This window comes from Variovorax paradoxus (genome assembly GCF_902712855.1).
In the GTDB taxonomy this organism is placed as follows: Bacteria; Pseudomonadota; Gammaproteobacteria; order Burkholderiales; family Burkholderiaceae_C; genus Variovorax; species Variovorax paradoxus_Q.
This window is the reverse complement of record NZ_LR743507.1, coordinates 2870378-2984303: the sequence shown is the minus strand read 5'-3', so window position 1 is coordinate 2984303 and position 113926 is coordinate 2870378. Positions and strand designations below refer to the sequence as shown.

The 113926-nt window shown below is 67.7% G+C and carries 103 protein-coding genes, 2 tRNA genes and 1 riboswitch (2 of these 106 cut by a window edge); of the genes, 59 read left to right on the top strand and 46 right to left on the bottom strand.

Going from position 1 to position 113926, the window contains the following annotated elements; translation table 11 throughout:
• Both clpP and tig read right to left on the bottom strand, forming a co-directional pair.
• Positions 1-137, bottom strand: partial view of an ATP-dependent Clp endopeptidase proteolytic subunit ClpP gene (clpP, locus tag AACL56_RS13655; RefSeq protein WP_339090355.1) — the start only. 472 nt of this gene lie to the left of the window's left edge; 137 of the gene's 609 nt are visible here — the first part of the coding sequence; it begins with the start codon at positions 135-137; its stop codon lies off the left edge, out of view.
• Between the two features lie 115 nt (positions 138-252).
• On the bottom strand, positions 253-1569 hold the full coding sequence (tig, locus tag AACL56_RS13650; protein WP_339090354.1) for a trigger factor: 1317 nt from the start codon (positions 1567-1569) through the stop codon (positions 253-255).
• Between the two features lie 256 nt (positions 1570-1825).
• On the opposite strand from tig, the gene AACL56_RS13645 reads away from it, so the two are divergent.
• Together AACL56_RS13645 and AACL56_RS13640 are read left to right on the top strand one after the other, a co-directional pair.
• Positions 1826-2764: a tetratricopeptide repeat protein gene (locus tag AACL56_RS13645; protein WP_339090353.1), complete on the top strand. Its 939-nt coding sequence runs from the start codon at positions 1826-1828 to the stop codon at positions 2762-2764.
• A gap of 59 nt (positions 2765-2823) precedes the next feature.
• A protein-coding gene (locus AACL56_RS13640; protein ID WP_339088234.1) for an IS3 family transposase occupies positions 2824-4094 on the top strand; the annotation gives its coding sequence in 2 pieces (ribosomal slippage) (positions 2824-3183 and positions 3186-4094; 1269 coding nt in all).
• A gap of 104 nt (positions 4095-4198) precedes the next feature.
• Here the strand turns inward: AACL56_RS13640 and AACL56_RS13635 are convergent.
• The 4 genes from AACL56_RS13635 to AACL56_RS13620 all read right to left on the bottom strand — a co-directional run bounded on the left by AACL56_RS13635 (position 4199) and on the right by AACL56_RS13620 (position 10770).
• Positions 4199-4285 (bottom strand) — tRNA-Leu (locus AACL56_RS13635).
• Between the two features lie 102 nt (positions 4286-4387).
• Positions 4388-7582 (bottom strand): efflux RND transporter permease subunit, encoded by a 3195-nt coding sequence (locus AACL56_RS13630; protein ID WP_339090352.1) that lies wholly within the window; start codon positions 7580-7582, stop codon positions 4388-4390.
• Positions 7579-8796, bottom strand: a complete 1218-nt coding sequence (locus tag AACL56_RS13625) for an efflux RND transporter periplasmic adaptor subunit (protein ID WP_339090351.1) — start codon at positions 8794-8796, stop codon at positions 7579-7581. Before AACL56_RS13625 ends, AACL56_RS13630 begins: the two co-directional genes overlap by 4 nt.
• A 129-nt stretch (positions 8797-8925) precedes the next feature.
• On the bottom strand, positions 8926-10770 hold the full coding sequence (locus AACL56_RS13620) for a potassium transporter Kup (protein WP_339092869.1): 1845 nt from the start codon (positions 10768-10770) through the stop codon (positions 8926-8928).
• Between the two features lie 164 nt (positions 10771-10934).
• On the opposite strand from AACL56_RS13620, the gene hpnC reads away from it, so the two are divergent.
• The 5 genes from hpnC to AACL56_RS13595 are packed head-to-tail and all read left to right on the top strand — an operon-like array spanning position 10935 to position 15079.
• Positions 10935-11852, top strand: a complete 918-nt coding sequence (hpnC, locus tag AACL56_RS13615) for a squalene synthase HpnC (RefSeq protein WP_339090350.1) — start codon at positions 10935-10937, stop codon at positions 11850-11852.
• Positions 11849-12688, top strand: coding sequence for a presqualene diphosphate synthase HpnD (hpnD, locus tag AACL56_RS13610; RefSeq protein ID WP_339090349.1), 840 nt, complete (start codon positions 11849-11851; stop codon positions 12686-12688). The genes hpnC and hpnD overlap by 4 nt, the downstream gene beginning before the upstream one ends.
• Before the next feature lie 41 nt (positions 12689-12729).
• Positions 12730-13518 carry a hypothetical protein gene (locus tag AACL56_RS13605; RefSeq protein ID WP_339090348.1) on the top strand — a complete coding sequence of 263 codons (789 nt, stop codon included), beginning with the start codon at positions 12730-12732 and terminating at the stop codon, positions 13516-13518.
• Positions 13515-14774, top strand: a complete 1260-nt coding sequence (gene hpnE / locus AACL56_RS13600) for a hydroxysqualene dehydroxylase HpnE (RefSeq protein ID WP_339090347.1) — start codon at positions 13515-13517, stop codon at positions 14772-14774. The genes AACL56_RS13605 and hpnE overlap by 4 nt, the downstream gene beginning before the upstream one ends.
• Positions 14771-15079, top strand: coding sequence for a hypothetical protein (locus tag AACL56_RS13595; RefSeq protein WP_339090346.1), 309 nt, complete (start codon positions 14771-14773; stop codon positions 15077-15079). The genes hpnE and AACL56_RS13595 overlap by 4 nt, the downstream gene beginning before the upstream one ends.
• A gap of 12 nt (positions 15080-15091) precedes the next feature.
• Here AACL56_RS13595 and AACL56_RS13590 read toward each other — a convergent pair whose 3' ends face one another.
• Entirely contained in the window at positions 15092-15733 is a 642-nt protein-coding gene (locus AACL56_RS13590) for a LysE family translocator (protein ID WP_339090345.1), read from the bottom strand.
• Positions 15734-15848: 115 nt separating this feature from the next.
• Here AACL56_RS13590 and AACL56_RS13585 point away from each other — a divergent pair, with 115 nt between their 5' ends.
• The gene (locus tag AACL56_RS13585; protein WP_339090344.1) at positions 15849-16154 is read left to right on the top strand and encodes an NIPSNAP family protein; all 306 of its coding nucleotides are present in this window, start codon (positions 15849-15851) and stop codon (positions 16152-16154) included.
• 250 nt (positions 16155-16404) lie between these two features.
• Here AACL56_RS13585 and AACL56_RS13580 read toward each other — a convergent pair whose 3' ends face one another.
• A complete protein-coding gene (locus AACL56_RS13580; protein WP_339090343.1) occupies positions 16405-17136 on the bottom strand; it encodes an HAD family hydrolase in 732 nt (243 codons plus the stop codon).
• A 15-nt stretch (positions 17137-17151) separates the two neighbouring features.
• Between AACL56_RS13580 and hemH the strand changes: the two genes are divergently transcribed.
• Positions 17152-18201: a ferrochelatase gene (hemH, locus tag AACL56_RS13575; protein ID WP_339090342.1), complete on the top strand. Its 1050-nt coding sequence runs from the start codon at positions 17152-17154 to the stop codon at positions 18199-18201.
• Positions 18198-19328 (top strand): hypothetical protein, encoded by a 1131-nt coding sequence (locus AACL56_RS13570; RefSeq protein ID WP_339090341.1) that lies wholly within the window; start codon positions 18198-18200, stop codon positions 19326-19328. The genes hemH and AACL56_RS13570 overlap by 4 nt, the downstream gene beginning before the upstream one ends.
• A gap of 115 nt (positions 19329-19443) precedes the next feature.
• On the opposite strand, the gene AACL56_RS13565 is transcribed toward AACL56_RS13570, so the two are convergent.
• From AACL56_RS13565 to AACL56_RS13515, 11 genes are all read right to left on the bottom strand, one after another.
• The gene (locus tag AACL56_RS13565; protein WP_339092868.1) at positions 19444-19950 is read right to left on the bottom strand and encodes a DUF1993 domain-containing protein; all 507 of its coding nucleotides are present in this window, start codon (positions 19948-19950) and stop codon (positions 19444-19446) included.
• 54 nt (positions 19951-20004) lie between these two features.
• Positions 20005-20895, bottom strand: coding sequence for an alpha/beta fold hydrolase (locus tag AACL56_RS13560; RefSeq protein ID WP_339090340.1), 891 nt, complete (start codon positions 20893-20895; stop codon positions 20005-20007).
• Positions 20892-21959: a branched-chain amino acid ABC transporter permease gene (locus AACL56_RS13555; RefSeq protein WP_339090339.1), complete on the bottom strand. Its 1068-nt coding sequence runs from the start codon at positions 21957-21959 to the stop codon at positions 20892-20894. The genes AACL56_RS13560 and AACL56_RS13555 overlap by 4 nt, the downstream gene beginning before the upstream one ends.
• Positions 21960-21972: 13 nt before the next feature.
• Positions 21973-22956 carry a branched-chain amino acid ABC transporter permease gene (locus AACL56_RS13550; RefSeq protein ID WP_339090338.1) on the bottom strand — a complete coding sequence of 328 codons (984 nt, stop codon included), beginning with the start codon at positions 22954-22956 and terminating at the stop codon, positions 21973-21975.
• 141 nt (positions 22957-23097) lie between these two features.
• A complete protein-coding gene (locus tag AACL56_RS13545; RefSeq protein WP_339090337.1) occupies positions 23098-23826 on the bottom strand; it encodes an ABC transporter ATP-binding protein in 729 nt (242 codons plus the stop codon).
• A gap of 139 nt (positions 23827-23965) precedes the next feature.
• On the bottom strand, positions 23966-24733 hold the full coding sequence (locus AACL56_RS13540; protein ID WP_339090336.1) for an ABC transporter ATP-binding protein: 768 nt from the start codon (positions 24731-24733) through the stop codon (positions 23966-23968).
• 44 nt (positions 24734-24777) lie between these two features.
• Positions 24778-26232 (bottom strand): extracellular catalytic domain type 2 short-chain-length polyhydroxyalkanoate depolymerase, encoded by a 1455-nt coding sequence (locus AACL56_RS13535; protein ID WP_339090335.1) that lies wholly within the window; start codon positions 26230-26232, stop codon positions 24778-24780.
• A gap of 257 nt (positions 26233-26489) precedes the next feature.
• On the bottom strand, positions 26490-27677 hold the full coding sequence (locus AACL56_RS13530; RefSeq protein WP_339090334.1) for a substrate-binding domain-containing protein: 1188 nt from the start codon (positions 27675-27677) through the stop codon (positions 26490-26492).
• A gap of 144 nt (positions 27678-27821) precedes the next feature.
• The gene (locus AACL56_RS13525) at positions 27822-28097 is read right to left on the bottom strand and encodes a hypothetical protein (protein ID WP_339090333.1); all 276 of its coding nucleotides are present in this window, start codon (positions 28095-28097) and stop codon (positions 27822-27824) included.
• Positions 28094-28438 carry a hypothetical protein gene (locus AACL56_RS13520; RefSeq protein ID WP_339090332.1) on the bottom strand — a complete coding sequence of 115 codons (345 nt, stop codon included), beginning with the start codon at positions 28436-28438 and terminating at the stop codon, positions 28094-28096. Before AACL56_RS13520 ends, AACL56_RS13525 begins: the two co-directional genes overlap by 4 nt.
• 54 nt (positions 28439-28492) lie before the next feature.
• The gene (locus AACL56_RS13515) at positions 28493-30034 is read right to left on the bottom strand and encodes a sigma-54 interaction domain-containing protein (protein ID WP_339090331.1); all 1542 of its coding nucleotides are present in this window, start codon (positions 30032-30034) and stop codon (positions 28493-28495) included.
• A 450-nt stretch (positions 30035-30484) separates the two neighbouring features.
• On the opposite strand from AACL56_RS13515, the gene AACL56_RS13510 reads away from it, so the two are divergent.
• From AACL56_RS13510 to AACL56_RS13495, 4 genes are read left to right on the top strand one after another with little or no spacing between them, the layout of a single operon-like run.
• Positions 30485-31132 carry a TetR/AcrR family transcriptional regulator gene (locus AACL56_RS13510; RefSeq protein ID WP_339090330.1) on the top strand — a complete coding sequence of 216 codons (648 nt, stop codon included), beginning with the start codon at positions 30485-30487 and terminating at the stop codon, positions 31130-31132.
• Complete coding sequence (locus AACL56_RS13505) at positions 31129-32682, top strand: efflux transporter outer membrane subunit (RefSeq protein ID WP_339090329.1); 1554 nt, start codon at positions 31129-31131, stop codon at positions 32680-32682. The genes AACL56_RS13510 and AACL56_RS13505 overlap by 4 nt, the downstream gene beginning before the upstream one ends.
• Positions 32679-33923 carry an efflux RND transporter periplasmic adaptor subunit gene (locus AACL56_RS13500; protein WP_339090328.1) on the top strand — a complete coding sequence of 415 codons (1245 nt, stop codon included), beginning with the start codon at positions 32679-32681 and terminating at the stop codon, positions 33921-33923. Before AACL56_RS13505 ends, AACL56_RS13500 begins: the two co-directional genes overlap by 4 nt.
• A 16-nt stretch (positions 33924-33939) precedes the next feature.
• Positions 33940-37056 carry an efflux RND transporter permease subunit gene (locus AACL56_RS13495; RefSeq protein WP_339090327.1) on the top strand — a complete coding sequence of 1039 codons (3117 nt, stop codon included), beginning with the start codon at positions 33940-33942 and terminating at the stop codon, positions 37054-37056.
• Between the two features lie 288 nt (positions 37057-37344).
• On the opposite strand, the gene AACL56_RS13490 is transcribed toward AACL56_RS13495, so the two are convergent.
• The 3 genes from AACL56_RS13490 to AACL56_RS13480 all read right to left on the bottom strand — a co-directional run bounded on the left by AACL56_RS13490 (position 37345) and on the right by AACL56_RS13480 (position 40749).
• On the bottom strand, positions 37345-38868 hold the full coding sequence (locus AACL56_RS13490) for a tripartite tricarboxylate transporter permease (RefSeq protein ID WP_339090326.1): 1524 nt from the start codon (positions 38866-38868) through the stop codon (positions 37345-37347).
• Between the two features lie 245 nt (positions 38869-39113).
• A complete protein-coding gene (locus AACL56_RS13485) occupies positions 39114-39650 on the bottom strand; it encodes a tripartite tricarboxylate transporter TctB family protein (protein ID WP_339090325.1) in 537 nt (178 codons plus the stop codon).
• A gap of 139 nt (positions 39651-39789) precedes the next feature.
• Positions 39790-40749 carry a tripartite tricarboxylate transporter substrate binding protein gene (locus tag AACL56_RS13480; protein ID WP_339090324.1) on the bottom strand — a complete coding sequence of 320 codons (960 nt, stop codon included), beginning with the start codon at positions 40747-40749 and terminating at the stop codon, positions 39790-39792.
• A 146-nt stretch (positions 40750-40895) separates the two neighbouring features.
• Between AACL56_RS13480 and AACL56_RS13475 the strand changes: the two genes are divergently transcribed.
• The 5 genes from AACL56_RS13475 to AACL56_RS13455 all read left to right on the top strand — a co-directional run bounded on the left by AACL56_RS13475 (position 40896) and on the right by AACL56_RS13455 (position 44800).
• Positions 40896-41582 (top strand): response regulator transcription factor, encoded by a 687-nt coding sequence (locus tag AACL56_RS13475; RefSeq protein ID WP_339090323.1) that lies wholly within the window; start codon positions 40896-40898, stop codon positions 41580-41582.
• A gap of 115 nt (positions 41583-41697) precedes the next feature.
• A complete protein-coding gene (locus tag AACL56_RS13470; RefSeq protein WP_339090322.1) occupies positions 41698-43089 on the top strand; it encodes a sensor histidine kinase in 1392 nt (463 codons plus the stop codon).
• A gap of 51 nt (positions 43090-43140) precedes the next feature.
• A complete protein-coding gene (locus tag AACL56_RS13465; protein WP_339090321.1) occupies positions 43141-43578 on the top strand; it encodes an RNA-binding S4 domain-containing protein in 438 nt (145 codons plus the stop codon).
• A gap of 94 nt (positions 43579-43672) precedes the next feature.
• Positions 43673-44479, top strand: coding sequence for a PPK2 family polyphosphate kinase (locus AACL56_RS13460; protein ID WP_339090320.1), 807 nt, complete (start codon positions 43673-43675; stop codon positions 44477-44479).
• Between the two features lie 132 nt (positions 44480-44611).
• Positions 44612-44800 (top strand): hypothetical protein, encoded by a 189-nt coding sequence (locus AACL56_RS13455; protein WP_339090319.1) that lies wholly within the window; start codon positions 44612-44614, stop codon positions 44798-44800.
• A gap of 182 nt (positions 44801-44982) precedes the next feature.
• Here AACL56_RS13455 and AACL56_RS13450 read toward each other — a convergent pair whose 3' ends face one another.
• A complete protein-coding gene (locus AACL56_RS13450; protein ID WP_339090318.1) occupies positions 44983-45654 on the bottom strand; it encodes a hypothetical protein in 672 nt (223 codons plus the stop codon).
• A 260-nt stretch (positions 45655-45914) separates the two neighbouring features.
• Here AACL56_RS13450 and AACL56_RS13445 point away from each other — a divergent pair, with 260 nt between their 5' ends.
• Together AACL56_RS13445 and AACL56_RS13440 are read left to right on the top strand one after the other, a co-directional pair.
• Positions 45915-46163, top strand: coding sequence for a c-type cytochrome (locus AACL56_RS13445; RefSeq protein ID WP_425337012.1), 249 nt, complete (start codon positions 45915-45917; stop codon positions 46161-46163).
• A 103-nt stretch (positions 46164-46266) separates the two neighbouring features.
• Entirely contained in the window at positions 46267-48219 is a 1953-nt protein-coding gene (locus tag AACL56_RS13440) for a sensor histidine kinase (protein WP_339090316.1), read from the top strand.
• Positions 48220-48330: 111 nt separating this feature from the next.
• Here AACL56_RS13440 and AACL56_RS13435 read toward each other — a convergent pair.
• From AACL56_RS13435 to cysS, 6 genes are all read right to left on the bottom strand, one after another.
• Positions 48331-48423 (bottom strand) — tRNA-Ser (locus tag AACL56_RS13435).
• Positions 48424-48450: 27 nt separating this feature from the next.
• On the bottom strand, positions 48451-49719 hold the full coding sequence (locus AACL56_RS13430) for an aspartate kinase (RefSeq protein ID WP_339090315.1): 1269 nt from the start codon (positions 49717-49719) through the stop codon (positions 48451-48453).
• Positions 49720-49774: 55 nt separating this feature from the next.
• Positions 49775-50752 carry a tRNA lysidine(34) synthetase TilS gene (gene tilS / locus AACL56_RS13425; RefSeq protein WP_339090314.1) on the bottom strand — a complete coding sequence of 326 codons (978 nt, stop codon included), beginning with the start codon at positions 50750-50752 and terminating at the stop codon, positions 49775-49777.
• Between the two features lie 15 nt (positions 50753-50767).
• A complete protein-coding gene (locus tag AACL56_RS13420; RefSeq protein WP_339090313.1) occupies positions 50768-51748 on the bottom strand; it encodes an acetyl-CoA carboxylase carboxyltransferase subunit alpha in 981 nt (326 codons plus the stop codon).
• A gap of 149 nt (positions 51749-51897) precedes the next feature.
• Entirely contained in the window at positions 51898-52548 is a 651-nt protein-coding gene (locus tag AACL56_RS13415; protein WP_339090312.1) for a DNA-3-methyladenine glycosylase family protein, read from the bottom strand.
• A 17-nt stretch (positions 52549-52565) separates the two neighbouring features.
• Positions 52566-53942, bottom strand: a complete 1377-nt coding sequence (gene cysS, locus AACL56_RS13410; RefSeq protein WP_339090311.1) for a cysteine--tRNA ligase — start codon at positions 53940-53942, stop codon at positions 52566-52568.
• Positions 53943-54136: 194 nt separating this feature from the next.
• Between cysS and AACL56_RS13405 the strand changes: the two genes are divergently transcribed.
• The 6 genes from AACL56_RS13405 to AACL56_RS13380 all read left to right on the top strand — a co-directional run bounded on the left by AACL56_RS13405 (position 54137) and on the right by AACL56_RS13380 (position 58225).
• Entirely contained in the window at positions 54137-54727 is a 591-nt protein-coding gene (locus AACL56_RS13405; RefSeq protein WP_339090310.1) for a tetratricopeptide repeat protein, read from the top strand.
• Between the two features lie 80 nt (positions 54728-54807).
• A complete protein-coding gene (locus AACL56_RS13400) occupies positions 54808-55401 on the top strand; it encodes a peptidylprolyl isomerase (protein WP_339090309.1) in 594 nt (197 codons plus the stop codon).
• A gap of 26 nt (positions 55402-55427) precedes the next feature.
• Positions 55428-55940: a peptidylprolyl isomerase gene (locus tag AACL56_RS13395; RefSeq protein WP_339090308.1), complete on the top strand. Its 513-nt coding sequence runs from the start codon at positions 55428-55430 to the stop codon at positions 55938-55940.
• Positions 55941-55973: 33 nt separating this feature from the next.
• Positions 55974-56753, top strand: coding sequence for a UDP-2,3-diacylglucosamine diphosphatase (locus tag AACL56_RS13390; protein WP_339090307.1), 780 nt, complete (start codon positions 55974-55976; stop codon positions 56751-56753).
• A 17-nt stretch (positions 56754-56770) separates the two neighbouring features.
• On the top strand, positions 56771-57562 hold the full coding sequence (locus tag AACL56_RS13385) for a zinc-dependent peptidase (RefSeq protein WP_339090306.1): 792 nt from the start codon (positions 56771-56773) through the stop codon (positions 57560-57562).
• A gap of 93 nt (positions 57563-57655) precedes the next feature.
• Positions 57656-58225: a hypothetical protein gene (locus AACL56_RS13380; RefSeq protein ID WP_339090305.1), complete on the top strand. Its 570-nt coding sequence runs from the start codon at positions 57656-57658 to the stop codon at positions 58223-58225.
• Between the two features lie 114 nt (positions 58226-58339).
• On the opposite strand, the gene AACL56_RS13375 is transcribed toward AACL56_RS13380, so the two are convergent.
• Together AACL56_RS13375 and AACL56_RS13370 are read right to left on the bottom strand one after the other, a co-directional pair.
• Positions 58340-61219 (bottom strand): DUF349 domain-containing protein, encoded by a 2880-nt coding sequence (locus tag AACL56_RS13375; protein ID WP_339090304.1) that lies wholly within the window; start codon positions 61217-61219, stop codon positions 58340-58342.
• Between the two features lie 231 nt (positions 61220-61450).
• Positions 61451-65272, bottom strand: coding sequence for a DUF748 domain-containing protein (locus AACL56_RS13370; protein WP_339090303.1), 3822 nt, complete (start codon positions 65270-65272; stop codon positions 61451-61453).
• A 608-nt stretch (positions 65273-65880) separates the two neighbouring features.
• Between AACL56_RS13370 and AACL56_RS13365 the strand changes: the two genes are divergently transcribed.
• From AACL56_RS13365 to nrdR, 3 genes are all read left to right on the top strand, one after another.
• Positions 65881-66720, top strand: coding sequence for a lytic transglycosylase domain-containing protein (locus AACL56_RS13365; RefSeq protein WP_339090302.1), 840 nt, complete (start codon positions 65881-65883; stop codon positions 66718-66720).
• Positions 66721-66764: 44 nt separating this feature from the next.
• A riboswitch (ZMP/ZTP riboswitch) is annotated at positions 66765-66888 on the top strand.
• 41 nt (positions 66889-66929) lie between these two features.
• A complete protein-coding gene (glyA, locus tag AACL56_RS13360) occupies positions 66930-68174 on the top strand; it encodes a serine hydroxymethyltransferase (protein ID WP_339090301.1) in 1245 nt (414 codons plus the stop codon).
• Positions 68175-68195: 21 nt separating this feature from the next.
• Complete coding sequence (nrdR, locus tag AACL56_RS13355) at positions 68196-68639, top strand: transcriptional regulator NrdR (protein WP_057594475.1); 444 nt, start codon at positions 68196-68198, stop codon at positions 68637-68639.
• 4 nt (positions 68640-68643) lie between these two features.
• On the opposite strand, the gene AACL56_RS13350 is transcribed toward nrdR, so the two are convergent.
• Genes AACL56_RS13350 through pilV form a run of 6 tightly spaced genes read right to left on the bottom strand, consistent with a single transcriptional unit; the run spans position 68644 to position 75312 of the window.
• Positions 68644-69219: a GspH/FimT family pseudopilin gene (locus AACL56_RS13350; RefSeq protein WP_339090300.1), complete on the bottom strand. Its 576-nt coding sequence runs from the start codon at positions 69217-69219 to the stop codon at positions 68644-68646.
• A complete protein-coding gene (locus AACL56_RS13345; protein WP_339090299.1) occupies positions 69216-69647 on the bottom strand; it encodes a type IV pilin protein in 432 nt (143 codons plus the stop codon). The genes AACL56_RS13350 and AACL56_RS13345 overlap by 4 nt, the downstream gene beginning before the upstream one ends.
• Positions 69644-73084 (bottom strand): pilus assembly protein, encoded by a 3441-nt coding sequence (locus AACL56_RS13340; RefSeq protein ID WP_339090298.1) that lies wholly within the window; start codon positions 73082-73084, stop codon positions 69644-69646. The genes AACL56_RS13345 and AACL56_RS13340 overlap by 4 nt, the downstream gene beginning before the upstream one ends.
• Before the next feature lie 41 nt (positions 73085-73125).
• Positions 73126-73782 carry a pilus assembly protein gene (locus AACL56_RS13335; RefSeq protein ID WP_339090297.1) on the bottom strand — a complete coding sequence of 219 codons (657 nt, stop codon included), beginning with the start codon at positions 73780-73782 and terminating at the stop codon, positions 73126-73128.
• Entirely contained in the window at positions 73779-74750 is a 972-nt protein-coding gene (locus AACL56_RS13330) for a PilW family protein (RefSeq protein ID WP_339090296.1), read from the bottom strand. Before AACL56_RS13330 ends, AACL56_RS13335 begins: the two co-directional genes overlap by 4 nt.
• Complete coding sequence (pilV, locus tag AACL56_RS13325; protein WP_339090295.1) at positions 74731-75312, bottom strand: type IV pilus modification protein PilV; 582 nt, start codon at positions 75310-75312, stop codon at positions 74731-74733. Before pilV ends, AACL56_RS13330 begins: the two co-directional genes overlap by 20 nt.
• 168 nt (positions 75313-75480) lie before the next feature.
• Between pilV and ribD the strand changes: the two genes are divergently transcribed.
• The 14 genes from ribD (at position 75481) to AACL56_RS13255 (ending at position 89477) form a co-directional block, all read left to right on the top strand.
• Positions 75481-76608, top strand: a complete 1128-nt coding sequence (ribD, locus tag AACL56_RS13320; protein ID WP_339090294.1) for a bifunctional diaminohydroxyphosphoribosylaminopyrimidine deaminase/5-amino-6-(5-phosphoribosylamino)uracil reductase RibD — start codon at positions 75481-75483, stop codon at positions 76606-76608.
• Between the two features lie 42 nt (positions 76609-76650).
• Entirely contained in the window at positions 76651-77325 is a 675-nt protein-coding gene (locus AACL56_RS13315) for a riboflavin synthase (RefSeq protein WP_339090293.1), read from the top strand.
• Positions 77322-78476, top strand: coding sequence for a bifunctional 3,4-dihydroxy-2-butanone-4-phosphate synthase/GTP cyclohydrolase II (ribBA, locus tag AACL56_RS13310; protein WP_339090292.1), 1155 nt, complete (start codon positions 77322-77324; stop codon positions 78474-78476). Before AACL56_RS13315 ends, ribBA begins: the two co-directional genes overlap by 4 nt.
• Positions 78477-78482: 6 nt before the next feature.
• Entirely contained in the window at positions 78483-78944 is a 462-nt protein-coding gene (gene ribH / locus AACL56_RS13305) for a 6,7-dimethyl-8-ribityllumazine synthase (RefSeq protein WP_339090291.1), read from the top strand.
• A complete protein-coding gene (gene nusB / locus AACL56_RS13300; RefSeq protein ID WP_339090290.1) occupies positions 78941-79483 on the top strand; it encodes a transcription antitermination factor NusB in 543 nt (180 codons plus the stop codon). The genes ribH and nusB overlap by 4 nt, the downstream gene beginning before the upstream one ends.
• Before the next feature lie 102 nt (positions 79484-79585).
• A complete protein-coding gene (locus tag AACL56_RS13295; protein WP_339090289.1) occupies positions 79586-80791 on the top strand; it encodes a pyridoxal phosphate-dependent aminotransferase in 1206 nt (401 codons plus the stop codon).
• Complete coding sequence (ybgC, locus tag AACL56_RS13290; protein ID WP_339090288.1) at positions 80788-81246, top strand: tol-pal system-associated acyl-CoA thioesterase; 459 nt, start codon at positions 80788-80790, stop codon at positions 81244-81246. Before AACL56_RS13295 ends, ybgC begins: the two co-directional genes overlap by 4 nt.
• Positions 81243-81962, top strand: coding sequence for a protein TolQ (gene tolQ / locus AACL56_RS13285; RefSeq protein WP_339090287.1), 720 nt, complete (start codon positions 81243-81245; stop codon positions 81960-81962). Before ybgC ends, tolQ begins: the two co-directional genes overlap by 4 nt.
• Before the next feature lie 15 nt (positions 81963-81977).
• Positions 81978-82415, top strand: coding sequence for a biopolymer transporter ExbD (locus AACL56_RS13280; protein WP_339090286.1), 438 nt, complete (start codon positions 81978-81980; stop codon positions 82413-82415).
• Positions 82416-82533: 118 nt separating this feature from the next.
• Positions 82534-83391, top strand: coding sequence for an energy transducer TonB (locus AACL56_RS13275; RefSeq protein WP_425337011.1), 858 nt, complete (start codon positions 82534-82536; stop codon positions 83389-83391).
• Between the two features lie 107 nt (positions 83392-83498).
• Positions 83499-85229 (top strand): peptidoglycan D,D-transpeptidase FtsI family protein, encoded by a 1731-nt coding sequence (locus AACL56_RS13270; protein ID WP_339090285.1) that lies wholly within the window; start codon positions 83499-83501, stop codon positions 85227-85229.
• Positions 85230-85321: 92 nt separating this feature from the next.
• Positions 85322-85834, top strand: a complete 513-nt coding sequence (locus AACL56_RS13265) for a sigma-70 family RNA polymerase sigma factor (protein ID WP_339090284.1) — start codon at positions 85322-85324, stop codon at positions 85832-85834.
• Between the two features lie 14 nt (positions 85835-85848).
• Positions 85849-86844 carry a FecR family protein gene (locus tag AACL56_RS13260; protein ID WP_339090282.1) on the top strand — a complete coding sequence of 332 codons (996 nt, stop codon included), beginning with the start codon at positions 85849-85851 and terminating at the stop codon, positions 86842-86844.
• Positions 86845-86933: 89 nt separating this feature from the next.
• Positions 86934-89477, top strand: a complete 2544-nt coding sequence (locus tag AACL56_RS13255; protein WP_339090281.1) for a TonB-dependent siderophore receptor — start codon at positions 86934-86936, stop codon at positions 89475-89477.
• 242 nt (positions 89478-89719) lie between these two features.
• Here AACL56_RS13255 and AACL56_RS13250 read toward each other — a convergent pair whose 3' ends face one another.
• Entirely contained in the window at positions 89720-90079 is a 360-nt protein-coding gene (locus tag AACL56_RS13250; RefSeq protein WP_339090280.1) for a YgiW/YdeI family stress tolerance OB fold protein, read from the bottom strand.
• Between the two features lie 95 nt (positions 90080-90174).
• Positions 90175-93693 carry a DNA polymerase III subunit alpha gene (gene dnaE, locus AACL56_RS13245; protein WP_339090279.1) on the bottom strand — a complete coding sequence of 1173 codons (3519 nt, stop codon included), beginning with the start codon at positions 93691-93693 and terminating at the stop codon, positions 90175-90177.
• 146 nt (positions 93694-93839) lie between these two features.
• Here dnaE and AACL56_RS13240 point away from each other — a divergent pair, with 146 nt between their 5' ends.
• From AACL56_RS13240 to AACL56_RS13220, 5 genes are all read left to right on the top strand, one after another.
• Complete coding sequence (locus tag AACL56_RS13240; protein WP_339090278.1) at positions 93840-94631, top strand: sulfurtransferase; 792 nt, start codon at positions 93840-93842, stop codon at positions 94629-94631.
• Between the two features lie 17 nt (positions 94632-94648).
• The gene (locus AACL56_RS13235) at positions 94649-95365 is read left to right on the top strand and encodes a response regulator (RefSeq protein ID WP_339090277.1); all 717 of its coding nucleotides are present in this window, start codon (positions 94649-94651) and stop codon (positions 95363-95365) included.
• Positions 95316-96869, top strand: a complete 1554-nt coding sequence (locus tag AACL56_RS13230) for a sensor histidine kinase (RefSeq protein ID WP_339090275.1) — start codon at positions 95316-95318, stop codon at positions 96867-96869. The genes AACL56_RS13235 and AACL56_RS13230 overlap by 50 nt, the downstream gene beginning before the upstream one ends.
• A gap of 167 nt (positions 96870-97036) precedes the next feature.
• The gene (locus tag AACL56_RS13225; protein ID WP_339090274.1) at positions 97037-97567 is read left to right on the top strand and encodes a tripartite tricarboxylate transporter TctB family protein; all 531 of its coding nucleotides are present in this window, start codon (positions 97037-97039) and stop codon (positions 97565-97567) included.
• A gap of 4 nt (positions 97568-97571) precedes the next feature.
• Complete coding sequence (locus AACL56_RS13220; protein WP_339090273.1) at positions 97572-99140, top strand: tripartite tricarboxylate transporter permease; 1569 nt, start codon at positions 97572-97574, stop codon at positions 99138-99140.
• Positions 99141-99222: 82 nt separating this feature from the next.
• Here AACL56_RS13220 and AACL56_RS13215 read toward each other — a convergent pair whose 3' ends face one another.
• The 5 genes from AACL56_RS13215 to AACL56_RS13195 all read right to left on the bottom strand — a co-directional run bounded on the left by AACL56_RS13215 (position 99223) and on the right by AACL56_RS13195 (position 102598).
• Positions 99223-99639, bottom strand: coding sequence for a hypothetical protein (locus tag AACL56_RS13215; RefSeq protein WP_339090272.1), 417 nt, complete (start codon positions 99637-99639; stop codon positions 99223-99225).
• Between the two features lie 102 nt (positions 99640-99741).
• Entirely contained in the window at positions 99742-100665 is a 924-nt protein-coding gene (locus AACL56_RS13210) for a pirin family protein (protein ID WP_339090271.1), read from the bottom strand.
• Positions 100666-100714: 49 nt separating this feature from the next.
• Positions 100715-101266: a flavodoxin family protein gene (locus AACL56_RS13205; protein WP_339090270.1), complete on the bottom strand. Its 552-nt coding sequence runs from the start codon at positions 101264-101266 to the stop codon at positions 100715-100717.
• A gap of 142 nt (positions 101267-101408) precedes the next feature.
• Positions 101409-101819 carry a DoxX family protein gene (locus AACL56_RS13200; protein WP_339090269.1) on the bottom strand — a complete coding sequence of 137 codons (411 nt, stop codon included), beginning with the start codon at positions 101817-101819 and terminating at the stop codon, positions 101409-101411.
• Positions 101820-101896: 77 nt separating this feature from the next.
• On the bottom strand, positions 101897-102598 hold the full coding sequence (locus AACL56_RS13195) for a pirin family protein (RefSeq protein WP_339090268.1): 702 nt from the start codon (positions 102596-102598) through the stop codon (positions 101897-101899).
• Positions 102599-102759: 161 nt separating this feature from the next.
• On the opposite strand from AACL56_RS13195, the gene AACL56_RS13190 reads away from it, so the two are divergent.
• The 4 genes from AACL56_RS13190 (at position 102760) to trmB (ending at position 106602) form a co-directional block, all read left to right on the top strand.
• Positions 102760-103713: a LysR substrate-binding domain-containing protein gene (locus tag AACL56_RS13190; RefSeq protein ID WP_339090266.1), complete on the top strand. Its 954-nt coding sequence runs from the start codon at positions 102760-102762 to the stop codon at positions 103711-103713.
• Positions 103714-103830: 117 nt separating this feature from the next.
• Positions 103831-104925, top strand: a complete 1095-nt coding sequence (locus AACL56_RS13185) for an NAD(P)/FAD-dependent oxidoreductase (RefSeq protein WP_339090264.1) — start codon at positions 103831-103833, stop codon at positions 104923-104925.
• A gap of 7 nt (positions 104926-104932) precedes the next feature.
• Positions 104933-105841, top strand: coding sequence for a tRNA glutamyl-Q(34) synthetase GluQRS (gene gluQRS, locus AACL56_RS13180; protein WP_339090263.1), 909 nt, complete (start codon positions 104933-104935; stop codon positions 105839-105841).
• Positions 105838-106602, top strand: coding sequence for a tRNA (guanosine(46)-N7)-methyltransferase TrmB (trmB, locus tag AACL56_RS13175; protein ID WP_339090262.1), 765 nt, complete (start codon positions 105838-105840; stop codon positions 106600-106602). The genes gluQRS and trmB overlap by 4 nt, the downstream gene beginning before the upstream one ends.
• Before the next feature lie 24 nt (positions 106603-106626).
• On the opposite strand, the gene AACL56_RS13170 is transcribed toward trmB, so the two are convergent.
• On the bottom strand, positions 106627-107007 hold the full coding sequence (locus tag AACL56_RS13170) for an energy transducer TonB (protein WP_339090260.1): 381 nt from the start codon (positions 107005-107007) through the stop codon (positions 106627-106629).
• A gap of 170 nt (positions 107008-107177) precedes the next feature.
• Between AACL56_RS13170 and AACL56_RS13165 the strand changes: the two genes are divergently transcribed.
• On the top strand, positions 107178-108359 hold the full coding sequence (locus AACL56_RS13165; RefSeq protein WP_339090259.1) for an ABC transporter substrate-binding protein: 1182 nt from the start codon (positions 107178-107180) through the stop codon (positions 108357-108359).
• Positions 108360-108539: 180 nt separating this feature from the next.
• Here AACL56_RS13165 and AACL56_RS13160 read toward each other — a convergent pair whose 3' ends face one another.
• On the bottom strand, positions 108540-109271 hold the full coding sequence (locus AACL56_RS13160; RefSeq protein ID WP_339090258.1) for a Crp/Fnr family transcriptional regulator: 732 nt from the start codon (positions 109269-109271) through the stop codon (positions 108540-108542).
• 156 nt (positions 109272-109427) lie between these two features.
• On the opposite strand from AACL56_RS13160, the gene AACL56_RS13155 reads away from it, so the two are divergent.
• From AACL56_RS13155 to tcuA, 5 genes are all read left to right on the top strand, one after another.
• Positions 109428-110018 carry an HD domain-containing protein gene (locus AACL56_RS13155; protein ID WP_339090257.1) on the top strand — a complete coding sequence of 197 codons (591 nt, stop codon included), beginning with the start codon at positions 109428-109430 and terminating at the stop codon, positions 110016-110018.
• Positions 110019-110037: 19 nt separating this feature from the next.
• The gene (locus tag AACL56_RS13150; protein ID WP_339090256.1) at positions 110038-110805 is read left to right on the top strand and encodes a class II aldolase/adducin family protein; all 768 of its coding nucleotides are present in this window, start codon (positions 110038-110040) and stop codon (positions 110803-110805) included.
• A 93-nt stretch (positions 110806-110898) separates the two neighbouring features.
• Complete coding sequence (locus AACL56_RS13145; protein ID WP_339090255.1) at positions 110899-111777, top strand: bile acid:sodium symporter family protein; 879 nt, start codon at positions 110899-110901, stop codon at positions 111775-111777.
• A gap of 7 nt (positions 111778-111784) precedes the next feature.
• Positions 111785-112711, top strand: a complete 927-nt coding sequence (locus AACL56_RS13140; RefSeq protein WP_339090254.1) for a LysR family transcriptional regulator — start codon at positions 111785-111787, stop codon at positions 112709-112711.
• Between the two features lie 77 nt (positions 112712-112788).
• Positions 112789-113926: the 5' portion of an FAD-dependent tricarballylate dehydrogenase TcuA gene (gene tcuA, locus AACL56_RS13135; protein ID WP_339090253.1), read on the top strand. It continues 290 nt past the right edge of the window; the window shows 1138 of its 1428 coding nt (coding positions 1-1138); its start codon is at positions 112789-112791; its stop codon lies off the right edge, out of view.

Below are 113926 nucleotides of genomic sequence, written 5' to 3'. Positions count from 1 at the left end.
TCGTTGACCTCGCCCACCAGGAAAATGATGCGCTCCTTGAGGAGGCGCGAGTAGATGTCATAGGACCGCTCGCCGCGGCCCGATTGCTCGATGACCATCGGAACCATGCCGAGGCCTTGGATTTCCTGTGCGCTCATGTATTTGCTCTCCGGAAGATGAAATCGTTCGCTCTGTATGAACTGTACGCCTGAGTGAAATGGGGCTCGTGCCGCAAAGCACAAGCCCCATTGGCGTTGCGGGCGGCGAAGGGGATCAGCCCTGCTGCTGTGCCATCAGTTCGTCGAACGACACCGACTTCTCGTTGACCTTGGCCTTGCCCAGGACGAAATCGGTCACGTTGTTCTCGATGACGACGGCTTCGACTTCGGCCAGGCGATTGTTGTCGCTGAAGTACCAGCGAACCACGTCGGCCGGCTTCTCGTAGCTGGCGGCCAGTTCGTCGATGTGGGCCTTGATCTGCTCGGGCTTGGCCTGCAGGTTGTTGGCACGCACCAGTTCGGCCACCACGAGGCCCAGACGCACGCGGCGTTCGGCTTGCGGACGGAACACTTCGTCGGGGATCGGGGCCTTGTCGGCGTCCTTGATGCCGCGCTGCTTCAGTTCGGCGCGCGCGCCTTCGACCATGCGGCTGACTTCCGATTGCACGCTGGCGTTCGGCAGGTCGAGTTCGGCGTTGGCCACCAGGGCGTCCATCACGGCGTTCTTGTTGCGCGCCAGCAGGCGGAACTTCACTTCGCGCTCAAGGTTGCGCTTGATGTCGGCGCGCAGGCCTTCAACCGTGGCTTCGGCAATGCCGAGCGACTTGGCGAGCTGTTCGTTGACTTCGGGCAGGTGCGAAGCTTCGATCTTCTTCACGGTCACGAGGAAGTCGGCTTGCTTGCCGGCCACGTCCTTGCCGTGGTAGTCGGCCGGGAACGACAGCGGGAACGTGCGGCTGTCGCCGGACTTCATGCCGCGCACTGCGTCTTCGAATTCCTTGAGCATCTGGCCTTCGCCGACGACGAACTGGAAGTCTTCGGCCTTGCCGCCCTGGAAGGGTTCGCCATCGATCTTGCCTTCGAAGTCGACGGTCACGCGGTCGTCGTCCTGCGCCACGGCGTCTTGCGCGCGCTGGGCGAAGGTACGGCGCTGCTTGCGCAGGATGTCCAGGGTCTTGTCGATGGCGTCGTCGCCCACTTCGGCCGACAGCTTCTCGACTTCGGCGCCCGACAGGTCGTTGATCTTGACTTCGGGGAACACTTCGAAGACGGCGTCGAAGGCGAGCTGGCCTTCGGGCGACTCTTCCTTCTCGGTGATGCGGGGCTGGCCGGCCACGCGCAGCTTGGCTTCGTTGGCGGCTTGCGAGAAAGCCTCGCCGACCTTGTCGTTCATGACTTCGTAGTGCACCGAGTAGCCATAGCGCTGGGCCACGACATTCATCGGCACCTTGCCGGGGCGGAAGCCGTCCATCTTGACGGTGCGCGCGAGCTTCTTGAGGCGCGAATCGACTTCGGACTGGATGGTGCCGACCGGCAGGGTCAGCGTGATCTTGCGTTCGAGCTTCTCGAGAGTTTCAACGGTCACGGTCATGATGTCTTCCTGGTAAGGGGGCTGGTGCGCGGGGCCTGCGTCTTTTATTTGTCAATACAGATCAAGGACTTACACGCGCTGGCGGGATTTAAGCGGCGGCACACGTGTGCCGCCTGCAAAACTGGGCAACCCGCGATTCTAATCCGGCGCAAAAGCGGGTTTTCATGGGGGCGTGCCGCGGTGCGCACGGCGGTCAGGTTTGCCCAATATTCCAGGCCTACATTGATCCCCATCGACTGCTTCCACAGGAATCCTCATGCTCCAGCGATTGTTCGCAGCCCTCGCCTTCACCCTGGTCGTGGCATTCGGCATGCCTTCGCTCGCGCTGGCAAAGACCGATGCGCCTGCCACCGGCGAGCCCACCATCCAGCAGATCTACGACGCGGCCAACGGCGGCAGGATGGCCGACGCCGACGCGATGATCGAGAAGGTGCTCAAGAGCCACCCCAACAGCGCCAAGGCCCATTTCGTCCAGGCCGAACTCCTTGCGGCGCAAGGCAAGCTCGACGGCGCCCGAAGCGCGCTCGCCAAGGCCAGGGAACTGGCGCCCGATCTTTCCTTCGCTAAGCCCGAGGCCGTCGAGCGGCTCACCGGCAAGCTCGACAAGGCCGCCGCCGCATCGACCCCGACGGAGCCATCGCGTGCAAGCACGCCCCCTGCGGCGCCGGAGCAGACACAGAGCCGCACCGGCTCTGCGCCCTGGCTGCCGATCGCGCTCGTGGGGTTGCTGTTGGTGGGCTACTTCGCCTTCCGCCGTCGCGTGCCGCCGCCCGCGGCTCCGGCGCCGTCGTACGGTCCCTCGCCCTACCCACCCAACGCGCCGGTCGCTCCCACCGGCTATCCCAGCTACGGGCCGGGCGGCGGCAACTGGATGCAGGCACCGCCACCGGCTTCCGCTCAGGGCATGGGCCTCGGCTCGGCCCTGGCGACCGGCGCGGCGGTGGGCGTGGGCGCGGTCGTGGCCCAGGAGGCGGTGCGCCACTGGATGCACGACCGCTCCGACACCGTCGAGCGCAACGACACCCCTCGCGTGGCCGACAGCGGCAACACCGAGATGGGCCGCGGCCTCTGGCCCTCGTCGTCATCCGATCCCGCACCGGAGCGCATCGTCGACAACGACTTCGGCATCACCGACACGGGCTCGTGGGACGACAACAGCAGCAGCAGCGATGGCGGCGACAGCAACGACTGGTAGGCAGCAGTGACCCGTCCTGACCTGGGTTGACACCTTTTCCTCTCAGAAAAGGCAAGTCAATGGAATCAGGCATCAAACGCACGCAGAGCGACTACACGCTGGCTTTTAAGCTGTCGGTGGTCGATCAGGTAGAAAAAGGCGAGCTCACGTACAAGCAGGCCCAGGAGCGCTACGGCATCCAGGGTCGCTCGACGGTGTTGGTGTGGCTGCGCAAGCATGGCCGCCAGAGCTGGGGTTCGGCATCATGTCGGCTTCCCATGCCAGTACCGATCAAGAATTCCGCATCGCCATCCGCTGCGCCGCTGACTCCTGAGCAGAGGATCAAGGCTCTCGAAGTCCAGCTTCGCGAGGCCAATGAGAAGGCTCAGTTGTTCGAGGCCGTGCTCGATGTCCTGAAGAAGGACTATGGGGTGCGTGTCGTAAAAAAGCCTTCGGGCAAGTCCTCTCGCAAAAGCTCGTCCCGGGGCTGAGCGTGTTGAGGGCTTGCCGCCATTGGGGCGTCAGCCGCCAGGCTTACTACCAACAACTGCAGCACCAGCAGCAATGCCGTGCCCGTTCTGACACAGTGATCGAGCTTGTGCGTTCCGTGCGCCTGCGCCAGCCGCGGCTGGGCGCGCGCAAGCTGCACCATCTTCTCAAGCAGCCGCTGCACCAGGCCAACGCGAGCCTGGGGCGCGATGCGTTGCTGGACGTGCTGCGCGAGGCCCACATGCTGGTTCAGCCCAGGCGGGCGTATCACAAGACCACCGACAGCCATCACCGGTTGCGCCGTCATCCCAACCTGCTCAAGCAGGGGCCGGATCAGGTGCGCCCCACCGGCAGCGAGCAGGTCTGGGTGGCTGACATCACCTACCTGCCGACCGATCAAGGATTCGTCTATCTCAGCCTGGTGACGGATGCGTGGTCGCGCAAGATCGTGGGCCATCACGTGCACGACAGCCTGCACACCGAGCAGGTCAGCCGGGCGCTGAAGGTGGCGCTCAAGGGCCGCAAGACTGGGCAAATGCTGGTGCATCACTCGGACAGGGGCATCCAGTACTGCTCGAACGACTATCAGGAAATCCACCGCCGCCACGGCATCGCCTGCTCGATGACGGACGGCTACGACTGCTATCAGAACGCGCTGGCCGAGCGCGTCAACGGGATCTTGAAGATGGAGTTCCTGCTGCACCGGCCTGCCGATCTGACCCAGGCCAGCCGGATGGTCCAGCAGGCCGTGCAGATCTACAACCAAGAGAGACCGCACCTGTCCCTAAAATTGAAAACGCCCGATGAGGTTCATCGGGCGTCTGTTGCCGGCTGGATCAAGCCGGCTGTGTGTCCTTCATAGGTGTCAACCTATGGCAGGACGGGTCACAGCCAAAGAAAAAGCCCCCGTCTCTCTCGAAACGGGGGCTTTTTTTCTGCTCGATAGAACGGGCTATTCCGCAGGGCTGGTGCGCGGGGCCGGACTCGAACCGGCACGTTCTTGCGAACGTCAGGACCTAAACCTGGTGCGTCTACCAATTTCGCCACCCGCGCGATGCCAATCTTTCAGGTGAATGCAAAAGCGGACGGTCCCTTTCGCGCCATGGGCTTGCATGGGCCAAAGACCATCCGCTTGAAATCGGTCAGCCGGCGATTCTAAACGTGAATCGGGGCCGCATCAGGCCCTGGCAATGCCTTCGGTTCGGCCGGACCGGGGGTCTCGCGCCTGACGCGGAATGCCGCCGCATACATCGCCGGCAAGGCCAGCAGCGTGAGCACGGTCGCCACGATCAGCCCGCCCATGATGGCCACCGCCATCGGGCCCCAGAACACGCTGCGCGACAGAGGGATCATCGCCAGCACGGCGGCAGCCGCCGTCAGCACGATCGGCCGCAGCCGCCGCACCGCCGACTCCACGATCGCATCCCACGCCGGCACGCCAGCTGCGCGATCGAGTTCGATCTGGTCGATCAGGATCACCGCGTTGCGCTGGATCATGCCCATCAGCGCGATCACGCCCAGCAGCGCGACGAAACCGAAAGGCCGGTTCAGCAGCAGCAGCGCACCGGCCACGCCGGCGATGCCCATCGGGCCCGTGACGAACACCAGCAGCGAACGGCTGAAGCTGTGCAGCTGCAGCATCAGCAGCGTGAACACCAGGAACAGCATGATCGGCACGCCCGCCACGATCGAGGCCGATCCCTTGCTGCTTTCCTCCGCGGCGCCGGCCACCTCGATGCGGTAGGCGCCCTGCCCGGCCGCCACCCAGCCGGCCTCGAGCGAACGCAGCTTCGGCAGCAACTGGTCGGTCACGGTCGCGCCCTGCAGGCCTTCGATCACGTCGCCCTGCACCGTGATGGCGTAGTCGCGGTTCTCGCGCCACATCACGCCCGGCTCCCAGGTGAACACCGGCTTGGCGATCTGCGTGAGCGGGATCGAGCGGCCCGAGGCGGTCGGGATGTAGGCGTTGCCGATGTCCGAGATGGCCTGGCGCTCATCGGGCGCCTGGCGCAGCACGATGTCGATCAGCAGGTCGTTCTCGCGATACTGGCCCACGGTCGTGCCGCTGAACATGGTCTTCGACGCCTGCGCGATCGCCTGGCTGGTCACGCCCAGCGCACGCGCCTTGGCCTGGTCGATCTCGAGGCGGATCACCTTCACCGACTCGTTCCAGTTGTCGTTCACGCCGCGCATGTTGGCGTTCTCGCGCATCGCGGCCTTGACCTCGTCGGCATGGCCGCGCAACTGCGCCGGGTCGGGGCCGATCACGCGGAACTGGACAGGGTACGGCACCGGCGGCCCGTTGGGCAGCAGCTTGACGCGGCCCCGCACCTCGGGAAATTCCTGCGCCAGCACCAGCGGAAGCTTCAGGCGCAGCTGCTCGCGCACCTTCAGGTCCGACGCCAGCACGATGAGCTGCGACACGTTGGTCTGCGGAAACACCTGGTCGAGCGGCAGGTAGAAGCGCGGCACGCCGGAACCGATCCAGGTGCTCACCGTCTTCACGCCCGCCTCCTTCATGAAGCGCTGCTCCACGCGCTTCGCGACCTCTTCGTTCGCAGCGAACGATGTGCCCTCGGGGAACCAGATGTCGACCAGGATCTCGGGCCGGCTCGAGTCCGGAAAGAACTGCTGCTGCACCTTGCCCATGCCGAAGATGCCGAGCGCGAAGATCAGCACCGTGGCGCCGATGGTGGTCCAGCGGTACTGCACGCACCAGTTCACCGCACGGCGGAAGGCGTTGTAGAACGGCGTGTCGAACAGCTCGTGCGGCGGCGCCTCGGGATCGTGAGGCTTCACCTTCAGCAGCAGCGTGCCCAGGTAAGGCACGAAATACACCGACACCAGCCACGACAGCACCAGCGCGATCACCGTCACCGCGAAGATCGCGAAGGTGTATTCGCCCGTCACCGACTTGGCGATGCCGATCGGCAGGAAGCCCGCGGCGGTGATCAGCGTGCCCGTGAGCATCGGCTTGGCCGTGACGTCGTAGGCGAAGGTGGCCGCGCGGACCTTGTCGTAGCCCTCCTCCATCTTCCGCACCATCATTTCGACTGCGATGATCGCGTCGTCCACCAGCAGGCCGAGCGCGATGATGAGCGAGCCCAGCGAGATCTTGTGCAGCCCGATGCCGAAGTAGTTCATGGCCAGGAAGGTCACGGCGAGCACCAGCGGGATGGTGATCGCCACCACCAGGCCCGGACGCATGTCGATGTACCAGCCGAAGCGCCCGCCCTTGTGCAGGCCCAGCGAGATGATGCTCACCGCCAGCACGATCGCCACGGCCTCGATCAGCACGCCGACGAACTCGTTGACCGAACTCGCCACCGACACCGGCTGGTCCTGCACCTGGGCCAGCTTCACGCCCGCGGGCAGGCGCTTGTCGATGGTGGCGGTGGTGGACTTGAGCGCCTTGCCCAGCGCGATGATGTCGCCGCCTTTGGCCATCGACACGCCGAGCGCGATCACTTCCTTGCCCTGGTGGTGCACCTTGACCGAAGGCGGATCGATGTATCCGCGATGGATGTCCGCGATGTCGCCCAGCTTGAGCTGGTTGCCCGAGCTGCCGCGAATGGGCATCTCGCGCAGCTGGTCGACGCTGGTGAACTGGCCCGCCACGCGCACCTGCACCACGTCCTGCGGCGACTGGATGGTGCCCGCGCTCTCGATCGCGTTCTGCGAACCCAGCTGCGACAGCACCGCGTTGAAGTCGAGCCCCAGCTGCGCCAGGCGCTTCTGCGAAATCTCGATGTAGACCTTCTCGTCCTGTACGCCGAACTGGTCGACCTTGGCCACGTCCTTCACGCGCAGCAGCTGCTGGCGCACGTCGTCGGCCAGCGTCTTCAGTTCGGCGTAGCTGAAGCCCTCGCTCTCCAGCGCATAGATCACCCCGTAGACGTCGCCGAAGTCGTCATTGAAGAACGGCCCCTGCACGCCGGCGGGCAAGGTCGCGCGCATGTCGCCGATCTTCTTGCGCACCGTGTACCAGACGTTCGCCACCTCGGTGGACTTCGACGAGTCCTTGATGTTGAAGATGATCTGCGACTCGCCCGGCTTGGAGTAGCTGCGGATCTTGTCGGCGTAAGGCGCCTCCTGCAGCGTGCGCTCGAGCTTGTCGGTGACCTGCTCGGCCACCTGCTGCGCGGTGGCGCCGGGCCAGTAGGTTCGCACGACCATCGCGCGGAAGGTGAACGGCGGGTCTTCGTCCTGGCCGAGCTGGAAGTACGCGAACGCGCCCAGCACCATCAGCACCACCATCAGGTAGCGCGTGAGGGGCGCGTGGTCCAGCGCCCATTTGGAAAGATTGAAGCCGGAGGGCTTGTCGTGGGGATGCGCTGCGCCGCCGCTCATTTGCCGGCACCCGATGCGACTGGCGCGATGTCCTTGTTCGTCGCGGCAACGGCAGTCACCGACTGGCCCAGGTCCCTGGCGCCCGCATTGGCGGCGGCCGCGGCCGCCTCCTTCGACTGGTAGATGGTGACCTTCTGCCCCGGCGACAGCACATGCACGCCCGCCGCCACGACCATCATGCCGGGCGCGATGCCCGAGGCGATCACGGCCTCGTTGCCGTCGGCGGTGGCCACCTGCACGGCCTGCGAACGCACCGTCATGCTGGCCTTGTCGAGCACCCACACGGCCGAGCCCTTGCCTTCCTGGCGCAACGCGCTGGTCGGCAGCTTCATCACCGCGGTGCTGGCATGGGCCAGCGCCTGCGGGCGTGCGTAGACCGTCGCACCGAGCGGCGGCGACGTGGCCGCGTCGATCGCGACCTTGACCGAATACGTGCGCGTGACGGCGTCGGCGCTGGCCGCGACCTCGCGCACCTGGCCCTGCAGCTCGCTGCCGCCCGACCAGCCGCGCACCGTGACGGGCGAGCCCGTCTTGATCAGCGTGGCGCGGTCTTCGGGCACCGCGAAGACCACGTCGCGCGCGCCGTCCTGCGCGATGCGCACGACCGGCGTGCCGGCCTGCACCACCTGGCCGGGCTCGGCCTCGATGGCCGTGATGACGCCAGCCACATCGGCCACCAGCGTTGTGTAGTTGGCCTGGTTGCCCTGCGAGGCCAGTTGCGCCTGCGCCTGTTCGAGCTGGGCCTGCGCGGCCTTAAAGGTGGTTTCGCGCCGTTCCAGCTCGGCGCCGCTGATGAAGTTCTGCTGGCGCAGTTCGGTGTAGCGCTTCAGGTCGGCGGCGGCCAGGTCACGGTTGGTGAGCGCGGCTGCCTGCTGGGCGCGCGCCGCTTCGGCGGCCAGGCGGTAGTCCTGCGGGTCGAGCTGGGCCAGCACCTGGCCGGCCTGCACGCGCTGGCCAAGCTCGGCCTGGCGGCGCGTGATCTTGCCCGCCACGCGGAAGCCCAGGCGCGATTCAACACGCGCGCGGACCTCGGCCGAGAACTCGGGCTGGGCGTCGAACTCGCTCGTGCCGACGGTCACGAACTTGACCGCTCGAACCGGGTCCTCGGCCACCGGCTTGGGCGAGCAGCCCGCCAGGAAGATCGCCGATACGGCGGGGAGCAGCAGCCATGCAGCGCTGCGGGCACGGGAACGGAGGACGGCGGAGGCGGTCATGAGACACCCTGGAAAGGACGAACCGGATCATTACTGACCCACTGGTTAGTAATCTAGGGTAAACGTTAAACACTGTCAATGACCCGTTGGTCACTAGAGCAGTTCGCAGCCCGTTGCCGGGTGCCCGGGTCAGGTCCGCTGTCCCATCTCCACAAGCCGGTTGTCTGGCAGCTCGAAGTAGTCCGACGCCCTGCCCGCATTGCGCTGCAGCCAGCCGAACAGCGCCCGGCGTAGCGGGTTCAGGCCCGGCAGGTTCTCCTCGCCCACCGAGGCCCGCGAGACGAAGTACGAGGTCTTCATCGAGTCGATGGCCAGCGTCTTCTGGTACGCCAGGATGCGGATGAACTCGGGCACGTCGGGTCGCTCCATGAACCCGTGGCGCGCCGTGACCACCCAGATGCCTTCCATCAGCTGTTCGGCCTCGATGCGGATGCGCGCGTCCACCCGCGGCGTGTCGCAGGCCAGCACGCGAAGCACGATCACCTGCGCGTGCAGCACCTGGTTGTGCTTGAGGTTGTGCAGCAGCGCGTGCGGCACTGCCGTGGCGTCGGGATTGAGGAACACCGCCGTGCCGCTCACCCTGTGCGGCATGTGCTGCGCCAGCGACTCGATGAACGGCCGCAGCGGCAGGCTGTCGGCCGCGGCTGCCTCCAGTCCGAGCCGGCGGCCCTTGGCCCAGGTGGTGAACAGCACCATCACCACGGCGGCCACGGCCAAGGTCAGCCAGCCGCCTTCGGCGATCTTCAGGCTGTTGGCCACCACGAAGGTCAGGTCGACCGCGGCAAAGGCCGCCACGCCGACCGCCACCGCCACCCTGTTCCAGCGCCACAGGCCCCAGGCCACGATGCCGGCCAGCAGCGTGGTCGTCACCATCGTGATCGACACCGCGATACCGTACGCGGCCGACAGCGCACCCGAGCTTCGGAAGCCCAGCACCAGCAGCAGCACGCCCGCCATCAGCAGCCAGTTCACGGCCGGCACGTAGATCTGCCCGATGGCCGTGCCCGAGGTCTGGATCACCCGCATGCGCGGCAGGTAGCCCATGCGCATCGCATGCGCGGTGAGCGAGAACGCGCCGGAGATCACGGCCTGCGAGGCGATCACGGTCGCCATGGCGGCCAGCACCACCATCGGCAGCACACCCCAGGAAGGAAAGAGCCGGAAGAACGGGTTGTCGATGGCCGCCGGATTGCCCAGCACCAGCGCGCCCTGCCCGAAATAGTTCAGCACCAGCCCCGGCAGCGCAATGAAGAGCCAGGCCAGGCGGATCGGCCTGGCGCCGAAGTGGCCCATGTCGGCATAGAGCGCCTCGCCGCCCGTGAAAGCCAGGAACACCGCGCCCAGCACCGCCAGCGACTGCGCGCGATGCTCGAAGAGAAAGCCCGCGGCCCGGCGCGGGTCGAGCGCCGCCAGCACCTGCGGCTGCTGCAGCACCTGCCACAGGCCCGCGGCGGCCAGCACCAGGAACCACAGCAGCATGACCGGCCCGAATACCTTGCCGACCGCGCCCGTACCCTTCTTCTGCACCGCGAACAGCGCCACCAGGATCACCACGGTGATCGGCAGCACCGCGCGCTGCAGCACCGGGGCCTGCACCTCCAGGCCTTCGACCGCCGACAGAACGGAAATGGCCGGCGTGATCAGGCTGTCGCCGTAGAACATGGCCGCGCCCACCAGGCCCAGCATGCCGATCGCGCTCCACACCCAGGGCTTCGTCTTCGGACCGGCCACCGCACTGCGCGCCAGCGCCTGCAGTGCCAGGATGCCGCCTTCGCCGTCGTGGTCGGCGCGCAGCACGAAGACCACGTACTTGAGCGTCACCACGAACATTAGCCCCCAGAAGATCAGCGAGAGCAGCCCCAGCACCGAATCGGGCGAGAACGGAATTCCGTGCTCGGGATTCATCGTCTCCTTGAAGGCATACAGCGGCGAAGTGCCGATGTCGCCGAACACCACGCCGAGCGCGGCAATCATCAGCGTGGGGCCCGCCGGGTGCGCCGCCTCTCCGTACGCCGATGAAACCTGGGGGCCGGAAGACGGCGCGGATGCTTTCATGAAGCGGAAGTCGAGAGTGGCAACGCTGCGAGCATAGTGCCGCGGCCGTGCACCGGCGCGTCGTCGTCGCGGACAATCGTCGCGTGCCCGCCACTCCTCCCCACCTTGCCGCCGCGCCGACGCACTACGAGAACTTCCCGGTCGCCTCGTGGCTGTGCCCGCCGCCATTGCGCCCACCCATCGCCGCGATCTACCACTTCGCGCGCACCGCCGACGACATCGCCGACGAAGGCACCGCCTCGCCCGACGAGCGCCTCGCCGAACTGCGCGCCTACCGCGAAGAACTGGCCGCCGCCGCGCAAGGCCAGGTGCTGCCGGAATCGCGCTGGCCGCATGTGTTCGGTCCGCTCGCCCACAGCATCGCGCTGCACGGCCTGCCCGAAGACCTGCTTGCCGACCTGCTGAGCGCCTTCATGCAGGACATCGAGAAAACCCGCGACCGCGGCACCTACGCCGACCGCGCCGAGCTGCTCGACTACTGCCGCCGCTCCGCCAATCCCATCGGCCGTCTGCTGCTGCACCTGTACGGCGTGCGCGACGCCGATGCCCTCGCACAGAGCGACGCCATCTGCAGCGCGCTGCAGCTCATCAACTTCTGGCAGGACCCGAGCGTGGATCTGCCGCGCGGGCGCTTCTACTTTCCGCTGACCGACTGCGACCGGCGCGGCCTGGCACCCGAGAACTTCAAGGTGTTTTCACCGCTTTCGCGCGCCGAGCCTCCGCAGGAAGCTATCAATCTGATAGCAGTGGTGTCGCACTGGGCGCGCGAACTCATGACGGCCGGCGCGCCGCTCGTGCACAGGTTGCCGGGCCGCGTCGGCTGGGAACTCCGGCTGGTCGTGCAGGGCGGCCTGCGCATCCTCGACAAGATCGAGGACCTGGGCTTCGACACCTTCTCGCAGCGCCCCACCGTCGGCAAGCTTGACGCACCGGTGCTGCTCTGGAAGGCCATGCGGATGCGGAGACAATGGCGGCCCATGAAAGCAGCGCCTCCCCGATGACTCCCGAGCAATACGTGCAAGACAAGGCCGCCGCCTCGGGCAGCAGTTTCTATTACGCATTCCTGTTCCTGCCCAAGCCGCGCCGCGCCGCGATCACGGCCTTCTATGCCTTCTGCCGCGAAGTCGACGACGTGGTCGACGAGGTGTCCGACCCCGGCGTGGCCGCCACCAAGCTCGCCTGGTGGCGCACCGAAGTTGCCCAGTCCTTCGCCGGCACGCCGCACCACCCGGTGATGCAGGCCCTGATGCCGCACGCCGCCGCCTACGGCATCGAGGCGCGCCAGCTCCACGAGGTCATCGACGGTTGCCAGATGGACCTCGACCAGACCCGCTACCTCGACTTTCCCGGTCTCGCGCGCTACTGCCACCTCGTGGCCGGCGTGGTCGGCGAGGTGGCCGCGCGCATCTTCGGCCAGACCGAGCCGCAGACCACCGCCTACGCACACAAGCTGGGCCTGGCGCTGCAGCTCACCAACATCCTGCGAGACGTCGGCGAAGACGCTCTGCGCGGGCGCATCTACCTGCCGGTGAACGAACTGCAGAAGTTCGACGTCAAGGCCCACGAGATCCTGAACCGCGTGCACTCCGAGCGCTTCGTGGCACTCATGAAGTTCCAGGCCGCACGCGCCCACGCCGCCTACGACGAAGCGCTCGCCCTGCTCCCGCTGGCCGACCGCCGCGCACAGAAGCCCGGCCTGATGATGGCCAGCATCTACCGCACCCTGCTGCGCGAGATCGAGCGCGACGACTTCCAGGTGCTGAACCAGCGCGTGAGCCTCACGCCGGTGCGCAAGCTGTGGCTGGCATGGAAGGTTCAGGCGCTGGGACGCATCTAGCTTCCGCGCTTATGGACCCGTGCCAAGCACCGTATCGGCAATTGTTCGATGCGCTCAACCGAAGCAGCCCCGCGGAAGACGTATTCCAGACGCTGCTTCAGCAGTGGCTCCAAACACACGCGCAGGAGCGCGAATGGCTCCAGGAATTTGGGAGTCGCACTTTTGCGGAACCCATCGCCATCGAGGACTCTTGGCGACTCTATGCGCTGTCACGCGTCAACCAAGTTCTGCTGCTGCCATTCCAGAGCGGCGAAGGCTGGGAAGGTCCCGCCCTGACGTTGCCGGATTACCAGGCGTTCATGACCGGGCTGGGTTGCCAAATCGCAGACGAAACCGATTACTCACCGTTCTTCCACGAAATCGTCGAAGTCACCGAAGAACGAGCACACTCTCCGCGACGCAAACGCATTGAACTGGCAAGGGTCGACTGGCCCGCGCTGATGCTCGGAACGATGATGTTCTCGCGCGCGGGCGTTGCGGTCAGCTGTGCCTTCGGCGCGCTGCAGCCCGAGATCGCGACGTCCTCGACGCTCCATTGGGCACGCCAACGCAGGTACCGCCGCACTTCGGACCCGTCGGATGGCTGGGGCTCCAATTCGCAATGGAGAACCACCTTCCGGCGCGACCACGTCCTCGGCGACGAACTGCTCTTCAATGCGGATGGCAAGCATGACCTGTCCGCGCCGGAATTGCCCGTCTCCGACTATGACCTGACGGCTGCCGAGCGCATCGAGCTTCTCACGCACAGGTGTTTTGTGCGCTGCGAGAAGCCGGACGACGACCTGTACCCGTACGACGATCGCATCCGACTTGCGCGGACCGCCCGATGAAGAACATTGCCGTCATCGGCGCAGGCTGGGCCGGACTTGCTTGCGCAGTGGAAGCCACGCGCCTCGGGCATGCCGTCACCCTGTTCGAAGCCGCGCCCACGCCGGGCGGCCGCGCGCGGCGGGTCGACAACATGCACGGGCTCGCGCTGGACAACGGCCAGCACATCCTGATCGGCGCGTACGCCGCCACGCTCCGGCTGATGCGCGACGTCGGCGTCGATGTCGAAAGCGCACTGCTTCGGCTGCCTCTTTCGTTGCGCTTTGCCGATGGCGGCGGGCTGAAGCTGCCCAGGCTGCCCGCGCCGCTCGACCTGCTTGCAGGCATCTTCACGGCGCAAGGCTGGACGTGGCGCGACAAGTCGTCGCTGCTGCGCACCGCGATAGGCTGGCGGCTTTCCGGCTTTCGCTGCGCCGACAGCACCACGGTTGCCGAGCTGTGCACCGGCCTCACGCCGCGCGTGATGCAGGAGCTGATCGAGCCGCTGTGCGTTTCCGCGCTCAACACGCCCGTGGCGCAGTCGAGCGGCGAAGTGTTCCTGCGCGTGCTGAAGGACGCACTGTTCAGCGGCAGCGGCGGCGCCGACCTGCTGCTGCCGCGCGCGGACCTGGGCGCGCTGCTGCCCGATGCGGCGATCCACTGGCTGATGCAGCGAGGCGCCCCGGTGCGCGTCGGCACGCGTGTGCGTGCCATCGCATCCGAGGCCGGGCGCTGGCTGGTCGATGGCGAAGCCTTCGATCAGGTCGTGCTGGCCTGCGCTCCGTGGGACGCGGCCCGGCTCGTGCGCGCATCGGGCCTGGCCGCCGACGGCTGGTGCCGGACCACCGAGGCGCTGCGCTTCGAAGCCATCGCCACCGTCTACGTGCGCGGGGCCACGCCGCTCGCCGAGCCGATGCTCGCGCTGCGCAGCCATCCGGCCAGGGCACCGGCCCAGTTCGTTTTCGACCGGAGCCAGCTCGGCGGCATGCAGGGCGTGCTCGCGATGGTCGTGAGCGCGAACGAGACATCGCGCGAGGTGCTCGAAGCACAGGTCATCGCGCAAGCCGCCGCCCAATTGGGCCAGCCGAACCTGCAACTGGTGCAGACCGTGGTCGAGAAGCGCGCCACCTTCGCCTGCACGCCCGCACTCGCACGGCCCTCACAGGTCATCGCGCCAGGCCTCCATGCCTGTGGCGACTACACCGAAGGCCCGTATCCCGCCACGCTCGAAGGCGCCGTCCTCAGCGGGCTCGCCGCCGCCAAGGCATTGAACCCATGACCACCGAACTGCGTTACCTCGATTTCGACTACAGCGAAGACACCGAAGGCCACGGTACCTTCGACGCGATGGCATCGACCACGCCCGACAGGAGCCCCGAGGTGCAGGCCGAGATCACGCAAGTGCTGGCCTGGGCCGAAGCCACGTTCCCGCATGCGCGCGGCGCGCTCGACGACGGTGCGACCTGGGACTACGACCTGCAGGAAACGCACGAGGACCACCCGCGTTTCGACACGGTCACTTTCTCGCTGAGCGGCACTGAGTCGTTCTGCGTGGCGCTGCGCGAGCGGTTCGCGCTCGGCTGATGCGCCGCGGCTTCAGGCCGCCTTGTTGCGCAGGCGAAGGAGGCTGAGCCCCAGCAGCACGAAGGCGCCGCCCGACACCTTGTTGAAGATGCGCGTGCGGCGCGGGTCGGAAAGCTGCCGGCGCAGCAGGCGCGCCAGCAGCACGTAGAACGAATGCGCGACCACCGACGCGGCCGCGAAGGTGCCCGTCAGCACCGCGAACTGCGTCAGGATGGGCGCATCCTGCGTGAGGAACTGCGGAAACAGCGCCGAGAAGAAAAGAATGCCCTTGGGGTTGGTCAGCGCCACCGTCATCCCATGGCCGAACAGGCGCCAGCTCGAACGCGGCGCCGCGCCCTTCTGGTGGCCCTGCACGTCGGCGAAGACGCTGCCCTGGCTGCGCCATTGCTTGATGCCCAGGTAGATCAGGTAGGCCGCGCCGGCCAGCTTCAGCACCATGAAGGCGTGGGCCGAGGTCGAGAGCACCACGCCCAGTCCGGCCATCGCGGCGGCGGACACCATGAAGAGCCCTGCCGCGTTGCCGAGCGAACTGATCATCGCCCGTCGCGGCCCGACGCTCATCGAGTTCGAGACCGCGAGCAGCACGGCCGGCCCGGGGGTGAAGACGACGAGCAGCGTGACGCCGCAGAAGAGAAGCCAGTTGGAGAGATGCACTTGCAGGTTCCTGTCCGGCGCGAAGCCGCGGAGGTTGAGACAGCCGGGAAACTATAGTCAGCCCGGCGCATCGCCGCTGCGCCTTGCCTCAATAACCCCCCAGCCGAAACACTCCATGGTCACCTGCTACCTGCGCTACATCGTCGATGCCTACAAGCTCAAGGAATTCGAGCACTACGGCAAGCTCTGGATCCCGCTGGTCGAGAAGTTCGGCGGCCAGCATCACGGCTACTTCCTGCCGTCGGAGGGCGCCAACAACGTGGCGCTGGCGATGTTCACCTTCCCGAGCTTTGCCGCTTACGAGCAATACCGCATCGACTCTATGCAGGACGCCGAATGCCAGGCCGCGTTCCGCTATGCGGAAGAAACCCGCTGCATCGTGAGCTACGAGCGCAGCTTCTTCCGACCTGTATTTGGCTAACCCCCAGGCTTCGCGCACGGTACTTGGCTAGCCCCCAGGCTTCGCGCACTTCGTGTCGCTTCTCCTTCCCCCTTGCAGGGGGCAACACCAGAGGCCCGGCAAAGCCGGTTCCACGGTGTTTCTTGGCTAACCCCCAGGCTTCGCGCACTTCGTGTCGCTTCTCCTTCCCCCTTGCAGGGGGCAACACCAGAGGCCCGGCAAAGCCGGTTCCTCGGTGTTCCTGGAATGAACGGCTTTTCCTCTCGAAGTCTCAGGCGCCGAGCGCGACGCACAGGGCGTGGAGGTTGGGCACCATCAGCTGCGGGCGGGCGTCGTGCGCCCAGGGCCGCTCGTCGCGCACCAGCCATGCGGCCTGCATGCCGACGTTGAGCGCGCCGACGACGTCGAGCTCGGCGTCGTCGCCCACGTGCAGCACGTCCTTGGGCAACAGGCCGACGGAGGCGGCGGCGGCGCGGAAGATCGGCGCGTGCGGCTTGCCGCTGCCGAAGGCGCGCGCATTGAAGGCGGTGCGGAACCACCGGCCGACGCCGGTCTTGTGGATGTCGGCGTTGCCGTTGGACACCGCCACCAGCGGATAGCGTTCGCTGAGCCACTTCAACGCGGGCAGCGCGTCGTCGTACAGCGTGACGCGCTGGCGCTCTTCGAAGAAGGCATCGAAGGCCGGGTCGGCCAGCGCCGGGTCTTCGCCCGCGCGCTTGAGCGCCGTGCGGATCGATTCGCGGCGCAGCGCACTCAGGTCGTGCGCGAGGTCGGAGCGTTCCGTGGCGGTGGCTTCTCGCAGTTCGCGCAGGATGCCGGGCGTGAGCAGCAGCGAGGCCGTCTTGGGCGCCTCGCGCAGCAGCCAGGCCTGCAGCACGCCTTCGGCGCGTTCGATGGTGGGCCAGATCGGCCAGAGGGTGTCGTCGAGGTCCAGCGTGATGGCGGCGATGCGTTTCACATCGAGGGGCGCGAAGCTCGCTGGCGCCAGGGGAGCGGAAGTCATGCCCGAGAATATCGCATGCCCTCCACCTCCGAGAACGCTCCGCCGAGTACCCCCCAGCCCCCCAGGCACGCATCCGCCGCGGTGCTCTGGTGCAACCTCGGTTCGCCCGACGCCCCTACCGCCGCCGCGGTGCGCCCCTACCTCGCCGACTTCCTGGGCGACCCGCGCGTGGTGGAGATCCCCAAGGCGATCTGGGCGCTGATCCTGCACGGCATCATCCTGCGCACACGGCCGGCCAAGTCGGCCGCGAAATACGCAAGCATCTGGACGGCCGAAGGTTCGCCGCTGAAGGTGTTCACCCGGAAGCAGGCCACGCTGCTGTCAGGCTGGCTCGGTGAGCGCGGCCACCGCGTGACTGTGCGCGACGCGATGCGCTACGCCAACCCGTCGATCGCCTCGCGCCTCGACGCGCTGCAGGCCGAAGGCGCCACGCGCGTGCTGGTGCTGCAGGCCTACCCGCAATACTCGGCCACCACCACGGCCAGCGTGATCGACGCGGTGAACGACTGGAGCCGCAGGCAGCGCCGCCTGCCGGAGTTCCGGTTCGTCAACGACTACCACGACGACCCGGCGTACATCGAGGCACTGGCGCAGGGGATCGAGAAGCACTGGAAGGCCGAGGGCCGCGGCGAGGTGCTGCTGATGAGCTTCCACGGCATTCCCGCGCGCAACATCGCGCTCGGCGATCCGTACCAGTCGCAATGCCTCGAAACCGCCCGCCTGCTCGCGGCGCGGCTGGGCCTGTCGGCGGCACAGCACCGCGTGACCTTCCAGTCGCGCTTCGGCCGCGCGAAGTGGCTCGAGCCCTACACCGAGCCCACGCTGCGCGAGCTCGGCGCTTCGGGCGTCAAGCGCGTCGACGTGGTGTGCCCCGGCTTTCCGGCCGACTGCCTCGAGACGCTCGAGGAAATCGCCATGGAAGGCCGCGAAGCCTTCATGCACGCCGGTGGCCAGGTCTTCAGCTACATCCCCTGCCTCAACGACAGCCCGGCGTGGATCAACGCGCTCGCGGGCATCGCCGAACGCAACCTGGCCGGCTGGCCCACCCAGGCGCAGCAGCCATGAAGAACGAACTGCGCGAAGCACCGCGCCGGCAGCGCAATGCGATGACCGCCCTGTGCCTCGGCGCGCTGCTGCTGCCGCTCGCGGCTTCCGCCAAGCTCGTCGACGTGCCCAAGGGTGTGTGGGAAGGCACGCTCGGCACCAAGGCCATCGTGGCCTGCTTCAACGCCGGGTTTCCGAGCGGCAGCTATTACTACAAGCAGTACAAGAAGCCGATCCCGCTGAGCCGCACCGACAAGGACAGCTTCTGGCACGAGGCCGGCGACACCGGTCTGTGGTCGCTCGACGCAGCCAAGGGGTCGACGCTCACCGGCACGTGGAAGAACGTGAAGGGCCAACCCGTTGCGCTGCCGATCCAGTTGAACCTGGCCGATTCGAGCGGCGGCGACACCGCGTGCGGCGGTGAAGGCTATGCGGGACAGCTGGAGGCACCGCCCAAGATCGAGCCCGGCAAGAAGCAGGAATACGCGCCGGGCCGCAGCTTCCGGTCGCTGCGCTTCGCCGGTCAGGAAACCACCGAGCTCTTCGGCCCCGAGCCCACGCTGGCGGCCATCAACCGCGAGCTTCGCCGCGACCTCGACACCGGCAAGGACGCCATCAAGGACTACTTCGCCACCCACCGCGAGTACCTCGGCCGCGTCGGCGTGCCGGCCGAAGACGAGAACGAAACCAACCCGGTGTACTGGAGCTCGCAGTGGCTCAGCATCCGCAGCTACAACTGGACGGTGGGCACTGGCCAGCGCGGCATCTCGTGGTTCCACCGCACGTGGGACCTGCGCACGGGCAGGCAGGTGGATCCCTGGACGTGGTTCGGTGCGCGGGCAAAGGTACCCGCTTCGCCGCGTGAGGGCGCAGGCACGGGACGCGGCACGCTCACTCCCAAGCTGCGCCGCTTTCTCTTCGCCTACGGGAAGATCGATCCGTCCACGACCGACAGGAACTGCGGCCGCAACCAAGAAGACGCAGCGTCCTACGACCTGACGCTCGAAGCCAAGGGCATGCGCTTCTCGCAGCCCGCGTCCGGCGATGGCTGCGAGATCGAGATCGAGGTGCCCTACACCGAGCTCGATCCGGTGCTCACGCCCGCGGGCAAGGCGGCGGTGCAGCGCATCGTTTCCTCGCCGGACTAGGAGTAGCACGGCGCGCTCAGGCACCTGCGGCGCGTGGTGCGTGGTGCGTGGTGCGCAGGCGGCCAACGGCCATCTGAAACGGATCGCTGCGGCGCGAAGGCCGCCGCCGCGCTCCTCAGAACTTGCCGAGGTAATCCATCTTGCCGATCGGCATGCCGCTGTGGCGCAGCACGTCGTAGGCCGTGGTCACATGGAAGAAGAAATTGGGCAGCGCGAACTGCAGCAGGTAGCGCTGCGCGGTGAAGTGCGCCTCGCCTTCGCGCGCCTTGATGGTCACGGCGCGTTCTTCCTGGCCGTCGATCTGCGAACGGTCCACCGAGTTCAGGAAGTCCTGTGTCTTGGCGATGCGCGCGACCAGGTCGTCCCAGGTCTTCTCCTCGTCCGGGAAGCTCGGTGCGGCGATACCCGCGATGCGTGCGGTGCCCAGCTTCGACGCGTCGCTGGCGCGCTGGATCTGGCCGGTTAGCGTGAGCATGTCGGGCGCCAGGCGCGCATCGACCAGGGTGGCCGGATCGATGCCGTTGGCCTTGACATGCGCGAGGCTCTTGTCGAGCAGGTGGGTGAGTTGGCCGAGACCGCGGGTGAAGACGGGCACGGAGAGGTCGTAGAGCGAGAGCGCCATGGTGTTCGAGGCCTTATGGTTGGAAGCGGCGGCGATTGTCACGCCGCCGCGGCCTCAGGCGCCGGCCGCGCGGATAAACCCTTCGATCGGCTCCAGTTGTCCGGGCACGTTCAGCGCGGGCGCGTGACCGCAGGCAGGCACTTCGATCACGTCCAGCCTGCCGGCCGCGCCGGGGCCGCGCAGGCGCATCTGCGCGACCACGTCCGGCAGCACCAGGTCGGACTCCGCGCCGCGCAGGCACAGCACCGGCACGTCGATGGCGTCGTAGTGCGGCCAGATCAGGTAGTCGTTGTCGTGCGCGCTGAACTGGCGGACCATGGCCGGGTCGTAGTGCGGCGTGACGCGGCCGTCGGCCAGGCGGCGCGTGGAGCTTTCGGTCAGGCGGCGCCATTGCGCATCGCTGAGCCAGCCGTAGGGCTTGTAGACCGTGCGGAAGAACGCCTCCAGTTCGGCCACCGTGTCGAACGCGGGCGGCTGGCCCGCGTAGGCGCGGATGCGCTCGATGGCGGGCTGCGCCAGTTCGGGTGCGTTGTCGTTGAGCACCAGGCTCGCGATGCGCGCCTTCATGCGCGATTCGAACAGACCCGACGCGCAGACCGTGCCGACCGCGCCGCCCATCGACGTGCCGACCCAGTGCACACGCTCCAGCGCCAGCTCGTCGCACAACGCATCGGCGATGCGCGCATAGAAGCGCAGCGTGTATTCCTCGTCGGGCCGCGGGCTCCACTGGCTCAGTCCGCGGCCGAGGGTGTCGGGGCAGATCACGCGGAAGCCGCGCGAAGCGAAGTGCTGCGCCAGTTCGTCCATGTCGCGCCCGGTGCGCGCGAGCCCGTGCCAGGCAATGATCGCGGGCGCGTCGGCCGCGCCCCATTCGATCCAGTGGATTTCGCGGCCGGCGAGCTGCGCGTAGCGGGAAAGCGGAATCAGGTTGTTGTTGTCGCTCATCGCGCAGCCCTTGCACGCAGTTTTCCGACGATGCCGGTCGGGAAGTAGTAGACGGACAGCACGAACAACACGCCGAGCCAGAGCAGCCAGCGGTCGGGCGACAGCAGCGCCGCCAGCCACGGCAGGCCGCTCGCAGCCTCGTTGCCCACGCGCAGCAGGTCCTGCAGGTAGCTCTGCGCCACCACGAACAGCACCGCGCCGATGGCCGCGCCGTAGATGGTGCCCATGCCGCCGATCACCACGATCAGCAGCACGTCGATCATGATCTCGAAGCTCAGCGAGGTGTCGGGTCCGTTGTAGCGCAGCCAGATCGCGAGCATGGCGCCGGCCAGCGTGGCGAACAGCGCCGACAGCACGGCGGCCGTGGTGCGGTAGACCACGACGCGGTAGCCGATGGCCTCGGCGCGGAACTCGTTCTCGCGGATGGCCTGCAGCACGCGGCCGAACGGCGAGTTCACGATGCGCAGCAGCGCCAGCACCAGCACCACCGCCGCCACGAACAGCAGGTAGTAGCACAGCAGCCGGCCGTCGAGCGAAACACCGAGGAACGGCTCTTCCGAGAACTCGAAGCTCGGCGAGATCAGCTCGGGCAGCTTGAAGGTCAGGCCGTCCTCGCCGCCGGTGAAGTCCGACAGCTGCGAGGCCAGCGTCTGGAACGCCGAGGCCACCGCCAGCGTGATCATCGCGAAGAAGATCGCGCGCACCCGCAGCGAGAAGAGGCCGATGGCGAACGAGAGCACCAGCGAGACCAGGAGCGACGCGCCCAGCCCCACCAGCACCGCGCCCCAGTTGGGCCCGAGCCGCGAGGCCGAGATGGCGATGCCGTAGGCCCCGATGCCGAAGAACATCGTGTGCGCGAAGCTCACGATGCCTGTGTAGCCCAGGAGCAGGTCGAAGCTGGCCACCAGCACCACGAACACCAGGATCTTGGCCGCGACGCTGAGCGCCTTCACGCCCGGGAAGATGAACGGCGCGAAGGCCAGCGCGAGGAACAGCGCCACCAGCAGCACCGCCAGCAGGCGGCTGCGGGGCATGTCGTTGGAGAGGAGTCGTTTCAGGAACATGTCGTCTGGCTCCTCAGCGGTTCGCCACCGGGTACACGCCCTGCGGCCGCCACAGCAGCACGGCCACCATCAGGAAGATGCTCGCGAACTGCGTGAGCGTGGGCAAAAGGAAGCCGATGTAGTTGGTCATGAGGCCCACCAGCAGCGCGCCGATGAGCGCCCCTCCGGTCGAGCCCAGCCCGCCGATGATGATCACGATGAAGATCAGCACGTTGACCTGCGCGCCCATCTGCGGCACCAGGTTCTGCTGGAACAGCCCCCACATCACGCCGCCCAGGCCGGCCAGCGCGCTGCCCACCACGAACACGCCGACGAAGAGCCGGCCGATGCGGTAGCCGAGCGACTCGACCATCTCGCGGTCCTGCACGCCGGCACGGATGAGCAGGCCGATCTTGGTGCGGCCCAGCGTCCATGCGAGCACGCCGAACACCACCACGCCCACGGCCACCGCCAGCAGCCGGTACTTGCTGATGGCCGCGTCGCCCACCAGCAGCGAGCCGCGCAAGGCTTCGGGCAGCGGCAGCGGCACCTGCCCCGGACCCCAGATCACCTTGATGAGCTCCTCGCCGATGATCATCCCGCCCATCGTGATGAGGATCTGCTTCAGGTGCTGGCCGTACACCGGCCGCACGATGAAGCGCTCGAACGCGAGTCCCACCGCGCCGGCCACGGCCATCGCGACGAGCATGGCCGGGAACACCGCCACAAGGTTGCGCCAGAGTTCGCCCGAGCCGGTCCAGTCGCCCATCAGGCCGAGCACGCTGCTGGCCACGAAGGCGCCCAGCGCGATGAACACGCCGTGGCCGAAGTTCAGCACGTCCATCAGGCCGAACACCAGCGTGAGGCCCGAGGCGATGATGAAGATGATCATGCCCATGGCCAGGCCCGCCACCGTGAGCGTGAGCCAGGTCGAGAAGGAGCCGGTGAGCGGCAGCGCGACGAGCGCGAGCACCGGGGCGAGCAGCAGGGGCTTCCAGTCGAAGTCGAGTGCTTTCATCGCCGCGCCCTCCTGTCTTGCGCCTTCCCCCTCTGGGGAAGGTGGGGATCAGGCCGACGGCGCCTGCAAGGCCGCGTCGCATCGAGGGCCGCGAGCCCCACCCGACCCTCCCGGAGGGGAAGGAGAAAGATATCGAATACGTCATAGCGCGAGACCCAGGAGAGATTGCTGCAATTGCGCATCGGCGGAGAACGCCGCCATCGAGCCCGCGTGCACCACGCGGCCGTTGTCCATCACCGCGACGGTGTCGCCCAGGCGCTGGGCGAAGTTGATGTTCTGCTCCACCAGCAGGATCGTCACGCCGCTGCGCTTCAGCTCGGCGAAGGCGTCGATCATGTTGTTGATCATCACGGGCGCCAGGCCCTTGCTGGGCTCGTCGATGATGAGCAGCTCGCGCGGCTCCACGATCGCGCGCGACACGGCCAGCATCTGCTTCTGCCCGCCCGAGAGCTTGCCCGCCGGGTGGTTCCAGAACTTCTCGACCGCGGGAAAGAGCTTGAAGATCCACTTCAGCCGCGTGTCGTCGATCTGCTGCGCATTCTTCGCGCCGCGCGCGGCGAGCAGCATGTTCTCCTTCACCGTGAGGTCCGAGAAGATGCCCATGTTTTCCGGCACGTAGGCGATGCCCAGGCCGGCGATCTGCGGCGTGTGCTGCGCGGTGATGTCCTGGTCACCGAAGCGCACCCTGCCCTGCGACGCATGCCACAGGCCCATGATGGTCCGCAGCGTCGTCGTCTTGCCCGCGCCGTTGCGGCCCAGCAGCATGGTGAGCTGGCCCTTCGGGATGGCAAGGTCCACGCCGTGCAGGATGTGGTACGCCCCGATGTGCGTGTGCACGCCTTCGAGGGTCAATAGATTCTGAGCATTCATCTGTCTTGCTCCTTCCCCTTCCGCGGGAAGGTCGGGATGGGGGCAAGCGGCGCTTGAAGGGCTGCGGCGACATCAAGGCCGCCTGCCCCCACCCCTGACCTCCCCCAGCGGGAGAGGGAGAAATTCATCATCGGGAGCTTCATGCTGCGGCCTCCTTCGCAACGCCAAGATAGGCTTCCTGCACCACCGGCGAAGCAATCACCTCGGCCGGCTCGCCGTCCGCCACCAGCGTGCCGTTGTGCAGCACGATGATGCGGTCGGCCAGCTCGCGCACCACGTCCATCTTGTGTTCGACCAGCAGGATGGTCTTGGTCTTGTCCTGCTTGAGCTTGCGGATCAGGTCGAGGATGACCGGTGCCTCGGCGGCGTTCATGCCGGCCGTGGGTTCGTCGAACATGAAGACCTTGGGCTCCAGCGCCATCAGCAATGCCACCTCCAGCTTGCGCTGATCGCCGTGCGGCAGGCTCGCGACCGTCGCGTGCTCGCGCGATTTCAGCGCCACGTCCGCGAGGATCCGGTCGGCGCGCTCCGTCAGCGCCTTGTGGTCGCTCCAGATGCTCCACAGGTTCAGGCCGCGCCGGTGCGCGCCCTCGCGCGTGGCCTGCACCGCCAGCCGCACGTTCTCCAGCACCGTGAGGTTGGGAAACAGGTTGGTGAGCTGGAAGGCCCGTCCGAGCCCCGCGTGCGTGCGCGCGGACGGCGACATGCCCGACAGCGATTGCCCGTCGAGCGACACCGTGCCGGCGCTCGCCTTGAGCTGCCCCGAGATCAGGTTGAAGTAGGTGGTCTTGCCCGCCCCGTTGGGGCCGACGATGGCCGTCAGCGTGCCTGGCGCAAAGGCGCAGCTCACGCCGTTGACGGCCACGTGGCCACCGAAGCGGATGGTCAGGTCTCGGGTCTCAAGCATCTTGGGTCATTGCGAATCGGAAAGACGGAAAAGAAAAAAGGCGTTCAACAGCTGCCGATCACGTAGTAGCCGGGTCCGGTCTGCTTCAGCGTGGTGGTCGCGTAGATGTTCCACAGGCCCATCGACTGGTTCGACCCGTAGGCATAGGTCAGGCCGTACAGCGCGTACGCCCGCCCCGCGATGGTGTGCGTGTAGTTGCTGGCCGTGAAGCAGGTGCCGCCACCGCCGCCGCTGCCTGCGAGGGTCGCGCCGGTGGCCGCGGCGGACATGGCGCCCTCCACGTTGCTCGCGCTCAGCGCGGCCACGGTCCAGCTGTAGGTGGTCGATGCGGCCAGGCCGGTGTCGGTGTAGCTGGTGCCGGCCACGGGCGATGCATTCACCTTGCTGCCGCCGCGGTACACGTTGTAGCCGCTCGCACCGCTCACGCCGGCCCAGCCGATCACCATGCTGCTGGCGGTCGCGCCCGAGGTGCCCACGCCCACCGGCGCCGGCAGCCCGCTGCCGCCCGACGTGCCGGTGACGCGGTCGATCATGGCCTTCATGGCGGCCATCTGCGGACCCGACTTCTTCGAGTAGTTGGCGTTGTCGTAGCCCCACCAGTCCCAGCAGCTGTTGATGGCGGCGGTGCTGGTCTGCGGGTAGACCAGCACGATGTTGTTGGTGTCGGCCCAGCGGTTGTAGCCTGTCTTCTTCACGTACTGGTCGCCCACGTCGGTGTAGTTCTGCTTGCAGCCGTGCAGCACCAGATGCACGCGGCACGAGGTGGTGGTGCAGGCCTGCGGCACGTAGATCCAGCCGGTGGCGGCCATGCCATGGCCGGTGATGAACTCCGACTGGTTGAACTCGGTGAACGTGCCGCCCAGCGTGCCGTTGTTGCGCGGGTTCAGCGGGCCGTAGAGCTGCGTGAGGATCTCGCCCGCGAGGTCGAGGCCGCAGTTGTTGATGTAGGGCGCGGCGGTGGTGCTGCAGGCGCCGCCGTAGTCGTCGGTGACCATCGCATGGCCCGCGCCGATGTTGTTCCTGTAGACCGTGCTGGCAGCGGGAACGAAGCTCTGGTAGTAGGTCTTCAGGTCGTCCATGACGGCCTGCTTCACGGTGTTGTCGGACGTGCCCGAGAACAGGTAGACCTTGGAGCCGCTCAGGTTCGACACCGGGTCGATCGCCCCGCTGGCGGCCCAGCTGTTGGTGGTGCTCACCAGCGAAGACACCGGAATGTTGCTGCTGTGCGTCATGCAGCGGCCGGTGGCGTTGAGGATCGAGCCCTCCGCGCAGTAGAACGGGCCGCCGGCCACCACGCCGGCGCCGCGCTTGAAGGTGGCCGAGTACGCCACGTGCAGCTGCACCGCCATGAAGCCGCCGGCCGACAGGCCCGACACGCTGACCTCCGCCGGGTTGGCACCGAGCGCCGGCAGCGGCACCGCCGCCGTCGCGGCATGCGCCGCCATCGCCATGGCCGCGGCCGCGGCAAGTCCCTTCCAGTTCCACTTCATCGCTGGCATCGCTGTCTCCTTGTGTTGTGGGTATCGAACGCTTGCGTTGCAGATTGACGAATCGGCCGTGGATCGCGCCGGCCTCGCGCAGAGCGCAGGCTGGCGCTTCGCCCGGCGGCCATCCGGGGCGAAATGGGGAGCGGCGGCTTCCGAGTTGCCGCGTGTTCAAGCGAACACCGCGGAACCGGCTTTGCCGGGCCGCAGGTGTTGCCCCCGGTAGGGGTTGGCGCACCGACACGAAGTGCGCGCAGCCCGGGGGCGAGTTCCTACCTCTTGTTCTTGATGGGGATGTCCATTTCCTCGGGCTTGATCTCGTGCACCAGCTCCGGCACGCCCCAGGCGAACGCCGGGTCGACCTTGATCTTGAAGTGGTACATCGACTGCATCGCCTGGTGATCTTCCTTGCGGAAGGTCATCTTGCCCTTGGGCGTGTCGAAGCTCATGCCTTCCATCGTGCTGATGAGCTTGTTGGTGTTGGTGTCGCCGTTGGTCTTCTTCAGCGCCGTCACCACCGCCATGGCGGCGGAGAAGCCGCCGGCGGTGAAGAAGTCCGGCGGCGTCTTGAATTCCTTGTAGTGCGCCGACACCATCGCGTCGTTCACCGGGTTCTTCGGGATGCCGAAGTAGTAGTACGCCGCGCCTTCCATGCCCGGCAGCGCCTTGTAGGCCGCCATGGCCGGCAGGATGTTGCCGCCGGTGGCGATCTCGATGCCGTAGCGCTTCAGGTCGAGGTCGACGATCTTGAACGGGTTGCCCGCGCCGGCCCAGACGATCCAGATGACCTTGCGGCCGGGCTGGTCCTTGAGCTTGTCGATCAGGCGCTGCGCGCCGGCCGTGAAGTCGGTGGTGGCGGGCGGCAGGTATTCCTCATGCACGAGCTTGGCTTTCTTCAGCGCGGCGCCGAAGGCCTTCACGCCGTCGCGGCCGAACGCGTTGTCCTGTGCTAGCGTGGCGACGGTGACGCCGGCCTTGTCGACGGCCACGGCATTGGAGATCGCGTCCTGGCTCGAATTGCGGCCGGTGCGGAAGATGTACTTGTTCCACTTGTCGCCGGTGATCGAGTCGGCCACGGCGGGCTCGACCAGCAGGATCTTCTTGTATTCCTCGGCCACGGGCAGCATGGCCAGCGCCACGCCCGAGGCCGTCGGCCCCACGGCCAGTGCCGCCTTGTCGTCCGAATAGGCAGCCGCCAGGAGCGACTTGCCGAGGTCGGGCTTGCCCTGGTCGTCCTTCTCGATGACGACGATCTTCTTGCCGTTGATCGCCATCGTCCCGCCTGTGGCGTAGTCCAGGCCCATCATGAAACCGGTCTGGGTCTGCTTGCCGTAGGCCTCCAGCGCGCCGGTCTTGCTGTAGATGTGGGCGATGCGGATTTCGTTCGACTGGGCCCAGGCGGGTGCGGTAGCGGCGCAGGTGGCGAGCGCGGCCAGTGCGACGAGGTGGCGACGGTTCATTCGTTGTCTCCTGAAAAAGGTGACTGAATATTGCACACTTCGTGCCACACGGTAACCCATTGATAACAAACGCTTCTTCATTCGAGGACCGCGTCGATCGGCTGATTTCAAAACACTCCAAGTGTCTGAATTTCAGGCGACTGTCTATTTATCAGTCAGGGCTTTCCCGGAGGCTTGGCGATCGGCGATCCATCTGGCGAACTGTCGCTCGGCCTGCAGGCGGAACTCGTTGCGTGCATGGTTGCACGCCGCATGCGCCAGCCGCCGGTGCTTCGACGAGCGCACGCCGCCGAAGGTGGCGTCGACCAGGTGCTCGATGGTCGCCGACTCGGGCCGCCCGTGCGGCTCGTCGAAATCCATCGGCAGGCCGCACCAGTGGCAGTTGGGCCCGAAGGTGGAGCGCAGCGCCTGAACGCTCACAGGTTGGCGTACTCGAGGATTTCCTGGCCCATCAGCGTGCAGTCGTTGCCCGACACGAAATAGATGAGCCGCATGCGGTACTCGCCCTTGTAGATGCTGCCCCAGACCTCGAGCACCTTGAACTGCTGCTTCTTGTTGGCAGGGTTGCGGATGGGCGGCAGCTCCTTCACGTCGGGGCTGATGCGAATGCGATCGTCCTCGCCGAAGTGGAAGGTCAGCAGCTTCTTCGCGCGCGAGACGGCTTCGCCGGCGCACTGGGGGGCGGCGCTGGCGAGGCTGGAAAAACCGGCACCGGCGCAGAGCAGGGAGCAAACGGCGATGCGGACAAGGGCCTTCTTCATGGGATCTCGGATGAGGGTTGCGTTCAGGGGCGGGAGTATCGCCTGCACCGTCGCTCAGGCGTCCTGGCTCGTCATGCGCTCGTACAGGGTCGCGCGCGAAATGCCCAGCAGCCGCGCGGTCGCGAGCTTGTTGCCGCCCGTCGAGGCCAGCGCCGCCGCGATGGCCTTGCGCTCCAGTTCGGCCACCTGCTGCGCCAGCGGCCGCAGCAGCGCGGCTTCTTCATCGGCATCGTGCGCGCTCTGCAGCGTGGCGGGCAGCTCGATCTGCTCGAGCCCCGCCTCGCGCAGGATGCGCTCGAGCTGCACGGCGTCGATGCGCTGCGAGTCGCTGCGCATGGTCACCTGCTCAAGCACGTTGCGCAGTTCGCGGATGTTGCCGCGCCAGTGCTGGCCGGCGAGCAGCGCGAGCGCGTCGGGCGTGAGTTCGGGCGGTGCCTCGCCGCTGCGCAGCGCCATGTCCTCGCCCAGTGCCTCGACCAGCGCGGGAATGTCGGCACGTCGTTCGCGCAGCGGCGGAACGCGCAGCGGCAGCACGTTGAGCCGGTAGTAGAGGTCTTCCCGGAACTGGCCGCGCCGCACGAGTTCGGGCAGGTCGCGCGAGGTGGCAGCAATCACACGGGCATCGAAGGGCACGAGCTTGTTGGAGCCGAGCGGCTCGATCTCGCCCTCCTGCAGCGCGCGCAGCAGCTTGGCCTGCAGGCCCAGCGGCATGTCGCCGATCTCGTCGAGAAAGAGGCTGCCGCCGTCGGCCAGCTTGAACTTGCCCTCGCGGCCCTTGCGGTCGGCGCCGGTGAAGGCGCCGGGCGCGAAGCCGAAGAACTCGGCTTCGAGCAGCGTGTCGGGCACGGCCGCGATGTTGACACTGACGAACTGGCCCTTGGCCCTGGCCGACGACGCGTGGATGGCATGCGCCAGCAGTTCCTTGCCGGTGCCGGTCTCGCCCAGCAGCAGCACCGGGCTGGCCGATTGCGCCGCGCGCCGCGCATGGCGCTTCACCTCCACGGCCGCGGGACTGCTGCCGATGAAGCTCGCGAAGGTGTACTTGGAGCGGCGCTGCCCGTCGGGCGCGTGCTGGTAGAGCGGATTGTTGCGCTGGCTCGCGAGTTCGCGGCGCGCATCGTCGAGGTCGCGCTGCAGCAGCGCGAACTTGCTGATGAGCGGCTGCAGCGTGGTCTCGGGCTGATCGAACAGCACGATGCCGATGGCTCCGATGACATCGCCCATTCCCCTTTCGGTGCCTTCGCGCTCCTCGCGCAGCGGAATCCGGCTGACCACGAAAGTGCCGGCCTTGTTCGTCAGCAGGTCGACCAGGATCGGCTCGCCGGTCTCGAGCACGCGACGCATCTGCGTGTTGGGAATCACGTCCTCCACCATGTGGCCCATGAACTGGTCGATGGACGAGAAGCCCAGCGCCGGAAGGAAGCGGCGGTAGCCCTCGTTGACCCACACGATGCGCCCGCCCCGGTCGACCAGGAACATGCCCTGGCTGATGCTGGAGAACAGATGGAACATCGAGCGCGCGGCGAGCGCGAGGATGCCTTCGGCATCGAGGGGCAAGGCGGGCTGTGCGATGGACGATGCGGCAAGAGGAGACATGGCCGGATCGTAGCGGCGTTCGCCTGCGCTGCGGCCCGGCGAACTCGCGCGATGACCGCGTGCATGTCGGAGAACAACCCGTCTTTCTTGCGGCGCTCGCTGTCGCCGGCGTGCCGCGTACAGGACGATGCTGCGCGCTTCGCAAAAAAACACAGGGCCGGGCATGCAGTCGAAAAGCCGGACGACTTTCGCCTGCACGATGAATGCCGCAGCGCAAGCTGCTCGGTGTCGGGCGTTGCGCCACGGCCGCATCGATGAAAGAGTTTGTTCAGCCCTCGAGGTACGGCCGCAAGGCCGCAACCGAAAGCCTTCAGGAAACCTTAAGTAAATCAATCGTTTGATTTTCAGCGTGGTCTAATGCGCCGGATGAATGCGCGCAATCCCCATCCTTCAGGCTCCCAGGCCCCGCGCCGCGCACCGCGCGCCGACGGCGCCGAGGCACGCCACCGATTGCTCCACACCGCGCTGCGGCTGTTCGCGCAGAAGGGATTCGCCAAGACCTCGACCCGCGAGATCGCCCGGGAGGCCGAGGTCAACATCTCGGCCATCAGCTACTACTTCGGCGACAAGGACGGCCTGTATGCAGCCACCTTCTGCGAACCGATGGGCGGCGATGCCAACGACCTGGTGGCCGCCTGCAACGTGCCGGGGCAATCGCTCGAGGAAACGCTGCGCATCTGCATGACGTCGATGATCGATCCGCTCAAGCAGGGCGAGATTGTGCGGCAATGCATCCAGCTGCACATGCGCGAGATGCTGGAGCCCACCAGCCGGTGGGCCGAGGAGCTCGAGCGCGACATCAAGGGCCCGCACCGCGCCATTGCCGAGCTGCTGTGCCGGCACCTGAAGGTCGACCGCGCGGACGACGACATCCATCGCCTGACCTTCGCGATCACGGGGCTGTCGATGCAGCTGTACGTGAGCCAGGATTTCATCGAGGCGATCCGCCCGTCGCTGCTGCGCACGCCGCGCGCCATCGACACCTGGGCCGATCGCCTCACGGGCTACGCACTGGCGCTGGTCGAGGCCGAGGCGGCGCGACGCCGCGCCGCAATTGCGCAGGGCACCGGGACGACAGAGAGGAAGCCGAGGAAATGAGAAGACTTCGAATGAAACTGATGGCAGCCGCCTGCGTGAGCATCGGGCTCGCCGGCTGTTCGCTGACGCGCCCGCCCGCGCAGGTGGAGGCGCCGGTGCCCGCACAGTGGCACGCCCCCCTGCCCCACGGCGGCTCGCTCGCGTCGCTGACCGACTGGTGGCGCCAGCTCGACGACCCGCTGCTGGTCGAGCTGATCGCGGCGGCCGAGGCGGCCAGCCCCAATGTGGCGAGCGCCGCGGCGCGCGTGGCCGAAGCGCGCTCCACGCGCGTGCAGGCCGGTGCGGCGCTGCTGCCGAGCCTCGACGCAACGGCGTCGGCCAGCCGCGGGCCGGCGGGCTTCTCGTCGGGCTGGCCCGCCACGGGCAGCGCCGGCGGCACGGGAAGCACGGGCGCGGCTGGCGGCAGCGAACTCTCGGCCAGCACACCCATCACCACGCTGCAGGCCGGCCTGCAGTCGAAATGGGAGATCGACCTGTTCGGCCGGCTGCGCGCCGACCGCGACGCCGCCGAAGCCAAGCAGAACAGCGCCAATGCCAAGTGGCACGACGCGCGCGTGGCGGTGGCGGCGGAGACGGCCAATGCCTATTTCGCGGAGCGTGCCTGCCAGCAGCAACTGCGCGTGGCCGAGTCGGACACGCGTTCCCGTTCGGAGACCGCGCGGCTCACCGACCTGTCGGCCAAGGCCGGCTTCACCGCGCCGGCCGACGCCGCCCTGGCGCGTGCCAGCGCTTCCGACGCCTCGGGCCGCCTCACGCAGCAGCGCGCCCAGTGCGCGGTGCAGCGCAAGGCGCTGGTGGCGCTCGCCGGCATCGACGAGACCGCGCTCGAACAGAAGCTGGCCGCAGCGCCCGCGCAGCGCGCGCTGCCCGTGGTGGGCAGCATCGCCAGCGTGCCGGCCGACGCCATCTCGCAGCGTCCCGACGTGTATGCCGCCGAACTCGGCGTGGCCTCGGCGAGCGCCGATGTGGGCTCGGCCGAGGCCGAGCGCTATCCCAAGCTCACGATATCGGGCTCCATCGGCCGCTCGCAGTTCCGTGTGAGCGGCTTCCGCCAGTCGCTCGACACCTGGAACGTGGGGCCGGTGGCGCTCACCGTGCCGCTGCTCGACGGCGGCGCCCGCAAGGCCAACACCGACGCCGCGAAGGCCCGCTACACCGAAGCGGTGTCGCTGTACCGCTCCAGCGTGCGGCAGGCGGTGCGCGAGGTGGAAGAGGCGCTGGTCAATCTCGACGCCACCGACGCCCGCACCATCGACGCCGACAGTGCGGTGAAGAACTACCAGGCGTCCTTCGACGCCACGCAGGCGCGCTACAGCAGCGGCCTCGCCAGCCTGTTCGAGCTCGAGGACTCGCGGCGAACGCTGTTCACCGCGCAGACCGCACGCGTCTCGCTGCAGCGCGAGCGCGCCGAGGCATGGGTGTCGCTCTACCGCTCGATGGGCGGCGGCTGGAACCGCGCCGCCTCCCCCGGGCCCGATACCTCTCCAGAAGCCACCGGGTCGTCCCCGACGACCACCACCCCGGCCGCCAAGGTCGCGACGTCGCCATGAAATCAATGAAGCGTTCCACCCTCGTCATCGCGCTGATCGCGCTGGTCGTCGTCCTCGCGGCGGTCTTCTTCATCACCCGCAAGTCCCCGGACAAGGCCGCCGAGCCCACGGCCGCCAACGCCAAGGACGGCAAGGACGGCAACGCGCCCCGCCCCGCGCTGACCGTCACCGTCGCGAGGCCGCAAGCCACCGAGCTCACGCTGACCCTCGCGGCCAATGGCAACGTCGCCGCCTGGCAGGAAGCCGTGGTCGGCTCCGAGTCGAACGGGCTGAAGCTCGCCGAGGTGCGGGTGAACGTCGGCGACGTGGTCCGCAAGGGCCAGGTGCTCGCCGTGTTCTCGCCCGAGACCGTGCGTGCCGACATCGCGCAGTCGCGCGCCTCGCTGGCCGAGGCCCGCGCCACCGCGGCGGATGCCGCCGGCAATGCCGCGCGCGCCCGCACGCTGCAGGCCACCGGCGCGCTGAGCCAGCAGCAGATCAACCAGTACCAGACCACCGAGCAGACCGCCAAGGCGCGCGTCGAGGCGGCCGAGGCCGTGCTGGCCGCGCAGGAAGTGCGCGGGCGCAACACGCAGGTGCTGGCGCCCGACGACGGCGTGATCTCCGCGCGCACCGCCACCGTGGGCAGCGTGGTGGCCGCCGGCACCGAGCTGTTCCGGCTGATCCGCCAGGGCCGGCTCGAATGGCGTGCCGAGGTGACCTCGGCCGAACTCGGCCGCATCGCCGTCGGCACGCCAGCCTTCGTGGTGAGCGCCAGCGGCGCGCAGGTGCGCGGCAAGGTGCGCAGCATCGCGCCCACGGTCGACCCGCAGACGCGTGCGGCGCTGGTGTACGTCGACCTGCCGGCGGTGCAGCAGAACACGGGCATCAAGGCCGGCATGTTCGCGCGCGGCGACTTCGAACTCGGCCGCAGCTCGGCGCCCACGGTGCCGCAGAGCGCCATCGTGCCGCGCGACGGCTTCAACAACGTCTTCCTGCTCAAGCCCGACAACAAGGTGTCGCAGCTGAAGGTACAGGTGGGCCGCCGCCTGAACGACCGCATCGAGATCACCAGCGCGCTGCCCGACGGCGCACAGGTGGTGGTGCAGGGCGCAGGCTTCCTCAACGACGGCGACCTGGTGCGCGTGGTGGATGCGCCCGCGACCGCGACGGCGCCCGCTTCGGCGCAGCCCGCGGCGCAACCGGCCCAGCCTGCGGCACAACCGGCCCAGCCTGCGGCTTCGGCCGCCGCGGCCAAGTGATTTCAAAGGACACGCCATGAACGTTTCCGCCTGGTCCATACGCAACCCGATTCCGGCGGTGATGCTGTTCGTGCTGCTCACCTTCGGTGGGCTGCTGTCGTTCAACGCGATGAAGGTGCAGAACTTCCCGGACATCGACCTGCCGACCGTCACGGTCTCGGCGTCGCTGCCGGGCGCCGCGCCTTCGCAGCTGGAGACCGACGTCGCGCGCAAGCTCGAGAACTCCATCGCCACCATCCAGGGCCTCAAGCACATCACCACCAAGGTGCAGGACGGCGCCGCCACGCTGATCGTCGAGTTCCGCCTCGAGAAGCCGGTGCAGGAGGCCGTGGACGACGTGCGCTCGGCCGTGCAGAAGGTGCGTGCCGACCTGCCCGCCGACGTGCGCGACCCGGTCGTCACCAAGCTCGACTTCGCGGCCCAGCCGGTGCTGGCATTCACCATCGCCTCGTCGGCGATGGACAACGAGGCGCTGAGCTGGTTCGTCGACAACGACATCACCAAGAAGCTGCTCGCGCTGCCCGGCGTGGGCGCGGTGAACCGCGTGGGCGGCGTCACGCGGCAGGTGCACGTCGACCTCGATCCGGCCCGGCTGCAGGCGCTGGGTGCCTCGGCCGGCGACATCTCGCGCCAGCTGCGCCAGGTGCAGACCGAGAGCGCGGGCGGCCGCTTCGACCTCGGTGGCAGCGAGCAGCCGGTGCGCACCATGGCCACCGTGCAGTCGGCCGACCAGCTCGCCGACATGCAGATCGTGCTGACCGACGGCCGGCGCATCCGCCTCGACCAGGTGGCGCGCATCAGCGACACCATCGCCGAGCCGCGCGCGGCCGCACTGCTCAACGGCAAGCCGGTGGTGGGCTTCGAGGTGGCGCGCAGCCGCGGCGCCAGCGAAGTGGAAGTGGGCCACGCCATCCAGAAGGCGCTGGCCGACCTGCGCGTGCAGCGCCCCGACATCGAGCTGACCGAGGCCTTCAACTTCGTCGACCCGGTGGAAGAGGAATACAACGGCTCGCTGCACCTGCTGTACGAAGGCGCCATCCTGGCGGTGGTGGTGGTGTGGCTCTTCCTGCGCGACTGGCGCGCCACCTTCGTGTCGGCCGTGGCGCTGCCGATGTCGGTGATCCCCGCGTTCATCGGCATGCACCTGCTGGGCTTCTCGGTGAACGTGATCTCGCTGCTGGCGCTGTCGCTGGTGGTCGGCATATTGGTGGACGACGCGATCGTGGAGGTCGAGAACATCGTGCGCCACCTGCGCATGGGCAAGACGCCCTATCAGGCGGCCATGGAGGCGGCCGACGAGATCGGGCTGGCCGTGATCGCCACCACCTTCACGCTGATCGCGGTGTTCCTTCCCACCGCGTTCATGAGCGGCGTGGCCGGCAAGTTCTTCAAGCAGTTCGGCTGGACGGCGTCGCTCGCGGTGTTCGCCTCGCTGGTGGTGGCCCGGGTGCTCACGCCGATGATGGCCGCCTACATCCTCAAGCCGGTCGTCGGCGAGGAGAAGGAGCCGGGTTGGCTGCGCTGGTACATGCGCGCGGTCGAATGGAGCACCCACAACCGCTTCAAGACGATGGTGCTGGCCACCCTCTTCTTCTTCGGTTCGCTGGCGATGATCCCCCTGCTGAAGACCGGCTTCATTCCGCCGGACGACAACTCGCAGACGCAGGTGTACCTGTCGCTCGCGCCGGGCTCCACGCTCGCCCAGACCACGGCCGCGGCCGAGGAGACGCGCCACCGCGTGATGAAGATCGCGCACGTGAAGAGCGTCTACACGACGGTGGCGGGCGGCAGCGCGGGCGGCGACCCGTTCGCCAACTTCGGCACGCCCGAGACGCGCAAGGCCACGCTCACGATCAAGCTCGACCCGCGCGGCGACCGGCCGCGCAAGCAGGTGATCGAGAACCAGATCCGCGCGGCGCTCGAGACCCTGCCCGGCGTGCGCAGCACGGTGGGCCTGGGCGGCTCGGGCGAGAAGTACATCCTGGCGCTCACCGGCGAAGACCCGGTGGCGCTGGCCAGCGCCGCGAGCGCGGTCGAGAAGGACCTGCGCACCATCCACGGCCTGGGCAACATCACGTCCACCGCCAGCCTGATCCGTCCCGAGATCGCGGTGCGCCCCGACTTCGCGCGGGCCGCCGACCTGGGCGTGACCAGCTCGGCCATCGCCGAGACCCTGCGCGTGGCCACGCTGGGCGACTACGACCAGTCGCTGGCCAAGCTCAACCTCGCGCAGCGGCAGGTGCCGATCGTGGTGAAGCTGGAAGACTCGGCGCGCCAGGACCTCGACCTGCTCGGGCGGCTGTCGGTGCCGGGCACGCGCGGACCGGTCATGCTGAACCAGGTGGCCTCGCTCACCATGGAGGGCGGTCCGGCCGTGATCGACCGCTACGACCGTTCGCGCAACGTGAACTTCGAGATCGAGCTGTCGGGCGTGGGCCTGGGCGACGCCAAGGCCGCGGTCGAGAAGCTGCCCTCGATCCAGAAGCTGCCGCCGGGCGTGCGCATCGCGGAAGTGGGCGACGCCGAAGTCATGACCGAGTTGTTCGCCAGCTTCGGCCTGGCCATGCTGACCGGCGTGCTGTGCATCTACATCGTGCTGGTGCTGCTGTTCAAGGACTTCCTGCACCCGGTGACCATCCTGTGCGCGCTGCCGCTGGCACTCGGCGGCGCGTTCGTGGGGCTGCTGATCGGGCAGAAGGCGCTGTCGATGCCCTCGCTGATCGGGCTCATCATGCTGATGGGCATCGCCACGAAGAACTCCATCCTGCTGGTGGAATACGCCATCGTGGCGCGCCGCGACCACGGCATGAGCCGCTGGGACGCGCTGCGCGACGCGTGCCACAAGCGCGCGCGGCCCATCATCATGACCACGCTGGCCATGGGTGCGGGCATGCTGCCCATCGCGGTGGGCTTCGGCGCGGCCGACTCGAGCTTCCGCTCGCCGATGGCAATGGCGGTGATCGGCGGGCTCATCACCTCCACCGTGCTGAGCCTGCTCGTGGTGCCGGCCGTGTTCACCTACATCGACGACATCGAGCACTGGCTCCGCCGCACCGTGCGCAAGCTGCGTGGGCAGCCGGCGGACCCGCACATCGACGACGATCTGCGGGAGGAGCCTCGGCCTGCGGCATGAGGGGTTGTTGCTTCTTTCGCTCGCGGGAGGAGCAACGGCTACGACGAGGCGCCGCGCCTGAATGAAGGCCAGTGCCCTCACCCCGGCCCTCTCCCGCAGGCGGGAGAGGGAGCGGGAGCCCGGGGCGCGAGCGTCTGATCGAGCCTGTACCGAGCCTATGCCCGGTGCGCGTCACGCCCGACATGTCGCGGGGTGCGAGAAGCAGCTTGACCGCTGCAGGAACGTCAAGACGAAAAAAATGCCGCGGGCCCCAGGCGCCGCGGCATCGACGGAAAGACGGAAGAACGCTCAGGCGTCGAGCTGCGCCAGCCGCTTCAGCTTGCGTTCGCTCATGCGCTTCGCCAGGCGCGGCAGCACCAGCACCGCGACGATCACGACGACGATCACGATCGATTCGGGCCGCTGGAAGAAGACCACCGGGCTGCCCTGCCCCATCGAGATGGCATTGCGCAGGTTGGCTTCGGCCAGCGGGCCGAGGATCATGCCGACCACCACCGGTGCGGTCGGGAAATCGAAGCGCCGCATCACCACGCCCAGCAGGCCGATGGCGAACAGCAGGAACAGGTCGAAGGTGTTCTGGCGCATGCCGTAGGCACCCACGGTCGCGAAGATCAGGATGCCGGCGTACAGCTGCGGCTTCGGTATCTTGAGCAGCTTGACCCACAGGCCGACCATCGGCAGGTTCAGCACCAGCAGCATCAGGTTGCCGATGTAGAGCGAGGCGATCAGCGCCCACACCAGCGCGGCCGAGGTGGTGAACAGCTGCGGCCCGGGCTGGATGCCGTAGTTCTGGAACGCGCCCAGCATGATGGCGGTGGTGTTCGAGGTCGGGATGCCGAGCGTGAGCAGCGGGATCAGTGCGGCAGTCACGGTGGCGTTGTTCGCAGCCTCGGGGCCGGCCACGCCTTCGATGGCGCCGGTGGTGCCGAACTCGCTCTTGGCATCGGCATCCTTCGCCATCTTCTTTTCGGTGGCGTAGCTCAGGAACGTCGGGATCTCGGTGCCGCCGGCCGGAATGCATCCGAACGGCGTGCCGATGGCCGCACCGCGCAGCCACGCGGGAATCGAGCGCTTCCAGTCGCGCGCGGTCATGTGCACGCGGGTCAGCTTGTTCTGGCCCTCGACCACGCGGCCTTCGTACAGCACCGCGTAGAGCACCTCGGCCACTGCGAACAGGCCCACGGCCACCAGCACGATCTCGATGCCGTCGAGCAGCTCGGGCATGTCGCCGGTGTAGCGGCCCTGGCCCGAAATCTGGTCGAGGCCGACGCATCCGATGGCCAGGCCCGCGAACAGTGCCGTCATGCCGCGCAGCGTGCTCTTGCCGAGCACCGCGCTCACCGTGGTGAAGGCCAGCAGCATCAGCAGGAAATACTCGGGCGCCGCGAGCCGCACCGCGTAGTCGGCCACGAAGGGCGCGAACAGCGTGACGACCACGGTGGCGATGGTGCCGGCCACGAAGGAGCCGATGGCCGCGGTGGCGAGCGCGGCGCCCGCGCGGCCGCTCTTGGCCATCTTGTTGCCCTCCATCGCCGTCACCATGCTGGCGGTCTCGCCGGGCGTGTTCAGCAGGATGGACGTGGTCGAGCCGCCGTACATGGCGCCGTAGTAGATGCCCGAGAAGAAGATCATCGAGGCCGTGATGTCGACCTTGCCGGTGATCGGCAGCAGCATCGCCACGGCCACGGCCGGGCCGATGCCGGGCAGCACGCCCACCGCCGTGCCCAGGGCGCAGCCGATGAGGCACCACAGAAGGTTGATGGGGGTGATCGCGGCCGCGAAGCCGGTCATGAGGGCGTTGAAGATGTCCATGTCAGGCCTCCCGCTGGGCCGTCCCCTTGGGGGGCAGCGAATACACGATGTGATGGGCGTGGGGGCTCATGCCGGCCTCCCGCTGGGCCGCCCCGAGGGAGGCCCGCGCCCCCTCGGGGGGCAGCGAATACACGGAGTGATGAGCGTGGGGGTTCATGCCGGCCTCCCGCTGGGCCGCCCCGAGGGAGGCCCGCGCCCCCTCGGGGGGCAGCGAATACACGGAGTGATGAGCGTGGGGGTTCATGTCAGATCCACCCTGTGGCGGTGAGGCCCGGCAGGCTGATGGCCAGGAACTTGGTGAACATCCAGAAGACCGGCGCCGAGATGGCGACGCCGGTCAGGAAATCGACGACCCACGTGCCCGGCGAATTCGCAGAGGGCTGGCCGGCGGCGCGGCGCAGGCCCTGCACCGCGAGCAGGTAGCACAGCGCGCAGCTCAGGATGAAACCGATGGTGGTGATGAGCGCCGCGTTGAGCAGCAGCCCCGCCGACACCCAGATGAAGCCGGGCCAGTAGGCGCGGTCGGCACCGCTGGGCGCATCGAGCTCGCGGAAGCCGCCGGTGCGCGCCTCCCAGGTGATCCAGGCGCCGCAGACGATCAGCACGATCGACACCAGCCAGGGAAGGAAGTTGGGGCCGACGCCGCCGTAGCCGGCTTCGGACGAGATGCCGATCGCGCCGAAGGCCAGCGCGGCGCCGGTCAGCAGCACGCCGACGCCGACCAGTGTTTGCGGCCATGTGGCCGCGGCCTGTGGGGAGGCCGAGGAGTCTGGAGTTGTCATTTTTTGCTCCCGCGTTCAGGGGAAAGAGAGCCCCTTCGGGAACACCGGGGAACCGGCTTCGCCGGCCCTCAGGTGTTGCCCCCGGCAGGGGATTGGCGCGCGCGACACGATGTGCGCGCAGCCTGGGGGCGAACCGATGTCAGACCATGCCCGACTTGGTCATGATGGCGCGCAGGCTGGCGAAGTCGTCGTCGACGAACTTCGAGAACGCGTCGCCCGACAGCACGGCCGCGGTCCAGTCGTTCTTCTTGAGCGATTCGGCCCACGAGCCGCTCTTGAGCGCGGCGAGCACCATGTCGGTCAGCGCCTTGCGCTGTTCGGCCGAGATGCCCGGCGCGCCGTACACGCCGCGCCAGTTGCCGATCTCGACGTCGATGCCCTGCTCCTTCAGCGTCGGCACGTTGATGCCCGGCAGGCGCTGTGCCGAAGTGACGGCGATGGCCTTCATCTTGCCGGCGGCGATGTACTCGGCGAACTCGCTGTAGCCGCTGCCGCCCACGGTGACGTTGCCCCCCAGGATGGCGGCGGTGGCCTCGCCGCCTCCGCGGAAGGCCACGTAGTTGATCTTTGAGGGGTCGGCGCCGACCTTCTGCGCGATCATGGCCGCGGCGATGTGCTCGGTGGAGCCGCGCGAACCGCCGCCCCACTTGACGCTGCCCGGGTCCTTCTTGAGCTGGTCGACCACGTCCTTCATGGTCTTCAGCGGCGAGTTGGCGGGCAGCACGAACACGTTGTATTCGGTGGTCAGGCGCGCGATGGGCGTGGCCTGCTCGAGCTTGACCGGCGGCTTGCCGGTGATGATGCCGCCCAGCATGACCGAGCCCATGACCATCAGCGCGTTGGCATCGCCCTTGGAACCGTTCACGAACTGGGCGAGGCCCAGTGCGCCGGCGGCACCGCCCTTGTTGTCGTAGGCGACCGTGTCGGCAACCTTGGCGTCGGTGAGTGCCTTGCCCAGCGCACGGCCGGTGGTGTCCCAGCCACCGCCCGGATTGGCGGGGATCATCATCTTGACGTTGGCGGCGGCCAGGGCGGACATCGGCAGTGCCCCGGTGGCGGCCAGTGCGGCCAAAGACTTCAGAAAGGTATCGCGACGCATGGGTTGTCTCCTGAAAACGGAAGGAACTTGAAAGGAACCTGACTCGGACCTGAGCGCTATCATGCGCCGCCCCGCTGTCAGTTGGCTGTCCACCGGACTGGGGAAAACACTGAAGACCACGCCCCGCACGCCCCGCCATCCACTCCATGAAGCTCCTGCTGGTCGAAGACGATCCCTCGATGCAGATCACCCTGCAGCGCACCCTCGGGCGCCGCCGCATCGACGTGCGCGTCTGCGGCGACGGCGCGGAGGCCGTGGGCCAGTGGCGCGCCATCGAGCCCGACGTGGTCGCGCTCGACCTCACTCTTCCCAACCTCGACGGCCTGCAGGTGCTGGCGCAGGCACGCGCCGAAGGCCTGCGCACGCCGGTGCTCCTGCTGACGGCGCGCGGCACGGTCGGCGACCGCATCATGGGACTGAACGCCGGTGCCGACGACTACCTTCCCAAGCCCTTCGACCTCGACGAACTCGAGGCGCGCATCCGCGCGCTGCGCCGCCGCAGCCAGAGCGCCATACCGGGCCTGGACATGGGGCTGAACCCGCAGGAAGTCGGCGGCCTGCGCTTCGAGCCCGACAACGGCGCCATCTACCACCGCGCAGAGCTGCTCGAGCTCACGCCGCGCGAACTGGCGCTGCTGAAGGCGCTGATGATGAAGCCGGGCCACGCAGTGACCAAGGAGCGCCTGTTCGAGCTGGTGTTTCCGGGCGAGACCGACGTGCAGTACGAGGCCATCGAGGTGGTGGTGTACCGGCTGCGCAAGAAGCTCTCGGGCACGGGCGCCGTGCTGATGACGATGCGCGGCCTCGGCTATCTGCTGCGCCCTGAGACATGACCAACCCCCAGGCTTCGCGCACTTCGTGTCGCTACGCCAACCCCCTTGCAGGGGGCAACACCGGAGGCCCGGCGAAGCCGGTTCCTCGGTGTTTCCCGACCTGCAAATCGCTTCGATGACCCGCGCGACCTCGTTGCGCGCCCGGCTGCTGCTCGGCATCCTCGCGCCGATTGCCGTGTTCATCGTGATCAACAGCGTGAGCGTGTACCGCCAGAGCCTGGCGGCCGCCACCACCGCCTACGACCGGACCCTGCTGGCCTCGGCCAAGACCATCGGCGAACAGCTCGACGTGGAGGGCTACGACGAGCTGGCGCAACTGCGCGCGATCGTGCCCTACTCCGCGCTCGAGGCCTTCGAGGCCGACAACCGCAGCCGGCTCTTCTACCGCGTGTCGGCGCTCGACGGCGAGATGATCTCGGGCTTCGCCGAACTGCCCTTCTGGCGCGGCCGCATTCCCGACCGGAGCGCCTATGCGGCACTGGTCGATTTCTACGATGCACAGTTCCGCAACCAGCCGGTGCGCGTGGCCGTGCTGCTGCAGCCGGTGGCCAGCGCGCGCGGCCGCGGCATGGCGGTGGTACAGGTGGCCGAGACGCTGGAGATTCGCGAGACGCTCGCGCGCAAGCTGCTGGTCGACATGCTGTGGCGCCAGTTCCTGCTTATGGGCGTGATCGCCATGGCCACGGTGTTCGTGGTCCAGCGCGCCACGCAGCCGGTCCGCGAGCTCGGCGAGGCCATCCAGAAGCGGCCGGCCGACGACCTCTCGCCCATCGACGCGCCCGATGCGCCGCGCGAGCTGCGTCCGCTCATCGATGCCACCACGCAGGTGATGGGGCGGCTGCAGGGCCTGCTCGACCACCAGAAGCGCTTCGTGCGCGACAGCGCCCACCAGTTGCGCACGCCGCTCGCGGTGCTGAAGGCGCAGGTGCAGTCGGCGCGCCGCGGCGACGTGGCGCCCGAGCAGGCGTTCGGCGAGATCAGCCAGACAGTCGAGCGCGCGACGACGCTGGCCAACCAGATGCTGTCGCTCGCGAAGGTCGAGCAGCTGCGCCAGCAGCCGGAGTCGGTAACGCTCGACTTCGGCGAGGTGGTGCGGCAGATCGTGCTCGACCTGTCGCCGCTGGTCGCCGACAAGGCGCTCGACTTCGAACTCGACATCGGCCCGCCGGTGCCCGTGCAGGCGCACCACTGGATGCTGCAGGAGCTCACGCGCAACCTGCTGCACAACGCGATCAAGCTGAGCCCGGCCGGCGCGCCGCTGTCGGTCTCGGTGCGTCCCGAAGGCAGCGAAGCGGTGCTGACGGTGCGCGACAGCGGACCGGGCATCTCGCCCGAACTGCGCCAGCGCCTGTTCGCGCCGTTCTCGGCCGGAAGCACCTCGAGCGGCTCCGGGCTGGGCCTGGCGATCTGCCGGGAGATCGTGATCGCGCTGAAGGGCCGCATTGCGCTGGACAACCGCGCAGCCGGCGGGCTGGATGCCGTCGTGCGGCTGCCGCTGGCACCCTAGCCGGCCGGGTCCGCGGCGCGGCACAATCCGCGTTCCCCACTTTCTCTCTCCATGGAACGTCTTCGCATCGACAAATGGCTCTGGGCCGCACGCTTCTTCAAGACGCGCTCGCTGGCCGCCGAGGAAATCGGCAAGAACCGCGTGCAGGTCAACGGCGACGTCGCGAAGGCCTCGCGCGAGGTCAAGCCCGGCGACACCGTGGCCATGCGGCTCGGCCCGCTCACGCGGACCGTGACGGTGCGCGGTCTGAGCGGCCAGCGCGGACCGGCGCCGGTGGCGCAGCAGCTCTACGAGGAAACGCCCGAGAGTATCGCGGCACAGGCCGCTTTCCGCGAACTGCGCCGCACCGGCAGCGAGCCGGCGCTGGCCATCGAGCAGGGCCGCCCCACCAAGCGCGACCGGCGCGAGCTAGACGGCGCCGTGCGCCAGCATGCCGACTGGGACAACCGCTGGAGCGCATCGCTCGACCCGGACGACGACGATCGCTGATCGCTGATCGCTGATCGCTGATCGCTGATCGCTGATCGCTGATCGCTGATCGCTTACGCTGTTGGCTTCGTTGTTCTCACGGAGTCCCCGCTTCATGGCCAGCTTCAAGAAATACCGCGTCGGCGACAAGTTCAAGCTCTCGCACATCGATCCTGACGACACGCCCTTCTGCGAAGGCGACGAGGCCGCACAGCGCGCGGAGGTCGATGCATTGGCGGTCGAGCTCGACGAGCTCCAGGACCTGCTGCATGCCGAAGGCAAGCGCAAGCTGCTGCTGGTACTGCAGGGCCTGGACACCAGCGGCAAGGACGGCACGGTTCGCTGGGTGTTCTCGCGCACCTCGCCACTGGGCGTGCGCGTGACTGCATTCAAGGCCCCGAACGATGAGGAGCGCGCGCGCGACTACCTCTGGCGCTGCCATGCGGCCGTGCCACGCACCGGCGAGATCATGGTGTGGAACCGCAGCCACTACGAGGATGTGCTGGTGCCCGTGGTCGAAGGCTGGATCGACAAGGCCGAAGCCAGGCGCCGCTATGCGCAGATCAACGACTTCGAACGGCTGCTCGTCGAGACCGGCACCGTCGTCGTCAAATGCATGCTGCACATCGACAAGGACGAGCAGCGCGAACGGCTGCAGGCGCGCATCGACACACCGGGCAAGCAATGGAAGTTCAGCATGGACGACCTCGAAGTGCGCACCAAGTGGAGCGCCTACCAGCAGGCCTACCAGAACGCGCTGAGCCACACCTCGACCGACCACGCGCCCTGGCATGTGATCCCGGCCAACAGCAAGCGGCACCGCAACGTGATGGTCGCGCAACTGCTGGTGAAGACCATGCGGCAGATGAAGCTGAAGCCCCCTCCGCCAGACCCGGCACTGAAGGGAATGATCGTCAAGTGAACGCGACCGGCCCGGTGACGGGTCTTGCGTGTCCTCCTTGTAAAGTGCGGATTCGCCTACGAAGCGGCTTCGGACGCCCCACTAAGCTGGACCGCGTACCGATTCGGGTGCACCAACCAGAAGGACTCCAACATGAAAAAACAACTTCTCTTCGTTCTTGCAGCCACCACGCTCGCATTCGCTTCGACGGCCACCATGGCCCAGCCGGGTCCGCGCCATGGCCCCGGCTACGACCGCCCGCACCATCGCCCGCACAAGGTGTGGGTGCCGGCGCACCGCGAGCATGGCCGCTATGTGCGCGGCCATTACGTCTGGCGTTGAACGCCATCGCGCGCACGCTCGCAAGGTGATCGAGGCGATCGCCCGACGCAATGAAGGCGGCGCGCGGGCAGGGCACGCCTGAATGAAAAACAGCGCGGGGTTGCCGCGCTGTTGCTTTTGCTGCTCATGGGACGAACGACCGCTGGCCGTTTGTCCCATCGCCGCTATGGAGCGGCAGGAATTCAGGAGCGCCGGATGAGCGCCTGCGCGAGCACCCGGCACTTGCCGAACTCGCACCGCACGGCCCACGTGCCGCCGTTGTCGCACGGCACGTTGTACGTCTCGTAGCCGGGCCCCTTCGAAGTGAGTTCCGCGCGCGGCTGCAGGTTGCAACGGCCGGCCTTGGCAAGGCTCTCGACGTTGTACGTGTCCACGCCTGTGCGGCGCGGCTTCACGATGATGCCGGGGTCGAAGGTGTTGCCGTAGAACGAGTCGCGCACATTCGCATCGAGGTTGCGATAGCCACGCTTGGCCATGCAATGCACGATGGCGATCTGCTGGTGATCGGCGATCAGATCCGCATCGGGCCTGCCGTTCCAGTCGATGATGGCCGCGGTGATGCCGGTGTACGACGCCGCGGCAACGATGCCCTGGCCGTGCACGGTGATCAGGCCGAGACCCAATGCGCCCCACATGGCATCGCCCGTTTCGCTGCGCGCCGTGATGCGGTTCGCCGCGGTCCGGCAATCGGCCACGTCGTTGTCATAGCGCACCTTGTCCACGCCTTCCATGGCGACCATGGGCACGTAGGAAATGCCTCGGCCCGTTCCGGGTTCGGTAGGCGTCGGTGGCGGTGCGCTGGCACATCCGACCAACGCCACGGCGGCAAACGCAATGCTCAGCAGCAGCTTCATGCAATCCCTCGTCTTCTTCGCGATAGTTGCGGGGATTTAACCATACATATAGTTACTCTTCGACCCAATTGTCGCGGACGCACGACGGAGCCAGGATCTCGCCGTAGCATGAAGGCGGCGGCTACGATCCTCTTCCCACACGAGGTTTCATGCGCCCGACCCGCCCCATCAATCCAAAGCTTTCGCGATTCCAGCTTGCCGTTGCCGTTGCCTTGTGCCTGTCGGGACCGGCGCAAGCGCAGACTCCCCCGGGGGAGGCCATGGCAAGAAGAAACGCCTGCATGGCCTGCCACGGACTCGTCCACAAGCAGGTCGGACCGGGCTTCGCGCAGATCGCGCAGCGCTATCGCAACGATGCCGAGGCGCCCGTGCGACTGGCCGCGAAGATCCGCAACGGCAGCGTCGGCACCTGGGGCCGCGTCATCATGCCGAGGCAGACACAGGTCTCCGAAGCCGATGCACAGGCGTTGGCGCGGTGGGTGCTGTCCCAGCCGGACCCGCCTTCCTGAAGCACGTCCGCCCGGGCCTGATGGCGAGGATTGGTAACAAAGTGCGAAAATTGGGTTACACGCCTTTGTGCACCAACTCCGGATGCGCCCCTTCTTTCCCTCCTTGAGCCATCGCCCGGCACCGCTGTTCGCCAATGTGGTGCTCCTGCTGTCGGTTGCGCTGCTGTGCGTCATCGGCGCATTCTTCGCATCGATGGCGAGCGTGCAGCAGCCCGGAACGCTGCTGCATCTGACACGGGCAGACTGGCAGTCCGAAGATGCCTCGGGGTTCTCGAAGCCCTCCCTGCAACAGGACAGCGCCGCCCTCCCCTCCAGCGCCTGGCAACAGGTCGAACTGCCGTTCGCGCCACCTATCGCCCTGCTGGAGCAGGCGGGATCCGCTTCCGCCACCAGGACGACCCGCACTTCCTGGATCAGGATTTCCACGAGCGACCTGCCCCCCACTGCAGCGCCCCTCGCGCTCTATGGCGCGCGGATCAAGACCGACGGGACCATTGCGGTCTATGTCGATGGCCAGCTGGTCCATCGGGCGCAGCAGCAGGGGCCGCTGTGGAACAGCACCCGCACGCCGCTGTGGATCGAACTCGACCATGCCACCGCTGGTGGCACGCCGCCGCATGAAGTGCTGCTGCGGCTCGAGCACACGCGAAATGCGCAGGTCGCACTGTCCTCGCTGTGGATCGGCCCCGTCGAGTCTCTGCGTGGTCGCCATGGCGCGCGCCAATGGCTCCAACAGGAACTGCCTGCGATGCTCAGCGCAGCCTTCATGGCCGTGGGCGTGTTCGCGCTATTCGTGTGGTTCAGGCGCCGCGATGAAACGGGCTACCTGCTGTTCTTCAACCTCGCGGCCAGCTCCTTCATGCGCGGGCTCCATTTCTATGTGAGCCAGCCGATCGCCAACGACTGGTTCGCCTGGCTGACCGTCAACGCGCTCTTCTGGCTGGTGATGGTGGTTCACTTCTTCCTTCGGCAACTGCACGGCCGGCCGCTCAGGTGGCTGACCTGGAGCGTCGTCGCGACGACCACCATCATCGGCTTCCTCACCATGCCCGTGCTGGCGATCGTTCAGAACACGCCGCAGGTCACGCCGCTGATCTACGCAGTTGCGGCGCTGATGGGCACGATGGTGTGCCTGGTGGGCGGTGTCAGTGCATGGCGCTGCTCCAACGAAGGGCGGCTGGTGGCGGTGGGCATCGGCATCTGCGTATTGCTGGGTGCCACCGACTGGCTGCTGCAGAACAACTTCATCAGCCCGGAAGGCTGGTACCTGGGGGCGTACACCAACGCCGTCACCTTCAGCGTGTTCGGGGCGCTGATGTACCGCCGCTACGTCCACGCCATCGGCGAGGTCGAGGAACTCAACCAGAGTCTCGCCGAGCGCCTGCGCAGGCGGGAGGCCGAGTTGCAGCTCAGCCACCAGAAGCTGCGCGAGATCGAGCGGCTGCAGACCATCAGCGCCGAGCGCCAGCGCCTGATGCAGGACATGCACGACGGACTCGGCTCGTCGCTGATCAGTGCCATCCGCTCCGTGGAAGGCGGCGGCATGAGCGACGACAAGGTCTCGCAGATTCTCAAGAGCTGCCTTGACGACCTGAAGCTCACGCTCGATTCGCTGGAGCCGATCGAGGCCGACCTGCTGCTGCTGCTCGCCACGCTGCGCTATCGGCTGGAGCCACGGCTCGAAGGCACCGGCGTGTCGCTGCGCTGGGAAGTACAGGAACTGCCCGCACTGGAATGGCTCGACCCGTCGAGCGCATTGCACATCCTGCGCATCGTGCAGGAGAGCATCTCGAACATCCTGCGCCACACACGCGCCACGGAAATTCGCGTAGGCACGTCGATGGCCGGCGCAGGTGTGCAGGTGACGATCGAGGACAACGGACAGGGCTTCGACGTGCAGCGCGTGACGGTCGATCCGACGGCATCGGGGCGCGGCCTGCAGAACCAGCGTCGGCGGGCGCAGGCCATACACGGCGTGGTGAACTGGGAATCGAAGCCCACGGGAACGCGCTTCGTGCTGTGGCTGCCGTTGCACCGGGTGGCTCACGCAGCTTGAGCGGCGCTGCCCCGCTGCATTGCGCCCGCTGAGTTGCCTCGCGTCCGTTCGCCTGCAGCAACGAAAAAGAAAAAGCCCCGTTGATCGACGATCAACGGGGCTTCATCAACTTGGCGGAACCGGAGGGATTCGAACCCTCGATGAGGCTCTACACCCCATACTCCCTTAGCAGGGGAGCACCTTCGGCCACTCGGTCACAGTTCCTGAAAGAAGCCGAGATTATGCCACTACTTATGCGCTCGGTTGGTCGAGATCGAAGGCTTTATGCAACGCGCGCACGGCGAGTTCCATGTATTTCTCATCGATCACGACCGAGGTCTTGATCTCGCTGGTCGAGATCATCTGGATGTTGATGCCCTCTTCACTCAGCACGCGGAACATCTTGCTTGCCACACCCACGTGGCTGCGCATGCCGATGCCCACGATGCTCACCTTGCAGATCTTGGTGTCGCCCACGATTTCAGTGGCACCCAGCGACGGCATCACCTTCGACTGGAGCAGATCGACCGTCTTCGCGTATTCGTTGCGATGCACCGTGAAGCTGAAGTCGGTCTTGCCGTCCTTGCTCAGGTTCTGGATGATCACATCGACTTCGATGTTGGCGTCCGCAACAGCGCCGAGGATGTGGTAGGCGATGCCGGGCTTGTCGGGTACGCCGAGCACCGAGATCTTGGCTTCGTCGCGATTGAATGCGATGCCGGATACGACGGCTTGTTCCATGTTTTCGTCTTCCTCGAAAGTGATCAGCGTGCCGGACTTGGCCTCTTCATTGATGTCGATGTCCCAAGGCGTGAAGCTCGAGAGCACGCGCAGCGGGACCTTGTACTTGCCGGCGAATTCCACCGAGCGGATCTGCAGCACCTTGGAGCCCAGGCTCGCCATCTCGAGCATCTCTTCGAAGCTCACCGTGGTGAGGCGGCGTGCGTCGGGCTCGACGCGCGGGTCGGTCGTGTAGACGCCGTCCACGTCGGTGTAGATCAGGCATTCGTTCGCCTTCATGGCCGCGGCAATGGCCACGGCGGAAGTGTCGCTGCCGCCACGGCCCAGCGTGGTGATGTTGCCATCGTCGTCCACGCCCTGGAAACCGGTGATGACCACGACTTTGCCGGCATTCAGGTCGGCCATGACGCGCGCGTCGTCGATGCTTTCGATGCGGGCCTTGGTGTACGAGCTGTCGGTACGCACCGAAACCTGCCAGCCTGCGTAGCTCACGGACTCGACGCCTTCGGCCTGCAGCGCGATGGCCAGCAGCGCCGAAGAAGCCTGTTCGCCGGTCGACGCCAGCATGTCGAGTTCGCGGCTGTGGGCCACGCCCGGTTTGCTGGGCGCCAACTCCTTCGCCAGGCCGAGCAGGCGGTTGGTTTCGCCGCTCATGGCGCTCGGAACCACGATCATCTGGTGGCCGGCACGCGCCCACTTGGCGACGCGCTTGGCGACATTCTTGATGCGCTCGGTCGAGCCCATCGACGTACCGCCGTATTTGTGAACGATCAATGCCATGGGTGAAATCAGAGATAAGAAAAGGGCCGCTTGAAAGGCGGCGCCCTGCAAGCGGTCAGAGCGAAGTCTTCGGCGAGGGCGGGGCATTGTACCAATGCAGGAAATCGCCCTCCCGCTCCGCAAAGCCGCCTCCCACCTTGAGATGGATGCGGTGCCCCCGCGTGGTGCATGCACGGACCTGGTCGAGCAGTTGCGCGAGCTGGGCGGCACTGGGCCCGCAGCCATGCGAATGCATCAGCCAGTGGCGCAGCACATTGGCCTGCCGGGCGCGCGAAAGCACCTGCAGTGCGGCAATGCGCGGCGGATCGCCTACCGTTGCCAAGTCTTGCTCGGCCAGGTCGCCGAGCAGTTGCTGCGCCTGCGCTGCGTGACCGACGCTGCGCGCAAAGGTGGCGCGGAACTGCGGGAACACTTGCGCCAGGGCCGGCAACAGCACGGCGCGAATCCGGTTGCGGGTGTAGCGTTCGTCGCCATTGGTCGGGTCGTCGATCCAGGGCAATTCGTGGACATCGAGCCACGCCCGAATCTCGGCGCCCGAGACTGCCAGCAGCGGCCGATGGACGTCCAGTCCATTGCGCCGAATGCACGCCGGCATGGCTGCCAAGCCCGGCAGCCCCGCACCGCGCGAAAGCGCCAGCATCAGCGTTTCGACCTGATCGTCGGCGTGGTGGCCCAGCGCGATGGATTCGACAGCCGGCGAGGCCCCTTCTCCATATGCCATCTCGGCGAAAGCCTCATAGCGGGCGCGGCGGGCCGCATCTTCGGGACTGTCTCCCGGTGCGTGACGTGCATCGACCCGATGAACACGCAGCGGAACGCCAAGGCGTTCGCATACGGTACGGCAATGGCGTTCGAAGTCGTCGGCCGCGGCCTGCAGCCCGTGGTGCACGTGAAAGGCCAGCACCTGTTCCGGCCAGCGCGCTGCGCAGGCGGCGAGCAACGCGGTCGAGTCGGCTCCGCCGCTGAACCCCACTGCCAGCGGCCAATGCGCCGGCTCGAACGCGGCCATGGCGCGTTCGAAAGCGGAGTTCATGGCGAGCGCCTGTGCTTACCTGCCGGCGTCGGCCTTCGTGTCGTTGAAACGACCGTAGCTCTGCAGGCGCTCGTAGCGGCGCTCCAGCAGCTCCTTCGGCTTGAGGTCGCTGACCTGGCGGAATGCATCGTTGAGTGCGCGCTTGAGGAAAGCCGCCATCTGGCGATGGTCGCGGTGCGCACCACCGACGGGTTCGTTCACGATCTTGTCGACCAGGCCCAGCGCCTTCAGGCGGTGAGCCGTGATGCCGAGTGCATCGGCGGCTTCCTGCGCCTTCTCGCTGGTCTTCCACAGGATGGAAGCGCAGCCCTCGGGGCTGATGACCGAGTAGATCGAGTACTGGAGCATCACGAGCTGGTCGCCGACCGAAATGGCCAGAGCGCCGCCGGAGCCACCTTCACCGATGATCGTGACGATGATCGGCACCTCGAGCTGCGCCATCTCGAAGATGTTGCGGCCAATGGCTTCGGACTGGCCGCGTTCTTCGGCGTCGATGCCGGGATACGCGCCAGGCGTGTCGACGAAGGTGAACACCGGGAGCTTGAACTTCTCGGCCGTCTTCATGAGACGCAGGGCCTTGCGGTATCCCTCCGGCTTGCTCATGCCGAAGTTGCGCGCCGTGCGTTCCTTCGTGTCGCGGCCCTTCTGGTGGCCGATCACCATGCACGGTACGCCGTTGAAGCGTGCGAGACCGCCCACGATCGACAGGTCATCCGAAAAATGCCGGTCGCCGTGAAGCTCGACGAAATCGGTGAAGATCTCGTTGACGTAGTCGAGCGTGTAGGGACGCTCCGGATGCCGTGCGATCTTGGTGATCTGCCACGGCGTCAGGTCGCTGTAGATGTCCTTGGTGAGTTGCTGGCTCTTCTTGCCGAGCTGATCGATTTCTTCAGAAATGTCGACCGCCGATTCGGTCTGCACATAACGCAATTCTTCGATCTTGGTTTCGAGTTCAGCAATGGGCTGCTCGAAGTCGAGGAAGGTTCGTTTCGCCAACGTCTTCTCCTGTTTATTTCAATTGACTGTCCGCCAGCCCGTCGCGTCATCCACTCCGGGAACACCGTGGAACCGGCTTTATCGGCCGCCGGTGCTGCCCGCGAGCGGGTTGGCGAAGCAACACGCGGCGCGCGCAACCTGGGGTGTTGCTAGTACGCGACTGGAACGGGATCCAGCGATCGCCAAATATACCAAGTCGCCACACTGCAATAAGGCGCCCAGGCCACGGCGACGTCGCGGGCATCGCTGCGGCTGACCGGATCGCCCGAAAAATAGTTGACGCTGATGCCGTTGAGCAGGCCCAGGTCATCGACCGGGAGCACGTTCGGCCGCATCAGGTGGAAGATGAGGAACATCTCGGCCGTCCAGCGGCCGATGCCGCGGATGGCCACGAGCTCCTCGATGATGTGCTCATCGGCCATGTCCTTCCACGAATCGACGTGGACCATGCCCGAGTCGAAGTGCAGCGCCAAGTCGACGAGGTACTCGATTTTGCGTGCCGACAGCCCGGCCGCGCGCATGTCGTCGACCTTGAGCTTGAGCACGTTCGCCGGCGTCAGCTTGCGCGGCAGTGCGGCGAACTTGTCCCACACCGACTGAGCGGCCTTCACCGAGATCTGCTGGCCGACCACACTGCGCGCGAGCGTGGTGAAGGCGTCGCCGCGCGACTCGAGGCAGGCATCTCCGAACTTCGGAATCAGCCGCTTCATGACGCGGTCCTTCTTGGAAAGATGCTTGCACGCCTCTTCCCAATAGTCCGGCGTGTAGATCTGTACGCTCGACTTACGGGTCGCAGGCATGGGGTTCGTCGTTCCGTTCACTGCGCAGCCGCCCAGGTCGTTCCCGTGGGCGAGTCCTTGAGCACGATGCCCTGCTCGAGGAGTTCCTGGCGAATGCGATCGGCTTCGGCGAAGTCCTTCGCGGCCTTGGCGGCAGCACGGGCATCGATACGGCCCTGGATGGTGGCCTCGTCGAGCGTGGCGCCGGCGCGCAAGAAGGCCTTGGGGTCGTCCTGCAATATCTGCACGCAGCCGCCCAGGGCCTTCAGCAGACCGGCTTGCGCGGCCGACTGCGTGCGGTTGACTTCACCCGCCAGGTCGAAGAGCACGGCAACCGCCTCGGGCGTGGCGAAGTCTTCGTCCATCGCCGCCTTGAAACGCGCGGCGTAGGCGTCGGTCCAGTCGATCTTGACGTCGGCCGGCGTCACCAGGTCGAGCGCCGTGTACAGGCGCTTGAGCGACGCCCGCGCGTCGTCGAGGTGCACGTCGCTGTAGTTCAACGGGCGGCGATAGTGCGCGCGCAGCACGAAGAAACGGATGGTCTCCGCGTCGTACTTCTTGAGCACATCGCGGATCAGGAAGAAGTTGCCCAGGCTCTTGGACATCTTCTCGTTGTCCGTCACGATGAAGCCGTTGTGCATCCAGTAGTTGGCGAGCGGCTTGTCGTTGGCGCCCTCGCTCTGCGCGATCTCGTTCTCGTGGTGGGGAAACTGCAGGTCCTCGCCGCCGCCGTGGATGTCTAGCGTCTCACCGAGCAGTTCGCATGCCATCGCCGAGCACTCGATGTGCCAACCCGGGCGTCCCGGACCGAACTCGCTGGCCCACTTCACTTCCTCAGGTTCGCTGGCCTTCGCACTCTTCCAGAGCACGGGATCGAGCGGATCGTCCTTGCCGTCGAGCACGGCCACGCGCTCACCCGCATGCAGTTCGTCGATCGACTTGCCGCTGAGCTTGCCGTAGCCGGGAAACTTGCGCACCGCGTAGTTCACGTCGCCGTTGTCCGAGCGATAGGCGAGGCCCTTCTTCTCGAGCGTGCCGATCATCGAGAGCATCTGCGGGATGTAGTCGGTGGCGCGCGGCTCGTGCGTGGGGCGCTCGATGCCGAGCGCGTCCGCGTCCTCATGCAGCGCGTCGATCATGCGGTCGGTCAGCGCGCGGATGCTCTCCCCGTTCTCCACGGCCCGGCGGATGATCTTGTCGTCGATGTCGGTGATGTTGCGCACGTAGGTCACGCCGTAGCCGCTCACCTTGAGCCAGCGCTGCACCACGTCGAACGCGATCATCGAGCGCGCGTGGCCGAGGTGGCAGTAGTCGTACACCGTCATGCCGCAAACGTACATGCGCACCTGTCCGGGATGCAATGGGGAGAATTCCTCCAATTCACGCGACAGCGTGTTGTAGATGCGCAGACTCATGAGATTCGGAAAACGTCATTTCGCGCTCGTGCAATACGAGCGAAAGACGGTGTTTTTCAGGGGTGAAGGGGGCTGTGGTCGCGAGGGGTTCGACATGGCCCCTCGGCTACAATCCGACCGAGTATAAACGTCTGCCGCCAAGCGGCGTCCGGGTGTTCCCCAAGCCCGCATCCCCCCATTTCTGCAGAGGCTTCATGAAGCACGCCGCGTTCTCCAGACTCTCCATTGCCTTCGCCCTGCTGTTCAGCCTGTGGGGCTCCGCCGCACAGGCCAACGAGTACGACGACGTCAACACATTGCTGCGCCAGGGCAAGTCCGCTGAAGCGCTGGCCAAGGCCGACACCTACATCGCCGGCAAGCCGCGCGACCCGCAGATGCGCTTCCTGCGCGGCGTGATCCTCACCGAGCAGAACAAGCAGGCCGAGGCCATCACCGCATTCACGCAACTCACGCAGGACTTCCCCGAGCTGTCCGAGCCCTACAACAACCTGGCCGCGTTGTATGCGTCGCAAAGCAAGTTCGACCAGGCCCGCGCAGCGCTCGAGCAGGCCATCAAGCTCAACCCCAACTACGCCACGGCGCACGAGAATCTCGGCGACGTGTACGCCCGCCTCGCAGCCCAGGAATACGTGCGTGCGCAGCAGTTCGCCAGCACCAATTCGAGCGTGGCGCCCAAGCTCGTGCTGATCCGCCAGATCTTCACTTCCAAGACCGAGGCCGAGGCCGCCGCCCTGCCCGCGGCGCCACCGGTGATCCGCAAGCCGGTCGGCCGCACCAGCAAGTAATCGCCACGGCCGTCGCGGGCACGCCGGCCACGGCGCCCGTTGCACGGCCACCGCTTCATCATTCGCACACGGAGCATCACTTGACCATTCACGCATTGCAGAAGTTCAGCCGCCGCGGCGCCCTCGCGCTGGCCGCCGCATTCGCCTTCACCGCCGGCGCCCACGCGCAAACGGCCGCTCCGCGCGTCAAGCTGGCCACGTCGGCCGGCGACATCGTGGTCGAACTCGACGCCGCGAAGGCCCCCAAGTCGGTCGAGAACTTCCTGCAGTACGTCAAGGACAAGCACTACGACGGCACGGTGTTCCACCGCGTCATCGACGGCTTCATGATCCAGGGCGGCGGCTTCACCGCCGACATGCAGCAGAAGCCCACGCGCGCGCCCATTCCGCTCGAGGCGAGCAACGGCCTGAAGAACGACAGGTACACGATCGCGATGGCCCGCACCGGCAATCCGAATTCCGCGACGTCGCAGTTCTTCATCAACGTGAAGAACAACGACTCGCTCAACGCCCCCAACCCGGACGGCTACGGCTACGCCGTGTTCGGAAAGGTCGTCGCCGGGACCGACGTGGTCGACAAGATCCGCACCGTGTCCACCGGCAACAAGGGTGGCATGCAGAACGTGCCGCTCGAGGCCGTCACCATCAAGTCCGCCACGCTGCTGGCGAAGTAATTCATTTCCCAAGAAGGAGTCCCGCCATGAGCAACCCCCAAGTCGAACTGCACATCAAGAACTACGGCGTGATCACGCTCGAACTCGACGCCGAGAAGGCGCCGAAGTCGGTCGAGAACTTCGTCTCGTACGTGAAGAAGGGCCACTACGACAACACGGTGTTCCACCGCGTGATCCCCGGCTTCATGGTGCAGGGCGGCGGCTTCGAGCCCGGCATGAAGCAGAAGCCCACCGACGCCGAGATCCAGAACGAGGCCAACAACGGCCTGAAGAACGACAACTACACCGTCGCCATGGCCCGCACCAGCGCGCCGCACTCGGCAACGGCCCAGTTCTTCATCAATGTGTCCGACAACGGCTTCCTGAACCACACCGCCCCCTCGGCGCAAGGCTGGGGCTATGCCGTGTTCGGCAAGGTCATCAACGGCACCGACGTGGTCGACAAGATCAAGGCCGTGAAGACGGGCCGCAAGGGCTTCCACGACGACGTGCCGCTCGAGGACGTCGTGATCGAAAAGGCTGTCGTCATCGCCGAGTGACGGCCTTCGGTCACGGTGCGGCATGAACGCGGCATGAGCAGCACGGTGGCGAACCCGCTTTTTCCCGAGCTGGTGGCCCCACCCGCGTGGCGCACCGTCGACCTGATCTCCGACCTGCATCTTCAGGCCGGAGAACCCGCCACCTTCGCGGCCTGGCAGGGCTACCTGCAGACCACGCCGGCTGACGCGCTCATCATCCTCGGCGACCTGTTCGAGGTATGGGTCGGCGACGACTCCACCGCCGAGCCGGGCTTCGAGGCGCAATGCGCCGAACTGCTGCGCCGCACCGCGCAGCGGCTGCCGGTGTTCTTCATGCACGGCAATCGCGACTTCCTGGTCGGGCCCGCACTGGCGACGCAATGCAACATCACGTTGCTCGACGACCCGACGGTGCTGGTGCTGCACGGCCAGCGCTGGCTGCTGAGCCATGGCGACATCCTCTGCCTCGAGGACACCGACTACCTCAAGTTCCGCGCACAGGTGCGCACGCCCGAGTGGCAGTCTGCGTTTCTCGCGCGTCCGCTCGAGGAGCGCCGCGCGCTGGCACGCTCGATGCGCGTGCAGAGCGAAGACCGCAAGCGCAACCCCTCGACCGTCTGGGCCGATGTCGACACCGACGCGGCCCGCCAGTGGCTGCGCCAGTCTGGCGCCCATACGCTGGTGCACGGCCACACCCACCGCCCTGCCCATCACGACCTGGGCGACGGCCTGCACCGACTCGTGCTGAGCGACTGGGACGCCGCAGCGCACCCGCCGCGCGCGCAGCTGCTGTGCCTTTCCACGGCCGGCGCCCAGCGCGTCGACCTGCGCTGAGCGCGCCGCCACCGACGATGTTCAAGTGGCTGCGCCGGCTGCGCGCCCTGCCCCCGATCCCCGAAGCCGCCTGGCAGGCGGTGCTCAAGCGCTACACCTTCCTGGGCGCCCTGCCCGAGACCGACCGACGACACCTTCGCACGCTCACCGCCGAATTCCTGCGCGACAAGGAATTCCATGGCGCCAAGGGCTTCACCATCACCAACGAAGTGGCGCTGGCCATCGCCGCGCAGGCCGTGCTGCCCGTGCTGCACCTCAAGGGCGGCCTCGACTGGTACGACGATTTCGTCGGCATCGTGGTTCACCGGTCCGAAGTCGTGGCGAGGCGCAAGGTGGTCGACGAGGCCCAGGTCGTGCACGAGTACGGCGAAGTCGTGGCCGGCGAGGCCATGGACCGCGGCCCCGTCATGCTGAGCTGGGACGACGTGCTGGCCAGCAGCATCACCAGCGAGCGCGGCTACAACGTGGTGATCCACGAGTTCGCCCACAAGATCGACATGCGCGGTGGCGACGCCAACGGCTGCCCGCCGCTGCCGCCCGGCTTTGCCGCCAGCCGCGGCAACCGCGAAGCCCGTGCGGCGTGGCTTGCGGTGCTCGAACCGGCCTACCAGGACTTTCGCGAAAAGACCATCGTGGCGGAACGATTCGGTGGGGAGCCGCCGTGGCTCGACGACTACGGCGCAACCTCCCTCAGCGAGTTCTTCGCGGTCGCCTGCGAGGCCTATTTCGTGAACCGCCCGAACTTCGCCCGCGACTTCCCCGCGGTGCTCGCGATGTTCGATGAATTCTTTCTGTCTAAAGTAGCCTGAACGCGCTCTGCCACTCATTTGTTGGCTATTTATTTAATAGCGAAACTGCGTTTACCATCGCCGTGTTTTCAACACTTCAAAAAGGTAAACAACATGAGGGATTGGCTCTATCAGGTCACGGGCAAGGCGTGGATCGCACTGCTGATCGGCATCGGCATCCTGGGCTGGGCGGCATACGCCCAGTTCAAGGCCAGCTCGGACACGCACGGCACCGCGGTGGAGGACCTTGTCGCGAAGAGCGGCACGATCGTCAGCGGCAGCGAGATCACTGAAACCACCAAGCGTCGCCGCGGTGGCAGCACCACGCGCCACTACTTCGTGCTCGATGCCAAGGTGGCCGACGGCAGCACCGAGAAATGGCGCGTCGACTACGCAGTCGGCCGCCAGAAGCTCGAGCCGCTGATCGACGAAGCCGTCGAGGTGCGCGTCGACCCCTCGGACCACAACCTCGTCTACGAAGTGAAGCTCAAGGGCCAGCCGGTCGTGTCGCTGGCCGATGTGCAGAAGATCATGGAGAACAAGGACAAGGCCGCAGCCTCCAGTGCCACCGACAAGGGCACGTTGATCGTCGGCGCCGTCGCGCTGCTGCTGGGCATCGGCGGACTGGTGCTGCGACGCAAGCTGCGCGAGGGCGCGGTTGCCGAGGAAGCCGCCACGGCCTGAGTGCAGGCCCGAGACCGGCGGCGGGCTCCGAGCCGTCGCCGTTCCCCTTGATCCAATAAAAAAAGGCGCCCCGCGGGGCGCCTTTTTCGTGGCCGCCGAACCTCGGCGTCGCGCTTACTTGCGCAGCAGCGCCTTCAGCGCGTTCTGCAGACGGCGGGCGCTCGCGGCGTCGTGCGCTCCAGCCAGCACCTTGCTGGCGTCCTGCCCCCATGTCTGTGCAGGGGTCGGGTCGCCGCGCTTGGTCAGCAGCTTGAGCTGCAGTGCGCGGCGCGCATCGAGCTGCTCCGCGGGCGTCGGCACTTCAGCAGCCATTTCGAGGCGCAACAGCGCTTCGGCGGCATCGCCGGCAGCAGCCGACGGCGCGGCGCCGATGGCCTGCGACCAGCCGGTGCGCACCGACGGCGATACCGCGCGGCCAAGCTCCTGCACGCTCGGGAGGCGGCTGGCGTCGCGCTGCTCCCAGGCGCCCAGCACCTGGGTCAACGCCTCGCCGTGGGCCTGCGCGGCGAGCTTGCGCAATGCCATGTCGGCCCGCTCGAGCGCTTCGCGTTGCGCACGGAAAGCGGCATCGCCCAGGCGCGGACCGCGGTCCTCGAAGCGCGGCGGACGATCGCCGAAACGACCGCCTGGGCCGCCGGGGCCATTGCGGTCGCCACGCGGTGCTCCACGGTCGCCGCGATCTCCGGGACGGCCCGGGCCACCGGCGCCAGGACGGCCACCGTCGCGCCGATCGCCGAAACGGCCGCCGGTGCCACGCGCGGCAGGAGCGGCCTCGGCCCTCTTGCTGCTGGGGCGGTCGTCGCCGCGCATCGCGACGACGGGCTTGGGCGCGGGCTTCGGGGCCGCGGCCGGCGCCTCGACCGCTGCGGCTTCGCCTGCGTCGTGCGCCGCGCCATCGGCGCGTGCCGACGCATCGGCACCGTCGGCCGGCGCCACCAGGTCGACCGGCGCTGCAGGTGCAGCAGCGGTGTGCGTCCCTGGCGATGCTTCCGCGTCGCTCGGGCTCGGCGCCTGCTCTGCGCTTTCGCCGAATTCGGCGGCAGCCTGGCCCGGTGCCTCGATCTCGGTCGCGCCAACCGACGGACCGTCGGCGGCCGCGGCGGACTGCTCGGCCTTCGGTGCGGCCGCAGGTGCGGGCGGCGGCGCCTCACCGCGCAACGCGCCTTCGAGGCGCGCAACGGCGGCACGGATCTTTTGTGCGTCGCCGGTGGCGTTGGCCGCGTCGAGCGCCTTGGAGGCGTCGAGCACATGGCGGTCGTGCTCGCTCATGGCAGCCGATGCCTTTTCGCGCTCTGCCGTCTTGCGGTTGAAGGCTTCGTCGATGGGCGCGCGGAAGGCATCCCACAGCTTCTGTTCGTGGCGGCGGTCGAGCGGCACGCTCTGCGCCTCGGCCTGCCAGCGCTGCTGCAGCGCCTTGACCGCGTCGATGCGCAGCATCGGCTGCGCGCCGAGTTCGGTCGCCTCGGCGATCATGGCCTGGCGCCGTTCGACGCTGGCCTTCTGCGCCGTCTCGAACGGTGCGCGGGCGGCGCCGAAGGCCTCGTTCCACTGCGGCTGCAACTCGGCGAACACCTTCTCGCCCACGTGGCCGGCATCGCGCCAGCGGTCGGCGAATTGGTGCAGCGCGCGGTTGTGCGCCTTCAGGTCGGTGGCGCCGGCGTGTTCGGCCGCCCAGGCCTTGACTTCCTCGATCAGCGCGACGCGATGGGCGCGGTGCTCGGCAGCGTCGGCGCGCACCTTCTCGAGCCAGGCCTCGACGACCTTGTGAGCTTCGTTGCAGGCTTCGTCGAAGCGCTTCCAGAGCGCATGGTTCGGCACGCCGCCCTGGTCGGCCTGCTTCCACTGGTCGCGCAGGCTGCGCAGGGTTTCCTGCATCTTGCGGCCGCCGAGGGCCTGGCCTTCGGGACGCTTGAGCAGGCCTTCGGCCTTCGCGACCAGGTCTTCGCGGACCTTGTCGGCGCTCCAGCGCTGCCAGCCTTCGAGTTCGCCGGCTGCCACCAGCGCGGCATGCACGCGGGCCTCCAGGGCGGCGTCGACCATCTTGCCGTGCTCCTTGAGCACGGCGCGCAGTGCGGCGGCCGCACCGGCGCTGGCCTTGCCATGGCCTTCGGCGGTTTCCTGCTCGAGCTTGGCAAGCGCGGCCTGCACCGCGTCCTGCGCGGCGGCACGCACAGCCGGGTCGACCTTGGGCGCGGCGGGGCGTGCGGGCGCGGCGGGCTTGGGCGCCACCACCTCACCGCGCGCGGCGCGCAGCTCGTCGGCCCACACGGGCACGGGCGGCAGCGGCGCGGCAGCGTCGGCAGCGGCGGCCACGGCCTGTGCCAACGCGCTGTGGAACGAGTCGGACACCACCAGCAGTTGCGACTTCGAGGCATCGAGCTGCGGCGCGAACTTGGCGTCGAGGCTGGTCCAGTTGGCGTCGGCGGCGATCTCGGTCGCCTGCTGCTGCCAGTGGGTGACGTCGGCGCGCAGCGATTCCTCGGCGGCCTGGGCATCCTGCCAGCCCTTGGTGGACAGCACTTCGAAGCGCTGCGCCAGCAGGACCGCGGCCTCGCGGTGCACCTGCGCGCGGTGCTGCAGGTCTTCGATGCCCTTCACGCGCTCGGCCAGCCTGGCTTTCAGGCCGGCCAGCGGATCGCGCGAAAGCGGCGCCCCGGCCTTGGCGGCGTCACGCTGCCAGGCCAGTGCATCGGCGATGTTGAGCTTGGACTGGCCCAGCAGCGCCTCGGCTTTCTGTGCCCATTCGGCGGCAATGGCCTCCTGGCCCTTGGCGCGCTTGAGTTCGTCGAGCTTTTCGCGAAGCAGGCGCGCAGCGCCCTTGTCGCGACCGCTCAGCTCCTTGAAGACCTCCTGCATCTGCTCGGGCGCGGGGTTGCCCGCGAGCCAGTCGCGGATGCGCGCGGCGCGCTCGCCGGAAGTCGGCGCGGTGAAGGCGCCGCCGGTGAGCGTATCGAGGGCCTGAAGATCGTGTGGCTTGGAAGAAGTAGAGGTCACTGCGCGAAATCGTTGTCTTGGTAGAGAAAGCGAAGGCGCCGGCAAAGGCCGGCGCACCTCGACATTTTCACCCACTTGCGGCCGGCGCCGAAATCCGCCCCTGAACGGCGGCGGGCCCGGAGGTGCAAGCTGGGGAATCGATGGACTACATATATAGCAAGCTGAAGAAAAAAACCAAGCCCCCCAAAGGCTTCACTTCGGGGTTGCCTGCGCGCGGATGCGCCGCTGAACTCACTTCATCGTCAGCTTCAGCTCGGCGCCCGGCTTCCAGTCGTCGCCGCTGGCAGTGGTGCGGACCGCCCCCAGGAACAGGCGCTCGCTCGTCAGGTTCTTGGCGAGCAGGTAATCGCGCACGACGGCACCGCGCTCGACCGCGAGCTGGCGCATCGATTCCTCGTCGACCGGCACACTGGCGAACAACAGGTTCTCCATGTCCTTCAGCGGCAAGTCCTTGGCCAGACCGACAAGGTTGCGCGGCTTGGTGATGTCGGCGCGCTTGTAGACGGCCGTCAGCAGCTCGGGGTATTCGGCGTCGGTGACCGGCGGCACGTCGGTGCCGCTCTGGCCACCGCGCACGGCGACGCGGCGCTTCTCGGCGTAGGTCAGCTGGCGCACGCGCTGGCGCTGGTACGCGTCGCGCTCCTTGTCGAGGCTGGCGGTGCCGACCACCGTCATCTGAAGCGTCGGCCGATCGGTCAACGCCTTCGCGACCTTGTCCAGGCTTTCCTTGGCACTGGCGCTCAGTTCGGAGCCGCCCGGCTCGAAGGTGATGGCACTCGATTCGCCGCTGCCGCCGCCGAGCCCGCCGGTCAGCAGGCTGAACGGCGCAGTCACGGCCTTCACGATCAGGTTGACCACTGCCTTCCAGATCAGCGGCCCGACGCTGAACTGAGGATCGTTGAGCGAGCCGCTGAGCGGCAGGTCGACGTCGATCACGCCGTTGCGGTCGGCCAGCAGCGCGACGGCGAGCTTCACCGGCAGGCTGGTGGGCGCGCCTGCCACTTCGTCCCCGAACTGCAGCTGGTTGAGCACCAGCTTGTTGGTGGCCGTGAGCTGGCCGTCGGGCGCCACCTTGTAGTTGACGTCCATGCTCATCTTGCCGCGCTCGATGCCGTGCCCGGCATAGCGCACCGAATACGGCGACAGCGGCGCCAGGTCGAGGTCGCGCATCTTGGCGGTGATGTCCAGCTCGAGCGGCTTGGCCAGCGGATTGAGCTTGCCGGTGATTTCCAGCGCCGCCGTCTGCTGGGCCTTGCCGCGCAACTCGAGGTCGGCCAGCGCCGGCCGGCCGGCCTCGCCCTTCGGCGGGTTCGACGAGAACGAGCTGAGCTTGCCCGTCAACTCGCTGAGGTCGGCCGAGTAGTTCGGCTTGACGAACAGGTCGGTGAAGTCGATCTTGCCGTTGACCAGGCTCATGGGGCCGAAGTTGATGACGGGTGCGGACCCGGTGTCGGCAGCGGCCTGCGCCGTGGCCACGGGCGCGGCCGGCCTGGCCGGCTCGGGTGCGCCGCCGACCATGGCTTCGGCCGGCACGGGTGCGCCGCCTGCCGAACGGGCGGGCGCGCCGCGCGTCGTGGTGGTCGTGCCGCCGGGGCCCTTGCGGGTGCTGGCTTCGCCGGCGGTTGCCGTTGCAGCCGCAGCGGCGTTGGCTTCAGCCTCGCCTTTCTTGGTGAGGCTCAGGAGGTTCAGCCGCCCGTTGGGGTCGACGATCACGCGGGCGAAGAAGTCGGTCAGCGTGGTCTCTCGCACGTCCACGTTCGGCGGCGCGTTCGGCGCCATGCTGACCTGCAGGCCGCGCAGGCTCAGCGTCTTCCAGCTCAGCAACTGGTTGGTGTTGCGGTCGAAGCCGGGCGACTGGGTCAGCGAGACGCTGTTGGCGCGGAAGTCGTCGAGCGCCGTGTCGCCGGCCAGCTTGATGGTCATGCCCGCCGGCGAAGTCGCATAGCGCACCGAGCCGCGATAACTGGCAAAGGCGCGGCGGATGTCGACGTTGAGCGCGTCGGCGTAGTAGACCTTGAAGGCGTGCGCAGGAAACGACGCCACCTCGAGCCGGCCCTCGGCCGCCAGCGGCTTGAGGACCACATTGCCCTTGTAGTCGAAGCGGCCCGGCTCGGAGCGCCCGGAGCCGATGCGCCCGGAAACCTCGAGGGGCGAGGTGGTGTTGGTCTCCGGCGCGAGCTTCTGGGCGTGCAGCCTGAAGGCCGTGACCTCGACCGTCACCGGCGTGGCGCCGGCCTTGTCCGCATAGGAAAGCGCCCCGTTGTCGACCGCCAGCGTGCCGATGGTCAGCGCCCAGGGTTTGGTGTTGGCGCCGGGCTGCGGCGTCTCGGCGGCAGCGGGCTTGGGCGCGGCGACCTTGGCGTCGGCCTCCTTCGTGCCGCCGCCGGCCGGCGTCTTGAGCCAGCGCTCGAACATCCAGCGCTTCTCGTTGTCGCGCTCCACGCGCACCTTGGGGTTGGTCGCGGTGAACGACGCGATGTTCAGCGTGTGCCTGGTCATGTCGACCTCGGCATCGACCAGTTCGAAACGGCCGACGCTCGCAAGCGCCGTCTTGGCCTGCGTCAGGGCGAGTCCGTCGGCGGCCAGGCGGCGCGCCTTGAACTTGAGTTCGGGCTGCGCCCAGGCGATGTCGATCTGGCCGCTGAGCTTGCCGTCCAGCGTGGGCTCCAGGCTCTGCGCCAGGTAGGGCGCCGCCAACGACAGCGGCAGCGCGTCGACCTCGGTCTGCACGTCGGCCACCTTGTCGGTGGCGCTGCCCTGGAACTTGAGCGAGGCGCCGGCCACGGCAGTGCTGCCGTTGAACCGGGCCGGCTTTTCCATCGGCCACGTGACCGACGTGACGTCGATGCCCAGGTCAGTCAGGTCGACGGCCGCAGCCGGGCTCACGGTTTCGTCGCGCCAGCCGATGCGCCCGCCGCTGAGTGCGACCTTGTCGACCTGCACCTTCAATGCGGGCTTCTCGGCTGGCTTGCCGGCCGGCGCGCTCGCGGCGGCCGCAGGCAGCGGCGCGGCCTTCTCGGTGGCTCCGGTGGCCGGGTCGGTGGCCAGCAGGTTGAGCTGGCCGGCCCCATCGCGCGCCACCGCAAGCTGCGGGTTGACCAGCGCCACCTCGCTCAAATGGAACACCGATTCGAGCGGCCGCACATCGGCCATCGCCAGCTTGAGCGAGTCGAAGGCCAGCAGGTCGCGCCCGCGCGCATCAGCCACCTTGGTGCCGTGGGCCTCGACCGTGCCCGTGATCTTCAGCCCGTCGGTGGCGCCGTGCTCGAAGCCGATCCTGAGGTCGGCATCGAGGCTGCCCGCCTGCAGCCGGACCGGCACGCTCCCCGGGATGTAGCCGAGGTAGGGCACCAGGTCGAGCCCCTTGAACTGCACCTGCGCATCGGTCTTGCGGTTGTCGGCGAAAGGCGTGGTGAAGGCGGCCGAGTCGAACTTGCTGCCGTTGAGCGCGAAGGCGAGCTTGGGTTCGGTGTTGACGTCGCGCTTGGAGTCGAGATTGCTCAGGAACGGCACCTTGAGCACGAAGTCGCGCAGCTCGTGCTTGCGCTTGACCGTCTGGTCGTCGAAGTCGACCGAGCCGCCGTTGATCGCGATGTTGTAGATGGCAAAGCGCGCGGGCTTCGCATTCGGGTCGGCCGGCGGGCCGGCGGAGAGTTTGGCCAGGATGTCGTCGATGTCGTACTTGCCGTCTGCCAAGTGCGTCAGCAGGATGGACGGTCCGTCGATGGTGACGGCATCGATCACCGGTGCGAGCCGGAAGAGCGACTGCAGTTCGGCATCGGCATAGATACGGCTGACAGCCACCTGCGGCTTGCTGCCATCGGCGGTGGCAATGCGCAGGTCGTTCAGCGTCAGCTCGAGCGTCCAGGGCTTGAAATCGATCTTGCCGACGGTGACCTGCCGGCCCAGTTTTTCGCTTGCGATCTTTTGGAGCTGGCTCTTGGCAATGGGCGGCACCGCCAGCCAGGCGAGGACCCAGAACCCCAGCAGCACCAGCAACGCGACGACCCCCCGTCGCACCCATTTGTCTTGTTTGATCGAAGCGAAGTCCATCGCGGAAGTGTGCCGCAAAGAGGTGAGCAATCCCAGTCGCTCCAGAAGCAAGAAAGCCCGGCAACGCGACGGGCTGTCGGGTTGCCGGGCTTGATGGCGGGCCTAAGACCCATGCCATCGATTCGCGCGACGGGAAGTCGATCGTTCCCACCGTGCTGGCAGCAAGAGATTGCCACCATGGATCCTCGGCCGCTGAGCCCTTGACTTGCACCTCGGACTGCCGGACCTCGGAAAAACGCCTGAAGTCTCAGGCCCGTTCAGATTAGGCGGCGCACTCTTGGATTGCAAACGCGTTTTACAAAGGGATTTCCCGTAAGCAGAAACGCCTCGAAACTGTCATATTTTTAAGCACTCATTAGCATAAAGAATCAATTCATTATGCTTGACCGAGTATTAACCCACGCTAGAATCCGCCCTGCTCCGACCGCCCGACGCGGCGGAGCCACCCTGACTCCGCTGCCGAATTCCACCGGCTTGATCAGGTCACCGCGCTCCCAACCCCCTTCACTCCTTGCGCGGAGCCTGATTCGTACCAATCCAAGCGCCGCTGCCTTCATCCATCGCCTTCTTGGCGTTGCGACCCGGGTGCCGCATAGAAAGGAAGAGCGATGAACAAGGCGTTCGATGCCACAGCCCGAGGGCTAAGGACCTTCGTGTCCGACGTGGCAGACGGCTTTTTTGAAATCACCCACAACGGGTTTGCACTGGTCGGCCTGGCCATCGTGTTCGCGGCACTCGCCCTCGTGGCACGTCCGGACCTGCGCAAGACCGGCGAGGAGCAACTGATGGGCTGGCTGCAGTCGCGCAAACCCGCGCCTGAAGTCACCGACCTGGAGCCGACCGCCATCGAGCGCACCACGGCCGCGAGCCCCGCCGACCTGCCCAAGCAGCAGGCCGCCGTGGCCTACTGGCTGAGCAAGAAGTACCGCGTGGCTGCCGAGCCGCTGAGCGTGCTGGTGGCCGAGGCCTACGGCATCGGCAAGCGCACGAAGATCGATCCGACGCTGATCCTGGCGATCATGGCGGTGGAATCCAGTTTCAATCCGTTCGCCCAGAGCAATGTCGGTGCGCAGGGCCTGATGCAGGTCATGACCCGCGTGCACGGCGACAAGTACGAAAGCGCGGGCGGAACGCTCACCGCCTTCGATCCGGTCACCAACATGCGCGTCGGCGTCAAGGTGCTGCAGGAATGCATCGCCCGCGCCGGCTCGCTGGAGGGCGGCCTGCGCTACTACGTCGGCGCGGCCAACCTCGAGGACGACGGCGGCTACGCCGGCAAGGTTCTGGCGGAGCACGAGCGCCTGCTGCAGGTGGCCAACGGCCGCGCGCCGTCGACGACGGTCACCCCGCCGGGCGTGCGTGCCCAGCCGCTGCCGGTGGTTGCGCCAGCCAAGCCTGAAGAAGGCAGCGAGCCGGCCAAGGTCGCACTGCTTTCCTCCGTCTCCTGAGAATTCCCCGGGGCAGCAGTGCTCCGGCGGGCGTGAGCTACACTCCGCATGTACGCGACTGGCGATAGGCGCAGCACCTCCCAAGGTGCCCCGCGCTGACGTGGAATACCACTGGGAAGCGTGCCGCCTGGCCTCCCAGGCGTTCAGCCGTTCGCCTGGGCAGCCCTTGTTTGGTTGAAGAACAAGGACCTCGTCTTCAAAGGACTGCCATGTACCAACGCAACAACCTGGTCGAACAGACCGATCCTGAAATCTGGGCTGCCATCCAAGCGGAAAACGCGCGCCAGGAACACCACATCGAGCTGATCGCCAGCGAGAACTACGCCTCGCCGGCCGTCATGGCCGCCCAGGGCTCGCAGCTCACCAACAAGTACGCCGAGGGCTACCCCGGCAAGCGCTATTACGGCGGCTGCGAACACGTCGACGTGGCCGAGCAACTGGCCATCGACCGCATCAAGCAGATCTTCGGCGCCGACGCCGCCAACGTGCAGCCGCACTGCGGCGCCTCGGCAAACGAAGCCGTGCTGCTGGCTTTCCTGAAGCCCGGCGACACCATCATGGGCATGAGCCTGGCCGAAGGCGGCCACCTGACCCATGGCATGCCCCTCAACATGAGCGGCAAGTGGTTCAACGTGGTGAGCTACGGCCTGAACGACAAGGAAGAGATTGATTACGACGCGATGGAGCGCAAGGCGCATGAGCACATGCCCAAGCTGATCATCGCGGGCGCCTCTGCCTACTCGCTGCGCATCGACTTCGAGCGCTTCGCCAAGGTGGCGAAGGACGTGGGCGCGATCTTCATGGTCGACATCGCCCACTATGCCGGCCTTGTGGCCGCGGGCGTGTACCCCAACCCCGTGCCGCATGCCGACATCGTCACCTCCACGACCCACAAGAGCCTGCGCGGCCCGCGCGGCGGCATCATCCTGATGAAGTCGCAGCACGAAAAGGCGATCAACAGCGCGATCTTCCCCGGCCTGCAGGGCGGCCCGCTGATGCACGTGATCGCGGCCAAGGCCGTCGCGTTCAAGGAAGCCATGTCGCCCGAGTTCAAGACCTACCAGCAACAAGTGGTCAAGAACGCGCAGATCGTGGCCGACACCCTCACCCAGCGCGGCCTGCGCATCGTGAGCGGACGCACAGAGAGCCACGTGATGCTGGTCGACCTGCGCGCCAAGGGCATCACCGGCAAGGAAGCCGAAGCGGTGCTGGGCAGCGCCCACATGACGATCAACAAGAACGCGATTCCCAACGACCCGGAAAAGCCGATGGTCACGAGCGGCGTGCGCATCGGCACCCCCGCCATGACCACTCGCGGCTTCAAGGACGAAGAGGCCCGTATCACGGCGAACCTGATTGCCGACGTGCTCGAGAACCCGCGCGATGCGGCGAACATCGACGCGGTGCGCGCCAAAGTCCACGCCCTGACGAGCCGTTTCCCTGTCTACCGCTGATCGTCCAGAGACGCCGACCGCATGAAATGCCCTTTTTGCGGTCATCTCGAAACGCAGGTCGTCGAGACCCGCGTCTCAGAAGACGCCGACTTCGTACGCAGGCGCCGCCAGTGCGGCGCCTGCGACAAGCGCTTCACCACCTACGAGCGGCCCGACGTCAACTTTCCGGTTGTCGTCAAGAAGGACGGCAGTCGCGCCGACTTCGACTCCACCAAGGTGCGTGCTTCGATGATGCTGGCGCTGCGCAAGCGGCCTGTGAGCATCGAACAGATCGACAACGCCCTGCTGCGCATCGAACAGAAGCTGCTGGCCAGCGGCCTGCGCGAAATCGAATCGACCAAGGTCGGCGAGCTTGTCATGCGCGAACTCAAGAAGCTCGACAAGGTCGCGTACGTGCGCTTCGCTTCGGTGTACCGCAGCTTCGAGGATGTAGACGAGTTCAGGCAGCTGTTGCGCGACATCTGACGGCTCAGCCGTCATCGTTCTTCCTGGCGCTCTTGCCGCAAGCGCCGGTGCCGCAATCACCACGCTCATCCGGATTGCAGACCCTGGCCCGCCCCGAGGCCGACATCACGATCGACGCCCTGCGGCCTGTGTCCGCCTTCAAGGTGAGACATCCACCGCCGAAAGCGGCATTTGCAGCTCGCCGCGAAAAGCCGTTGCTGTCGTAGCGCACACCCTGCGCAAACCCGTCGCCGAGCGAGGCATCGACGCCAACGCCTTCCGGCAGCGCCTCGAATCGACGCAGCGTTTCCAGCGCCTGCGGATCGTCCTGCAGCGTGACCACGGTCCAGCCGGCAGACCAGTTGGACGCTGCCGATGGCACCACGCTCACGCTGGCGGAGCGCCGGATGGCCTCCGTGCGCGCAAGACTCAGAGCGGCATTGAAGGCTTGCGCAGCTGCCACCAGCCGCTGGTTGAGCAGCAGGTCCCGGAAATTCGGCGCGCTCAACGTTGCCAACACGGCGACGATGGCCATTACCACCATCAGTTCCAGCAGCGTGAAGCCGCTGCCGCGCTGCATCCCTCTCGCACGCTTCGTCATTGCCAGCACTTCACGCGCTGCGCGCCATCGCAACCGCGGCCACCGGTGCTGTCGAGCCAAAACATGCCGAAATGCGGATCGGCATAGTCAGGCTTCGGGCTGGCGGTGAGACGGATGCAGCTGTCGATGTTGCTGCGTCCTTCGCAATTCCCGCTTTCGATCAGGTACTTGCCAGTGGCGCCACTCTCTCCCGAATCACCGACGTAGCGCCGATAGCGCCCGACCTGCGTGTAGTGGCGTTCCTGGTGCTGCATCTGCTGCATCAAAGCAGTGCGCGCCTCGCTGCGCCAGCTCTTGCGGACTTGCTCCATGTACGACGGATAGGAGATCGCCGCCAGGATGGCGAGGATCGCAACGACCATCATCACTTCGATGAGCGTGAAGCCGCGGGCCTGCGGTTGCGCCTGCACGATTCGAATCGCGTTCATTGCTTCACGCCCCGGTGATCGATGACCTGTCGCCAGTTCAGGCGCCCCGTCGTCTGCGAGACCTTGCCGCCCTCGACGGGTTCCGCCGTCGACAACGCGTTCTTGCCGCCCCTGCCGCCCATGTTGACGACCGAGAGCCGGCGCGACTCGGTCCGCCGCCCCAGTGCATCGGTCGCACCCAGGACGCTGTGGCCGGGGTACATGACCTGCGGCTTCCCCGGCATGCCGGTGTCCGACGGCACGCACGTGCCGCCCTCCGACAACCCGGTCATGGCGTTCACGGCGCAGCTGCGACCGCCACCTTTTGTGCAGGCGCTCGCAGGGGGAATCAGGGTGTTGAAGAACAGCAGGCCGTCCGCGAGCACGGGTTCTTCGACCATGCGCTCGCCCTTTTCTTTCGACTCGGGCAGGTCGAGATACCAGCCACGCCGAATGGACGTCTTCGCATCGAAGACGCCGTACTCGAACGCATCGCCGGTGATCGAGGCCGACGAGGTACCAGCACCCGCGCCGGCACGCCGCGCCTGGAGCTGCGTGCGCGCGCCCTGCTCCGGTATGGGCACGCCGTTGTCGTACACGCTGTAGAACGTCTGCACGCCCCAATTGGCTCGTCCCAGGTCCTCGAGGCCGACGAACTTGCCTGTGCCGAACAGCACGACGGCGCCGCCATTCGGCCCGATGCCGACCTTTGGCGGCGCCGTGATCGGCTGGCGCCGATTGCGTTCGCCCAGGGCGACCACCAGGGGTCGGCCCTTGAACGACAGCGCATTGCCCTCCCGCCAGGGGGCGCTGCCGGTGAAATCGAACCGCCACAGGTTGCCTTGCGTGTCTCCCGCATAGAGCAGACGGGTCGCACCGCTCGCGCCCGCGTAGTCGCCCGGCACACCCAACGCATTGCTCACCGCGGCGTCCGTCGGCACCGGCAACATGATCTTGTGGTAGTTGACATCCCGCCTCCAAGGCTCGGAAGCGGGCTTGTCGAGCGAAAGAAGGAACAGTGCGGCGCGCTTTTGCGGGTTGGCGTTGTTGAAGCCGGAAGGCACCACGGCAAACCATCGGTAACTCGCAGGCTCGGTGCGCGTCGCAACGGCCGTACGGAATTTCAGGACACGCGGTGCCTGTGTCTGGTAACCCATGTCGGCGTCGTCGGCACCGCTGAATTCCCACATCACCTGGCGGGCCGAGAACGCTGCAGGTTCGGTCACATCGAGTGCGAACACACCCGTGGCGCCGCCGCCCAGGCCCGACACCAGCACGCTGCGTTCGCCAACGCCAGCGAGCTGCACATCGGCAACGGTTGCGGAACCGTCGACGAGGCTCCCGTGCGGGTGGTCGGGCGTGGTGTAGGAGCCCAACCTGGGGGCCAGCGAGCGCGGCACATAGGCGAAAAGCTCGTCGCCCTTGTCGGCCGAGAATGCGTGGAGCATGCCGTCGTTGGCACCGACGTACACCGTGGTGCTTCCACTGCGCCGGTCCTTGGCCACCAAGGGCGCCGAATGGACGATGCGCCCCATGACCGAGTCACGCACCCGGAACATGCCGCCTGGCGCCGACTCCTCCTTGCGACGATCGCCTCGAAGGTAGGCCAGCCGTTCGGCCCCCAAAACATCGCGCGTCGCGGGCTGTCGCGGCGAGCCGTCCAGGTAACCCTTGAAGACATCGTCGAGCGCATGCCATTCGAACGGGATGCCTGCACCCGCCGCCGACAACGTGAAGATCCGGCGGCTCGCCGGAGTGCGCTCGCCCAGCAAAGCGCCGGCGCCCCACCGTGGCCGTTCAGCACGGCCGATGGCACCGCTTGCGGTGTCGTAGGTCAGCGGGAACGACAGCAATGAACCCGCACCGCGCTGCCCGATGGACTCGGACACGTAGATGCTGGCGTGTCCGTTCGCGATATCTGCCTCAGAGACCGCGCCATCGGTGAGTTCGCGATCCGCGGTGGCGGAGGCGTCCCGGAATATCCATTGCACTGCGGCCGCCACTGCCCGCGGTTCAGCGACGCGAAAGTAGGTTCGGGGTCGAGGCCGGCCGTCGTCGTTCAGGCCCTCGGCCCATTCGGCGTCCCCGCGAACCGCAGGCAGACCTGCGCCGGCCGATGTCCTGAAAGGGTTGCCGTCGCCGTTGACATCGACAAAGCCGCCGTACTTGGCCGTGAGTTCGCGCCCCGAGCCAGGCGGCCCCATGTCGATCACCAGGGTGCGTGCCCGCATATCCGGGTGGTCGGCGCGGAGCTTCTGCGTGTTGGCGCGGTAAGCCATCCCCGCCATGCCGGTCGCACTTGCAGGCGATGACGAAACGCTCTTCTCGAGATCGTTGACGAGGCGGGCCAAAGCGTCATCGGCTGACCGGTCGCTTTGCACGCCTGCATCGCCGATCGTGACGATCTGGTTCTTCTGGCATGCGGCCACGACCGGGTCCGCAATGCCCCGCCCGGGCGCGATGCCTTGCAGGTAGCGCAACGACTGCGCGTACAGGTCGCCGGCAGCATCCGGTCGGCCGTAGACGCCGCTCCGGCCGAACCGGTGGATCGCATCGATCACGCCATCCGACGCGCCGGTTGCGAGCTCGAAGACGCCTGTGCGCGCATCCCACTCGGACTGCGCGTTGGCCACATTGTCGAAGGCGGCATCGAGCTTCACCGGGCCGACATGCTTCATTGGCGCGAGCAGCGCATCGCCCGCAAGGTTGCCAAAGACCGAGAAGCGCATTCGATCCGAATGCCGCTGGACAGCACCGACCGGCTTGAAGTGACCGCTCGGATACTTGAGGCACAGAGCCCCCCTCACCGCAGCCTCGTCAGGTGTACAGACTGCCACGTGCGCCTGGAATGCGCCATGCACCTGATCGCTTCCCGGCGCGGCGCAGGTGCCGTCGGCAGAGCTGCCGACGAACAGCTTCTCCCCGCAGTTGTTGAAGTGCAGGGAATCGCCGGTCGACAGCGGCGTGAAGCGCTCGACGCGCCCCCTCAGGACCTTGTCGGGAAAGTGGGCGCTGCGATAAAAGTGGGCTGGTACCTCTGCACGCCGCAGCACGGTGCGATCAGGCCTGTCGATGCTGCGGTCTCCGCCCGTCAGCGCCATGCGCACGCCATCGATGGCCGAAGTGGCGGCCCAGTTCAGCAGATTGCCGCTCCATTGCCGGTTGCAGACGATCTCGCCACTTGCATTTTCTTGGGCGGTCGTCTCGCGCTTGAAGTAGCCTTCACCGCCCGAGTAGCTGTAGCAACCCATCGGATCCCAGAGACCCGCATGGCTCACCGTGGCATCGAACTCGCCCCGATAGGCCGCTCCAGCGTGCGACACGTCGAGCGCCAGGTCGAGCACCACGTTGGGGTCGGCGCGCGACGCAAGCGTCGCCAGCGGCTCGTCCGGCAGCATCGTGTCGGGGGGTGCCGCCCCCTGTGCCGAAATGGCCGCGCATGAGGTGCAGATCGTCAAGTACCCGATTCGAAGACAGCGCATCGCTTCGCTTTTCCTTTTCATGAAGGGCAGCCGGGACTGGCCTCTGGTTTGGACAGGACGGTCTGCAGGACCACCTGCGTTTCCTCACGCGTGCCGTAGCCGATGGCTGTCACGCGAAAGAGATATCGGGTGCCGCTGGCACTGGCGTCCTGGAGGTGATCGGCTTTCCAACCACCGTGGCTGCGCACGGCCTCGACGATGTAGCGCGGAGCCCGCACAGGCAGCGCTCCGGCGTAAGCGCCTTTCGCTGCATCGGCGCTGAGATAGGCCTGCCCGGTGAAATCGCCGAAGGCGACCGACCTGCCCGCATCGGCCGAGAAATCTGCGGTCATCCACGCGGGCTCCGTGCCGGGCTCAGCCGGCGCGCACAGGCCCCGGCGGTTGCCAGCGGCGGCGCAACCCGCACCAAAAGCCGAAACATCCTGGCTGCTGAACAGGCACAGCCGCTGCCGGCTGTGAAGGTTCGGTCCGAGCACATCGGTTTCGGCATCGAGCAACGCAGCCTCTGCGGCCTGGAACGCCACCTCGGTGTCGCGGTCGTTGCGCGCGCCACGCTCGCTCACGAGCGAAGTCTGTGCGGCGCCCAGGGCCAGCACCGTGACGACGAGCAGCATCAGCAGCACGACGATCAGCGAGAAGCCGCCGGATGCACGGCGGCAAACGGTGCAACTCATGGCGTGGGCGCTTTCAGCGCGTTGCGCAAGGTGACGGTGAACGTGGCCACGCGCCGCAACCGACCGTCGGCCGGCGGTTTGAAGCTCACGCCAGGAAACGCCGAGCCCAGTGGATGGAGAACGTGGTCCGGTGGCGCAGGCCAGCTGTTGGCGCGCTCGCTGCGCGCCACCATGCCGACGCGCAGGGCCACCACGCTGCGCCATTCCGCCACGATGTCGGCGTCGGAGGTCGCGCGCGCCTCCAGTTGCGCGGCGTCGAGCCAGCGATCGGGAACGCCGTCGCCGTTGCTGTCATGACCGTAGGCAATGTTGAAGACCTCGATGCCGCGCGCGAGCGGCTCGGCCCTGAAGTCGCCGTTTTTCCTGCTGCGGTACTTGCAGTACAGCTCGGGCTCGCCGTCGGCAGCCTTTGCGACGTAGAAGAAGCTCCATGCGCGGTCCGCGGACACATGCTGGCCCGGCATCGGGCCGGCCTGGGGAAATCCCATGCAATCGACCATGGTGCCGTCGGGCTCGGTGACATCGCCGCCCGCACGGCTGCGGCCGAAGAAGCGCACGAGCAGCGAATCGCTGCCGTTCACCCCGCGGCTGTTGTTCAGCCCGAGCCTGTCGTCCGTTGCGATGACGCGCGCGTTGCGCGCGCCGACGATGTGCAGTTCGGCTGTGTCGTCGGACAGCGCGGCCGCCTGGGGCAGGACGACCGTGCCGTCGTCGGCGGCATGGTCCGGCGCATAGTCGGCATAGCCGGCCTGCCGCACGACGCCCTTGACGACGAAGCCCGCGAACCGCAGCGAGTCTTCCACCGTCTGCGCTTGCGCATCGGCCGTGAACAACTGCTTGCTGCCGACGAAAGCGGCTGTCGCGCACAGCACCACGACCAGCCCGAGGGCGAGCGCAACCAGCAACTCGACGAGCGTCATGCCACGCGGGCGCACGCGCGCCGCCCGCTCAGGAACCGTGCTGGCCATCTTGCGGTTGCCCCGGCGCCATCTGCATCACCAGCCGCGGCGAAGCGGGCTTGTCGGCATCGTCCGCGCCGCGCCCCGTCCATCCGAGCTTCACGACCAGGCTTCGGCCCGTCCCGCTGCAGCCCCATGTGTAGGCGCCGGCTGCATCGCTCCAGGGCGACTCGTCGAAGCAGACGCTGGCCCGCGCGTCGGGCAATGCGGCGGCGACACGCAACTGCCACTCGCGCATGTCCCAGGCTGCGAGCTGCGCCGCATCGCAAGCCACGTTCGACGCGATGCACGACAGTCCCATGCTCCCGGGCGCCGCGCCTTCGGTCCATCCTTCGACGAGGTAGCCGTTCGACGCGTCGTCGCGCTGCGCGATGGCGTGATTCATTCGCGCCTTCTCCGACAGGTCGCGAACGAGGTTGACCGCCGCCGTGAAGGTGGCGGCCTCGCTGCTGGTGCGAGCCGACGCCAGCAGCAGGCTCATGGCGCCGAGCAGCCCCACGCCCAGCACCACGACGGAAACGAGTACCTCCACGAGCGAAAAGCCCGTGCTGAAATGCTTCTTCGAAGCCATATGACGATGTCCTCCCTGCGCGTGTGCAACTCGGGTTGCCTCTTGGTCCGCGCCATCGAAAGCCGAGCGTAAGCGGGCATCGGCAACGGCATCCGCACCGTTCGTCCGCGGGCGAATGCCGCTCGTATGATCCAGCCGCACCGCTGCCAACTTCTTCCGAAAAGCCCCATGCCCTCTCCAGAAAAAGACGCCCTGCATATCGCCACCGCGCTGCGGCTGGCTGCGTCGGCGCTGCTGCTCACCGATCCGAATCCGCGCGTGGGTTGCGTGCTGAGCGACTCCGAGGGCCGAGTGCTGGGCCAGGGGCATACGCAGCAGGCCGGCGGCCCGCATGCGGAGGTGATGGCGCTGCGCGATGCGGCAGCACAGGGAAACTCGGTGGAGGGCGCGACGGCCTACGTCACGCTGGAGCCCTGTTCGCATCACGGGCGCACCGGTCCGTGCTGCGACGCGCTGATCGCGGCCGGCATCCGCCGCGTGGTGGCTTCGCTGGCCGACCCGAACCCGCTTGTCGCCGGCCAGGGCTTCGAACGCCTGCGTGCTGCGGGTGTGGAGGTCGAGGTCGGCCCGGGTGCCGCCGAATCGCGCGAGCTCAACATCGGCTTCTTCAGCCGCATGGTCCGCAAGAAGCCCTGGGTGCGCCTGAAGGTCGCCGCTTCGCTTGACGGCAAGACGGGCCTGAGCAACGGCGTGAGCCAATGGATCACTGCCGAGGCGGCCCGCGCCGACGGCCATGCCTGGCGCGCGCGGGCAAGCGCGGTGCTCACGGGCGTCGGCACGGTGATCGAAGACAACCCGCGCCTGGACGTGCGCCTGGTCGAGACGCCCCGGCAACCCCATCTGGTCGTGGTCGACAGCCGAATGCAGACTCCGCCCGACGCTCACTTATTCATAGCAGGGCGGCCGGTCTGGATCTACGCCGCCAGCCGGGACGAGGCCAAGGCCGCGGCGCTCGAAGCGCGCGGCGCGAGCGTCGCCTGCCTCGCCAACGCGCACGGCAAGGTCGACCTGCCTGCGCTGATGCAGGACCTGGCGGCAAGGGGCGTCAATGAGTTGCACGTCGAATCGGGCCACAAGCTCAACGGCTCGCTGCTGCGGGAAGGTTGCGTCGACGAATTGCTGGTCTACCTGGCGCCGAAGCTGATCGGCGACGGGCTCGACATCGCCAGCCACCTCCACCCGGACGGCGCGCTGACCTCGCTGGCCGGTGCGCTGCCGCTGGAATTCAAGTCTGCGGACATGCTGGGCCCGGACCTGCGGGTGCTGGCGCGCGTTGCCGGAAGGGATGTGTTCTAGCGCTCGGCCCGAAGCACTCCCGTTCTCTGCGAAAATGCGCGGATGTTCACCGGAATCATCACCGGCGTGGGGCGCATCGCCGCCATCCACGACCTCGGCACCTCCTCCTCCTACGGCAAAAGACTCAGCATCGAGGCGCCTTCGGGTTACCTCGACGACGTCGGGCTCGGCGACAGCATCGCGCTCAACGGCGCCTGCATGACCGTCACCACCCTCGCTCCCGAGCGACAGCAGTTCACCATCGATATTTCCGCCGAGTCCCTCGACAAGACCGCCGGCCTGACCTCAGAAGGCAGCCGCATCAACCTCGAGAAGGCGCTGCGTGCCAGCGACCGCCTCGGCGGCCACATCGTGTCGGGCCACGTGGACGGCATCGGCACGGTGAGCTTCTTCGAGCCGGTCGGCGAAAGCTGGGAACTGCGCGTGGTCGCGCCCCAGGCGCTGGCCCGCTTCCTGGCCTACAAGGGCTCGATCACCATCAACGGCGTGAGCCTCACCGTCAACACGGTGAAGGACATCGCCGAAGGCGCCGAGATCAGCATCAACCTGATCCCGCACACCGTCGAAAACACCTCGCTCGGCACGCTGAAGGCCGACGCGAAGGTCAACCTCGAGATCGATACCGTGGCGCGCTACGTGGAGCGCATGCTTCAGGCCGGCGTGCTGGTGCCGCCCTCCTCCACGCATTCCACGCATTCCAAGGACACCGCCGAATGAACGCCTCCGTCACGCCGATCGGCGCCCCCCGCACCGCGCGTGCGCCCGCCCCGATCTCCCCGGTCGAGGAGATCGTGGCCGAACTCGCCGCGGGCCGCATGGTGATCCTCGTGGACGAGGAAGACCGCGAGAACGAAGGCGACATCGTCATTGCCGCCGACCACATCACGGCCGAGTCCATCAACTTCATGGCGCGTCATGCGCGCGGCCTGATCTGCCTGACGCTGTCGCGCGAGATGTGCGAGCGGCTGCAGCTGCCGCCGATGGTCCAGCGCAACGGCGCCAAGCATTCGACCGCCTTCACGGTGTCGATCGAAGCCGCCGAAGGCGTGACCACCGGCATCTCGGCAGCCGACCGCGCGCGCACCGTGCAGGCCGCCGTGGCGCCCGACGCCGTGGCCGCCGACCTGGTGCAGCCCGGCCACATCTTCCCGCTGCAGGCTGTGGACGGCGGTGTGCTCATGCGCGCAGGCCACACCGAAGCCGGCTGCGACCTCGCCGCCATGGCGGGCTGCTCGCCCGCCTCGGTGATCTGCGAGGTGATGAACGAGGACGGCACCATGGCCCGCCTGCCCGACCTGCAGATCTTCGCGGCCGAGCACGACATCAAGATCGGCACCATCGCCGCGCTCATCGAGCACCGCAGCCGCGTCGAATCGCTGGTCGAAAAGGTCGGCTGCCGCGAGATCCAGACCAACTGGGGTGCGTTCACCGCCCACGCCTTCCTCGACAAGCCCAGCCGCGGCGTACACCTCGCGCTGGTGCGCGGCACGTGGTCGCCCGAAGACACGGTGTCCGTTCGCGTACACGAACCGCTGTCGGTGCTCGACGCGCTGGAAATCAACCGCTCGCTGCACTCGTGGAGCCTGGATGCCAGCCTCTCGCACATCGCTGACGAAGGCAAGGGCGTGGCCGTGCTGCTGAACTGCGGCGAAACCGCCGGCGAGCTGCTCGCGCAGTTCGACGGCACCGCGCGTCCCGCGCAAGCCCCCGAGCGCGGCCGGATGGACCTGCGCAGCTACGGCATCGGCGCGCAGATCCTGCGCGAATGCGGCGTTCACAAGATGAACCTGCTGGGCACGCCGCGCCGCATGCCGAGCATGGCGGCGGGCTACGGCCTCGAGATCTCCGGCTACCTCACGAAAGACTGAACGACCATGCAAGGTTCCAACAAAGGCGAAACGACGCTCGACGGCAAGGGCCTGCGCATCGGCATCGTGCAGGCGCGGTTCAATGCCGACATCACCGACGCACTGGCACGCGCCTGCCTCTCGGAGCTCGAGGCGCTCGGCGTGGCTGCGTCGGACATCCATCACCTCCAGGTGCCCGGCGCACTCGAGGTACCGGTGGCGCTGCAGGCGCTCGCCGAACGCGGCGGCTACCACGCGCTGGTGGCGCTGGGCTGCATCATCCGCGGCGAGACCTACCACTTCGAGCTGGTGGCCAACGAATCGGGCGCCAGCGTGAGCCGCATCGCGCTCGACTACCGACTGCCCATCGCCAACGCGATCCTCACCACCGAAAACCTCGAGCAAGCCGTTGCCCGCCAGACCGACAAGGGCCGTGACGCGGCCCGCGTGGCTGTCGAAATGGCTCGACTGCTGACCACCCTTTCATGACCGAAGACACCTCCAAGCCATCCAAGTCCGCGGGCGCCAAGCCCCGGCAGTCGCGCGTCGGCCTCACCAGCACGGGCGCACGCAAGGCTTCGGCCAAGTCCAACCGCAGCCGCGCGCGAGAGTTCGCGCTGCAGGCGCTCTACCAGCACCTGGTCGGACGCAACGACCCGACCGACATCGACCACTTCACGCGCGACCTCGCCGGCTTCCACAAGGCCGACGCGCTGCACTACGACGCGCTGCTGCACGGCGCGATCGAAGGCGCGGAGCAGCTCGACGCGCTCATCCGCCCGCTGCTCGACCGCAAGTTCGAGGAGATCTCGCCCATCGAGCACGCGGTGATGTGGATCGGCGTGTACGAGTTCCAGAATTGCCTCGACGTGCCGTGGCGCGTGGTGCTCAACGAGTGCATCGAGCTGGCCAAGGAATTCGGCGGCACCGACGGCCACAAATACGTGAATGCCGTGCTCAACGGCCTGGCACCGCAGCTGCGGCCGCTCGAAGTGGAAGCCGACCGGGCTTCCGGCAAGGCCAAATAGTGCTCGCACCCAGTCTGCAGCGCACCTCGTGCCGCCTTCGCCGACCCCTTGCCGGGGGCAACACCAGCGTCCGGGCCAAGCCCGTTCCGCCGCGTTCCTGATATGAAGATTTCATCTCGCGCCGAGCGCATCGAGCCCTTCTATGTGATGGAAGTGGCAAAGGCCGCGGGCGCACTGGCCCGCGAGGTCGCCCACACCGACCGGCCGATGATCTTCCTGAACATCGGCGAGCCCGACTTCACCGCCCCGCCCCTGGTGCAGGAAGCGGCCGCACGCGCCGTGCGTGCCGGCGCCACGCAGTACACACAGGCCACCGGCCTCGACCACCTGCGCGAACGCATCAGCGCGTGGTACAGCCAGCGATTCGGTGTCGACGTGCCGGCCCGGCGCATCGTCGTCACCGCCGGCGCTTCGGCTGCGCTGCAGCTGGCCTGCCTCGCGCTCATCGAGTCGGGCGACGAGATCCTCATGCCCGACCCGAGCTATCCGTGCAACCGCCACTTCGTGAGCGCGGCGGACGGCAAGGCCGTGCTGGTGCCGACCACGGCCGATGAGCGCTTCCAGCTCACCGCCGAGAAGGTCGAGGCCGCCTGGACCGACAGGACGCGCGGCGTGCTGCTGGCCTCGCCCTCGAACCCGACCGGCACGTCGATCGCGCCCGACGAACTGCGCCGCATCCACGAGGTGGTGTCGCAGCGCGGCGGCATCACGCTGATCGACGAGATCTACCTGGGCCTGTCGTACGACGATGCCTTCGGGCAGACCGCGCTGGCCATCGACGACAACGTCATCAGCATCAACAGCTTCAGCAAGTACTTCAACATGACCGGCTGGCGCCTCGGCTGGCTGGTGGTGCCCGAAACGCTGGTGCCGGTGGTCGAGCGGCTGGCCCAGAACCTGTTCATCTGCGCGAGCACCGTGTCGCAGTACGCGGCACTGGCCTGCTTCGAGGATGCGAGCATTGCAGAGTACGAGCGCCGCCGCGCCGAGTTCAAGGCGCGCCGCGACTGGTTCATTCCGCAGCTCGACGCGCTCGGACTGAGCGTGCCGGTGATGCCCGACGGCGCCTTCTATGCCTGGGCCGACTGCACCTCGTTCGCCGAAAAGCTCGGCATCTCGGGCAGCTGGGACTTCGCTTTCGAGACCATGAAGCGCGCGCACGTGGCGGTCACGCCGGGCCGCGACTTCGGCACCGCCGAGACCGCCAAGTTTGTGCGCTTCTCCACCGCCAGCTCGATGGCGCACCTGCAGGAAGCCATCGAACGGCTGCGCGCGATGGCCGCGATGGCGGGCACCGGGGCGCAATGAGCTACGCGTTCCCGATCCGCGTCTACTGGGAAGACACCGATGCCGGCGGCATCGTGTTCTACGCCAACTACCTGAAGTTCATGGAGCGCGGGCGCACCGAGTGGCTGCGCTCCCTGGGCGTCGAGCAACGCAAGCTGCGCGAGGAAACGGGCGGCCAGTTCGTGGTGAGCGAAACGCAGCTCAAATATCATCGGCCCTCGCGGCTCGACGACGAACTGCTCGTTACCGCCGAACTTCGACAACTGGGTACTGCCTCGTTGATAATCGGTCAGCGAGTGCTATCAAAAACAGAGCAAGAACGAACGGGCGCCTCGGCACCCGTCCTGCTGTGCGAAGGCACCATCCGCATCGGCTGGGTGGACGCGGCTACGCTGCGTCCCGCGCGCATACCGAAACAAGTCACGGGAACCCTCGAGCGCTACAGCGGCTCCATGACTCAACCTATCACGCCATGAACCAAGACCTTTCCATCATCAATCTCCTGCTCCACGCGAGCTTCGTGGTGCAACTGGTCGTGCTGCTGCTGGTGATCGTCTCGATCGCCAGCTGGGCCGCGATCATCCGCAAGTACTTCGCGCTGCGGCGCATGCGCGCACTGAACGACGACTTCGAACGCGAGTTCTGGTCGGGCACCAGCCTCAACGAACTGTTCGCCTCGGCCGCGCAGAATGCCAAGTTCGCCGGCCCCATGGAGCGCATCTTCGCCTCCGGCATGCGCGAGTACCAGAAGCTGCGCGAGCGCCACGTGAGCGACGCCGGCACGCTGCTCGACGGCGCCCGCCGCGCCATGCGCGCGAGCTTCCAGCGCGAGCTGGATGCAGCCGAGCAGAACCTTTCTTTCCTGGCCACCGTGGGCTCTGTCTCCCCGTACGTCGGCCTGTTCGGTACGGTCTGGGGGATCATGCATGCGTTCACCGGCCTGGCAGCGCTGGCACAGGTCACGCTGGCCACCGTCGCTCCCGGCATCGCCGAGGCGCTGGTGGCTACCGCCATCGGCCTGTTCGCCGCGATTCCGGCGGTGGTGGGCTACAACCGCTTCGCCCGCGAGATCGACAAGATCGCCATTGCCCTCGAGACCTACATCGAGGAGTTCTCCAACATCCTGCAGCGCAACCTCTCGGCCAACCCGAACGCGAGCGTTGCATCGTCGGTGGCTCCGGCCAACCGCTGAGCGGAGGCTTCACAGATGCCCGCCGTTTCATCCCGTGGCCGTGGCCGCCGGACGATCAACGAGATCAACATGGTCCCGTTCATCGACGTGATGCTGGTGCTGCTGATCATCTTCATGGTCACGGCTCCGCTCATCACGCCGAGCGTGATCAACCTGCCCTCGGTCGACCGCGCCAACAAGCAGCCGGACAAGCCGATCGAGATCGTCATCAAGAGCGAAGACGAAGTACAGATCAAGAAGGACCCGTCCAGCGGTTCGGGCGGCACCTCGATCCCCATGACGCAGATCGGCTCCGCCGCCAAGACCGCCCAGGGCGGCGACGACCAGCGCCCGGTGGTCATCAGCGCCGACAAGTCGGTGAAGTACGAGACCGTCGTGAAGGCCATGAACCAGCTCAAGCGCAGCGGCATCGAGCGCGTGGGCCTGTCGGTCACGACCACGGGCGGCAAATAAGGCATGTCGCTCGCACTGGATCGCCCCGAGTTCGCACCGCCGCCGCAACGCGGCACGCCGCGTGCCGTCGTGCTGGCCCTCATTGCACACGGCCTGCTGATCGCCGCGCTCACCTGGGGTGTGCGCTGGCGCAGCGAGGCCGACGAAGGCGCCGTCGACGCGGAACTGTGGTCGGCCACGGTGCAGCAGGCGGCGCCCCGCCTGCAGGCCCCGCAGGCGCCCGCGCCGGTTCCCACGCCACCGCCGCCTCCGCCTCCCCGCCGGCTCCCGCTCCCACGCCTGTTCCGCCCGCGCCCCTCCGCCGCCCGTTGCCAAGGCGCCCGAGCCCGCGCCTGCGCCGAAGGCACCCGACATTGCCCTGGAGCGCGAGAAGAAGCTCAAGGAGCAGAAGGAACAGAAGGAACGCGAGCTCGAGAAGCAGCAACAGCAGAAGAAGAAGGAACTCGAGGCCAGGCAGCGCGCCGAGGAAGAGGCCGAGAAGAAGCAGGAACAGCAGAAGAAGCTGGCCGAGCAGAAGAAGCAGCAGCAGGAAGCCGAAGCCAAGAAAGCGGAAGCCGCCAAGCAGGCCGAGGCCAAGAAGGCAGAGGCCGCTGCAAAGCAGGCTGCGGCCGACCGTGCCGCCACGCTCAAACGCATGCAGGGCCTGGCCGGCGCTAGCGGCAGCGACGACTCGAAGGGCACGGCCCTGCGCACCTCCGGTCCGTCGAGCGGTTATGCCGGACGCATCGCGGCCGCCGTGCGCCCGAACATCACCTTCCCCGATGCCGACACCGTGAACGGCAACCCGGCGGCGGAGTTCGAGGTGAGCCTGGCGCCCGACGGCACCATCGTCAACGTCAAGCTCAGCAAGTCGAGCGGCCTGCCGGGCTGGGACGAAGCGGCAGAGCGAGGCCTGCGCAAGACCGACAGGCTGCCGCGCGACACCGACGGGCGCATCTTCCCGTCGCTGATCGTCTCGCTGCGGCCCAAGCGCTGACCCTGCGCTCCATGCGCGTTTGCTCGGCCCGCTGCTAACGCGCAGCTAAGAAAACGGGCCCCTTCCGGGTGACGGCCACGTCACCCGGAACTCGATAATTGCGGCTCATGAATCCCAATGGCCGCATCCGCTACGGCAGCAGTCCGCTGCTCGCCAGCCCCACCCCCGTGTGGCGCAGCAAGTTCATCGTGGCCAGCATCGCTTTCAGCTTCGTGCTGCTGGCGGGCCGCGCCGCGTATGTGCAGATCTTCGACAACGACTTCTTCCAGCACCAGGGCGAGGTGCGCTACCAGCGCACGCTCGAGCTGCCGGCCAACCGGGGCCGCATCCTCGACCGCAACGGACTGATCCTGGCGTCCGACATGCCCGCGCCCAGCATCTGGGCGATTCCCGAGGACATCGAGCGCAGTGACCCGGACACGCAATCGAAGCTCAGGCAGGCCGCCAAGCTGCTCGGCATGGCGCAGAAGGACTTCGACAAGAAGCTCGAGGACGAGGACAAGAGCTTCGTGTGGCTCAAGCGCCAGGTCGACGAACCCATCGCCAGGCAGGTGGCAGCGCTCAACATCAAGGGCATCTACCTGCGGCGCGACTACCGCCGCCAGTACCCCGAGGGCGAGGCCGCGGCCCACCTGGCAGGCTTCACCAACGTGGAAGATGTCGGGCAGGAAGGCGTGGAGCTGGCGTTCAACCAGGAGCTGGCCGGCAAGTCGGGCTCGCGCCACGTCATCAAGGACCGGCTGGGCCACATCGTCGAGGACACCGAGGACCAGGTGCCCCCGACCGAGGGCCACGACGTGCAGCTGAGCATCGACGACCGCGTGCAGTTCGTGGCCTACGAGAAGATCCGCGATGCCGTCATCGCCAACAAGGCGCGCGCGGGCAGCGTGGTGGTGGTCGACGCCCGCACCGGCGAACTGCTGGCCATGGCCAACTACCCGAGCTACGACCCGAACGACCGACACAACCTCACCGGCGAGCAGTTGCGCAACCGCGCCATGACCGACGTGTTCGAGCCAGGCTCGACCATGAAGCCGATCACGGTCGCCACGGCGCTGCAGCTGGGCCGCGTCACACCCAACACCATCATCGACACCAACCCGGGCCGCATCACCGTGGCCGGCGCGACCATCCACGACGACGAGAACTTCGGCGTGCTGACGGTGCAGGGCGTGATCCAGAAGTCGAGCAACGTGGGCGCCACCAGGATCTCGCAGCGCATGTCGGCGCAGGAAATGTGGGACTCGTTCACCGCCGTGGGCCTGGGCCAGAAACCGCAGACGCCTTTTCCCGGCGCGGTGACCGGGCGGCTGCGGCCGTGGAAGTCGTGGCGGCCGATCGAGCAGGCCACCATGTCGTATGGCTACGGCCTGTCGGCCTCGCTGTTCCAGATCGCGCATGCCTACACCGCCTTCGCGCACGACGGCGAGGTGATTCCGGTGAGCCTGCTGAAGAACACCGGCGAAGCCCCGGCCGGCGTGCACGTGTTCTCGCCGCTCGTGGCCAGCGAAGTGCGTCAGATGATGCACCTGGCCGCCGCGCCCGGCGGCACCGCGCCGCTCGCGCAGACTGTGGGCTACTCGGTCGGCGGCAAGACCGGCACCGCCCACAAGCAGGTCGGCAAGGGCTACGCCAGCAACAAGTACCGCGCCTGGTACACCGGCATGTCGCCCATCGACAAGCCGCGGGTCATCGTCGCGGTGATGGTGGACGAGCCCAGTGCAGGCAAGTATTTCGGCGGGCTGGTGGCCGCGCCGGTGTTCAGCCAGGTGGTGCAGCAGACACTGCGCATCCTGAACGTGGTGCCCGACCTGGCTGTTGCGCCGATGGCTCACTGAGCAACGCCGGCACGGCGCCGGAAGCGGGCCGAACGCATGTGTGGAGTTAAAATGCGAACTATTCTCATCTTCACGCGTTCCGCCGCCGCCCCGTGTCCGCCCTCCCGCTGCCGTCAGAACCGGCATCCATCGATGCGATCTACCGCGAACACCACGGCTGGCTGCTAGGCTGGTTCCGCCGGCGGCTGGGCGGCGCGTCGTGCGCCGCCGACCTGGCCCACGACACCTTCGTGCGCCTGATGACGTCGCGCGACGCGCAGCAGCTCAACGAGCCCCGCGCCTTCCTGCGCACGCTGGCGCATGGCGTGGTCGTGAACCACTGGCGCCGCCAGGACATCGAACGCGCCTGGCTTGACGCACTGGCGGTGCTGCCCGAGCCGCTCGCACCTTCTCCCGAAGAGCGCTTCCTGGCGTTCGAGACACTGTGCCGCATCGACGCCATGCTCGACCGGCTCAATCCCAAGGCACGCACGGCGTTCCTGCTGTCGCAGCTCGACGGCCTCGCCTATGCCGAGATCGCGGTGCAGCTGAAGGTGTCCGAGCGCATGGTCAAGAAATACATGGCGCAGGCCATGCTGCAATGCCTGCTGCTGACGAGTTCCTGAGAAGCGTGCGCCCGATGCAGTCCGACACCGCCGCGGTGCCCGCCTTCGAGGACCTGCAGCAGGCCGCCGAATGGTTCGCCGTGCTGCAGGCCGGCGCCGTGAGCGACGCCGACCGTTCGCGCTGGCAGTCATGGCTGGCCACGGGCCCGCGGCAACGCGCCGCCTGGCAGCGCGTGGAGACCATCTCGGGCGAGTTCACGGGCCTGGCCAACCTGCCCGCGCGACGTGTGCTCGAGCAGCGCGGCGCCGCGTCGGCCAACCGCCGGCGCTCGGTGCTGCGCGCGCTGGCGCTGGTGCCGGTGGCCGGCCTTGCCGGCTGGACGGTCTCGCGGCAGGTAGCGTGGCGCGGCTGGGTCGCGGCACACCGCACCGGCACCGGCGAGCGGCGCGAGATCGTTCTGGCCGACGGCAGCCGCCTGTGGCTCAACACCGCCACGGCGCTCGACGTCGAGTTCTCCGCCACGCTGCGCCGCATCGTGCTCCACAGGGGCGAGGTGCTGGTCACCAGCGGCCACGACGAAGCCTCCCCCGCGCGCCCGCTCGTGGTCGACGTGCCGCAGGGCCGGCTGACCGCGCTGGGCACCCGCTTCGCCGTGCGCCACGAGGACGACGGCGCCGTGCGGCTCGCGGTGTTCGAAGGCGCAGTGGCATCGCAGCCCAGCGGCGGCGGCGATTCGCTCACCCTGGTGGCCGGGCAACAGGCCCGCCTGTTCGCCGACCATGTCGAGGAGCCCGAACCCCTTGCCGGCTACGGCGACGACTGGACGCGCGGCGTGCTCGTGGCCGACGGCATGCGCCTGGGCGACTTCATCGCCGAACTGGCCCGCTACCGCCCCGGCTACCTTGGCTGCGCTCCAGAGGTGGCGGACATGCGCATCGTGGGTGCCTATCCGTTGGCGGACACCGAGCGCATCCTGTCGGCGCTGCAGTCCACGCTGCCGGTGCGGGTGCGGCGGCCGATGCCGTGGTGGACGGTGGTCGAAGCCGCGCACGGCGCGGCGAAACGCTGAATCGAAAAAATTTCCGGTGTGCAGGTTCCCTTTTGGCGGAGCCGGTTGGCATGACCAGTACCAACCTCCTTCTTTGCTCGAAAGCCGCCATGCCTGTGCTCCTGTCGAACCGCTCCGACCGCCGTTCCGTCCGCTCCCCCCATTCGCGCCCGTCGCGGCAGTTCGCACGCGCCCTGCGCGGCGCACTGGCCGTGCTTCCCGTGGTGGCGGCCGTGCAGGCGCTGCCCGCCTTGGCCCAGGCACAACCCGCCGCCGCGCGCGACTACGCCATTGCCGCCGGCCCGCTGGGCACCGTGCTGAGCCAGTTCGCGAGCCAGGCCGGCATCCTGCTGTCGAGCGACGCCGCGCTCACCGCCGGCCTCAACGGCTCGGCCGTGCGCGGCCGGTTCACGGTCGATGAAGGCTTTGCCGTCGCGCTCGCCGGTACCGGGCTGCAGGCCGTGCGCGGCGCCGGCAACGTGTACGCCCTGCAGCGCAACCAGTCCTCCGACACCTTGTCCGAAGTCCGTGTCACGGGCCAGCGCACCGCTTCGCTCGCGCCGGTCACCGTCACCGCCAGCGCCGAGGAAGAAAGCGGCAAGGGCCCGGGCAAGGGCTTCGTCGCGCAGCGCAGCACCGGCGGCACCAAGACCGATACGCCACTGCTCGAAACGCCACAGTCCGTCTCGGTGGTCACGCGCGACCAGATGGATTCGCAGGGCGCCACCACGCTGGTGGAAAGCCTGCGCTACACGCCCGGCATCGTCGCGCAGTACGGCAACACCGACCTGCGGCTGGACTGGCTGACGCTGCGCGGGTTCACGCCGCCCGCGCGCTACCTCGACAACCTGCGCCTGCCCTTCGGGGCGCGTGGCTACTCGCAACCGCGCATCGAGCCCTGGGGCCTGGAGCGCGTCGAAGTGGTGAAGGGGCCGTCGTCGGTGCTGTACGGCCAGTCGACGCCCGGCGGCCTGGTGAACATGGTGAGCAAGCGCCCGACGCTGGAGACCGTGCGCCAGGTCGAGGTCCAGCTCGGCAGCCACAACCGCCGCCAGACGGCCTTCGATTTCGGCGGTGCGATCGACGACGACGGCGTCCTGAGCTACCGCCTGGTCGGCCTGCACCGCGAGGCCGACACCTCGTACGACTACGTGTCCGAGAAGAAGAGCTACTTCGCACCGTCGCTCACCATCCGCCCATCGGACGCCACCCGCATCACCCTGATGGCGCACTGGCAGACGCTCGACTCGCCCGGTGGCGGCGGCGCGCCCGCGCTGCCGTCCGCCGGCACGCTGGACACCAGCCGGTATGCCGCGCTCCCCACGCGCGCCTTTGTCGGCGAACCCGGCTACGACCGCTTCAACAACCGCCAGCACTTCGTCGGCTACGAGGCCGAGCACAAGCTGAACGACACCTTCACGCTGCGCCAGAACCTGCGCTACGGCAAGGTCGATGCGTACACGCAGCGCGTGCAGGCCTTCTGCCTGACGGCCTGCAACCCGTCGTCGCTGCTGCGCTATGCATGGGCCTTCCCCGAAACGGCCAAGCTGCTGACCGTCGACACCCAGGTGCAGGCCGACTTCCACACCGGCCCGGTGCGCCACACGGCACTGGCGGGCATCGACTACTCCGACGAGAAGTCGTCGTTCGACGAGACCAACCTGCGCATCATCACGACGCCGTTCAACGCCTACCTGCCGGTATACGGCCGCGACAGCGGCCAGGTGCCATCGGTCGCCACGCACATCGACCAGCAGCGCCGCCAGACCGGCTTCTACCTGCAGGACCAGATGCACTGGAACCGCTGGAGCCTGGTGCTCGCCGGGCGCCAGGATCGCGCGATCACCGACACCCGCACGCTCACCATGGCGCCGCTGCGCCTGGCCAACGCCGACCAGCGCGACGGCAAGTTCACCGGCCGCGCGGCGCTGATGTACAGCTTCGACAACGGCGTGGTGCCCTACCTGAGCTACTCGACCTCGTTCCAGCCCGCGGCCGGCACCGACCGCCAGGGCAACGTCTTCCAGCCGACCACCGGCAAGCAGACCGAAGTGGGCGTGAAGTACCAGCCCGCGGGCACCAAGGCGCTGATCACCGCGGCCGCCTACGAGCTGACGCAGCAGAACGTGCTCACGCCCGACCCGCTCAGCCGCGCGTTCAGCGAGCAGACCGGCGAAGTGCGCGTGCGCGGCCTCGAGCTCGAGGCGCGCGGCGAGGTGCTCAAGGGCCTGGATGCCATCGCCTCCTACGCCTACACGGACAGCCGCGTGACGCGAGCCAATCCGAACGCCTCGGGCGTGAGCATCCAGGGCAACCGATTCGCCTACGTTCCGCAGCGCCAGGCCGCCTTCTGGCTCGAGTACGCATTCCAGAACGAGGCACTGGCCGGCCTCAGCGTGGGCGGCGGCGTGCGGCACACCAGCGCCACCTACGGCGACAACGCGAACCTGTTCCGCATTCCGGGCGTGACGCTGTTCGACGCCGCGGTGCGCTGGGACCTGGGACGGCAGTCTCCTGCCCTGAAGGGCGTGCGCCTGGCGCTCAACGTGGCCAACGTGTCCGACAAGACCTATGTGGCAACCTGCCTGTCATCCACGGGCTGCTACTACGGAGAACGCCGCAGCGTGTACTTCACCGCCGGCTACAGCTGGTAGGCAGGAGGAACCCTTCGCGCTTTCGCTGCGAGCCGCCGGTGCGAATGACCGGCGGCACCAGCGACGCGATGGGCATCCAGGTCGAAGCGCTCAGCGGCAATGGCACGTGCCCGAGTTACGTGCTTCGGCGCCTTGTTCCTAGGGGTGCAAAAGGTGTCGGCGCACCCCGACCGAGCGCCAGCCGCATGCCACCGACGACGCGCTCGCGCAGCACGAGCAGGCCGCCGCCAGGGCGCGCAAGGTCAGCGCAACACGCTGAGCCGCTTCACGTCGAGTTCGGTCTTGCCGGTGAGGCGGTCCTTGTCGAACTCGCCGGTGAGCTCGACGCGCACCTTGTCGTCGATCTTCACGCCGGGCGGGAAGTGCTTGGCGTCGATCTCGACCCTCATGCGGCCGGTGTCGTCGGCAAAGGTGTAGTGCTCGCCGCCATCGTGCGACACGATGAAGCCACGCACCGTGGCATGCTGGTCGTCCTGGCCGGTCTCCAGCAGCTGCTTCACGCTCAGCGCCGGCACGGTGCTCGGGCCTGAGTACTGGGCGGATGCAGCGAAAGGCAGCGCCAGCGCGAGAGCCAGCGTGCATGCAACGGTCGATTTCTTCATGGCGATTTCCTCCTTGAATTGCAGGATTGCAAAGCGGGGAGGATCGTAGCGAGCCCTCGAATGGGCCCACATCGCCGAAGCACTTGATCGATCGATCAGTCGTAGACGATCAGTGCCTTGCCCGCTTCCGCCTGCGCGGTCCAGCTGGCGAGCGCGGCATCGGTCGGAAAGAACTTCGCGCGTTCGCCCAGTTGCAGCTCGACCTGCGCGCCAGCACGCGCCATCGACAGGCGCACCGGCAGGCCCTGGATCAGGTCGCCCACCTCGGTCTGCTCGGTGCGCGGCGGAAAGTCCTTCAGCAGGCGCGCGATGTCGGGCGCCTTGCCGTTCACCGCGACGCGCAGGAACTTGCCGAAGCGGCAGCGCGCCGAGGCCAGGTCCCACACCTGCTGCACCTGGAAGCGCGCCTCGAAGCCGCCGCGCGCCGGTTGCAGCCGGCCGCTGACGATGACGAGTTCGTCGTCCTTCAGCGTGTTGCGGTTGGCGTTGATCAGCGCCTCGTCGGCCGTGGCGTCGATGGCTTCCGACTTGTCGTCGAGCTTGAAGATCGCGAGCCGGCCGCGCTGGCCGTTGATCACGCGGAAGTCGCTCACGATGCCGGCGATCACCTGCTGGTCGCGGCTGTCGAGCAGGTCGCCGATCTCGCGCTTGCAGAAGCGGCGCACCTCGTGCGAGACCTCGTCGAATAGGTGGCCCGACAGGTAGAAGCCGATGGCCGTCTTTTCGAGCGTCAGACGCTCCTTCACGCCCCAGGGCGTGGCGTCGACCAGGTCGGGCTCGGCGGTGGCGGAGCCGTGCTCGCAGTCGCCGAAGATGTCGGCCTGCGATGCGTTGGCCGCGGTGGCGTTCGCGAACTCGAAGGCGCGATCGACCGACGCGAGCAGCGACGCGCGGTTCTGCTGGATCGTGTCGAACGCGCCTGCCTTGATGAGCGCCTCGACCGTGCGCTTGTTGATGCGCTGGCGATCGATGCGCACGCAGAAGTCGAACAGGCTCTTGAACGTCCCGCCCTCCTCGCGCGCGCGGACCACGGCCTCGACCGCGAGCTGGCCAGTGCCCTTGACGGCCCCAAGGCCATAGCGGATCACCTTGTTGGTGACCGGCTCGAAGCGGTAGTTGCCGCGGTTCACGTCCGGCGGCTCGAAGGTGATGCCGAAGTTCTTCTGGGCATCCTCGAACAGCAGCTTGAGCTTGTCCGTGTCGTCCATTTCCACGGTCATGTTGGCGCAGAAGAACTCGGCCGTGTAGTGGACCTTGAGCCAGCCCGTGTGGTACGCCAGCAGCGAGTAGGCGGCGGCGTGCGACTTGTTGAAGCCGTAGCCCGCGAACTTCTCCATCAGGTCGAAGATTTCGTCGGCCTTGTCCTGCGCGATGCCATGCGTGGCCAGCGCGCCCGCGCGGAATTTCTCGCGGTGCTCGGCCATCTCCTCGAGCTTCTTCTTGCCCATGGCGCGGCGCAGCAGGTCGGCGCCGCCGAGCGAATAGCCGCCCAGGATCTGCGCGGTCTGCATCACCTGCTCCTGGTAGACCATGATCCCGTAGGTCTCGGAGAGCATCTCGGCCACGGCCGGGTGCGGGTACTCGACGTCCTCGCGGCCGTGCTTGCGTGCCACGAAGCTCGGAATCAGGTCCATTGGACCCGGCCGGTACAGCGCGTTCAGCGCGATCAGGTCTTCGAGGCGCGTGGGGCGCGCGTCCTTCAGCATGCCCTGCATCCCGCGCGATTCGAACTGGAACACGGCCTCGGTCTTGCCGTCGGAGAACAGCCGGTAGGTGGCGCCGTCGTTCAGCGGGATGTTCTCGAACGCGAAGTTCTCCTGGCCCTTGTGGCGCTTCATGATGAACTCGCGCGCGATCTCCAGGATCGTGAGCGTGGCCAGCCCCAGAAAGTCGAACTTCACGAGACCGATGGCCTCCACGTCGTCCTTGTCGTACTGGCTCACCGCCGACTCGCTGCCCGGCTGCTGGTAGAGCGGGCAGAAGTCGGTGAGCTTGCCCGGCGCGATGAGCACGCCGCCGGCGTGCATGCCGATGTTGCGGGTCATGCCTTCGAGCTTCTGCGCGAGCTCGACCAGCATCTTCACTTCTTCTTCCTTCTCGATGCGTTCCGCGAGCTGCGGCTCCATCTCGATGGCGTAGTTGTTCTTGTCGCCTTCGATCTTCTTCTCGGGCGGGTACTGCAGCGTGACCGACATGCCGGGCTTGTTCGGTATCAGCTTGCTGATGCCGTCGCAGAACATGTAGCTCATGTCGAGCACGCGGCCCACGTCGCGGATGGCCGCGCGCGCGGCCATGGTGCCGAAGGTGGCGATCTGGCTGACGGCGTTGCGGCCGTACTTGTCCTTCACGTAGTCGATCACGCGATCGCGGTTGCCCTGGCAGAAGTCGATGTCGAAGTCGGGCATCGAGACGCGCTCGGGGTTCAGGAAGCGTTCGAACAGCAGCTTGTATTCGAGCGGATCGAGGTCGGTGATCTTCAGCGCATAGGCCACCAGCGAGCCGGCGCCCGAGCCCCGGCCCGGGCCCACCGGGCAGCCGTTTTCCTTCGCCCACTTGATGAAGTCACCCACGATCAGGAAGTAGCCGGGGAATCCCATGTTCAGGATCGTGTTGATCTCGAACTCGAGGCGCTCCACATACCGCGGCCGCTCGGCATCACGCTTGGCTGCGTCTGGATAGAGGTGGGCAAGGCGCGCTTCCAGTCCCTCAAACGACTCCTGCCGGAAAAAATCACCGATCGGCATGCGCACGCCCTCTGCGATGAAGGGCGTCGGAAAGTCGGGCAGCTGCGGCTTGCCCAGCACCAGCGTGAGGTTGCAACGCTTGGCGATCTCGACCGTATTGGCCAGCGCGCTCGGCACGTCGGCGAACAGCGCCTGCATCTCGGCGGTCGACTTGAAATACTGTTCTTCGGTGAACCGGCGCACCCGGCGCGGGTTGCCGAGGATCTCGCCTTCGGAGATGCACACGCGCGCCTCGTGCGCCTCGTAGTCCTCGCGCGCGGCGAACTGCACCGGGTGCGTGGCGACCACCGGCAGCTTGAGCCGCGCCGCGAGCTTCACCGCGGCAACCACGTGCGGCTCGTCTTCGGGGCGGCCGGCGCGCTGCAGCTCGATGTAGAAGCGATGCGTGAAGATGCCGGCCAGCTTCAGCGCCAGTTCGGCGGCGCGCTCGCCCTGCCCCTGCAGCAGCGGCTGGCCCAGCGGCCCGGCCTGCGCGCCCGACAGGGCGATCAGCCCGCCCGACAGTTCCTCGATCCATGCGAGCTTGCAGGCCGCCTGCGACTGGCCGCGGCCCACGTTCTGCGTCCAGGCGCGCGCCAGCAGCTCGGACAGGTTCAGGTAACCCTCCATGCTCTGCACGAGCAGCACGATGCGGGTGAGCGCGCCGGGCTCCTTGCCCAGGCCGTCCACGAACACTTCGGCGCCGATCACGGGCTTGACGCCCTTGCCCCGGCCCTGCTTGTAGAACTTGACGGCCCCGAACAGGTTGTTCAGGTCGGTGATCGCCAGCGCAGGCTGGCCATCGCCCGCCGCGGCCTTGACGACTTCGTCGATTCGGTTGGTGCCGTCGACGACGGAAAATTCGGTGTGCAGGCGCAGGTGGACAAACATGCGGTCATTGTAGAAACCAGCGCCTCCACGATGTGAGTTGACGACCCGGACTTTCACTGCTTGCCTGCCGCTTCGCGGGCGCCGCCTCCCGCGGGAGAGACCCGCCGGCACGGGGCGGCCCCGGCGCCAACCTAGAATCCCGCCCCGTGCAAGAGATTTTGAATATCGCCGCCTACAAGTTCGTAGGCATAGACGACAGCGCCGAGCTGCGCGAAGACCTGCGCGCCCGCGCGCTGGACATGGGGCTCATGGGCACGATCCTGATCGCGCCAGAGGGTATCAACCTGTTTCTGGCGGGCACCGCGGACGGCGTCCGCGCATTCCTGGCCCACCTGCGCGCCGACGCGCGCTTCGCCGACCTCGAGGCCAAGGAAAGCTGGTCGGCTGCGCAGCCGTTCCGGCGCATGCTGGTCAAGCTCAAGCGCGAGATCATCCGCATGGACCATCCGGCCATCCAGCCCGCCGCGGGCCGGGCGCCCGGCGTGGACGCGCCGACGCTCAAGCGCTGGCTCGACCAGGGCCACGACGACGAGGGCCGCGAGATCGCCCTGCTCGACACCCGCAACGGCTTCGAGGTCGACGAAGGCACCTTCGACGGCGCGATCGACTGGCGCATCACCAAGTTCACCGAGTTCCCGCCCGCGCTGAAGGAGCACCGCGCCGATTTCGCGGGCAAGACGGTGGTGAGCTTCTGCACCGGCGGCATCCGCTGCGAGAAGGCCGCGATCCTGATGCGTGAGGAAGGCATCGAGCACGTGCTGCAGCTCGAGGGCGGCATCCTCAAGTACTTCGAGGAAGTGGGCGGCGCGCACTACCACGGCGACTGCTTCGTGTTCGACGGTCGCCGCGCACTGGCGCCCGACCTGAGCGCACGCGCGGCCGACGCGAGCGCACGCGCGTCGGAAGACGTCGACCTGAACCTCGGCCTGAAGAAGTAACCGAGCGGCAGCCGGCCATGCGCATCCTCCTGGTGGAAGACGAACTGGACATGGCCTCCTGGCTGGTCCGGGCGTTGACCCAGAGCGGCTTCGTGGCCGACCATGCGCCCGACGCGCGCACCGCCGAGGCCTTCATGGCCGGCACCGAATACGACGCCGTGGTGCTCGACCTGCGCCTGCCCGACAAGCACGGCCTGAGCGTGCTGGCCGACATGCGCAATGCCGACGACCGCACGCCGGTGCTCATCCTCACGGCGCAGGGCGCGTTGCAGGACCGCGTGCGCGGCCTGAACCTGGGCGCCGACGACTTCCTGACCAAGCCCTTCGAGCTGGTCGAACTCGAGGCCCGCATCGCCGCGCTGGTGCGCCGCAGCCGCGGCAAGCAGCACCCGCGCCTGCAATGCGCCTCGCTCTCCTACGACAGCGAGAGCCACGCGTTCACCCTGCGCGGCGTGCTGCTCTCGCTCACGCCGCGCGAGCAGGCCGCGCTCACCGCGCTCCTGATGCGCAGCGGCTCGCCGGTGGGCAAGTCGCAGCTGTTCGCCAAGGTGTTCACCAACGACAGCACCGCGGGGCCCGACGCCATCGAGGTGGTGCTGCACCGGCTGCGGCGCAAGCTCGCGGACAGCGACGTGCGCATCGTCACCGTGCGCGGCCTGGGCTACATGCTCGAAAGCATCGCCGATGGATCATCAGGCCCCGCCGCCGGTGCCGGTACCGAACTCCCGGACTGAGGCGCACGGGTCGCCGCAGCGCTTCGGCATCCGCGCGCGCCTGCTCGCGCTGCTGCTGCCGGGCATCGTCGCGCTGCTGGCGCTCGACAGCTGGAACGACTACCAGGCGCTGACCGATTCGCTCGTGGTCGCCTACGACCAGAGCCTGCTCGAGCCCGTGCAGGCTCTGGCAAACGGCATCGTGGTGGCCAGCGACGGCAGCGTGCGGGTGCAGGAGCCTTTCTCGATCCAGGCGATGTTCGAGTCGACGCACCTGCGCTACAAGTACCTGCACGTCGGGGTGCAGCGCATTCCCAAGGGCGAAACGCTCGACGTGAATTCGCCGGAAATGACGCTGATGGGCGTGCCCGGCCTGCCGCGCCCCGCGCAGCGCCCGCCCGACGGCACGCCGGTGTTCTACGACGCGGTGCACGAGCAGCACCCGGTGCGCGTGGCCGCCCTGCGCCAGACGGTGTACGACAGCGTGCATCCGGGCGTGGCCTACAGCGTGCTGATCCAGGCGGCCGAAGGCACCGGCCCGCGCACCGAGGCGCAGGCCGAGTCGTTGCGCCAGGAACTGCTGCGCGACACGCGCATGGTGCTGGTGATGGCGCTGCTGGTGTGGCTGGGCGTGGCCTGGACCCTGCGCCCGCTGGAGCGCCTGCGCCGCTCGCTGCGCGAGCGTTCGCCCGACGACCTGAAGCCGCTCGACGCGAGCGGCGTGCCGCAGGAGGTGGCGCCGCTGGTCGACGCGGTGAACCACCACATCGCCAGCCACCGGCGCATGCTGGCCGAGCATTCGCAGTTCCTGGCCGATGCCTCGCACCAGCTGCGCACGCCGCTGAGCATCCTGTCGATCCAGGCCGGCTACGCGGTGCGCGAGACCGACCCGGCACGCATGCGCGAGTCGCTGCACGCCATCGTGGCGCAGCTGTCGCGCACGCGCCGGCTCAGCGAGCAGCTGCTGGCGCTCGCGCATGCCACCACCGAGGAAGACGCCGTGCCCGCGGAGCACGCGGTGGTCGACCTCAACGCCATCGCTCGCGGCGTGGTGCTGCAGTACCTGCCGCTCGCCCGCGAGCACGACCAGGACCTCGGCTGGGTCGATGCCGGCGACGAGGACCTTGCACCCATGGTGCCCGTCGTGCCGGTGAAGGCCAACGCCGCCGAACTGCACGAGGTGCTGGCCAACCTCGTGCACAACGCCATCAAGTACACGCCGCGCGGCGGCAACATCACGGTTGCCGTGCGGCGCGATGCGGCCCACGCGCTGGCCGAGGTGTGCGACAACGGCCCCGGCATCGCGCCAGAGCGGCGCGAGAGCGTGTTCGAGCGCTTCCACCGCGATGCGGCCGCGGGCGCAGGCGACGCGGCCACGCAGGGGGCGGGCCTCGGCCTGACCATCGCGCGAAGCTATGCGCGGCGCAACGGCGGCGACATCGAACTGCATCACGCCGACATGCCCGAGCGCGCCAACGGCGGCGGTCTGCGAGCCATCCTCCGGTTGCCGCTCGGCCCTGCCTGAGCACGGCGGGAAGCGTCTTCGGAGGCCCGTTTTTCCAAGGGTTTCACCCGATACGACGGTACGTGATTACACGTATTTTGCGGCCCGCCGACCCGTTTGCGACTTCTCCGAAAGGCGATTGAAAGCCTCGATTCCTAGACTGCGCTCCTTCCAAATCAAGGAGACTTATGCAGCACCAGCTCGGTGAAGATCCGGCCTCGCACGCGCCTCGGCCCGCTTCGAAATTCAAGAAAGACTACTACGGCGGCGCGCTGCTGATCGTCGTCGGCCTGGCCGCCGTCTATGCCGGCATCGGCTACCACGTCGGCGAGCTGGCGCACATGGGCCCGGGCTTCTTCCCGGTCTCGCTCGGCGCGCTGCTTGCGCTGGTCGGCCTGCTGATCGCCATCTCGGCACGCGGCGACAAGTCCGCCGAGGGCTCGGGCGAGGAAGCCGCGTCGCACGGCCATCCGGGCGGCATGCCCGACGTGCGCGGCGGCGTCTGCATCATCCTTGGCATCCTCGCGTTCCTGCTGCTCGGCGAATACGGCGGGCTGCTGCCCGCAACCTTCGCGATCGTGTTCATCTCGGCGCTCGGCGACCGCGACAACACGCTGACCGAAGCGCTGCTGCTGTCGCTGGCGATGTGCTTCATCGCGGTGGTGGTGTTCTGGTGGGCGCTCAAGCTGCAGCTCCCGTTGTTCCAGTGGGGAGGCTGAAGCCATGATCGGACAATCGCTCCACGACCTCTGGTTCGGCTTCGGCGTCGCGTTCCAGGGCTCCAACCTGCTGTGGTCGTTCTTCGGCGTGCTGGTGGGCAACCTGATCGGCGTGCTGCCGGGCATGGGCGCGCTGCAGGCCATCTCGATCCTGCTGCCGCTCACCTACGTGATGCATCCGGTGCCCGCCATCCTGATGCTGGCCGGCATCTTCTACGGCTCGCAGTACGGCGGCGCCATCGGCGCCATCCTGATGAACATGCCGTCGCACCCGCCGCATGCGGTGACCTGTCTCGACGGGTACCCGATGACCAAGCAGGGCAAGGGCGGCGTCGCGCTCGGGGTGACGATGATTGCCTCGTTCTTCGCGGCGTCGGTCGGCATCATCGTGATGATCTTCGCCTCGCCGCTGCTGGTGCAGATCGCGTTCAAGTTCGGCCCGACCGAGATCTTCTCGATCATGATGCTGGGCCTGCTGGCCGGCTCCACCATGTCGCGCGGCTCGCCGCTCAAGGGCGTGGCCATGACGATCTTCGGCCTGCTGTGCGGCGTGGTCGGCACCGACGTGAACAGCGGCAGCTTCCGCTTCGCGTTCGGCCTGCCCGAACTCAGCGACGGCCTGGAACTCGTGGCGATCTCGATGGGCCTGTTCGGCGTGGCCGACTTCCTGCTCAACGTGAACCGCATGAAGGCCATCGGCGACACCGGCACGCTCAAGCTGAGCGACATGCGCCCCAGCAAGGAAGAGCTCAAGCGCGCCTTTCCCGCGATGATCCGCGGCACGCTGGTGGGCACGGTGTTCGGCGCGATGCCAGGCACGGGCCCGACCATCACCACCTTCATCGCCTACGCGCTGGAGCGCAAGGTGTCGAAGACGCCGAACAAGTTCGGCACCGGCATGATCGAAGGCGTGGCCGGCCCCGAGGCCTCGGCCCACTCGAAGACGCAGGTCGACTTCATCCCGACGATGAGCCTGGGCATTCCCGGCGACGCGGTGATGGCGCTGATCCTGGGTGCGCTGCTGATCCAGGGCATCCAGCCCGGCCCGCAGCTCATCACCGAGCATCCGGACATCTTCTGGGGCCTGATCGCCTCGTTCTGGATCGGCAACGTGATCCTGGTGATCCTGAACGTGCCGATGATCGGCGTGTGGGTGAAGCTGCTGAAGGTGCCCTACAAGTACCTGTTCCCGGCCGCGATGTTCTTCATCGCGACCGGCGTGTACAGCACGCAGAACAGCCTCTTCCAGATCTGGGAAGTGCTGGTGTTCGGCATCGTCGGCGCGGTGCTGATGAGCCTCGAGTTCTCGGTCGCGCCGATCCTGCTGGGCTTCGTGCTCGGGCCGATGGTGGAAGAGAACTTCCGCCGCGCCCTGCTGCTCTCGCGCGGCGACATGTCGGTGTTCGTGACGCGTCCGATCAGCGGCACCTTCATCGGCCTGTGCGTGCTGCTGCTGCTGGGCGTGGGCTACTCCGCGTGGCGCGGCCGCGGCGGCCGCAAGGGCGTCGTCGAATTGCCGAAGGCGCCGGCTGGCGCATCGCCCTCGGAGACGGTGGCCATCGGCAACGAGTAAACCGCGTGGCGCGGCGAGCGCCATGCACCGCAATGAAAAAGGGCCCGATGCATCGGGCCCTTTTTTGTTTCGCGTGTGCCGGTCAGCCGAGCTTCTGCACGAAGGGCAGCATGCCCTCGCCGTCGGCGTCGGTGAACACCGTGGCCGGCGTCAGGCCCACATAGCGGCCGCCCTCGTGCGGCCGTGCCTCCACGAGCTGCAGTCCCACGAGCTTGCCGCTCTTCACGTAGCGGGTCTCGATGTAGATGCCGGTCTGGCCCTTCTTGTTGACCGGCAGCTCGGCCACCGCGGCATAGTCGCCGGCCTTCAGCAGCTGCGTGAGCCGGTCCTTCAGGTGGAAGTCGTACCAGGCCTGCTCGTAGACCATCGACTCGCCGGTCTGCACATGCTTGAGCATGATGACCAGCTGCCGCTTGAAGAGCTTGAGTTCCTTCATCAGGAACTCGAAGAGATCGCCGTATTCGCCCGGTGCGACTTCGGGTGTCCGTGAAACTGCCATGTGCGCGTGTCCTCTCTGGGATGTCGTTGGCACGGCGATTCCCTCAACCGCCGCTTGCGGCCGGAGCTTACTACTGCCGCGCGAGCGACCCGGAACGCGGCGTCAGACCGGCGTGGTGCCGGTGTCGGGCTCGCGCACGCCGAAGGGTTTGCCGGGCAGCGGGATGAACTCGGTCTCGCCGGGCACATGGCCCATGCGCTGTGCGGCCCAGTCGGCGCCGGCCTCGAGGATGCGCTCGCGCCGGCTGGAGACGAAGTTCCAGGTGATGTAGCGCGGACCGTCGAGCGGCTCGCCGCCGATCACCACCAGCCGCGCCGCGGCGGCCGCCGTGAGCACCGCGCCGTGCCCGTCGGGCAGCACGGCCATGGTGTGGGCCTCGACCTGTTCGCCGTTGACTGCGATGTCGGCATCGACCGCGTACACGGCCAGCTCGGGCGCCAGCACGGGCAGTTCGAAGCGCCCGCCCGCGGGCAGCGCGATGTCGAGGTAGACGGTCTGCGACAGCGTCTTCACCGGCGAGCGCGCGCCGAAGGCCTCGCCCACCAGCACGCGCACGTCCACGCCCTGCTCCACCAGTTCGGGGATGGCCTCGGCGGGCGTGTGCTCGAAGGCGGGTTCGGCTTCTTCATGCGCCTGCGGCAGCGCGGCCCACAGCTGCAGGCCGTGGTTGACGTAGGTGTCGGCCTTCAGGCGCTCGGGCTTGCGTTCGGAGTGAACGATGCCGCGGCCCGCCGTCATCCAGTTGATGGCGCCCGGCAGGATCTCCTGGACGCTGCCGAGGCTGTCGCGATGCATCATCGCGCCCTTGAACAGATAGGTGACCGTGGACAGGCCGATGTGCGGATGCGGCCGCACGTCGTGCTCGCCGCCCGGCTCCTCGGTGGCCGGTCCGAAATGGTCGAAGAACACGAAAGGCCCGACCGAACGGCGCTGCGCCGCCGGCAGCAGGCGCCGCACCTTGAAGCCGCCACCCAGGTCCTTGTCGTGCGGGTGGAGCAGTTGGGGATCGGGGCGGGTGTCGGTCATCGTGTGTTCTCCGTGGGTGGCAATCGGCTGGTCTGGCGGGTCTGGCGGGTCAAGCGCGCGATGTTGCCACTTTGGCAAGACGCTCGCCGAAAGCGCGCGCCGTGTCGAAGTCGCCCTTGTGCATCTCGGCGGCGCTCGCGTCCGACGGCGACTGCGTCAGCAGGCCGCCGTAGCCGCCCACGTAGTTCATCGACTCGCGCGTGGCGGCCTTGTTGTTGGTCGGCAGGATGCCCATGCTGACCCACAGGCCGCTGTGCTGCATGGCCAGCGTCCACAGGTAGGCCATGGTGGCGACCTTGTCGCCGTTCATGGTAGCGCTGTTGGTGAAGCCCGCGAAGAGCTTGTCCTTCCAGCCCTGCGTGTACCAGACCTTGGACGACGCATCCGCGAACTTCTTGAACTGCCAGCTCACGCCGCCCATGTAGGTGGGCGAGCCGAAGACGATCATGTCGGCCGCGGCCAGCAGCTCCCAGCCACCTTCGGGCAGGTTGCCGTCGGCGTCGATGGCGAGCAGCTGCGCGCCCGCGCTTTCCGCCACGGCTTGCGCCACGCGCTGGGTATGGCCGTAGCCGGAATGGAAGACGACGACGATGTTGGCCATGTGAAGGTTCTCCTGAATGAACGAATGACGGGAAACGGTATTTTCGCGAAGCACCGAGGAACCGGCTCTGCCGGGCCTCAGGTGCTGCCCCCGGTGGGGGGTTGGCAAAGCGACACGAAGTGCGCGAAGCCTGGGGGAGAGCTTAATTTTTATCGATGCTGAAGCGGCCGGGACCGAAGGCAGCGAACGACAGCAGGCCGCCGGCGATGGCCATGTTCTTGAAGAACTGGATGTTCTGCGTTGCGTCAGCCCAGAACTTGTGGAAGAAGAGCGCCGTGGCCACCGTGAAGATCGCCATGATCAGCGCCGTCCAGCGCGTCTTGAAGCCGACCAGCAGTGCAATGCCCAGGCCCAGTTCGACAACGATCGCGATCGCTGCCGCGACCTCGGGCAGGGGCAGCCCCGCCACCTTGGTGATGTAGCCGACGGTGCCCGCGAAGCCCATCAGCTTGCCGAAGCCGGCGGGAATGAACAGCGTGCCGATCAGGATGCGGCCGATCAGCGCCAGCGTGTCCTGGGCGGCGGCGAGCGGGTGGTTGGTGGTGGTTGCCATGGTTGAAGACTCCTCGGTTGTTGAAAGTTGAACGGGAACGAAAAAAGGCCGGGCGCCAGGCGCCCGGCCGGGGAACATCAGGCGGCCAGGTCGAAGACCAGCACCTCGGCATCCTTGCCGGCAGCCAGCGAGACCTGCGACTCGCCCTCGAGCATCGCGGCGTCGCCGCCCGAAAGCTTCTGGCCGTTCACCTCAAGCTCGCCGCGCACCAGGTGCACATAGCTCTTGCGCGCCGGATCGAGCGACAGGCTGGCCTTTTCGTCGCCGTCGAGCAGGCCGGCGTACAGGCGGGCGTCGGCGTTCACCGTCACCGAGCCGTCGCTGCCGTCAGGCGATGCCACCAGGCGCAGCTTGCCGCGCTTCTCGGCATCGGAGAACTGCTTCTGCTCGTAGCCCGGCGCAATGCCGCGTTCCTTCGGCAGGATCCAGATCTGCAGGAAGTGCGTGGTCTCGTCGGCCTTGTGGTTGAACTCGCTGTGCATCACGCCGCGGCCGGCGCTCATGCGCTGGACGTCGCCCGGCGGAATGCTTTCCACGTTGCCCATGCTGTCCTTGTGCGCCAGCTCGCCCGAAAGCACGTAGCTGATGATCTCCATGTCCTTGTGGCCGTGGGTGCCGAAGCCGGCGCCCGCCGCCACGCGGTCTTCGTTGATCACGCGCAGGTTGCCGAAGCCCATGTGGGCCTCGTCGTAGTAACCGGCGAAGGAAAAGCTGTGGAACGACCGCAGCCAGCCATGGTCTGCATAACCGCGTTCCTGGGATTTACGAACTTGCAACATCGTCGAACTCCTTTGTGGCCTGCCCCTGGGGGCTGTGGGGGCCTTCTTCGTATGCCGCGCCGGATGCGCAGCGGATGTAAGGAACTTTAGGTCCGCACCCCCTTTGAAAAGACGCCGGGTTTTGATGGCACCATTCAAATAATTTGATCAACGGAGCGACCATGCCCAGCCCCCGCGACGTCCTGACCCCTGACGCCCTTGCCATGCTCCAGACCGTGGCCGCCACCGGCAGCTTTGCCGCCGCCGCCCGCGCACTCGACCTGGTGCCCAGCGCCCTGAGCTACCGCGTGCGGCAGATCGAGGACGCGCTCGACGTGCTGTTGTTCGACCGCAGCGCACGCCAGGCGAAGGTGACTGAAGCCGGCGCCGAGCTGCTGCGCGAGGCCGATCGCCTGCTGACCGAGATCGATGCGGTGGCCAACCGCGTGAAGCGCGTGGCCACCGGCTGGGAGCCGATGCTGACCATCGCGGTCGACAGCGTGATCGCCCGCGACCCGCTGCTCGACCTCGCCACCGCGTTCTTCGCGCTGGAACCGCCCACGCGCCTGAAGCTGCGCGACGAGACGCTGCTCGGCACCATCGAGGCGCTGACCAGCGGCGAGGCCGACCTGGCCATCGGCGCGGTGATCGACGCCGCGAGCCTGAGCTTCACGGCCACCGGCATTCGCAGCCGGCTCATCGGCGAACTGGGCTTCATCTACGCAGTGGCGCCGCACCATCCGCTGGCACGCCTGCCGCAACCACTGAGCGATGCGGTGCTGCGCCAGCACCGCGCGGTGGCCGCGGCCGATTCGGCCCGCCAGGGCACGCCGATGACGGTCCACCTGATGGGCGGGCAGGACGTGCTCACGGTGCCGAGCATGCAGGCCAAGATCGCGGCGCAGCTGCACGGGCTCGGCGGCGGCTTCCTGCCCGAGCCGATGGCGCGGCCGTACATCGAGGCCGGGCACCTGGTGGAACTGAAGACCGAGCGCAAGGCGCCGATGGGCGCCATGCATTGCGCCTGGCGCGTGCGAAGCGCGGGCAAGCCGGGTCGCGCGCTCGAATGGTGGCTGGCGCAGTTCGACCACGAAGGCACGCGGCGTGCGCTGCTCGAGCGCCATCGGGGCCGATAAGTATTCACCAGGATCGCGCGGCGGCGCTCAGGGTGTGCCCTCAGGCGAAGCGGCTGCCGTCCCGATGTAGAGTGCAGACACATCCAACTGCATTCCCTCCAGAAGAAAGCGTTCGTCATGACCACTCGCGCAACTGCAAGGAAGCCGGCCAAGCCGGCCGACCGCCACCGAACCCCAGCCACCCCGCGCCATTACGCCGTCGTCGGCGCCGGCATCGCCGGGGTGGCCTGTGCGAGAACGCTGGTGCAAGCCGGCCACAAGGTGACCGTGTTCGAACGCGAGGCCGCGGCCGGCGGACGCATGGCGAGCATCGACACCGCCTTCGGCCGCTTCGACAGCGGAGCCCAGTACTTCACCGTGCGCGACCCGCGCTTCGCACTGGCGCTGGAAGCCACGCCCGGTGTGTGCAAGCGCTGGAGCGCCAACCTCGTGCGCGTGCTCGACGCCCACGGCCGCGTGGCCGAGGCGGCCCTGCCCTCGCTCGAGCCTCACTGGGTGGCGCAGCCCGGCATGGATTCGCTGGTCGCCCACTGGGCCCGGCCGCTGGGCGACAGCCTCGTCACCGGCACGCAGGTGACGCGGATCGAGCCCGACGCGCTCGACCCCGCGCGCTGGCAGCTGCGCACCGCGGGCGCCGAGGAATCGACGCACGTGTATTCCGGTTTCGACGCCGTGCTGCTCGCCGTGCCGCCCTCGGCCGCCCGCGCGCTGCTGGGCGACAGCAAACTCTCGGCCACCATCGGCCGCAAGATCGAACCCGTGACCATCGCGCCCTGCTGGACGCTGATGATCGCGTACCCCCAGGCCAACCAGGCCAACATGTCTCATCTCGGCCCGCAATGGAACGCGGCGCGCAGCACCCACCACCGCGTGGCCTGGCTCGCGCGCGAATCCTCCAAGCCCGGGCGCGAACGCATCGAGCGCTGGACGCTGCAGGCCAGCGCCACGTGGTCGCAGGAACACCTGCGCGACACCCCTTCGCGCATCGAGGCCAAGCTGCTGCGCGCCTTTTCCGAGATCACCGGCATCTACGCCACGCCCGCGCACGCACAGGCGCTGCGCTGGACCGAAGCACAGACGCAGGTGCCCGTGGGCACCACGCACCTGTGGGACGCCAAGGCCCGCATCGGCGTGGCCGGCGACTGGTGCACCGGACACCGCGTGGAAGACGCCTTCCTCTCGGGCCTGTCGCTCGCGCTCGACGTCCTCTGATCCGCGGATGGGGGAGACCGGCCGCTTCGCGCCCTCGCCCACCGGGCCGCTGCATGCGGGCTCGCTGGTGGCCGCGCTTGCCAGCTGGCTCGACGTGCGCGCACGCGGGCCGCAGGCGCGCTGGCTTGTCCGCATCGAGGACGCCGACACCGAACGGTGCCTGCCCGGCATGGGCGAACACATCCTTCGGCAACTGGCCGCGTGCGCCCTCGTGCCCGACGAGCCGCCGGTGTGGCAGACGCAGCGCACCGCGCGCTATGAGTCCGCGCTGGCGCGGCTTCAGGCAGCGGGCCTCGCCTACCCCTGCGGCTGCTCGCGCAAGGACATCGACGAAGCACTCGCACGGCTCGGCCGCACACCCGAACGGCACGGGGAGCGCGTGTACCCCGGCACCTGCCGCGACGGCCTGCATGGCAAGCCCGCGCGCGCATGGCGCTTCGCTGCCACGAAGTTCGCGGCGGGCCACCCGCTGCACTGGGGCGACCGCCGCCTCGGGCCTCAATGCCAGGACGTGCCCGCGGAGGTCGGCGACTTCGTGCTGCGCCGCGCCGACGGCCCGTGGGCCTACCAGCTCGCGGTGGTGGTCGACGATGCCGAACAGGGCGTGAGCGACGTGGTGCGCGGCGAGGACCTCGCCGACAACACCGCGCGCCAGATCCTGCTGCAGCGGGCACTCGGCTTTGCCACCCCGAGCTACCTGCACACGCCGCTGGTGCGCGGCGCCGACGGCGACAAGCTGTCGAAGCAGAACGGCGCCGCGCCGATCGACACCGCCACGCCCGACGCCGCGCTGGCCGCCCTGGCCGACGCCGCGCGCGTGCTGGGCCTGGGCCCCGCCGCGGCCGGCCATTGCGCGGAAGCCCTGGCCGGCTGGGTGCCGCAATGGCGCGCTCTCTACAATTCGCGGCCGCAATGAATTTTCCCGACACCGTGCCCCACGACCTCCCGCCCAGCGACGATGCGCCCGCTTCCGAAGACAGCGACGACGCAGGCAAGCCGCATCCGCTGCACCGCCGCCTCAAGAGCTTCGTCAAGCGCGGTGGCCGCACCACCGACGGCCAGGCACGCGCCTTTTCCGAACTGGGCCCGCTGTACCTCGTGCCCTACAAGCCCGAGCCGATCGACCTGACCGAGGCCTTCGGCGGCCGCGCCGGCCCCACGGTGCTGGAGATCGGCTTCGGCATGGGCGAGGCCACGGCGCACATCGCAACCGTGCTGCCCGAGACCAATTTCTTCTGCTGCGAGGTGCATGAGCCCGGCGTGGGCGCGCTGCTCAAGCGCATCGGCGAGCAGCAGCTGTCGAACATCCGCATCTGCGCGCACGACGCGGTCGACGTGCTCGACCACATGCTGCAGCCCGGCACCCTCGACGGCGTGCATGTGTTCTTTCCCGACCCGTGGCACAAGAAGCGCCACAACAAGCGCCGGCTGATCCAGCCCGAATTCGTGACCAAGCTGGCGCAGCACCTGCGCCCCGGCGGCTACATCCATTGCGCCACCGACTGGCAGCCCTACGCCGAACAGATGCTCGAGGTGCTGTCGGGCGAGCCGCTGCTGCGCAACACGGCCGAGGCCTACGCGCCCAAGCCCGAATACCGGCCGCTCACCAAGTTCGAGAACCGCGGCATCAAGCTGGGCCACGGCGTGTGGGACCTGGTGTTCGAACGCAAGGCCTGAGCGCCGCCCTGCGAGGCGGCCCGGTCAGTCGTTGACCAGGAACCTGACGGGCACGCGCATCCGGCTGCGCACCGCGCTGCCGTCCGCCGCACGTGCGGGATCGAAACGCCAGCGCGGCACCACCGCCATCACCGCCTTCGAGAACGCAGGGTGCGTCGAGCGCTCGATGCGGACATCTTCGGGCTGGCCGTTTTCGCCGACGAAGAACGTCAGCACGACTTCGCCGGGAATGCCCTCGCGGCTCAGCTCCGCCGGATAGGTGGGCTCGACGCGCTTGCGGACGGTCGGTCCGGTCACGGCGCGCGCCGTGGCTGCGGGCGGCACGGTCGACGGCGCCACCGCAGGGGCGGCGATCTCGATTTCCGGCACGGGCTGCACCGAGTGCGCCTGGGGCGCCAGCTGCACCGATCCGACATCCTTCGGCGCTGTCGCAACACAACCTGAAAACACCAGCGCCACTCCCGCCCCACCCCACCACGAAACTTTGTTCATTGGGCGATTCTGTCGCACGCCCCGGCTTCCCCCTTGGCCTTGAAATTGCTACACTTTTTTACTACTGTTTAAGAAAGTGTCCTATGAACACATCGCGCAGGGAATGGCTGGCAAAAGCGGGCGGCGCACTGCTGATCGGCGGAGGAATCGGTGCGATGCCCGGTCTCGCCGCGGCGCAATCCACCCGGGCGGCCGCAGCCGCCGGCGGCGCAGCCCGTGTGGTTCTGCTGGGGCAATCGGTGCCTCTCACCGGCGGAGCCAGCGAGATCGGCAGCGCCTTCGCGGCCGGCAGCCGCCTCGCGGTGACGGACTTCAACGAGCGCAACGCAGCCACCGGCATCCAGCTGAAGCTGCTGCAACTCGACGACGGCTATGACGCGGCCCGCGCCACCACCAATGCGCGCACCCTGCTCGGCACCCACAAGGCCGACATGCTGTTCGGCTTCGTCGGCACCGCCAGCAGCGAGGCCGGTGCGAACGTCGCCACGCAGCAGGGCAGCCTGCTGTTCGCGCCCTTCGCGGCCTCCGACACGCTGCGCGCGGCGGACCATCCGAACGTGTTCCACGTGCGGCCCGGCATGATCGACGAGGCGCTCAAGATCGTGCGCCAGTGCGCCACCGTGGGGCAGACGCGCGTGGCGCTGGTCGGCGACGACGACGCCATGGGTCGCGCCGGCCTGGCCGCCGTCGAGCAGGCCATCACCGAGCTGAAGCTGCCCGCGCTGGTGGCCACCGCGCTGGTGCCGCCCAGCGGCGACAAGCTCGACGCCGCCCTGAAGACCGTGCAGTCAAAGTCGCCCCAGGCGATCGTGCTGGTGTCGCTCTCGGGCACCACCGCGAGCGCCATCCGCAAGCTGCGCAAGAGCGGCTACACGGGCAACTTCATGGCCTTCTCGATCGTCGGCATCGACCCGCTCTACGCCACGCTCGGCAAGGACATCGGCGGCATCGTCATCTCGCAGGTGGTGCCGTCGCCCCGGCCTTCGGCCATTCCGATCGTCAAGGAATACTTGGCGGCCGTCGACACCTCCGACCAGACCGCCTCTTACGAAGGGCTCGAGGGCTTCATCGCCGCCAAGGCGGCCGGCGAGGCGGTGCGGCGCGCCGGGCGCGGCTTCACCACCGCGAGCCTGCAGCGCGTGATGACCGGCATGACCGACTACGACGTGGGCGGCTTCCGCATCAACCTGCGCCCCGGCTTGCGCGACAACGTGCGCAGCATCGACCTGATCAGCATCTCGGCCGACGGCCGCGTGCTCCGATAGCTCGCCCCCAGGCTTCGCGCACTTCGTGTCGCTTCTCCTTCCCCCTACCGGGGGCAACACCTGCGGCCCGGCAGAGCCGGTTCCGCGGTGTTTCTGGCTTGTGCCGTGCCAGGGCCTCCTGCCCCGGGGGGCGAAGCCGGCTCCTCCGTGTTCATCGACGCATCGCGAATGGCCGTGCAGCTAGCCTGTGCTGACGAGCCGCTGCAGCGCGTCGAGCGACAGGAGTTGGATGCGCCCGTAGCCCAGCGCGACGACGCCCTCGCCGGCCAGCGCGTTGAGTTCCTTCGACAGCGTCTGGCGGGTCACGCCGAGCATCATGGCGAGGGCCTCCTGCGGCAGCCTCAGGTCGTGCCGCAGCTGCACGGACTGCGTGGCATCGCCGCGCGCCAGCACCAGCAGCCGGTGCGCGACGCGGGCGCGCAGGCTGCGCAAGGTGGCGTCCTCGGCCAGGCCGTAGAGCATGCGCACGCGTGCGGCGAGCATGGCGGCCATGGCGTTGGCGAAGACGCCATCGCGCATCAGCTGCGCAAAGGCCTCCGGCGGCACCACCAGCAGGTCGAGCGTCTCGAGCGCGGTGGCATCGTGCGTGCGAGGCGAACCGTCGATGAGCGTGATCTCGCCGAACCAGTTGCCCGGCTCGAGCACGGCAAGGATGGCCTCGCGACCGTCCTGGCGCAACGACGAGATCTTGATGGTGCCGGCCACCAGCCCGTAGAAGCCGCCGCCGGCCGCATGGATCGGGTCACCCTGGCGGAACACCATGGTGCCGCGCCGCACATGCAGCAACTCGGCCGCGCCCAGCAAGGCCTCGCGCTGGGCGCGCGGGATGCTGGTGAACCATGGATTGCGCTCCAGCGCAGCGCGATGCGCGGCCGACAGGCGCGAGGTCCGGGGTTTGGATGAAGCGGCCATGCGGGGGTTTACCAGAGGCCTGCATTGTCAAATTCTTGACAGTTGAGCGTCAAGCGCAGGCATACAGTGGCCGACACGCCGGGACATGCCGGGACATGCCGGAACACCCCGCAACACCCCACGCCCCCACAACCCCAGACAACGGAGACTCTCACGATGAATGCACGGGCAAGTTTCAAGAGCATGCAGGAAAGCACGCGCCAAGACTGGCAACTGATCGGCGGCGAGTTCATGCAGTTCGCGGGCGCCCTGCCCGCGCGCGTGATCAAGCACCTGCAGATCCTCGAAGGCGACTACGGCGGCTTTCCGGTCGACCGCTACACGCATTCGCTGCAGACCGCCACGCGCGCGCTGCGCGACGGCCGCGACGAGGAGTACGTGGTGTGCGCGCTGCTGCACGACATCGGCGACACGCTCGGCAGCTTCAACCATCCCGACATCGCAGCGGCCATCCTCAAGCCCTTCGTGAGCGAGGCCAACCACTGGATGGTGCAGAACCACGGCATCTTCCAGGGCCACTACTTCTTCCATCACATCGGCCTGGACCGCGACATGCGCGACAACTTCAGGGACCACCCGCACTACGAGCGCACGGCCGAGTTCTGCGCGCTCTACGACAACCCGGCCTTCGACCCCAAGGCCGAGACGCTGCCCATCGCCGAGTTCGAGCCCATGCTGCGCCGCGTGATGGCGCAGCCGAAGCAAAGCATCTACAAGGCGGCCCTCGCCGAGCCCGCCGCCGCCTGAACCTCGAAGGAAACCCACCATGAACGCCTTTTCCCAACCCGAAATCCAGAAGCTCGTCTCCGCCGAGGAATGGCAGCTTCGCGTCGACCTCGCCGCCTGCTACCGCCTGGTGGCGCTGTACGGCTGGAGCGACCTGGTCTTCACGCACATCAGCGCGCGCGTGCCGGGCCCGGAGCATCACTTCCTCATCAACCCCTACGGGCTGATGTTCGACGAGATCACCGCGTCGAGCCTCGTGAAGGTCGACCAGCAGTGCAACAAGATCATCGAGTCGCCCTACCCGGTGAACCCGGCCGGCTTCGTGATCCACAGCGCGGTGCACGCCGTGCGCGAAGACATCCAGTGCGTGCTGCACACCCACACCAGGGCCGGCATCGCGGTCAGCGCACAGAAGAACGGCGTGCTGCCCATCAGCCAGCAGTCGACCTTCGTGCTGGCCTCGCTGGCGTACCACGACTACGAAGGCGTGGCCTTCCGCGACGACGAGAAGCCGCGCCTGCAGGCCGACATGGGCGAGGCCAACTTCCTCATGCTGCGCAACCACGGCCTGCTGACCTGCGGCAAGACCATCGCCGACGCCTTCCTGTCGATGTACACCTTCGAGAACACCTGCCAGATCCAGATCGCGGCGCAATCGGGCGGCAGCGAACTCACGCATGTGGATCCGCGGATCATCGACGGCGTCGGCCAGGCCATGAAGGTGCAGAGCGGCGGCCTCGGCGGCATGTTCGTCTGGCCTTCGCTGATCCGCAAGCTCGACCGCATCGACGACAGCTACAAGAACTGAGACGCGTCGACCCCGGTTTCCCAGGCTGCCAGCACCCGCGCGACGGGGGCCGGCAGCCATTTTTTTAGAACAACGAATGAGGAGACAAGACCCATGGACGCCACGCTCATCGTGACCCGCTTCCTGTTCGGCGCGCTCGCGCTCGTGATGTTCGGGCTCGGCCTGTCGCTCTCGCTCGACGACTTCCGGCGCCTGTTCCGGCATCCGAAGGCCGTGACCATCGCGCTGCTGCTGCAGGTCATCGGCCTGCCGCTGGCCTGCTACGCGATCATCGTGGGCTTCGGGCTCTCGCCGGTGTTCGCGATCGGGCTCATGCTGCTCGCAGCCTCGCCCGGCGGCATCTCGGCCAACCTGTTCTCGCACCTGTTCGGCGGCAACGTGGCGATGAACATCTCGCTCACGGCCGTCAACACGCTGCTGTCGATCGTCACGCTGCCGCTGATCGCCAACTGGGCCATCAACCATTTCGCGCAGAGCGGCCAGGTGGTGCCGCTGCAGACGCGCAAGCTGGTCGAGGTGATCGCCATCGTGCTGATCCCGGTGGCCATCGGCATGTTCGTGGCCTCGCGCCGGCCCGTCTTCGCGGCGCGCATGGAGAAGCCGACCAAGATCTTCAGCGGCGTGGTGCTCGCGGTGGTCACGGTGCTGGCGATCGCGAACGAGTGGAAGACCATGGCCGCCACCTTCGCCGAGATCGGCCTGCCGGTGGTGCTGTTCAATGTGCTGAGCCTGCTCGCGGGCTACTACCTGAGCCGCGCCGCGGGCCTCGAGAAGCCGCTGGCCACCGCCATCAGCTACGAGATCGGCATCCACAACTCCACCCTGGCGATCTTCGTCGCGGTCAGCGTGCTCGGCAGCTTCCAGCTCGCGCTGCCGGCCGCGGTGTATTCGGTGGCGATGTACGTCACCGCCCCGCTGTTCGGATGGTTGCTGCTGCGCCGTCGCGCGCCCGAGCTGGCCCCTGCGCGATGATGCGCGCATGGAACTGAGGCAACTGCGCTACTTCGTCAAGGTCTGCGAACTGCGCAGCATGGGCCGCGCGGCCGTGGAACTCGGCGTGGTCACCTCCGCGCTGAGCCAGCAGATCAGCCGGCTCGAGAGCGAGCTCGCCACCCGCCTGCTGCAGCGCAGCTCCAGCGGCGTCACGCCCACCGATGCCGGCCTGGCCTTCCTGCAGCAGGCCCAGCTCACGCTGCGCCATGCCGACGACGCGGTGCGCGCGGCGCAGCAGGCGCGGCTGTCGGGCCATGTGAGCGTGGGCCTCGCGCCCACCACCGCCACCGTGCTCGGCGTGCCGCTGATGCGCGCCATGCAGGAGCGCTATCCCGAGGTGCGGCTGCACATGGTCGAGGCGCTGTCGGGCCATCTGACGACCATGCTGCATGCGCGCCAGCTCGACCTGGCCGTGCTGTTCCAGACCGACACGCCGCGGCGCTGGAGCGTCTCGCCGCTGCTGGCCGAGAAGCTCTTCGTGGTGGCCTCGCCCACGCTCGCGAAGCGCCCGATAGGCACCAAGGTGCGGCTCTCGCAGCTGGCCGAGGTGCCGCTGATCCTGCCGAGCGGCAGCCACGGCCTGCGCGCCACGCTGATGGCGGCCTTCCTGCGCGCGAGCGTGCAGCCGAACATCGTGGCCGAGGTCGACGGCCTCGCGCTGCTGATGGACGCGGTGCGCGCCGGCTACGGCGCCACCGTACAGCCCGGCGCCGCCACCGCGCGCCACGACCGCGACGACCTCGAACTCACGCAGATCGCCGATGCCCACGTGGGCCGGCGCAACCTGCTCGTGAGCCTGTCGGACGACGAACTCTCGCCGGCCGCGCTGGCCACGCGCGTGGTGGTGGCCGACACCGCGCGCAGCCTCGTTCGCGACGGCCGCTGGACCGGCGCGAGTCTTCTCGAAAACTGAACACCCGTTGCCGCTTTCGGCCTTTCGCGTGAAGGCCGCGCTGCCTACAGTCTCCTGGATTCCAAGGAGACCCACGAGTGATAGACGTACTGGTTGTCGGCGGCGGCAATGCAGCGCTGTGCGCCGCCCTGATGGCGCGCGAGGCCGGCGCTTCGGTGCTGCTGCTGGAGGCCTCGCCCAAAGAATGGCGCGGCGGCAATTCGCAGCACACCCGCAACCTGCGCTGCATGCACGACGCGCCGCAGGACGTGCTGGTCGATGCCTATCCTGAAGAGGAGTACTGGCAGGACCTGCTGAAGGTGACGGGCGGCCTCACCGACGAGCACCTCGCGCGGCTCGTGATCCGAGCATCCTCGAACTGCCGCGACTGGATGCGCAGCCATGGCGTGCATTTCCAGCCGCCGCTGTCGGGCGCGCTGCACGTCGCGCGCACCAATGCTTTCTTCATGGGCGGCGGCAAGGCGCTGGTCAATGCCTATTTCCGCAGCGCCGAGAGGCTCGGCGTGCAGATCCGCTACGACACGCCCGTGGCCTCGGTCGAGCTCGACGGCGAGCGCTTCGTGGCCGTGCGCACCGAGGCCGGCGAACGCATCGCGGCGAAGAGCTGCGTGCTCGCGGCCGGCGGCTTCGAGTCGAACCGCGAATGGCTGCGCGAGGCCTGGGGGCAGAACGAGCGCGGCGAATGGCCGGCCGACAATTTCCTCATCCGCGGCACGCGCTTCAACCAGGGCGTGCTGCTCAAGCACATGATCGCCGCGGGCGCCGACAGCATCGGCGATCCCTCGCAGGGCCACATGGTCGCCATCGATGCGCGCGCACCGCTCTACGACGGCGGCATCTGCACGCGCATCGACTGCGTCTCGCTCGGCGTGGTGGTCAACCGCGAAGCCCGGCGCTTCTACGATGAGGGCGAGGACTTCTGGCCCAAGCGCTATGCGATCTGGGGCCGGCTGGTGGCGCAGCAGCCGGGGCAGATCGCCTGGTCGATCATCGACCAGAAAGCGGTTGGGCGCTTCATGCCGCCGGTGTTCACCGGCACGCAGGCGAACACGCTCGGCGAGCTGGCGCAGAAGATCGGCCTGGACGAAGCCACCTTCGTGCGCACCGTGCAGGACTACAACGCCGCCTGCCGCGTCGGCCGCTTCGACCACACCGCGCTCGACGACTGCCACACCGAGGGCCTCGCACCGGCCAAGACGCACTGGGCGCGCCCGC

Bases quoted from the DNA above. Each gene is read 5' to 3' on its own strand.
- tig (WP_339090354.1), bottom strand. From the start codon at position 1,569: ATGACCGTGACCGTTGAAACTCTCGAGAAGCTCGAACGCAAGATCACG.
- AACL56_RS13645 (WP_339090353.1), top strand. From the start codon at position 1,826: ATGCTCCAGCGATTGTTCGCAGCCCTCGCCTTCACCCTGGTCGTGGCA.
- AACL56_RS13630 (WP_339090352.1), bottom strand. From the start codon at position 7,582: ATGAGCGGCGGCGCAGCGCATCCCCACGACAAGCCCTCCGGCTTCAAT.
- AACL56_RS13625 (WP_339090351.1), bottom strand. From the start codon at position 8,796: ATGACCGCCTCCGCCGTCCTCCGTTCCCGTGCCCGCAGCGCTGCATGG.
- AACL56_RS13620 (WP_339092869.1), bottom strand. From the start codon at position 10,770: ATGATTGCCGCGCTCGGCGTGGTGTTCGGCGACATCGGCACTTCGCCG.
- hpnD (WP_339090349.1), top strand. From the start codon at position 11,849: ATGACTCCCGAGCAATACGTGCAAGACAAGGCCGCCGCCTCGGGCAGC.
- hpnE (WP_339090347.1), top strand. From the start codon at position 13,515: ATGAAGAACATTGCCGTCATCGGCGCAGGCTGGGCCGGACTTGCTTGC.
- AACL56_RS13595 (WP_339090346.1), top strand. From the start codon at position 14,771: ATGACCACCGAACTGCGTTACCTCGATTTCGACTACAGCGAAGACACC.
- AACL56_RS13585 (WP_339090344.1), top strand. From the start codon at position 15,849: ATGGTCACCTGCTACCTGCGCTACATCGTCGATGCCTACAAGCTCAAG.
- AACL56_RS13580 (WP_339090343.1), bottom strand. From the start codon at position 17,136: ATGACTTCCGCTCCCCTGGCGCCAGCGAGCTTCGCGCCCCTCGATGTG.
- hemH (WP_339090342.1), top strand. From the start codon at position 17,152: ATGCCCTCCACCTCCGAGAACGCTCCGCCGAGTACCCCCCAGCCCCCC.
- AACL56_RS13570 (WP_339090341.1), top strand. From the start codon at position 18,198: ATGAAGAACGAACTGCGCGAAGCACCGCGCCGGCAGCGCAATGCGATG.
- AACL56_RS13565 (WP_339092868.1), bottom strand. From the start codon at position 19,950: ATGGCGCTCTCGCTCTACGACCTCTCCGTGCCCGTCTTCACCCGCGGT.
- AACL56_RS13560 (WP_339090340.1), bottom strand. From the start codon at position 20,895: ATGAGCGACAACAACAACCTGATTCCGCTTTCCCGCTACGCGCAGCTC.
- AACL56_RS13555 (WP_339090339.1), bottom strand. From the start codon at position 21,959: ATGTTCCTGAAACGACTCCTCTCCAACGACATGCCCCGCAGCCGCCTG.
- AACL56_RS13550 (WP_339090338.1), bottom strand. From the start codon at position 22,956: ATGAAAGCACTCGACTTCGACTGGAAGCCCCTGCTGCTCGCCCCGGTG.
- AACL56_RS13545 (WP_339090337.1), bottom strand. From the start codon at position 23,826: ATGAATGCTCAGAATCTATTGACCCTCGAAGGCGTGCACACGCACATC.
- AACL56_RS13540 (WP_339090336.1), bottom strand. From the start codon at position 24,733: ATGCTTGAGACCCGAGACCTGACCATCCGCTTCGGTGGCCACGTGGCC.
- AACL56_RS13535 (WP_339090335.1), bottom strand. From the start codon at position 26,232: ATGCCAGCGATGAAGTGGAACTGGAAGGGACTTGCCGCGGCCGCGGCC.
- AACL56_RS13530 (WP_339090334.1), bottom strand. From the start codon at position 27,677: ATGAACCGTCGCCACCTCGTCGCACTGGCCGCGCTCGCCACCTGCGCC.
- AACL56_RS13520 (WP_339090332.1), bottom strand. From the start codon at position 28,438: ATGAAGAAGGCCCTTGTCCGCATCGCCGTTTGCTCCCTGCTCTGCGCC.
- AACL56_RS13515 (WP_339090331.1), bottom strand. From the start codon at position 30,034: ATGTCTCCTCTTGCCGCATCGTCCATCGCACAGCCCGCCTTGCCCCTC.
- AACL56_RS13505 (WP_339090329.1), top strand. From the start codon at position 31,129: ATGAGAAGACTTCGAATGAAACTGATGGCAGCCGCCTGCGTGAGCATC.
- AACL56_RS13500 (WP_339090328.1), top strand. From the start codon at position 32,679: ATGAAATCAATGAAGCGTTCCACCCTCGTCATCGCGCTGATCGCGCTG.
- AACL56_RS13495 (WP_339090327.1), top strand. From the start codon at position 33,940: ATGAACGTTTCCGCCTGGTCCATACGCAACCCGATTCCGGCGGTGATG.
- AACL56_RS13490 (WP_339090326.1), bottom strand. From the start codon at position 38,868: ATGGACATCTTCAACGCCCTCATGACCGGCTTCGCGGCCGCGATCACC.
- AACL56_RS13485 (WP_339090325.1), bottom strand. From the start codon at position 39,650: ATGACAACTCCAGACTCCTCGGCCTCCCCACAGGCCGCGGCCACATGG.
- AACL56_RS13480 (WP_339090324.1), bottom strand. From the start codon at position 40,749: ATGCGTCGCGATACCTTTCTGAAGTCTTTGGCCGCACTGGCCGCCACC.
- AACL56_RS13475 (WP_339090323.1), top strand. From the start codon at position 40,896: ATGAAGCTCCTGCTGGTCGAAGACGATCCCTCGATGCAGATCACCCTG.
- AACL56_RS13470 (WP_339090322.1), top strand. From the start codon at position 41,698: ATGACCCGCGCGACCTCGTTGCGCGCCCGGCTGCTGCTCGGCATCCTC.
- AACL56_RS13465 (WP_339090321.1), top strand. From the start codon at position 43,141: ATGGAACGTCTTCGCATCGACAAATGGCTCTGGGCCGCACGCTTCTTC.
- AACL56_RS13460 (WP_339090320.1), top strand. From the start codon at position 43,673: ATGGCCAGCTTCAAGAAATACCGCGTCGGCGACAAGTTCAAGCTCTCG.
- AACL56_RS13455 (WP_339090319.1), top strand. From the start codon at position 44,612: ATGAAAAAACAACTTCTCTTCGTTCTTGCAGCCACCACGCTCGCATTC.
- AACL56_RS13450 (WP_339090318.1), bottom strand. From the start codon at position 45,654: ATGAAGCTGCTGCTGAGCATTGCGTTTGCCGCCGTGGCGTTGGTCGGA.
- AACL56_RS13445 (WP_425337012.1), top strand. From the start codon at position 45,915: ATGGCAAGAAGAAACGCCTGCATGGCCTGCCACGGACTCGTCCACAAG.
- AACL56_RS13430 (WP_339090315.1), bottom strand. From the start codon at position 49,719: ATGGCATTGATCGTTCACAAATACGGCGGTACGTCGATGGGCTCGACC.
- tilS (WP_339090314.1), bottom strand. From the start codon at position 50,752: ATGAACTCCGCTTTCGAACGCGCCATGGCCGCGTTCGAGCCGGCGCAT.
- AACL56_RS13415 (WP_339090312.1), bottom strand. From the start codon at position 52,548: ATGCCTGCGACCCGTAAGTCGAGCGTACAGATCTACACGCCGGACTAT.
- cysS (WP_339090311.1), bottom strand. From the start codon at position 53,942: ATGAGTCTGCGCATCTACAACACGCTGTCGCGTGAATTGGAGGAATTC.
- AACL56_RS13405 (WP_339090310.1), top strand. From the start codon at position 54,137: ATGAAGCACGCCGCGTTCTCCAGACTCTCCATTGCCTTCGCCCTGCTG.
- AACL56_RS13395 (WP_339090308.1), top strand. From the start codon at position 55,428: ATGAGCAACCCCCAAGTCGAACTGCACATCAAGAACTACGGCGTGATC.
- AACL56_RS13390 (WP_339090307.1), top strand. From the start codon at position 55,974: ATGAGCAGCACGGTGGCGAACCCGCTTTTTCCCGAGCTGGTGGCCCCA.
- AACL56_RS13385 (WP_339090306.1), top strand. From the start codon at position 56,771: ATGTTCAAGTGGCTGCGCCGGCTGCGCGCCCTGCCCCCGATCCCCGAA.
- AACL56_RS13380 (WP_339090305.1), top strand. From the start codon at position 57,656: ATGAGGGATTGGCTCTATCAGGTCACGGGCAAGGCGTGGATCGCACTG.
- AACL56_RS13370 (WP_339090303.1), bottom strand. From the start codon at position 65,272: ATGGACTTCGCTTCGATCAAACAAGACAAATGGGTGCGACGGGGGGTC.
- AACL56_RS13365 (WP_339090302.1), top strand. From the start codon at position 65,881: ATGAACAAGGCGTTCGATGCCACAGCCCGAGGGCTAAGGACCTTCGTG.
- glyA (WP_339090301.1), top strand. From the start codon at position 66,930: ATGTACCAACGCAACAACCTGGTCGAACAGACCGATCCTGAAATCTGG.
- nrdR (WP_057594475.1), top strand. From the start codon at position 68,196: ATGAAATGCCCTTTTTGCGGTCATCTCGAAACGCAGGTCGTCGAGACC.
- AACL56_RS13350 (WP_339090300.1), bottom strand. From the start codon at position 69,219: ATGACGAAGCGTGCGAGAGGGATGCAGCGCGGCAGCGGCTTCACGCTG.
- AACL56_RS13345 (WP_339090299.1), bottom strand. From the start codon at position 69,647: ATGAACGCGATTCGAATCGTGCAGGCGCAACCGCAGGCCCGCGGCTTC.
- AACL56_RS13335 (WP_339090297.1), bottom strand. From the start codon at position 73,782: ATGAGTTGCACCGTTTGCCGCCGTGCATCCGGCGGCTTCTCGCTGATC.
- AACL56_RS13330 (WP_339090296.1), bottom strand. From the start codon at position 74,750: ATGGCCAGCACGGTTCCTGAGCGGGCGGCGCGCGTGCGCCCGCGTGGC.
- pilV (WP_339090295.1), bottom strand. From the start codon at position 75,312: ATGGCTTCGAAGAAGCATTTCAGCACGGGCTTTTCGCTCGTGGAGGTA.
- ribD (WP_339090294.1), top strand. From the start codon at position 75,481: ATGCCCTCTCCAGAAAAAGACGCCCTGCATATCGCCACCGCGCTGCGG.
- AACL56_RS13315 (WP_339090293.1), top strand. From the start codon at position 76,651: ATGTTCACCGGAATCATCACCGGCGTGGGGCGCATCGCCGCCATCCAC.
- ribBA (WP_339090292.1), top strand. From the start codon at position 77,322: ATGAACGCCTCCGTCACGCCGATCGGCGCCCCCCGCACCGCGCGTGCG.
- ribH (WP_339090291.1), top strand. From the start codon at position 78,483: ATGCAAGGTTCCAACAAAGGCGAAACGACGCTCGACGGCAAGGGCCTG.
- nusB (WP_339090290.1), top strand. From the start codon at position 78,941: ATGACCGAAGACACCTCCAAGCCATCCAAGTCCGCGGGCGCCAAGCCC.
- AACL56_RS13295 (WP_339090289.1), top strand. From the start codon at position 79,586: ATGAAGATTTCATCTCGCGCCGAGCGCATCGAGCCCTTCTATGTGATG.
- ybgC (WP_339090288.1), top strand. From the start codon at position 80,788: ATGAGCTACGCGTTCCCGATCCGCGTCTACTGGGAAGACACCGATGCC.
- tolQ (WP_339090287.1), top strand. From the start codon at position 81,243: ATGAACCAAGACCTTTCCATCATCAATCTCCTGCTCCACGCGAGCTTC.
- AACL56_RS13280 (WP_339090286.1), top strand. From the start codon at position 81,978: ATGCCCGCCGTTTCATCCCGTGGCCGTGGCCGCCGGACGATCAACGAG.
- AACL56_RS13270 (WP_339090285.1), top strand. From the start codon at position 83,499: ATGAATCCCAATGGCCGCATCCGCTACGGCAGCAGTCCGCTGCTCGCC.
- AACL56_RS13260 (WP_339090282.1), top strand. From the start codon at position 85,849: ATGCAGTCCGACACCGCCGCGGTGCCCGCCTTCGAGGACCTGCAGCAG.
- AACL56_RS13255 (WP_339090281.1), top strand. From the start codon at position 86,934: ATGCCTGTGCTCCTGTCGAACCGCTCCGACCGCCGTTCCGTCCGCTCC.
- AACL56_RS13250 (WP_339090280.1), bottom strand. From the start codon at position 90,079: ATGAAGAAATCGACCGTTGCATGCACGCTGGCTCTCGCGCTGGCGCTG.
- dnaE (WP_339090279.1), bottom strand. From the start codon at position 93,693: ATGTTTGTCCACCTGCGCCTGCACACCGAATTTTCCGTCGTCGACGGC.
- AACL56_RS13235 (WP_339090277.1), top strand. From the start codon at position 94,649: ATGCGCATCCTCCTGGTGGAAGACGAACTGGACATGGCCTCCTGGCTG.
- AACL56_RS13230 (WP_339090275.1), top strand. From the start codon at position 95,316: ATGGATCATCAGGCCCCGCCGCCGGTGCCGGTACCGAACTCCCGGACT.
- AACL56_RS13225 (WP_339090274.1), top strand. From the start codon at position 97,037: ATGCAGCACCAGCTCGGTGAAGATCCGGCCTCGCACGCGCCTCGGCCC.
- AACL56_RS13220 (WP_339090273.1), top strand. From the start codon at position 97,572: ATGATCGGACAATCGCTCCACGACCTCTGGTTCGGCTTCGGCGTCGCG.
- AACL56_RS13215 (WP_339090272.1), bottom strand. From the start codon at position 99,639: ATGGCAGTTTCACGGACACCCGAAGTCGCACCGGGCGAATACGGCGAT.
- AACL56_RS13210 (WP_339090271.1), bottom strand. From the start codon at position 100,665: ATGACCGACACCCGCCCCGATCCCCAACTGCTCCACCCGCACGACAAG.
- AACL56_RS13205 (WP_339090270.1), bottom strand. From the start codon at position 101,266: ATGGCCAACATCGTCGTCGTCTTCCATTCCGGCTACGGCCATACCCAG.
- AACL56_RS13200 (WP_339090269.1), bottom strand. From the start codon at position 101,819: ATGGCAACCACCACCAACCACCCGCTCGCCGCCGCCCAGGACACGCTG.
- AACL56_RS13195 (WP_339090268.1), bottom strand. From the start codon at position 102,598: ATGTTGCAAGTTCGTAAATCCCAGGAACGCGGTTATGCAGACCATGGC.
- AACL56_RS13190 (WP_339090266.1), top strand. From the start codon at position 102,760: ATGCCCAGCCCCCGCGACGTCCTGACCCCTGACGCCCTTGCCATGCTC.
- AACL56_RS13185 (WP_339090264.1), top strand. From the start codon at position 103,831: ATGACCACTCGCGCAACTGCAAGGAAGCCGGCCAAGCCGGCCGACCGC.
- gluQRS (WP_339090263.1), top strand. From the start codon at position 104,933: ATGGGGGAGACCGGCCGCTTCGCGCCCTCGCCCACCGGGCCGCTGCAT.
- trmB (WP_339090262.1), top strand. From the start codon at position 105,838: ATGAATTTTCCCGACACCGTGCCCCACGACCTCCCGCCCAGCGACGAT.
- AACL56_RS13165 (WP_339090259.1), top strand. From the start codon at position 107,178: ATGAACACATCGCGCAGGGAATGGCTGGCAAAAGCGGGCGGCGCACTG.
- AACL56_RS13160 (WP_339090258.1), bottom strand. From the start codon at position 109,271: ATGGCCGCTTCATCCAAACCCCGGACCTCGCGCCTGTCGGCCGCGCAT.
- AACL56_RS13155 (WP_339090257.1), top strand. From the start codon at position 109,428: ATGAATGCACGGGCAAGTTTCAAGAGCATGCAGGAAAGCACGCGCCAA.
- AACL56_RS13150 (WP_339090256.1), top strand. From the start codon at position 110,038: ATGAACGCCTTTTCCCAACCCGAAATCCAGAAGCTCGTCTCCGCCGAG.
- AACL56_RS13145 (WP_339090255.1), top strand. From the start codon at position 110,899: ATGGACGCCACGCTCATCGTGACCCGCTTCCTGTTCGGCGCGCTCGCG.
- AACL56_RS13140 (WP_339090254.1), top strand. From the start codon at position 111,785: ATGGAACTGAGGCAACTGCGCTACTTCGTCAAGGTCTGCGAACTGCGC.